The organism is Gracilimonas sp. B-17, from assembly GCF_056857935.1.
Window position 1 is genome coordinate 1 of the sequence record NZ_JBSXOA010000012.1, and the last position, 115,343, is coordinate 115,343.

The window sequence follows — 115,343 nt, forward strand, 5'->3', positions numbered from 1 at the left end:
GGGTCCATATACTGATTTTATTGAAGGTGACTCTAGCGCAGGGGTCCCACCCGTTCCCATCCCGAACACGGCCGTTAAGCCCTGCAGCGCCGATGGTACTGCCACAAGCGGTAGAGTAGGTCGTCGCCTTCTTCCTTTTTAAAAGCCTCTTTATTTTATATGAAGAGGCTTTTTTATTTTTATACCACTCGATGTTTTACTTTTTGTTATGTTCACAACAAACAAGTTCATCATATAAGCTTATCTAAATCTCTTGGTAAAGCATCTTTTTTGTTTAACTATAGCATATTTGACTTCAATAGGTCTGATATATGCTCAAAATTCCGATGATTGGAGTCTTTATTCATCCTTCTCATCTATAAATTCCCTGTTACCCACTGAGGATGGATTTATAGCATCAACCGGTGGCGGAATTATCCAATCCAATGAAAGTCAGGTAAATACATTAAATATCACGGATGGATTGTATGGCAATGATGTTATTTCCGTTTATTATGATAATGAAAGAGCTCTGACTTTTTTAGGCTATTCAGATGGTACCATTGATGTCATAAATGATCAACGGGATACAATCAAAAGACTTGATGATATAAGACGAGTTGAACGATTTGAGTCCAAAGAAATCAATGCCTTCAGGGTCTTGGATAATAGTTTATTTGTAGCTACCGGTTTTGGTATCGTACAATATGACCTTGGCAGTTATTTAGTGAAGAATAGCTATTTCAGGTTTGGCAATTTTGATCCCGGTATTAGTGTTACAGATCTCATCGTAACACAAGATTCATTATATATTTCAACAACTCAAGGAGTTGCGATTGCAGCCTTAAATAATGAATTGAGTAACTATAGTGTGTGGAAAACTTATAACGTAAATAATGGCCTCATTTCTACCATTATTGACAAGATCTTTACATTTACTGATTCAACTTATGTATTGAATGGTCAGGAAATTAGTGTGTTACGAAATGGAAATTGGTCAGAAACGTTTACTGAAATTAGCGAACCAATCACTGATATAAGTACTTCATTTAACCGGGATTACTTAGCCATTCTAACAGATGATAATGTCTATGTATATGGCCAGGATTTTCTATCTGATATTATTAATGTAAGTGATATAGAAGGAAAGAACTTAGTTGGCATTTCTAAAGAAAAACTTACGATAGGTACAGGGTATACTGGAGTTTATTTAATAGACCGGGTAAATAATGAACGAAACAAGATTCTTCCGCAGGGACCTCAGTTTAATTATTTAAACAAATTATTAATAGATAATGGTGTGTTGGTTGGTACCTCAAGTAACGAATTTCCAGGTTCTGATCCTTTAAATCCATTTCGGGGTTATTCAATATATGATGGTAATAATTGGGATAACTATAACAGGTTATACAGTCAAGAATTAGCTTTTGTTGAAACAGTTTACTCAGTAAGCCAGACAACTAACTCATATTATTTGGGAAGTTGGGGGGATGGTGTTATCAAACATGCAAAATCAGATAATAGTATTGAAGTTTATAATTCTGCAAATTCAAGTTTATCGGGTATATTTTCCGATAATAGTTTTGTAGTTATATCAGGTCTAAGCAAAGATAGCGAGGATAATTTATGGGCAGTTAGTTATCTATCTGAATATCCTCTTAATTTGCTGAAAGATGGTAGCAATGAGTGGGAAAATTTCAAAAATGTGACGGGTACGGATAATTATTATGACTTATATATTGATTCAAATGATCAAAAATGGATCTCGTTGATCACAAATACGAATTCAGGACTGGGTTTGCTGGTTATTGATACAAACTCACCTGAAACTGAAAATGATGATGAATACATAAAACTAACAGAAAATCCTGACAGAGGAAATTTACCTCATCCAAAAGTCAATGCAATAATTGAAGACAGGAACGGTGAAATTTGGATCGGAACAGACAGAGGTCTGGCTCGATTTATTTTTCCGGAGTTTATTATCAGTGGATCCGCTAATGAAAGGCAAGCTCAGTGGTTGATCAATGAGGATACGACAGCTGCGTCAAGATTCCTTTTAAGAGATCTGAATGTTTCCTCCTTAGCAGTAAACCCTGCAAACCAAAAATGGGTAGGGAGTCAGGGTCAAGGAGTATGGCTGTTAAATAATGAAGGTAGTCGAATTCTAAAAAGATTTACAGCTGAAAATAGTAATTTGATCTCTAATAACATTAACGATATAAAAGTTAACGAAATTAACGGAGAGGTTTTCATATCAACGGATGTTGGCTTAGTGAGTTACCAAGATGTATCGAAAGTAGCAGAAAATAAAATGAACACACTTAAAGTTTTTCCAAATCCTTTCCGTTATAAAGATCATGACCAAATTCTAATTGAAGGGCTGACAGAGGAAACAAATGTCAAGATCTTAGGCATAGACGGGTTTGTAGTGAATACGCTGGAAACCAGGGGTGGAACGGTGAGTTGGAACGGACGTGATTTTAATGGAAAGAAATTAGGTACCGGGGTGTACTATGTAATTGCAAATTCAGCAGGTGGTGGCGAAAAAGGAATCGGAAAAGTCGTAATTGTGAATTGATGCCAGAAAAGACGCACCCTGATATTTCAATCATCATTGTAAATTATAAGGTGAAAGAATATGTAAAAGGGCTTCTGAAATCGATCGAAAAGGCAAAACATAGTTTCGATCTTGAAATATTTGTGATCGATAACGATTCAGGGGATGGTTCGAATAACTATCTAAGGAAGTATTTTCCAAATGTTAAGTATATAGATAATGAGACAAATATTGGATTTGGCAGAGCAAATAATCAGGCCATCAGGGAAGCAAGTGGAAAGTATACTTTCATAATTAACCCTGACACTGTGATCAGTGAAGACTTGTTTTCCACACTAACAGATCACTTAGAAAATAATCCAAAGTGTGGTGCTGCAGGAGCTAAAATTCTAAATCCTGATGGTTCATACGCACCTGAATCAAAACGGTCTGTACCAACGATCTGGTCATCATTTTGTAAGATGTTCTCTCTGCATGAATTCTTTCCTGACAAAAAGTTTTTCAATCAATATTATTTGAACTGGTTAGATGATGATGAAATTAATAGAGTTCCTGTTTTATCAGGTTCCTGTATGTTCTGGAGAACGGATCTGCTAAAGGAGTTGGGCGGGTTTGATGAACGTTTCTTTATGTACGGTGAAGATATAGACCTTTGTTATAGGGTTCAGAATACAGATTTTTATATCGATTATGTTCCTGAAACAAGCATTATTCATTATAAGGGGGAAAGCACCAAAAAAGGTGACCTGCGTTATAACTGGATATTCAATAAGGCTCTATATCAGTTTTATGATAAGCATTACAGTACCAAATACAGTTTGTTTTTTAAAGGGTTCATATATCTTGCGATCTGGGTTAAGACTATTTCTTCAGAATTATCGGGGGTTTTTAAGAGCGAAAAAAATTCAACTAATCCCCCCTAATACTTTAGATCTTACGCTCCAATTCTTCCACCATTCCGGGATACCAATCACCAAATGTATCGTCCGTTATTCGTTGTCTTACCTTTTCCATAAGCCATAAATAAAAGGTTAGGTTATGAATGGATGCGAGTACAAGTCCAAAGATTTCGTTGTTTCGAATCAGATGATGGATATATGCCATGGTATATTTACTACAGAGATCTGAAGGAAATTCAGGATCCAGAAATTCATGATGATCCTTCCATTGCGCATTCCTTATGTTAACTCTTCCGTGTCGGGTAAAAATTGTGCCATTTCTGGCATTTCTTGTTGGCATTACGCAGTCAAACATATCTACACCACGGGCTACACCTTCCAGTAAGTTAGCAGGAGTTCCAACTCCCATTAGGTATCTGGCTTTATCCTGGGGCAGGTAATCGGTATTCAGGTCAGTAAATTCATACATAAGGTCGATAGGTTCACCGACACTTAAACCCCCAATGGCAATGCCTTCGAAATCCTGATCTACCATAAATTTTGAAGATTCGATCCTCAGGTCTTTATAGGTCCCACCCTGTACAATGCCAAATTGAGCTTGCTTATGACCATACAACGGTTCTGTTTCTAGAAATGCTTTCCGACCTCTTTTTGCCCATCTATGAGTAAGTTCCATGGAATTTTTTGCATAATCATATGAGCTTGGATACGGTGGGCATTCATCCAGTAACATCATTATGTCGGAACCAAGTATACGCTGAATATCTACGACGTTTTCGGGAGTAAATGAATGGGAGGAGCCATCGATGTGACTTTGAAAATGAGCTCCTTCTTCATCCAGATCCCGAATATCAGATAAGGAAAAGATCTGATAGCCACCGGAATCTGTTAAGATAGGTTTATCCCATTTCATGAATTTATGTAGGCCGCCGGCTTTTTTAATAATTTCACAACCGGGGCGTAAATAAAGGTGGTATGTATTTCCAAGTATGATCTGAGCTTTCACTTCATCAATCAAAGTTTGTTGGGAAACACCTTTTACTGTGCCAAGTGTACCCACAGGCATAAATATGGGGGTTTCTATAATGCCATGATCTGTTTTAAGTTCACCTAATCGTGCTTTTGTGGTAGTTGTCGTTTTCTTGAGTGTATACAAACTAATGCGAATTGAGTTTAATGAAGTTATGCAGCCTATTTAAAATTCCGTATTTTGATTTTTTTAAATCCTGAGGCTAAAGAAATTGATGCTAAAGTTAAGAAGATATCGGGAAGTTATTTTTACAGGTTTACTCGATTTTATGGTCGTTTCGGCAGGATGGTTAATTTATCATTCCTACACAGAAGTTATTTGGGAGTACAGGCTTTTCAATATTGAACCGGAAATTTTATCTAACGGGCTAGTATATAGTGTCTTTTGGATTGCCTTATTTGTGGTTACCGGTGTTTATAAAAAACTATACTTGGTCTCAAGGCTCGATGAGTTTTTGCGAATAGCTAAAGCCAGTTTCATTGGGGTCTTGATCCTTTTCTTTGTTTCAGGTAATGATCAGCAAAACACCTGGGAAGTACAGAGACAGGCAGTCTTTTTATATGGTTTTACGGTTTTTGTTCTAATGGCTTCCAACCGGTTTATTATTAGAAGTGTTCAAAAATATTTTGCTCAACGGGGTAAAGGTCTGCACCGAGCCATAATTGTTGGAGCCGGAAGGTCGGCAAAAATTGCTTACGAAGATCTAAACAGAAATAAAATCTTAGGAATGGAAGTTTTGGGTTTTGTGAGTATCAACGGGTACGATCCGGATCCGTCATTGGGTATTGCAAAGAATAAAATTCTTGGAAGTATTGATGAGATCGAGCAGATCATAAATGACTGGCAGGTACAGGATGTTATGGTTGCCCTGGATCCCGAACATAGGGAGAAACTTGTAAATATTATTGCAAAAACTGATTCGCCTGAAATATCACTTAAGCTCTTACCCGATTTCCATCAGATTGTAAGTGGTTTGAGTAAGACAAATCAGATCTTTGGTATGCCACTGATCGAAGTTTCTCCTGAACCTATGCAACTTTGGGAACAAATTACAAAAAGGCTTATAGACATCGTGATTTCGATCACTGTTTTGACTTTGACATTGCCTGTATTATTGGTCATTGCAATATTTATTCGGTTTACATCGGATGGCCCGGTAATCTATAAACAGATCAGAGTTGGCAGGAATGAAAAGCCGTTTACCATGTATAAATTCAGGACCATGCAAAATGATGCTGAAATTAACTCAGGGCCGCAGTGGGCCTCTAAGAATGATCCGCGTGTAACACCAATTGGCAGATGGTTGAGAAAACTCCGAATTGATGAAATACCGCAATTAGTTAATGTTTTGAAAGGAGATATGAGCCTGGTAGGGCCAAGACCCGAAAGGCCTCACTTTGTGGAGAAATTTTCTGCTGATGTTCCCTTATATTCACGCCGTCATCGAGTTCGACCCGGTATCACTGGTTGGGCTCAGGTAAAATGGAAATATGATGCAAGTATGGAAGATGTTCGCGAAAAAACAAAATATGACCTTTTTTACATTGAAAATGCATCCTTGAATATGGATGCAAAGATCTTGATCAATACAGTAATGACAGTTATTAAAGGTAGGGGGCAGTAAGTAATGCAAAACGATTCACTGATCATTATCCCTACCTATAATGAATCCCATAATATTGAACGGTTGATCGATCGATTGATGGAATTGGAAACAAAGGTTGATATTCTCGTCATTGATGATGGGTCACCGGATGGAACCGCAGACCATGTTCGTAAGGCAATAACAAAGTATCCTGATAGAGTGCAATTGATCGAGAGGGAAGGAAAACTGGGTTTGGGAACCGCTTATGTGCGAGGATTCAAGTATGCAATCAAAGAAGGATACACGTATATCTGTGAGATGGATGCTGATTTTTCGCATGATCCTGATGACGTAGATAAGCTCATATCTGAGGTGCGAACAGGAAATGCAGATGTGGCAGTAGGATCAAGATATGCGAATGGTATAAGTATCATTAATTGGCCACTCAGCAGGTTGATACTTTCATATGGAGCGAATATTTATGCACGGACCATAACCGGGCTTCCTATCTTTGATACAACGGCCGGATTTAAGTGTATACACCGGAAAGTTCTGGAAGAAATATCCATCGATCGTATAAAATCAAATGGATATGCATTTCAGATAGAACTCCATTTCAGAGCCTGGAAAGCCGGTTTTAAATTGAAAGAGGTTTCGATCGTATTCAGAGAGCGCGAGGAAGGAGTTTCAAAAATGTCAAAAGCTATCGTCAGAGAAGCTATATGGAGAGTTTGGTCCTTGAAATTCCGTAGTATTTTCGGAACACTTTGATCAATTCTGAATTCTCACCTCTATAGAAGATTGCGTATATTAACAGAGATTAAACCTAAAAAGCAGTTATGCAATATTTAGATTTTGAACAACCCATTGCTGAACTTGAAAACAAAATTGAGGAGTTGAAAAAGCTCTCAAATGTGAGTGATGGTGTACTTGATAAAGAAATTGAAAGTCTCAATAAGAGGGTTGATAAACTTCGATCGTCCATCTTTGAGAACCTTACACGATGGCAGCGTGTACAACTTGCACGTCACCCTGACCGCCCATATACATTGGATTATATAGACAAGATAACTGAGAATTTTGTCGAAATACATGGTGATCGATATCATGCGGATGATAAGGCAATAGTTGGAGGATTTGCTACAATAGATGGCCAGTCTGTTATGATCCTGGGGCACCAAAAAGGACGGGATACCCAACAACGTCAGTACCGAAGATTCGGAATGGCAAATCCTGAAGGATATCGCAAAGCATATCGATTGATGCAGCTTGCTGAAAAATTTGATATCCCTATCATAACGTTACTAGACACTCCGGGAGCATATCCGGGATTGGAAGCTGAGGAAAGGGGGCAAGCTGAAGCAATTGCAAAGAACCTGAAGATGATGGCAATGCTAAAAGTGCCTTTCATTACTGTCGTAATTGGTGAGGGTGCCAGTGGTGGTGCTATTGGAATTGGAATGGGCAATGAAGTTTATATGATGGAGAATACCTGGTATTCTGTTATTTCCCCTGAATCTTGTTCTTCCATACTTTGGAAAACATGGGACTATAAGGAGCAAGCTGCTGCAGTACTCAAGTTAACAGCTCCTGACCTGAAAGAACTCAAGGTCATCGATGGGGTCATTCCTGAACCACTTGGCGGGGCTCACCGAGATCATGAAACTGCTGCTGAGGAAGTTAAGAAACAGATCTTAAAGAGTCTCAAACATTTGAAAAAGCTGAAGCCGGAAAAACTCATCGAACAGCGTATTGAGAAATATGCAAGTATGGGTGAGTGGAAAACGGTTAAGTGATCGCGTGAAGTACCCGGATAAACGCCCGTTGATCGAATATTCACATGAGCTTAGAAGCCGTTATGGTGAAACCGATCGTATGGGTTATGTATACTATGGCAGGTATTTGGAGTATTTCGAAGTTGCCCGTACTGAAATGATCCGCTCCTATGGGTTATCGTATCGGGAAATGGAAGAATCGGGGGTAATGCTACCCGTTATTCACTCTGAGATAGAGTATAAGATCCCGGTTCTTTACGATGAAAAAATGCAGATCAAAGTCATGGTGTTTGATGTGCCGGCAGTACGCCTTCAAACATTTTATGAGGTAACAACACCAGGATCGGATGATATCCATGTTTTCGGGGAAGTATCCCTTTGCTTTATGGATGCACAGACCCGACGCCCATGCAGAGCACCTGAGTCTTTCGTTAATAGTATTATCACACCATAATTGTAAGTGATTTTGAATGATGTACTGCCCCATAACAGAACTCTTTATTTAGCTATAGCAGGAGCATCAGTATCGTTGTTTGTATTAGCTTTGGGGCCGGGTCTTTATAGTAGTTCAAATGCACAAGTTTTCAGTTGGCAGTATGAAGGTTTTGATCTTCTATGTCATCAAATCACGGATCGTTCTTTTCATTTGTCAGGCATTCCAATGGCAGTTTGCAGTCGCTGTATTGGTATTTATGGGGCATTTGTGGTGGGGTGGCTGGCTTTGCCAGTTCTGTCAAAATTGAAAATTTCCCATAGAAGTAAAATTGGGTGGTTAATTGGACTGATTATTTTAAATTTAGCCGATGTCTTCGGTAACTTTTTTGATATTTGGTCGAATACATTGATAATCAGGTTGGTTCTAGGAATTATGCTTGGATTATCAGTTGTATTTTTATTTAACAATGAATTTTTCTCATTAAAAAATCACATAGATCATGGAAAATGAACAGGTAGTGCCCACATATTGGAACTCGGTATTAATTGGTGCCCTAGCAGTGGCTTTGATAACTGGAGGACTTGGAATTCTGTTGATGTATTACGTTGCCGGTGCAGAACCTTCAATGACAGTAATGGTTATCTCAGGATTAACCCTGCCACTAACATGTCTATTTGGTTTGGTGGGTGGAATAATATCAACAAGACATTATGCAAAAACCTATGATATAACCTTCACAATTGGGCAGGGTGCATTGATCGGATTACTTACCGGTGCAATTGCTGCAATATTTGCAACAGTGATAAGTCAGCTCTGGATGATGATCGATCCCGCATTGATGGAGAATTTTTATGATAATATGATTTACTCAATGGAACAGATCGGTATGCCACAGGCGCAACTGAATGAAACCATTGATAATATGCAACAAACCAGAGAGCAACAGCAATCATTTGGTGGAATCGCCTTAGGCTTGTTGATTAATGCTGTGGTACTTGGAATAGTTAACGCAATCACTGGAATGATCGGGGCAAAAATATTTGCCTCTGAGGAATAAAAAAAATTGATGGAACAAATCGTTAGTTCGAACACTGATTCTCAGAAACCTTCAACATATCAAGAAAATAATATACCATGGGTGGAGCGTAATGGATTTGCTCATTGGGCCGTTGCTTTTGGATGGGTTCTCATAGCCCTGATCGCTTTTAATGTTGTAGGAGCGGTTGTTGGTGTAGTTGGTATATTACTTACATCCGATAACCTGGATCCTGAGGCTATGATGCAGGATCTATCATCGAACTTTGATATTCTATTTTTAGCCAACTCTTCCGGTCAGATCCTGATCATGGCGCTGGCTACAATATTACTGGTTAGATTACATGCAGTAAAAGGAGAGCGAAAGGAATTTCTGAGACTTAAATTGTCATCAAACGTATGGCATGTCACTATTGTGGGAGCGGTATTATTTATTGTAGCACAACCTACCATTCTATTCCTGGGATGGTTGAATTCGTTTATACCTGTTCCGGATGTAATGGCAGAAATGCAGGAAACCATGGCAGAAATGATCACCACCTTTCTGAAATCAGATAATGCACTTTTGCTGGGGGTTTTACATATAGGTATTGTTCCAGCAATTTGTGAGGAGATCATGTACCGAGGTTATGTACAGCGTGCATTGGAAAAAAGCTGGGGAATAATGGCAGCAATTCTGATATCAGGTGCTTTATTTGGAGCTTATCACTTACAGATCTCTAACTTTATTCCACTCGCAACATTGGGTGTCTTTTTAGCCTACCTGACCTATATTTCTGACAGTTTGGTCCCTGCGATGGTAGCCCACTTTGTAAACAACGGGGGGCAAGTGATAGCAAGTAGTTTCTATCCTGAAATGCTGGACCAGCAGATCTCACCTGAAATGGATATCCCGATTCTATTGGTTATACTTAGTGTGGTAGGTACAACATCTTTATTGTATTACTTATATCAGATAAAATTTAAAGGAACTCAATAATGGGCTTTTTTTCCGAATCACCAAAGCCGAATGATATAGATAACTGGGTGTGTGTTATGGAAGCAAGCACTGACCTGGAAGTTGAAATGGCAAAAAACTATCTCTCAAACCTGAAGATCCCATCCAATATATTGTCAAAAAGAGATTCGGCTTATAGTCTGACAGTAGGTGAGATGGCTATGGTGTATTTATATGTTCCGGTGGAGTATAAAGAAAAAGCCATGAATGCTTTGAATGAGCTCGAAGAGGAGAATCCAGATTTCAATCTTGAAAATGACTCAGAGGAATAAGGTTTGAGTGAACTCACTAAGCGAATATTGTTTGCAGTTCCGGCTGCCATCTTATTCATATACCTTACCTGGATAGGAGGTTGGTACTTTAAAACCTTCATTATTTTGATCGGTTATTTTATTCAACAGGAAGTCATGCGACTGATGGATGGAGCGGGTCTTCCAACCGATCAATATTTCCCTTACACGATCGGCCTTTGGGTGATGTTATATCCGGTTTTGCCATATGTTTTTGAATTAGGATTGGGCATCTTTTTGATTTTTATAGCGGTTCAGACATTTAGAGATAGTGAAGATAGTATCAGTCAGTTAAGTACTTCGTTTTTTGCAGGATTATATGCTCCCATAGGGATGTTAAGTTTGATGCTTATACGTGATACAGGAACTAATGAGACCGGTTTTGTACTTACGATCGCCACCATGTTAATGATATGGGGTGGAGATGTGTTCGCGTATTTTGGAGGTAAGAATTTTGGGAAAAATAAATTAGCTCCGGCAATTAGTCCCAATAAGACCTGGGAAGGTTTCTTTTCCGGATATTTGGGATGCTTTTTGGGTTTATTGATCGCATTGAAAGCCATACCGGTCGAAACCACACTTACCCTTACTTTGGCACTTCCATTAGTGCTGTTGGTTGGTACATTCGGGCCTTTTGGAGATCTAATTGAAAGTAAGATCAAAAGAAAAGCCGGAGTAAAGGATTCTTCTAATCTTCTGCCGGGGCATGGTGGTTTCTTTGATCGTTTTGATGCCGTTATTCTTTCTGCTCCTGCTGTTTATATTTATATAAAGCTCATTCAGGATTTTGATTATGTCTCATTTTGATATTTCGTGGCAGGTAATACCCCTTAAACTGAGAGAGGTATTTACCATTGCACGAGGTTCAAAATCAGAAGTTCGTAACGTATTTCTTAAGATCAAAAAGGATGGCATAACGGGTTTTGGTGAGGCAGGCCCCAACACCCGTTACGAAGAAACATCCGAAAAAGTAGTTGAGTTTTTTAGCTCCCTACCTCAAGATTTCTTTGATGCATTGACTGATATTTCTGATATCCCAAAAAAGCTGGAAGAGTTAAACTTACCTCCTGTATATTCAGCATATGCGGCTGTCGAAATGGCGTGGGTTGATTGGTGGGCAAAATCCAAGTGTCAGCCATTATGGAAGTTATGGGGGTATGATTCTCCCATAGGACCCGTGACCTCTTATACCATCGGTATTGATACTCTCGATAGGATGCAGCAAAAAGTGAAAGCGGCAGACCAGTATCCAGTATATAAAGTTAAATTAGGTACTGATAAAGATCGTGAAATTATTCAGGCGATCCGTGAGGTAACAGATAAACCCCTTCGCGTGGATGCAAATGAAGGCTGGATGTCATTGGATCAGGCTAAACGTGAAATTCAGTTTCTTGAATCCCAAAATGTGGAACTGATCGAGCAGCCTATGCCTGCTTCAGAGTTTGAGCTGATGAGAGAGTTAAATCAATGGTCGCCATTGCCACTAGCTGCCGATGAAAGTTTTACAGGTACTGAAAGCCTGGAAGAGATCGCAAATGCTTTTGATATTATAAATATCAAACTGATGAAGATCGGAAGTTTGTATAAGGTAAGGCAGACCATAAGGCATGCAAAAAAGTTAGGATTAGATATCATGATCGGATGCATGATAGAAAGTTCGCTTGCCAATGCTGCCGGAGCATTGTTGAGCCTTGAAGCTAAATATGCAGACCTGGATGGTCATTTACTGATATCAAATGATATTTGTGAAGGATTGGCAATTGATAAATATGCAAGGACCATCTTATCTGATAAACCCGGATTTGGAGTAGATTGTGAATGCTAAGGGGTAGAGAATTGGTTATAGAAATACTCAAACAGATAATTAATACGTAATGAATATACTTATCACCGGTGGTACTGGATTTATTGGCGATGAATTAAGAACTATGCTTCTTAAGGAAGGGCATAACCTTGTTATTGTGACCAGAAGTCCCAAGAAATACGAAGATGAAAATGCACAAAACCAGCGATTCATTTCATGGGAAGAGGATCTTGTGTCAGAAATGGAAGAGATGGATGCAGTGATCAACCTCGCTGGGGAAAGTATATTTGGTCAGCGCTGGACGGATGAAGTTAAAAAGCGGATCATGGATAGTCGGGTAAAAACAACTGAACGATTAGTTGATGCCATGGAAAAAGCACAGAATAGACCTGAATTGCTTGTTTCTGCCTCAGCTTCCGGATATTATGGAAACAGAGGGAATGATATTTTAACGGAAGATGAATCGGCTTCCGATGACTTTTTGGCTCAGGTATGTGTTGAATGGGAAAAAGCTTCACATAAAGCTGAAGATTTTGGGGTGAGAGTGGTGAATCCCCGAATTGGAATTGTACTGGAAAAAGGAGGTGGGGCCCTTGAGAAAATGGTTCCGGCATTTCAGTTCTTTGTGGGAGGTCCCATAGGTGATGGAGAGCAGTACATGAGTTGGGTTCACCGCACGGACCTCTGTAATGCCATCATATTTCCTCTTAAAAATGCAGAGTTAAATGGGGCTTACAATGTTGGCGCTCCCAACCCGGTTACTATGAATGAATTTTCTGAGATATTAGGAGAGGTTATGAGAAGGCCTTCTTTATTTAGGGTACCAAAATTTGCCTTGGATATAATTTTGGGAGAAGCGGCTAAACCTGTAACGGACAGTATCAGAATGCAACCCAAAAAATTACAGGTCAATGGTTTCGAATTTAGATTTGAAGAACTCGAAGAAGCTTTGGCTGATATCCTGTAACCGGTGAATTAATGTGCCTGTCCAAAATCTCAGAAATACAATGAATTTATTCTTGTGATTCCTGTTTATTGATGGTCCAACAGCGTAACCCTTCCCTTGTTTGTGCAATAAGCTCTTTGAGTCCATCTCCGTTAATATCCGTGATCAAAACGTGTTTCATTCCGGAGGTCGGAAGATTAAAAAGTCGATTATCGGTCAGAATTTCCCAGGCAAATAATCTGCCAAATTCAGCCAATGCCAATACCTCTCTATTCAAGTCAGCATTGATATCAGTAATAATGGGAGAGAATGTTGATGATGCTGGTTGTCCAAGACTTTTTGTGTATCTGAGTTTACCCGCTTCGTTATACAAGAAAATAGATCCACTGGTACTTTGGGTAATTATCAGATCTTCATTGAAAAACCCGGTTGAGTCTTTCAGCAGTACATTTGGTTGTACTTTCAGAGATGAAATTTCATTATTGGATACATAAAGTGAACGAACACCCACAGAATCTTCTGATATAACAGTGGCTATTGAATCTGCAAAAACGGGATCAGTTCCGATCGAGTAAATATAACCATCGGAAGCTCCTGCCAATATTTGATCTTTATAGTGCAGGGGTGAGCCTGTAAATGGTGCATTAATAAACTGTGGATATCCAGGACGGGTATTGCCACTTCGTAACCAACTATGCAGTGTGTTCTCAGAAAAGGCCCATAACGACCATGTGTCGTTAACCAAACTAAATGCAGGTCTGGTATTGACCACGGTATTTGTGTTTTGAGGCCAACCTCTGACATTGTCACCTCTACCATCAAGTACATGAACTTTGCGGTCTTGTGTAGCCACTACGATCTCAGGTACTCCGTTTCTGAGAATATCCTGCACCAGGATCGGGGCTGATATCTGTTCTCCCATTTCAATTGGGAAACGAGGCAAGAGGTCTCCGTTTTCGTTCCAGGCAAAGATCTTGGTCTCGGCCGCCTGTAAAACGATCTGTTGGTTATTGCCATACCAATCGTATAGTACGGGGCTGTCAACAGGCTCCAATCCTCCCGTTGAAGTTTCCATAGCTATGGTCCCATCCATAGCCAGGGCCACCACGCGACCGTTCTGGGTGGATATGACGATCTCATTTGCCGAACTTCCCACGAGATCACCCAAAACCGGGGTTCCGCTAAGGTCATAATTTGAAAGAGGAACAACCCATAATTCTTCGTAAGGAACACTGGCACCTTCCTTGGAAAAGGTATTTACCTTGATGTCAACGGTATTAGTGCTCGCTGTGAAAGTAATGGATGTGAGGTCAAAACGACTAAGTATACCGCCGGCTGTGGTTTCAGCTTTCAGATAGGGCGTAATAAATTTCAGAAATTCGTTGGAATCGGTCCAAACAAAACCACTGACGGCTTCCGGTAGGCTTTCTCTAAATGAGGAATAGGTGTCTTCATAATAAATAACGCGACGCCGGATACGGTCAGAGTTTACACTTTCAGCTAGTCCCTTTCTTTTAGCGATCACAACAACATCGTTGGAAAATGCCAGATAAAAATCGCGAAGGTTGCTAAGTTCTGAACCGATCAATTCACCCAATACCCTACTGCTGATCTGATAGGTATTATCCTGGCGCTCAATAAAGCCTTCACTATTTAGTTCGAACATTTCCTGACGGAAATCACTCAAATCACTGACTTTTCTCATAAAAAGGAATTCCCCTTCTTCCAAAAGACCGGATTCCGGAAATGATTCAAAAGCGAATTCTGGCGACAAGGTATTGGCGATATCCTGATAACGTTCTATGTCATTCAGCAACAAGGAGTCGAGGGAGGTCATGAAAGAGTCTTCAGGTTCTGCCGGTACCGTGGTAACAGGAAGGCGCATGATCGCAAAACTGGCCACGTTACTTGCAATGTGCCTGTCGAGTGTAATAGGTTTGTTCTCAAATGAAAAGGCATCAACTAAAATAGAGCGATTATCCTGCAGTGGAATAGTGCCGGTTAATTCTACATTGGCAGTTGTGTCATCAATAAACTGGGTGTTGATGATAGCCGGAGAGGTTCCGGTGAATGAATTCATAAGGCCTGGACGACTGCTTACCTGAGCATATTGTTCTATCCATTTATCAAGTTTGGGCGTATTTAATACCAATGAGTTCTTAGGGGGCTCACTTTCCAGTTCTATTGATGGTGTTTTACCAACATAACTGCGTATGGCGTTTTCGACCAACAGGCTTGATTTTGAAAGAATAAGATGATCCCGAACCTGTGCTGCATATAATTCATCCCGGTTGTAGAACAGGCGATGAATGACCATTTCACTGAAATTGTAATTATTTTGAGTGAATGGCTGATAAAAATTTGAAGCCCAATCCGCAATGTTCTGATCACTGAAATCAATGATGTAAAGCAATTCAGATTCTGTTGAGGTCACCGGATTCAGGACCAATGCTTTTATCTTTAACTGTGTATTAAGGTTCTCGCCAAGTCCTGCAACTTGTTGAATTCCTGAAGGCGTCATATCATCCAGATATGACGCATATTCTTTGGCAATAATATCCTGTACATTTACATTCTCATCCGGCACAACCACAAAGGTGGAATTCTCGGGTATCAGTTTATACCAATCATTATTTGGTATGGCAGAACAGGCGGAAACAAAACTTAAAATGAAAAAAGTAATTAAGATGTTTATAAAGCGTTGCATCAATAAGAAATAATAAGCTGTTTTGGATATTATGTAATCGCTAATTGCAGTAAGCATAAAAAGTTCCTGTCAGAAAAATAAAGGTAACATTTTTTGAGCGCTAAATGAGTTTTCTAAATCCATTTTTTTTATTGGCGTTAATAGCCGTGGGGCTACCTCTGGTTATTCACCTTCTGAATTTAAGAAAGCCACAGAAAGTATCATTTTCTGCGCTTTCTTTCTTCCGTGAGTTAAAGAACACTACGATCAAAAAGATCCGTATCAAACGCTATCTGTTATTATTTTTGAGATTACTAGCAATAGCTTGTTTTGCCTTCGTGTTGGCTCGTCCGTTTCTTCCTCCCGGATATACTTCGGGAAGTGCTGTTCAAACCCCTGCTCTTAACGGTATTCTGATCGATAATAGTATCAGTATGTCCAGAATCGGAAAGCAGGGGCCGCTTTTTGAATATGCAAAGGAGATAGTTGGTTCCATTCAAAGATCAGCACGGGAAAAAGATCGTTTTATAGTGCAGTTTACAAATGGTGGTGAGACAGCCGGTAATATTCTCAGCAGTACAAATGTGGATCGGTTACTTACGGACCGTAAGATTTCTGAGTCCGGTAATTTTATTCAGTCTCGCCTCCGGATGCTTATTGAAGCACTTGAGAATGCTCCATATCAAAATAAAAATCTGTTCTTGATCACAGATAACCAACGATCACAAATTGAGCCTTTGCAAGAACTTGAATTGAAGGACGTGACCGTAACAGTGATCGATGTTGGGGATGTCGAGGTTCAAAATACCTATGTTAATAAGGTTTACAGTTCCACAAGTATGATGGGAGCCGGAATTCCTTTCAATATTGAGGTTGAACTGGCAAATGAAGGGCAAGTTAGTGCCATCAATCAGTTTGTTTCGATGGAATTTGAAGGGGAAAATGTTGGTCAGTTTTCAGTTTCACTCGAACCGGGTGAAAGTAAGATCTATACATTTGAAGTGACTCCTTCTAAAACAGGATCAACGAACGGAAGGATTTTTGTTGAAGGAGATGAATTTCAGGCTGACAATAACTATTACTTTACCCTGCAGGTACCTGAACAAAGAAATGTGTTGTTGATTCGAAATTCAGATCTCAGAAATAACCAGATATCATATACCACAACAATGCTGCAGGCAGCTGGTGAGAATGATGCTCAACTCAGTTTTAAAAAAATTGAGCCGGATCTATTTGAGAAAGAAGATCTTTCAAATTATGATGCGCTGATACTGGATGGTCTGAATAATATACCGGAATATAGTTTTGAACTGATGGAAAGTTTCGTTCAAAATGGAGGTGGGCTTATTTTCTTCCCCTCTGAAAATGGGAGTATGGTAAACTATAACTCATTTTTGGAGGTATTTAATGCCGGCCGGTTTACCGGTGTAATTGGGGATTATGCATCCTTCCGATCAGTTGGAGAAGCGAATGAACTTCTTCAGGAACATCCGGTGTTTGAGTCATTATTTGAAGAGGATGAAAGCGAAGAGTTAAGGATCAATAATCCCTCAATCTTCTATTATTTCAAATTCTCCGGCTCAGATACGGGCGTTCATTTTGACATCTTTGCTTTAAACAATGGTGACCCGCTAATACATGAGAAACGCTTCGGTGAAGGAGCCGTAATAATCGCATCCATCGGGAATGACCCAGGTTGGTCGAATTTCCCTGTTCAGCCCGTTTATGCTCCATTTTACTATAGGTTGCTACTGTATGCTGCATCTTCTGAACAGGGCGGGTTTGCGGAACATACACTTGGTCAACCGTTCAGCTGGGTTGGAAATATAAATGCTGATGAAGCCGTTGTTGAAACAGGTTCGGATCAGATCAGGCCTTCTGTAGATATAGTTTCATCGGGGGTCAGGTTGCGGTACCCTGCAGAGGAATGGGTTCCGGGATGGATCCAAATTAATGACGGATCAAATGAGATCTCCATTTCAGTGAACTCGGATAGGTCAGAAAGTATTTTTAACATCTTTGATGAGAATGACCTGGAAAATCTGACCGAGGGAGCCGACATTCTTTGGGTTGAGGCCGGTGATGTGGAAGAGAATGAGCTTCAGGAACGGATCACCTCAACCGGGTTTGGCCGGGAGATCTGGAGCTGGTTCATGATCGCAGGTTTATTTTTGTTAGTCATGGAATCTGTTGTTTCAAGATGGTATAAAGCTGAATCATTATCTTAAAAAAGATGGAATTTGAAGAAGTACTGAACATATTTTTCAGAGGAGTGATCCTGTTCTTTACAGTAGCTTCGACCTTAATGGCGGGCTATTCACTTCAGAATAAATTCAGATTGAGAAAAGTACGTCTGAGCTGGAGATCCGGGAAATTGAATGGATATCCACTTTTTGCGACGGTATTTCTAGTTCTTATTCTGTCATTGGTGTCAATAATATTGGTAAATGGTTATTCAACGAGGTATGGCATCCTATTTGCATATATATGGATCGGATGTATGTGGTTCATATCAAGCTATTTGGCTTCGAAGTATTACATAACAGACTATGGTATTGTTAAAAACATAAATGATCCTTCTCAAACCATACCCTGGTTCCAGATACTGGACTATGTGGAACTTGATGGAAAGAAAGGGGTGGAATATTTGTTCAGTTATTCAGAAATGAATAAAAGTTTAAGTGAAGGTTATCAGCAACTAAAGCTGTTTGTGCCTTACAAAGAGCACGAAGCAGTCAAAAAAATTGTATCTTTAAAGTTGGAAAATAAGATAGAAGGATATTCCATTCCGGATATTGACCTCAAGAGAATTCAGGAAGATTAATTAGGTATCACATTTGTTAGACGACGTAAAAAATTCAGACATAGAACGAGAACGAGTTGCACTAGTAGGCCTTTATGGGCCGGAGACCACCAGGTTTCAGGCTGAGGAATATTTAGATGAGCTTGAGCTACTCGCTGATACGGCAGGTGGCATTACTATAGAAAAGATCCTGCAAAACAAGACTCATCCGGATCCGTCTACATATATTGGTAAAGGGAAGCTAACAGAGCTAAAGCGGATCATGGGTGAAAAGAATATTGATACCGTCATCTTTGATGATGACCTGTCACCCACCCAGCTTAGAAACATTGAACATGGAACAGATTCCAAGGTTTTAGATAGAAGTTCATTGATTCTGGATATCTTTGCATCCAGAGCAAAGACAGCTGCCGCCAAGACACAGGTAGAGCTGGCTCAGTTGCAGTATTTACTACCCCGACTAACAAGATACTGGACTCACTTATCTCGACAAAAAGGGGGGATCGGAACCAAGGGGCCGGGTGAAACCCAGATCGAAACCGATAGACGCCTTATTGGTCGACGTATATCTGTGCTCAAGGACAAATTGGATAAATTGAGTAAACAACGTACCACACAGCGGAAAGGCCGGGAAGGTATGAACAGAATATCACTTGTGGGATATACCAATGCCGGTAAATCGACATTGATGAATGCACTCACTGAGACCGGTGTATTTGCTGAAGACCGTTTATTCGCTACCTTGGATTCAACGGTAAGGCGTCACGAACTTGAAAACCATTCTGTGTTGTTATCCGATACCGTCGGGTTCATTCGAAAATTGCCACATAATCTGGTAGAAAGTTTTAAATCCACACTTGATGAAGTTCGTGAAGCTGACATTTTGCTACATGTCGTAGATGCATCCTCTAAAATGGCAGAAGAATACATTGAGGTGGTTGAGGAAACATTGGAGGAAATTGAAGCTACAAACAAGCGAACCATTCTGGTATTTAACAAAGTTGATAAAATGGATGCGCAACAGGTAGCAGATATGAAGCAGAGATATCCTAATGCAATATTCGTATCAGCGGAACAGAGAATTGGACTGAAGGAGTTGGAAAGAAGCATTGAAGATATGATAGAACTTGAGTATGACAGACATACACTTCAGATTCCGGTTTCAAAATACAAGGCAGTTGCTTTTATTCATGAGAACGCGACTGTTGAGGATGAGTCATACGATGGGACAGATGTAGAAATGACATTCAGCATGTCTGAAAAAGATTTTAAGCAATTATCACATTTGTTGGATACTATTGGGACTAATGGCGAAGTTGTATAAAAATGCTAGTTAAAGAGATCTTAAATACTGACATATCCCCACTGAAGCTCACGGATACCGTGGCAACAGCTCTTTTGAAGATCGATCTGTTGCACACGAACAAGTTCTGTGTAGTTGATGAAGAAGGAAAAGTGGTTGGTATGGCCTCACTTGAAAAATTAATTGAGGTTGTAGATGAGAAATCTCCTCTCAAAGATGTGGAATTGGACGAGCCTTTAACAGTTCCAAAAGATCAGCATTTATTTGAAGCATCAAGGGTCATGCTGGCGAAAGAGTTATTTTTGATTCCCGTTGTGGATAAGGAAATGTACTTTCAGGGCATGATCAAGAAAAGGGATCTGCTAACAGCTCTTGGAGATGCTTTTAATCTATCCAGTTTCGGATCTGTTATTGCTGTTGAAATGGAACAGGCTGATTTTACATTGGCTGATCTCGTCAGGATCATTGAGATGGAAGGAGCTAAGATCCTGGGTGTTGCGGTTCAGCAACCCAGAGCTGAAAACCCATCCTACAGAGTCTCGTTTAAATTGAATTTAGAGGATTCCTCTGCTATAAGCTCCAGTTTACGTCGTTTTGGCTATACTATAATATCCGAAGCTAATAGTGAGGCACTTGAAAATAATCTTTCTGACCGGGCGGATGAACTTATTCGCTATCTTGACATATAAGAAGTAACCATTAACCCAACTTAGTTAAACGAGTTTCATGCTCTCCGTTCCAAAAAGCAGTTCCCTAATATCATTATGTATTTTATTAATGACGTCCGGTTTAAACGCCCAGGATATTCAAAGTCCTTCAACCGATTTGTATCAGGAAGGGGTTGACCTGTATGAAAAAGGTTTTTTTGAAGAAGCTACTTCAATACTCGAACAGTTCAGTCGGAATTACCCCGGGCACGAATTGTCAATATCTGCTGATTATTTTCTAACAAGAGCTAAAACGGGAACCGACTCTTCAAACATTGAAACCTATTACAAGGAATTTGTGATAGAGCATACCGGACACGAATTGTCTGAAAGATTATTGAGAGACCTTGGCCATCGCTTTGTCAAAAACGGGGAATATGAGACAGCTATAAGCTACTATCAGAATGCTGTGGATTCCTGGATGGGGGATAAGGACGGGGCTGAAACCATGTATTGGATAGCAGAAGCAGCCGCTGAAAATGGGGATTATGAGGACTCCAGGGGATATTTTATGGAGCTTGCAGAAAACTACCCAAGATCTGAGTGGGCACCCAAAGCATTATATGCTCGCGGGAGATTATTTCTAAGTCAGGAACAGTACACGGCAGCCTCTGAGGCGTTTGAAGTTCTAAAGGAACGATATCCCAACAGTGAGATCACCAGGCGGGTAGGTACTGCTTTGGGAGAATCTTATTATCAACAGGGAAGATACGAGGATGCGATCGAGGCTTTACAATCTGCTTTGCCATACCTGGAGGATGAATCTTTAAGAAAAGCTGTTTTTCTGATCGGAGAAAGTCAGAATTACCTGGGAATGTATGATGAAGCCTCAAAGACATATCTCAGATATATAAACCTCACCAAAGGAACTCCTGAAGAACGAATTGCTCATTACGGTTTAGGATGGGTGTATCATAAACAGGAAATCTATCATTGGGCGGCTGAGTCTTTTGGACGTGCTTCAATTGGTGAGGATGAATTAGCCAGAAAGGCTCAATACTATAAGGCGGTCAATGAAAAGCTGGGTGGTCAATATGGGAAGTCGATCAATTCCTTCAGGGATTTTGGTGATCGGTTCAAAACCGGACTTTGGGTTGAACGGGCGTATTATGAATGGTCGATCTCTGCTTTTGAAGCTTCTCGCTATGGAGAGTCCATAGAGGTATTACTGGAATTGGTGAGAAGTGATGTGGAACTTGAAGATCCGGGTAAGATCTATACAATGCTGGGGCAAGCATTTTTTGCGAATGCTGAATACACCAGGGCTATTCAAGCTTTTGAGGAAGCAGAAAATGTTGCAAATATTGATCCGGCATTAAAGCGGCAGGCAACATTTCAAAAAGCATGGATCTTATACAGAAACCAGGCTTACGAACAGGCACAACCTCTGTTTGAAATGGTTTATACAGGTTCGCCGAATTCGGAAACCGGTCGGGAAGCTTTATTCTGGAGTGCAGATAGTTACTATAAAATGAATCAGTTTAATAATGCGGCTCAACGCTTCAGGATCTACACTCAAAATTATTCGGATTCCGATATGATGGGAGCGGCTTTATATTCTTTGGGATGGAGTCACTTTCAGATGGGACAATATGAGCAGGCGGTTCAACCCCTGAGAGATTTTCTTGAAAATTATGAAGCTCCTGAAACGGCTTTATTCCCCTACGATACGGATGTTCAGTTAAGAATTGGTGATGCTTACTATGCACTGGGGCGGTACCGTGATGCCATTGAAAGTTATAATCGGGCTATTGGTGCTGAACCGGGTGGTGATTATGCGATGTTTCAGGTTGCCAACAGCTATTATCGTGCAGGAAGAACTTTTGAAGCAGTGTCAAACTTCAGAAAAACATTGCGCATTTATCCTTTTAGCAGGCTGCGTGAACAGGCTCAGTATAACATCGCCTATATCTATTTAAACACGAATAATTATTCTCAGGCAATTGAAGAATTTCAGACCGTGATCAACAAGTACCCCGGAACGGAATGGGCAGCACGATCACAATATAACATTGGCGATGCTTATTACAATGCGGGTGAGTATGAACAGGCGATCGCTGCCTATCAGAAAGTATTGGATGATTATCCCAGAAGTAACTATATCATTGAAGCGATCGATGGTATTCAGTTTGCCCAATTATCGGCCGGAAGAACAGACAGCAGTTCTGCCATTCTTGAAGATTTCCTGAGTGATAATCCTGCAAGCCAAACGGCAGATCAACTTCGCTATCGACAGGCATTGAATGTCTTTCAGCGTGGGGATTATGAAAATGCTATCGGTGAATTCCGTCAATATTTAAGAGTGACCAACTCTGAAGATCTTATGCCCGAAGCCTATTCTAATCTGGCTGAATCCTACCGGCAAACTGCCCAGATAGATCAGGCCATAGAGACGTATCGAACCATAGTGAATGAATTTCCGGACGATGAAATGGCTTCGTCAGCACTTACCTCACTGGGCACGTTGAATTATGAAAAAGGAGCTTATGCTGAGTCGCATGCAAACTATGCAGAATTATTTGAGAGTTCTCCACGGTTCAGACAGGAAGCTTTGGTTGGTATGGGTAGGGCAAGTCTGGCCCGTGATCAGGTTGCCAAGGCCAAGGAAGAATTTGAATCGGCATTGGAAATAAATCCAAACAGCGAATCGGCTAAAGTCGGGTTAGGTAAAGTGGCTATTCAGCAAAGTTATTTCGAAACAGCAACATCTTATCTTGAACCCATAGCTGAGCAAAGTACGACTGAAGTGGGAGCCGAAGCACAATTTTACTTAGGTGAGATCTTGCAGAAACAGGAACAATATAATGCAGCTATTGAAGAGTACGGGAAAGTAAAAGTACTTTTTGAAGCTTTTGACACCTGGGTATCCCGTTCCATGTACAACAGTGCTGAGTGTCATCTTAGAATGGGTAACAGAGGAGAGGCCATGACCATCCTTAATTCCCTTATTGATACCTATCCCGGAACTGAAGCTGAACAAAGAGCACGGGCATTACTAGATCAAGCTGACCTATGATCAAAACTGTTAGCGGTGTCGGTTCATTAAAAGGAACTCTGCAACTTCCTCCCGATAAGTCAATTTCTCAAAGAGCAGCTATCTTTTCATTGCTCTATGATGGCAAATCAAGGATCAGAAATTTTTCTCAAGCCGAGGATCCGCAAAGCACCCTTCGTTGCGTACAGCAGTTGGGTGCCATTGTAAAAGAGGATTCGGGAGACCTCATCATCGAGGGAAAAGGGAGGAATGGCCTTTTGGAGCCAAAACAGGATCTGGATTGTGGGAATTCAGGTACGGCAATGCGGTTACTTTCAGGGGTTTTGGTAGGAGCAGGAGTCTCTGCCAAATTAATTGGAGATTCTTCATTATGTGGCAGAACCATGACACGTATTATTGAGCCGCTTGAAGATATGGGGGCACATATCCTGGCCCGTAACTCGGCTTATGCACCACTGTTCATCAATAGGGTTGAACCGTTGAGGCCGATAGATTTTGAACTGCCGGTTCCAAGTGCCCAGCTCAAATCCTGTATCTTACTGGCTGGGTTGTTTGGAGAGAAAGTAACCCGGGTAATTGAAACACTGCCAAGTCGCGACCACACAGAGCGGCTCCTGAATCTGGATCAACAGCGAGAAAATGGAAAAAAGATCATTTCTGCCAGTCTTGCTGATGAGGTTCCGGAACAAAGTTATACTGTTCCCGGAGACTTTTCCGCGGCTGCATTTTGGCTGGTGGCCGGTGCCATTCAAAACGATGCTGAGATCAAGATTCAAAATGTCGGATTGAATCCTACACGAAATGCCCTACTTGATATTTTGGGCGATATGGGAGCTGACCTTATCATTGAGAATGAACACATGGAAGGGGCTGAACCGGTGGGTGATGTAATTGTAAAAGGTTCTGATCTTAAAGCCATTCAGATAGCCCCTGAGATCATCCCTAACTGTATTGATGAATTACCTATCCTCTCGGTTGCGATGTTATGTGCTGAGGGGACTTCTGTGATAACCGGTGCGGGAGAACTCCGACACAAAGAAACCGATCGCATCATGGCCATGTCCAAAATGCTGAATGCCGTGGGTGCCAATTTTGAAGAGCAAGAAGACGGGCTCATCATTCATGGTGATCCTGAATTCACTTTTCAATCTGCTAAATTCGAATCCTTCCACGATCACCGCATAGCCATGGCTGCTGCGGTTTTATCCCTGAAAGGTACGGGTGAAAGCAAGATCAATGACGCAGAATGTGCCGCAGTTTCCTATCCTACCTTTTGGGAAGATCTTAAGAAAGTGAGAATATGATAAAGTGACGAGTAATTATGTGAATTGAGTGTAATTTTAAGTCTCTTCATTTACTAATCGCTATTTCATCCATTACTTCTGACAATACGTCGGTCATTACGTCAGTTTTGATACGCCCTTCTAAAGTTGGCATTGGTATTGCTTATCTACTAGTGAATTTGAATAAACCATTACGCACATGGGAGATTTTACAGAATTTGGTATCGAAATTGAGCGGCACTTGTCCAAGCTGGGGAAGGACATTCAGCAGTTTGTGGAGAAAGTGGTGCCACTGGCCAATGATGAAAAAGATTTTGCTCCCGATTGCGATATCCTGGAAAGTGAGGACGAGTATAAGATCATGCTGGATCTGCCGGGGCTATCAAAAAAAGAAATAGGGATCTCTCTGAAGAACAATGTGCTGACGGTTAAAGGTGAACGTGAGATCACAGCCGGAGACGGTGAAGAATTTAAAAGACAGGAACGACGACGCGGTGCATTTGCCCGTGCGTTTGCCGTTCCACAGAATGTGAATGCGGCAGAAGTTTCTGCCAGTTTCAGAAATGGTGTATTGACGATCGCCATGCCCAAATCGGAGGCGTTGAAGGACTCACAGTCCATTCCGGTAAAATAACATATTGACTAATGATATTCGCTACGACGCAGAGCGATCGTAGCGAGGATGGTGTAATAAAATAATAATTAAGACTCGTGCCTGACGCTCTGCGTCGGCACGGAAAGAAAAGACAAGAATATTTATAACAGCAAAAAGTAAAACAGAACAGACCAATGGGAAAAATCATAGGAATTGACTTAGGAACAACCAACTCATGCGTGGCCGTAATGGAAGGCGGTGAGCCGGTGGTTATTCAGAACAGTGAGGGTGGAAGAACGACTCCTTCTGTTGTAGCATTCTCCAAAGATGGAGAAAGACTGGTAGGTGCTCCAGCAAAACGACAGGCGATCACCAACCCGGATAAGACGGTAGCCTCCGTGAAGCGATTCATGGGACGCATGTTCAATGAGGTTAAAGATGAGACCAAGCAGGTTTCGTATAAAGTAGTGAAAGGCGATGACGGTACTGCTCGTGTTGAGATCGAAGACCGAAAATATGCGCCTCAGGAAATTTCAGCAATGGTGCTACAGAAGATGAAGCAAACAGCTGAAGAATATTTAGGCGAGAAAGTAACGGAAGCTGTTATTACGGTTCCTGCTTACTTTAATGATGCCCAGCGTAAAGCTACTCAGGAAGCCGGTAAAATTGCCGGACTGGAAGTGAAGCGTATCATCAATGAGCCAACCGCTGCCTCATTGGCTTACGGATTGGACAAAAAAGATGATGACCAGACCATTGCAGTATATGACCTCGGTGGCGGTACATTTGACGTTTCTATCCTGGAGCTTGGTGATGGTGTATTTGAAGTGAAGTCAACCCATGGTGATACTCACCTTGGTGGTGACGACTTTGACCAGCGCATCATTGATTTCCTTGCAGATGAATTTAAGAAGGATGAAGGTATTGACCTTCGTAAGGATCCAATGGCTATGCAGCGACTGAAAGATGCTGCTGAAAAAGCCAAGATCGAGCTTTCAAGCTCACAGAAAACCAACATCAACCTGCCATTTGTAACGGCTACCGATTCAGGGCCAAAACACCTGAACATTGACTTGAGCCGTGCCAAATTTGAGCAATTGGTTGATGATCTGGTAAAACGATCTATCGATCCTTGCAAGAAAGCTCTTGATGATGCCGGATTGAGTAAATCTGACATTGATCAGGTAATCCTTGTAGGTGGATCAACCCGAATTCCAAAAATTCAGGAAGAAGTAAAAGCTTTCTTTGGCAAAGACCCAAGCAAAGGAGTGAATCCTGATGAGGTAGTTGCTGTAGGAGCGGCTATTCAAGGTGGAGTGATGTCTGGAGATGTTGAAGATGTTGTTCTTCTGGACGTGACCCCGCTTACTCTTGGTATTGAGACTATGGGTGGCGTTATGACTCCATTGATCGAGTCAAACAGCACGATCCCAACCAGCAAGTCACAGGTATTTTCTACCGCAGCTGATAATCAGTCAAGCGTAGAGATCCATGTATTGCAGGGTGAGCGTGCCAAAGCCCAGGATAACAGAACGCTTGGACGTTTCCACCTGGATGGGATTCCTCCGGCTCCACGCGGTGTGCCTCAGATCGAAGTCACATTCGATATTGATGCAAACGGTGTGTTGAACATTACCGCGAAAGACAAAGGAACCGGAAAAGAGCAAAGTATTCGTATCGAATCTTCTTCAGGACTTTCCGAAGAGGAGATCGAAAAAATGAAGAAAGCTGCCGAAGAGCATGCAGAAGAAGACAAGCAGATCAAAGAGCGTGTTGAGAAATTAAATCAGGCAGACAGTCTGGTTTTCTCAACCAAGAAGCAACTTGACGAATACGGTGATAAGATCTCTGATGACAACAAGAAAGCTATTGAAGAGGCCGTCGAAAACCTCGAAAAAGCTCATAAAGAAGAAAACATGGACGAGATCGATGCAGCTATTGAAGCTGTAAATAAAGCTTGGTCCGGTGCTTCTGAAGAGATCTATAAAGCTACTCAGGAAGAAGCTGCTACCGGCGGAGCTGCAGGTGCTGAAGGTGCCGGCGCTCAGGGGCAACCCACTTCCGATGATGCAGAAGGCGGTGATGATGCCGTTGATGCCGACTATGAAGTAGTTGATGACGAAGACGACAAGAAGTAAGCTGAGTTTTCTCACTTACTCTCGATAAATTTGAAATCCCGTTCCGGCTATCCGGGGCGGGATTTTTTTGTTTTAGGCTAATGTGATTTAAGGAATAGAACACGGATAACTCAGATGATGCGGATAATCACGGAAAGGAAAGAAATAATTGCAAACCTGCGAAAATCCGCTCGATCCGTGTCATCCGTGTTCCATTTCACATGTCATTCAAACCCAATATTCGTATCTTTAAAGTATGAACATTTTAGCTATTGAATCATCTTGTGACGACACATCTGCGGCAATTTTAACTGATCAGGGTATCCAATCCAATATCATTGCCTCACAGTCTATACATCTTCAGTTTGGTGGTGTAGTACCGGAATTAGCTTCTCGGGCTCATCAAAAGACCATTACACAAACTGTACAACAGGCATTGCAGGAAGGTGATACATCCATTGACGAGATCGAAGTTGTTGCCGTAACCCAGGGACCGGGCTTGCTCGGGTCACTGTTGGTGGGAATTTGTTTTGCCAAGGGACTGGCACTTTCGAGAAATATTCCCCTGATCGGTGTGAATCATATGGATGCACATATTTATGCGAATTTTATAGATCATCAGCCGGAGTTTCCGCTGATCGCCCTCACTGTATCCGGGGGGCACACGCAATTAGTTCATGTAAGATCTCCATTTGATCATGAGATCATCGGTGAAACCCGGGACGATGCTGCAGGGGAGGCTTTTGATAAGATCGGTAAGTTGTTGGGCCTTCCCTATCCTGCCGGACCTCATATGGATAAGTTAGCCAGGAAAGGAGATCCGAAATTCCATAAATTTCCGCAAGCGTTACTCCATGAAGGACTTGATTTCAGTTTTTCAGGATTAAAAACCAGTGTGCTGTATTATTTAAAGGATAAGGAAGAAGGCTGGATCAAAGATCATCTAAATGATATTTGTGCCAGTGTTTCTTTTGCTATTGCGGAAGTTTTGGTGAAAAAACTGAAAAGAGCGATCGAGCTAACCGGGGTAGAAACTGTGTTGCTTGCAGGGGGGGTTTCAGCGAATTCCATGCTTCGGGAAAAATCCCAAAATATGGCAAATGACATAGGTATACAGTTATATTCACCAAAAATCAGCTATTGCACTGATAATGCTGCCATGATCGCAATAACCGGAAAAATGAAGGCTGATTTAGGCCAATTTGATGATATTGATCTGGTACCTTTTTCTTCACTTTCGTGAATTAAAGATTCAAAATGAAAAATTTAAAATTGGCGGATCTCTGAGACCATTTGTAATCTTTAATTTTGAATTCGCTGCGAAGCAGCTACCGCCAGCTGGTCTGCGCGTTCGTTCAATTCGATACCCGAGTGTCCTTTGACCTTTATCCAAACAACTTCATGCGGTTGCATGGCTTTAAGCATTTCCTGCCATAGCTCTTTATTTTCAACCGGTTTCTTATTGGACTTTCTCCAGCCTCGTTTCTGCCAGTTTTTGATCCAGCCCTGTTCAAAGGCATTGATGATCAAAGCACTATCGCTATGGATCTTGACAAGGCAGGGTTTCTTGAGTGCCTTAAGCGCTTCGATCACAGCCTGCATTTCCATTCGGTTATTAGTGGTTTGGGGGTGTCCACCTGAAAGTTCTTTCTGTGTTCCATTCCACCTGAGAATGGCTCCCCATCCACCGGGGCCCGGGTTGCCACTGCATGCGCCATCTGTATAAACTATTACTTCAGGTATATTAGACATATTGAGATGTTATCTGACTTAAATTCTGTTTCATTTCTTTGGCTGCATTTGCAACGTGCTCAGGCCAATTACTTTCATCCTTTCCGGCATAGATGATGCCACGGCTGGAGTTAATGAGCGGTATTCCATCGTGGTCTTTAAGTGTATGGGCCAGTTCAGTTATTGAACCTCCCTGAGCTCCAACTCCTGGAATCAATAATGCCCCCTGCTGGTGGTAACGTATCACAGATTCTGCTTCACTTGCCTGTGTAGCTCCAATGACCATGCCAAGATGAGAACCGGAAAAATCGGACCTTTTATTCAATTCATCGGCTATATACTGACTCATCATATCAAATCCTGAAAATGGTTTTTTAAAAAAATCATCTGCTCCGGGATTGGAAGTCAGTGTCAATACATAAATACCTCTTTGATCATCTTTTGAAAAAGCATTTAGTGTTTCAAAGCCCATGAGTGGATTCAATGTGATGGCATCCACTTCAAAAGCGTCCCAGAATGCAATTTTGTAATGTTCAGCTGTGGAGCTGATATCACCGCGTTTGGCATCGGCTATGATGATCTTGTCATCCGGAATATGGGAAATGACCTCTTTAAAAACCGAAAGTCCGCTGGAACCTAAAGCCTCAAAAAAACCAAGGTTTGGTTTGAAGGCTGCACAATATTCTGATGTATAATCAATGACGAGTTTACAGAAGTAGGCTACCTGCTCTTCAGGGGTATCAAATTGTTCCTTTACAGGCTTAGGGAGTAGGTTCAAATTAGGATCTAAACCCACACAGAGAGTCGAACCTGTTTTTGATATAGATTTCTGAAGTTTTTTTATAAATGTCATAGATGAGAATTTTTGAGGAAGATAACATTTCTGAAAGCCAATGGAAGGCTTCAATTTGTGGTTAATTGTGGCATTCTTACTTGTTTATAATTGTAAAAGCATTGGGTGGATGGTTCAATTTTTTTAGCTTGTCCTGATTCCCATTACTAACCACGAATAATGCCTTATGAAATTGTTTGATACCATCTCTTTTGTCACCAAGCTAATATTTATCAGTCTATTTGTTGTGTTCACAACTGGTCCTGTTTTTGCACAGAATGATGATTCAGGTGCTGATACTACAGAAACAGAAAAATTAAATGAACTTCCCCTGGAGCCCGGTCGTGAGTTTTCCTTTGATCTGACCGAAGGTTCGTGGATCTCATTGGATGTAAGTCCCGATGGCGAAACTATTGTTTTTGATTTTTTGGGGGATCTTTACACGCTTCCCATATCAGGAGGGGACGCAATTCAGATAACAAAAGGAATGCAGTTTGATAGTCAGCCTCGCTACAGTCCTGATGGCAGCAAGATCGCTTTTATATCTGATGCTTCAGGTGGAGAAGGAGTTTGGATCTACGATGTTGAAACTGAGGAAAGTGAGCAACTAACTAAAGGCAAAGATAATGAGTATCAATCACCGGAATGGACTCCTGATGGTAAGTATGTAATAGCCTCCAAAGATGATCCAGGCAACCATAAGATATGGTTATATCACGTAGAAGGAGGGTCCGGAACACCATTGGTGGATGACCCCGGTAATCTTCGAATGACCGAAGGAGCTTTTGGGGCAGATGATCGTTATGTATGGTTTTCAAGACGTTCTGGAACGTGGAATTACAATGCTTCTCTTCCTCAGTATCAAATTGCTACCTATGACAGAGAAACAGGAGAAATTACAACTCAGAGTAATCGATACGGCTCTTCATTTCGGCCCACACTCTCAAACGATGGGAAATGGTTGGTATATGGAACCCGCCATGATGAACATACCGGACTGGTAAAACGTGAACTTGCTACCGGTGATGAAAGCTGGCTGGCCTATCCTGTTCAGCATGACGATCAGGAATCAAGAGCCTCAAGAGATGTATTGCCCGGAATGTCATTCACTCCCGATAATAAGCATGTTGTAACCTCCTATGGTGGCAAGATCTGGAAACTTCCAATTAATGGAGGCGATGCCGTAGAGATCCCATTCAGAGTAAAAGGGTCCATAGAACTTGGTCCTGAGTTGGATTTTGACTATCCGATCGAGGATACCCCTCAGTTTGAGGTCACTCAGATAAGAGATGCAGTTCCTTCACCTGATGGTAATAAAATTGCATTTACGGCCTTGAACGAGATCTATACCATGGAATTACCGGATGGTGAACCACGTAAACTGGTTGATCTGGATGAAACACAAGCTCAGCCGGTTTGGTCGCCCGATGGTGAATGGATCGCTTTTGTTACCTGGACACCGGAAACAGGAAAACTCTATAAAGTGCGTCCTAATGGCAGAAGTCTTCAGCAATTAAATGAAGAAGAAGGCGTATTTCAGGAGCCGGTCTGGAATAATGCCGGAGACCGAATCGTGGTGATCAAAGGTCAACCACAGGATTTTCGGAATGCAACACAAAGGTCGGCTTTTCAGGGAACAAGTGATCTTGTCTGGATCGATGCGGATGGCAGTGAGAATAATTTTATAGCCTACACCAACGGCCGGTCTAATCCTCATTTTGTAAAAGGATCTGACCGGATCTATCTGTCAAGCTGGGGTGGATTGACGTCCATCAGATGGGATGGAACAGATGAGAAAGAACATCTGGAAGTGAGCCGAAGCGGTGGTGGAAATGCATCCTGGATACGAATGGCCCCTGAGGGAGATAAGGCACTGGCACAGATCGGAACAGATCTTTTTGTAGTGACTGTTCCACAGGTGGGGGGCGAGGCGCCTAACATCAGTGTAGGAGGATCTTCAAGTGCATTCCCAAGCAATAAATTAACGGATATTGGCGGACAATTTCCTGCTTGGGCCTGGGACGCAGCTAAGATCCACTGGTCGATCGGTAATGCTCATGTGATCTATGATCTTGAAGCAGAAGAAGTTTATAATGACAGCCTGAAAGCGGCCAAAGAACTTGAAAAGAAAAACGAAGATACGGATCCGGATTCCAAAGATGAGGGAATTGAAGAGGACGATCAGAATAATGACGATGAAGAATCCAAAGATGAAGGATATAAACCTTTGGAACTCCGTATAAGTGTAATGGCTGACCGTGATATACCAAAAGGTGTTCTGGTACTCCGTGGTGCAAGGGTCATAACTATGAATGGAGATGAGATCGTAGAAAATGCTGATCTGGTGGTCAAGGATAACCGTATTGTTGGTCTAGGGGAAAAAGGCGAGGTTGAAATTCCATCCGGGGCTGAGGTGAAGGATGTGTCCGGTAAAACGATCATTCCCGGATTTGTAGATACTCATGCTCACTTCCGTCACCCTGTAAATTTACACAGAGGTGAATTCTGGAGTTATTTGACAAATTTAGCTTATGGGGTAATAACCACACGAGACCCCCAAACGGCAACGACAGATGTATTGACTTATCAGGACCTGGTTCATGCCGGGAAATTAATGGGACCCAGAGTGTATTCAACGGGACCCGGAGTGTTTAGCAGTGAGAATATTAAAGACCTGGATCATGCTCGTGAGGTAATGAAGCGTTACAGTGATTATTACGATACGAAAACCATAAAGATGTACGGAGCCGGTAACCGTGAGCAGCGTCAGTGGATCATTCAGGCTTCAAAAGAAGAAGAATTAATGCCTACTACTGAAGGTTCTCTGGATTTTAAGGAAAACCTGACGCAGGTGATCGATGGTTATCCGGGCCATGAGCACTCATTCCCCGTTTTCCCATTGTATAAAGATGTGATAGACTTAGTGGCATTTTCAAGAACAGTATATACGCCAACCCTTTTGGTTGCCTATGGAGGTCCATGGGCTGAAAATTACTACTATGCCACAGAGCGCCCTCATGATGAATCTAAGCTTCAGCGGTTCATGCCTCATCATAACCTTGATGACAGAACCCGACGCCGTAATGCAGGATGGTTTATGGAAGAAGAGCATGTATTCGAAGAACTGGCCATATTTGTGAATGACCTGGTTGAAGCCGGAGGAAGGGCCGGAGTTGGCAGCCACGGTCAGTTACAGGGATTGGGTTATCACTGGGAACTTTGGGCGATGCAGGCCGGCGGAATCTCAGAACATGATATCCTAAAAGTGGCGACCATCCACGGAGCAGAAGCCATTGGACTTGATACTGATCTGGGCACCATCGAAGAAGGAAAATTGGCTGATCTGTTGATCCTCAACAGTGACCCATTGGAAAACATCCGCAATTCGAAAGATATTGAGTTTATTCTTAAGAACGGATATATGTATGAGGCTGAGACGCTTAATGAGGTGTTTCCCCGCCAAAGAGAATTACCAACGTTCTGGTGGCAGAATACAGAGCCTATGGGAGTTCCCGGAGTAGAAAAGTAGTGTTAAGGTGCGATGGTGTTACAGTGTTAACGTGTTACTGTTTGATTTCTCGGTAACACGTTAACACCTAAACACTGTAACACTGTAACACTGTAACACTATAACACAGACTCAGGGTGGACTTCCTCAAAACCATGAGGAGGACGGTTCAGTGTCCAGGTTTCGAAATAGAAATGGCGTTCGGTATTAAATTTTTTGCCATTGATGCTGAAAAACCGGAAATGGTCGGGAACCAGTTTTTGAAGTGGGTAGAACAGGTCACGATACACATTCTTTCTTGAGAACATCTGAAGGTCAAAACCATCTTTGGCCTGTACTTTATATATAATGATATGTCCGGCGTCCACAGCTTTTTTTAGTGGATCTTTTCGGTAACCACTCTCATCATTCACTTTGATCTCAAGGTCTGCTATATCGATATTATTGAGGTCTTTATCTTTACTAAGGATAATAGTTTCACCTGTGTTCAAAGATCCTATGGCTTCATTTAAAGTGGAAAAACAAGCTTCCCTGGTTATTAAATTGAAGCCCTGAAAAGCCGTTTCGATAGCATCGATCAACTTTTCATAGGAGGAAAGAACATTCAACCCAAAACGTTCGTTTTGCAGGTCAGTGCCCGAAAAATAAAACCGTGAGTAAGTAGGGTCCGGTTTCATGAAATCCTGTAGCGATGATTCCATTTGTTTGGGATTATCGGGAGAAACCGGCGAACTCAGATCTTCAAGTCGCTGATCATGATGGAAGATTAGCTTGAATATATCAGTGGTCATAAAATAAGTTGTTAAAAACTCTTTTCAATTCTATTGAATAACGTATCAGCAAAGTTTTCATGCTCCGGTTTCATGAAAACACTTCTTAGGATGACAACCTCTTCAGAGTCAACCTCGTATTCGGGATGGTGCTTTACGAATGTCTTTACCGGAATTTTATACAGGGAAAGGTAAAATGAACGGTCCTTCATGCCTTTTTCAAAGATCTTTTTTGAAAGTGATGAGATCCCTGAAGTAGAATTACAGGTTTTAGGAAAATACCCCAGTATATCGAGTTCCGGTTTTTTATATGGTTTTAGTTTAGAGCTGGATCTTGTTGAATCATACATTTTTAATGCAGCTAATCTGCACTTGGAAAGAATGGGGCCAAATCCTTCCTTCTCTTTTAATGGAAATAATTGCAGGGTAGTCCAAAAAGCGACGGCAGCTGCTCCGGCGCGGGAGCACTCAAGGCTGATCTCACCCAAGTGGAGGTCGTCTGAAGTAAAGTAGGTATAAGGGGAATCATGTTTATAATAGGTGCCGACACCGGGATCCTTGAATAAAACACAACCACATCCGTAAGGCTGAAGCCCATGCTTGTGGGGGTCAACTACAATGCTGTCTGCTTCTTGCATCAGCTGCCATGACATGCTATTGATCAGTTCAGAATCTTTTAATGTCCTGAAAAAACCACCATAGGCTGCATCCACATGAATTCTGATACCATGTTCCCTGGCCCATGGAAGTACCTGATCCAATGGCTCCACATCACCTAAACCCGTTGTACCCAGGGTAACTACAATGGTTCCTATATCCTTTGGATCTACAGCTTTCAGGTTAAAAGAACCATCATCTAAAATTGGGATCTTTATATTCCCAACCCCGAGAACGGAACACATCCGTTCGTGAGTATAGTGGGCTTGATCAGAAAAAGCGATCTTTTTCTCAGGGTGAGACTCGCGCGCTATCCAAAGAGCCTCGAGGTTCGCTATAGTTCCACTGGCAGTCAGGTGTCCTAGAAAGATATCTCCATACCCAAAAAAACGAGCTAATTCTGACACTGCTTCTTTTTCCATCTCAGATGAGGGCGGGCCACCGTCAAGGGCATGGTTATTGGGATTAATGGACATAGCCATGGCGTATGCTGCCCATGCCAATGGGTGGGGAGGTTTAAGCATCTGTCCAGCATAGGATGGATGTTCAAATGGAAAATTACATTCTAATCGTTCGGCCAAACGATTGAAAACCTCACCTGTTTTTTCTTCCGAAACTCTCAGTGAGCTATCCTGTTCCCAATCACCAAATGAATCGACCCATTTATGAAGTTGTTGCAGGCCTTTTTGAAGTGTTTTTTCGGACAGCGAATCCATTAGTATAGGTTGACAGAGATTCCTGCAGACAAAACCTGTTTCATCTGAATTTCACTTGAAAAGTCATTATCGTATCTTAATTCAAACTGAAAAGACGCGCTTATTATACTGTTGATCTTACCAACCAATTCATTGCCCCAGATAACATCTGTTTCATCGACAGGGATCAAAAAGTTAGTGAATGTCTCTAAACCACTGGTATATAAAATATTCTCAAAAACTTCTTTTTCATAAAAGATGCCAGCTGTCAAACCGCCTTCACCACGTATATTCTTATCCTGGCTTACACCATATAAGGATTTAAGGCTATCCTTAGTAACAATGGTTTGTTTTAAACCCAAACCAGCTTCAAAAGTGAAGGCGTTTTCAGGTTTGTAGGCAATACCAATTCCCTGTGTGAGATAGGCTGGGGCTAAAAAGTTAGAAATGATTTCATCGGGTACGCCAACTTCTGTGCTATATTCGAATCCTCTGTCGAACTGAGTTCTAAAGTTAATGTTGCCGTAACCTGACCAATGACTGTTTTCCGCAAATTTATAATTGAAGCGGTTTCTGAGTTCAATAAGGTCATCCGTTTTTCGAACGCCCTCGTCCTTAACTTTAGATTGACCGTATTTCAGATTCGTACGAAAGCCATAACTGAATAAGTCTTTTCTATATAAAAGAGTAAAAACAGATGAGGCTGTCCCGCTTAGTGTGCTAACACCACCTTGTGACCAATTGTTATAGGCAGCTTGAGATCCATTCAGGTTTGCCACCCATGTTTGGGTCCAACCTACAAGCGTATCAGGTACTGAGATATTCTGCGCCTTAGCAGTAGTATTTAATACTAAGAATAATAAAAGTGGGATAATGCATTTGGTAATTTTTTTCATGATTTGTAGGAGTTAGTTTTTGAAAAGAACAGCTTCTTTTAGTTTAGAGTCTTTAAGCATGACTTCAATATGTTCGCCTTGTTTGGTTGGTACCGTCATTCCGGTCAATTCTGCAGATAAAGGATATTTTCTGTGACCACGATCAATTAAAACGGCGATACTTATAGACTTGGGGTCATAAATTGAAGCTACAGCAGATAAAGCCTCAAACATGGTTTTTCCCGAAAATATCACATCATCTACCAGGATCACCTGCTTATCATTGCAATCCGGCAAAGAAGAACCCGGGTTATTATCTGCAATATTATAGTTGTTAACTTTCACATCCTCACCAATGATCTCTGAGATATCTGCTGCGATCTCATTAGCTGTTGCCAGCCCCCGTTCATTCAAACCAATGATCACTAATTTTTCATTAATGGAAGATTTTTCCAGAATTTGAATTGCCAAACGTTTTAGCGTTCGTTCAATTCTTGCCCGATCCATCAAGGTATATTGCTTGCTCATAATCTGTTTTTAAATTTGAACTAAGGTAATGTTTTCTACACTTAGTGTTAAAATCATTACCAAAAAATTGGCGAAAAATTATTACCTTAACAGTGTTAATCGCAACCTAATTGAGGGAGAGATATGAAAAGAGGAATTGGAACATTATTGGTTGGAGCCACCGCTTTTGCAGGCGGTATACTGGCCGGATTGATATTATCACCAAAAAGCGGCCGTGAAAATATGAAATGGGTGAAAGATCAGGGTGAAGAAACCAAGCAATGGCTTGAAACCACCGGTCGTAAACTCAGGGAAGATGGTGAAAAAAGGATCGACCGTTTTTCAGAAGGGATAAAAAAATCCATGAAAGATTCCCTGCCAGATCTATACGAAGCAACAGAGGATCTTGACTTTACAGAAGATGAGGAGATAGAAGAGATCACCAAGAATGGGTGATAGGGGGTTCCAATATTCTGAAGCTTTTCTTCAGTGGATTTGGCAAAACGGGCTCTTTGATCACAACGGGTTACAAACCGAGTGCGGGCACCCGATTCAAATCATGGAATTGGGTGAACTCAATAATACGGATGGCCCTGATTTTAAGTCATCCCGGGTGGCAATAGGTGAAATGATCTGGCATGGAAATGTTGAGTTGCACCTAAAGAGTAGAGATTGGTATACACATGGCCATCATCAGGATGAAAACTACAACACGGTTATTTTACATGTTGTAGTTAAGGGAGAAGTTGATCAGGTAATCACCCAAAACGGCAGTAAGCCTTTTACACTAAATTTAGCTCCATACCTTTCAAAGAACTTAAAGGTCTTTTTGAAAAGTTTCGAAAATGAAGAGGGTTTGCCATGTTCAGGCAATCTGAATTTTATATCAGAGAAAGTCTTTTACAAGCAAATTGAAAAGGCCCATTCAGAATACCTGGAAAAGAAAACAGATGATTTCCTTTCATTCTATGATCCGGAAGTCTTGCCTTCTGAAGCCTGGAAAAAGGCCTTGATCCTTTCTCTTTGGGATGGTTTGGGAATTACCCACAACCGGAAGGCAATGAGGCTTACAGGAGAAAGACTGCTTAACAATTGGGATGGCATCAGTGCCAGTGAAGGAGTGATGCTGGCTTTAAAATTTGCCGGGATTTCTGGAAATTCTGATATCACCTGGAACCTGAAAGCGGTCAGGCCAGAGAATCACCCTAAAAAAAGAATTAAGGAAGCCGTTCATTTAACTTTCGGAATTCTGAACACTCCGTTTGATAAGTTTCTCAAAAAAGATAGCATTGGTCTTTGGAAACCGTTGTGTGAATACACTGAGGTTAAAAGGTCATCCAGATTTAAAATATTATTTGGTACAGTATTTCTTCCTGCGCTCTACACAGTGGGCATGTTATTCTCTCATGAGGAACTGAAAGAACAGGTTCGCACAACATGGAGTGATCTGCAATCACCAATTCCCCGATCGTTACTAAAAAAATTCAAAGCCCTCCACCTTGATAAGAATGATTATCGCAGTAAATTAGGTTCTATCCATCAATTGAAATCATATTGCAAGCCAAGGAAGTGTTCAGAATGTTTTGTTTTAAAAAATGCGATTCAGTCTTGATTGCTTTTAAAGTGATTTCTATCTTTGGAGTCTGTCAATGACATGAAATGCCCGGTCGTCTAATGGCAGGACAGCTGGTTTTGGTCCAGTCAGTGGGGGTTCGAATCCTCCCCGGGCAACAACATTTATGAAAGGATGACTGTAAAGCCATCCTTTTTGTTTATTGATCAATAAATGGAAGATCAGATCTTCCTAAATAACCTGAACTGAAAGCCTGCATAGTGGACACTCCTCTGGCGATATTTTCCGGCACAAGTAACCCGGCTTTAGCGAGAGCAATTGCTGAAGAGTATGGAACATCATTAGGTGATGTCACCATTAAGAAATTTTCTGACGGGGAGCAATATGTTAAGTATGAGCAGAGTATCAGGGGGGAAGATATTTTTGTAATACAGTCTACCCCGCCTCCCGGAGATAATATCATAGAGTTACTGTTGCTGCTAGATGCTGCAAAGCGTGCCTCTGTGAAACGGGTAACAGCTGTGATCCCTTATTTCGGATATGCCCGGCAAGATCGTAAAGATCAGCCCAGGGTTTCGATTGGTTCGAAGCTGATGGCAAACTTGCTGGTACAGGCCGGAGCAGACCGAATACTGACGATGGATCTGCATGCGGCTCAGATACAAGGATTTTTTGATATACCGCTGGATCATTTATATGCCAGCAGGGCTTTTATTGATCACTTTACCTCAAATCCGATAAATAACCTGGTGGTTGTTGCACCGGATGTTGGCAGTCTTAAAATGGCAAGGGCTTATTCCAAGAAACTGGATGCAACCCTGGCATTTATTGATAAAAGGCGACCAAAGGCCAATGAATCGGAGATCATGAATTTGATCGGTGAGGTAAAAGGAAAGAATGTGTTAATAGTCGATGATCTGATCGACACTGCCGGAACACTTACAAATGCTGCAGCAGCTCTTAAGGAAAGAGGAGCTCTGAGTATTAAAGCTATTTGTACACATCCGATCTTATCGGGGCCGGCATTTCAGCGAATTGAAGATTCGCCAATTGATGAGTTGTTAGTAACTGATACCGTTCAGCTTCGTCAGCCTTCAGATAAAATAAAAGTGCTGAGTGTTGCGAACATTTTTGCTGAGGCTATACAACGTATTCACACTAACGATACTATCAGTGCACTGTTTGATAATTAATGATTAAGGTAAACGCATTATGGCATACCCAGAATTAGTAAAACTTGAAGGAACAATCAGAGAGACCAGTAAGCAAGCCAATAAAGCGCTTCGCGAAGAACTTCGTGTTCCTGCTGTACTCTATGGACCAGACGTTGAAGAGAATATTCATTTTTCAGTAGATGAATTGGAACTGGAAAAAATTCTCAGAAAACCACAGACCAAACTTCAAGAACTCACCGTAAATGGTAAAACGTTTAAAACTCTACTGAAGAGAACAGAGTTTGACCCTGTAACAGACCGCGTTGTTCATGCAGATTTCTATGTGCTTTCTGACAAGCATAAGGTAACACTACGCGTCCCGATCAAGATAACCGGTAACGCCAAAGGTGTTGTTGAGAATGGTGGTCGTGTGTTCAAACCAATGAACTTTGTGAGAATACGAGTACTGCCAGAAGCAATTCCTGCAGAATTTGAATTGGATATCACACCGCTTCAGATCGGTCAGTCACTTCATATTTCAGATCTGGATCTTGAAGGTATCATCCCATTGGATGACATGAGTCGTACGATTGTGACCATTCGTCCTCCAAAAGGAGCCGATTTCCTCGAGAACCTTGTATCCGGAGTTACGGATGAAGCGGCTGAGGAAGAAGTAGCCGAAGGTGAAGCTGTAGCTGAAGGCGAAGAAGTTGCTGAAGGTGAAGCCGTTGAAGGCGAAGAAGGTGATGAAGAAGAATCTACTGAGGAATAAATCCTAAGTTAGTCACTAACATAAACGTGTTCCGAAACCATGTCCATTATTGTAGGATTAGGAAATGTTGGACAAGAATATGATGGAACACGCCACAATATAGGTTTTGAAGTTGTTGATGCAATTGCTGAGACACTTTCTATTACATTTGGCCCGGGTGACGGGCCTTTTGTGGTTGCAGAGGGCAGGCACAGAGGCAGAAATGTCATACTGATCAAGCCAACCACTTATATGAACAGAAGTGGTTTGGCTGTCAGGAAGGCCCTTTCAGTATATAAGACTGACATGGACCATTGCCTGATCGTTTATGATGATCTAAATCTTGATGTAGGGGATGTCAGACTGAGATCCACGGGCAGTGCCGGTGGTCATAATGGAATACAAAACATCATTGATCTGCTGGGTAGCCGAGATTTCCCCCGCTTACGTTTTGGAATCGGAAATGATTTTCCAAGAGGTAAACAAGTAGATTTTGTATTATCACCATTTAAAAAAACGGATCAGAAGTATTTAGAAGAAGGCTTGCAAAAAGCCCATGATGCCTCACTTTATTTTGTGCGTGAAGGCATTCAGAAAACAATGAATCAATTTAATTAACCATAGGTCTCTTAACCGACTTATTGAACTTAAACTACGTAACGGGAAACAATGGATAACATAATCTATTTTATACCGGTGGCCGGAGTGATCGCACTTCTGTACACCATCTTTAAAACATCCTGGGTATCAAAACAGGAAATCGGAACAGAACGCATGGAACGTATCAGCAAGAGTATTGCCAGCGGTGCTATGGCATTCCTGAAAGCTGAATACCGGGTACTTTCAGTATTTGTGCTGGTGGTAGCTGTGATACTTGCTTTCAGTGCTGATCCCACAACATCCAGCTGGATGGTTGCCATTTCTTTTGTTGTTGGTGCCATTTGTTCAGGGCTTGCCGGTTTTATCGGGATGAAAGTTGCCACTAAAGCAAATGTTAGAACTACACACGCAGCACGAACAAGCCTTGGTAAAGGCCTGGAAGTTGCGTTTGCCGGTGGATCCGTAATGGGTCTTGGCGTAGTTGGGCTGGGTGTACTTGGACTGAGTTTATTGTTCATCATATTTGGTATGCACTTTGGCCTTGAAGGTGCCGGTGCCGTTAACAAAGTATTGGCTGTTGTAACCGGATTTTCATTTGGAGCTTCCTCAATAGCGCTTTTTGCACGTGTGGGCGGTGGTATTTATACCAAAGCCGCTGACGTGGGTGCTGACCTTGTAGGTAAAGTTGAAGCCGGTATTCCTGAAGATCACCCATTAAATCCTGCTACTATTGCAGATAATGTTGGTGATAACGTTGGTGATGTAGCCGGTATGGGTGCTGACCTTTTTGAATCTTATGTAGGTTCTATTATTGGTACTATGGTTTTGGGTGCAGCATTTATTGCTGGTGCTACCGTTGACGGAGCAGTATGGTCGGATGCATTTAATGGACTTTCTGCCGTGATGCTTCCGCTTGTTCTTGCCGGAGTTGGAATCTTGACTTCTATTCTAGGTACATTCTTTGTACGTGTTAAAGAAGGTGGTGACCCTCAAAAAGCACTGAACCTTGGTGAATTTTTATCAGCCGCCGTTATGTTGGTAGCTTCATTCTTTATTATCACCTGGATGCTTCCTGAAACATGGACCTTTAATGGTGAAACTTATAGCAGTATGGGAGTCTTTTGGGCTACTATCTTTGGGTTGGCTGCCGGACTTGGTATTGGATTGATAACTGAGCACTATACCGGAACCGGAACCAAACCGGTGTGGTCAATTGTAAAGCAATCTGTAACCGGATCTGCTACTAACATCATTGCCGGTCTAGGAGTAGGCATGATCTCAACAGCCATTCCGATCATTATAATTGCTATAGCTATTATTGGTGCATATGAATTTGCCGGACTTTATGGAATTGCTATTGCCGCTGTGGGAATGCTTTCTAACACCGGAATTCAACTAGCTGTTGATGCATACGGCCCTATATCAGATAATGCCGGTGGAATTGCCGAGATGGCTGAACTTCCCGGTGAAGTACGTGAGCGTACAGATAAGCTTGATGCTGTGGGTAACACAACCGCTGCTATCGGTAAAGGTTTTGCGATCGGGTCTGCAGCATTGACTGCACTTGCATTGTTCGCAGCTTTCATTACCGCTTTTGAGGCTGTAAACCCGGGAGTAGAAGTACTGATAAGTGTAACTAATCCTTCTGTAATGGCCTCTCTGTTTGTGGGAGCTATGTTGCCTTTCCTTTTCTCTGCTTTATCAATGAATGCAGTAGGTCGTGCGGCAATGAGTATGATCGAGGAAGTTCGCCGTCAGTTCCGTGATATTCCTGAATTGACCAAAGCGCTTGCTGCCATGAACAGAAATGAAGGCAAGAAATTAGCTGATTGGTCTGAAGAGGACCGCAATACCTTTGAAGCTGCCGACGGTAAAGCTGAATATGAGAAATGCGTAGAGATCTCAACACAAGCTTCTATTCGTGAGATGGTAGTTCCCGGACTTTTAGCCGTAATTGTTCCCGTTCTTTTCGGCTTTGTTCCAGGATTTATTAGCGACAGTCCAACGCTTGGAGCTGAAATGCTGGGGGGACTTCTTGCAGGTGTTACGTCTGCAGGTGTTCTTATGGCTCTGTTCCAGTCTAATGCCGGTGGTGCTTGGGATAACGCCAAGAAGATGATCGAGGAAGGCGTGACCATCGACGGTGTTGAGTATGGCAAAGGGTCTGAACCGCATAAAGCAGGTGTTGTTGGTGATACTGTTGGGGATCCTTTTAAGGATACCTCAGGTCCTTCACTGAACATCCTATTGAAGCTTATGTCTGTAGTAGCTCTTGTAATTGCTACCATGATCTAAAGCTTATCAGCTAAAAAATTGAAAGCCCCACACATTGTATTATATGTGTGGGGCTTTTTTATTATAACGACTATATGGTTCCCGGAATCTCTATCTCTGATCCATAACCAATACCGTTCTGAATCGTGCTTCATTCTTGATCATTCTGTCATAGGCTTCTGCGGCTTTCTCAAGTGGATAGGTCTCGATCATGGGAGTTGAATCTGAGAGGGCACTGAAATTAAGTGTGTCTTCAGAGTCCATGGCTGTTCCACTGGCATGTCCTGTCAGTGTTTTCTTTCCGCTGATGAGCTGCATAGTACCGATCTCAACCGGTTGTATATCGGCGCCTACAGCAACAACGCTTCCATTAGGTCCTAAGCCATCAAATATTTCAGAAACGGCTTTACTGCTGGGAGCTGTTGCTAAGATCACTTTGGCTCCTCCCATTTTCTGCAATTCTTCTACCACGTTATCATCAGAAGCGGATAAGAAAAGGTCGGCCCCTAATTCTTTTGCCAGCTTCTCTTTATTTTTTGTTCCAGAGATAGCTACCGTTTTGAACCCCATTTTCTTGGCATATTGTATGCCCAGGTGGCCAAGTCCTCCTATGCCCTGAATAGCGACAACATCACCTGCCTTGGCTTCGGTGTTGCGAAGAGCATTAAATACGGTTACACCGGCACAAAGAAGAGGAGCAGCATCAGCTGACTTCAATTCTTCAGGTACAAGGGCGAGTGCTTCTTTTGGAGCTGCCATGTATTCCTGATACCCTCCATCAAAAGAGATACCTGTGATCTCGGCATTTTGACAATTTATGAAATCACCCCTTCTGCATGGCTCACATTCAAAGCAGTGCCCTCCATGCCAGCCAACCCCGACTCTTTGTCCTTTTGTCCATGAGGTGACATTCTTTCCGGCTTTTTCAATAGTTCCGACAACCTCATGTCCCGGAACTCTTGGGTACTCAATACCCGGAAACATTCCTTCTTTTACAAATTGATCACTGTGACACACGCCACAGGCTTCAACTTTGATCAATACCTGATCATCATTGATGGATGGGATATCTCGTTCCACAACCTCAAAGTTTCCACCTTTTTCAGATACTTGTACTGCTTTCATATGTAATTGACTTAGTTTGGATTCAATTACACAACAGGAAAGCAGAAAGTATTCGTTTCAGGGTTTGCGAGCAATGGTGAGTTAGAAAAAACGGTTAAACATCAAAGTCTATACCCTGCGCCAGTGGTAGGGAATCACCCCAGTTCATGGTGTTGGTTTGTCGGCGCATATAAGCTTTCCAGGCATCAGAACCGGATTCACGACCGCCACCTGTTTCTTTCTCACCGCCAAAAGCACCACCTATTTCAGCACCACTGGTACCAATATTGATATTCGCGATACCACAATCGGAACCTCGTGCACTTAGGAATGTTTCAGCCTCACGCATATTCAGGGTAAACATGGCTGAACTCAGGCCTTGTTTAACGCCATTATGCATGGCTATGGCTTCATCCATGTTCTTGTACTTCATCAGATAGAGAATTGGAGCAAAGGTTTCTTCCTGAACGATCTCATAGTGGTTTTTAACCTCAGCCAGTGCCGGGCGCACATAATGTCCATCTTCTTCCAGAACTTCACCACCATAGATCACTTTACCACCTTCTTTCTCAATTTCCTTAAGGGCATTTTGCATGTTATTAATAGCATCCTGATCGATCATTGGTCCCACCAAAGTGGTTTCCTCGAGAGGATCACCGATCGTGATGTTGTCATAAATATTCATCAAGCGCTCTTTAACCTGATCATATACTGATTCATGGATGATCAGGCGACGAGTGGAAGTACAACGTTGACCGCATGTTCCCACGGCTCCGAACACGGTTGCACGGATCGCCATTTCAATATCTGCATTTTCAGAGATGATGATGGCGTTGTTTCCACCGAGTTCAAGGATCGTTTTACCTAATCGGGATGCTACCGTTTTACCCACTTCTTTACCCATTCGGATAGAACCGGTAGCTGATATAAGAGGAACTCTGGTATCTTCTGTCATCCATTCACCCACTTGACGGTCGCCGGTTACCAGATTGAAGATTCCTTCCGGAAGGTCATTTTCTTTCAATACTTTAGCGACGATCTTTTGAACCGCTACACCACAAAGAGGGGTTTTTTCTGATCCTTTCCATATCATCACATTTCCGCAAACCGCTGCGATCATGGCATTCCAGCTCCAGACAGCAACCGGAAAATTAAAGGCTGAAATAATGCCCACAATACCCAAAGGATGCCATTGTTCATACATTCTGTGTTGAGGACGCTCACTGTGCATGGTCTTACCATAAAGCATGCGTGATTGTCCTACAGCAAAATCACATATGTCGATCATTTCCTGAACTTCACCCAAACCTTCCTGATAGATCTTACCCATCTCGTAGGTAACTAATTTACCAAGTGGTTCCTTGTACTCACGTAACTTTTGTCCGATCTGCCGCACGATCTCTCCGCGCTGTGGGGCAGGCATATTACTCCAAATCTGGAAAGCCTTTTGAGCTTCTTCAACAACATGGTTGTACTGCTCTCTTGAAGTAACCCCGACAGTAGCGATCTTATCCCCATTGGTAGGGGTAAAGCTGCTGATGGTTTCCTTGCTTTCTATATGTTTTCGTCCGGTACTTGTGCCCGGATTAATGCCTTCAATGCCAAGTGTTTTCAGAAACTCCATAGTGGTAAATTTTTAGCTGAATTTTTTAATAAGATAGGGAAGTATGGAGACAGAAAACAGAAGTCAGAAATCAGTTTAAAGACTGTATTCTGAATTCTGAGTTCTGTATTCTTGGATTATGAGAAAAGCATCGAATAATGAGATCAAATTATTAAGGAAGCTGAACCGTAAAAAGTACCGTGAAAAGGAAAAGCGGTTTATTGTGGAAGGAGAACGCGCCGTTGAGCAGGTAATTGAGCACGGCCTGATTGAGACGGAGACGGTTTTTGTAGGGGAAAGATTCAAGGTTCAAGAGGTAAGGTTCAAGGGCCTGGAAGTCTGTATTTTAGAAGATGAAGTTTTTGCTGAAGTGGCGGATACGGAGAATCCGCAGGGGATATTGGCAGTTTGTAAGATGCCTGAAGAAATTCAGCCTGAAAAATTAGCGGGAGAAACCGGCATAATTGTAGCGACGGATGCCATACAAGATCCCGGAAATATGGGGACTATTCTAAGAACCGCAGCCTGGTTTGGGGCAAAGGCTTTGGTAGCCGGAAAAGGCAGCGTGGATGTCTATCATCCCAAGGTAGTGAGAAGTACGGCGGGGGCTACGGGAAGTATCCCCGTTTTAACGGGTGATCTTGAAGATATTTTTAATGAACTTGAAAACTCAGGTTGGCAAGTGATGTTATTGGATGGGGGAGACTTGGCTGAGCCTTTAAGATCTATTCAACCTGCAGATAAAACAATATTGGTTGTGGGCAATGAAGGGAATGGCATTAACAAAAATTTGTTGAATTCAGGAAGAAAAAAAGTAAAGATCGAATCCGCCCCCGGACAGGACAAAGTAGAAAGCCTTAATGCTGCTGTAGCGGTAAGCATCTCGTTATTTCAGTTATCAGTAAACAGTGATCAGTAAACAGTGTGTTTTTTAATTTGATTGTTGAATCCAGTTCGGCCAGCTTTTGCTAACTGCTAACTGCTAACTGCTAACTGCTAACTGCTAACTGCTAACTGCTAACTGCTAACTGCTAACTGCTAACTGCTAACTGCTAACTGCTAACGATAATAATTCTCTGTTAAATCGGGTTTGGTCGTTGCAAATGATTCAGTCATTAGCTTTATTTCAACAGCCACTCATTATTCATCTACATACAATGGCTGATACATTCCTTCTTACAACTAAACACTCCCCTCTATGTCAAAGAAGAAAGAGAAGAAGATCTTCGTCCTCGATACCTCTGTACTGCTTTATGATTATGAAGCCGTACGAAACTTTGAAAAGAACGATGTAGCCATTCCCATCACTGTTCTGGAAGAGTTGGATACCTTTAAGAAGGGTAATAATGTGATCAATTTACATGCAAGGGAATTTATTCGCTACCTGGATGGGATATCCGATACCAACATGCTCCAAAATTGGATCCCACTGAACGGTAGGTCTCATGGTAAGCTGCGGGTGATCACCAATCAGCAGAGTTCACTGGATGCAACGAAGGTGTACGGTTCCGATAAAAATGATCACCGCATCATCAATGCTGCTTTGCATCTTAAGGAAGAAAATCCTGACCAACGTGTCATCCTTGTTTCAAAAGATATTAACCTAAGGCTTAAGGCCCGGGCCCTTAACCTGGAAGCGGAAGATTATGAGACTATTCGTATCAAGGATATTGAACACCTTTACAGGGGGAAGACTGAAATTGAAGTCGAAAACCCTGCTACCATTGCAAAGTTCTATGAAGAAGGTGAGATAGATCCGAAGGATCTGGGTCAGAAAGACCCTTCCTGTAACCATTACTACATCATGAAAGCGCACGGAGCCTCAGCTCTGGGCTGGTACAATCCGGGATCCAAAAAGATAGAAGTAGTTGATAAAGTTCAGGCGTATGGTATTCACCCAAAGAATGCCGAACAGACCTTTGCGCTCCATGCTCTACAGAACAAGAAAGTACTGTGTACCACGGTAACGGGCGCAGCAGGTACCGGAAAGACCTTACTGGCACTGGCGGCTGCGTTGGAGCAGCGAAGTGATTTTAAGCAAGTATATATGGCCCGGCCGATCGTGCCGCTCAGTAATAAAGACCTGGGTTACCTGCCCGGTGATGCCAATCAGAAGATCGACCCTTACATGCAGCCACTTTGGGATAATCTCAGCTTCATCAAGAATCAGTACAAAGAAAGCAGTAAGCAATTCAAGAAAATTGATGAAATGCTGCAAACTGACAAGCTAAGAATAGTCCCCTTGGCTTATATTCGTGGACGAAGTTTATCCAATGTGATCTTCATCATTGATGAGGCTCAGAATTTGACTCCCCACGAGGTCAAAACTATCATCACGCGCGCGGGGCAGAACACCAAGATCATCTTTACTGGAGATATTTTTCAGATCGATACACCATACCTTGATGCTCAAAGTAATGGGTTAAGCTATCTGGTGGATAGAATGCATGATCACGACCTCTATGCACACATAAATCTGGAGAAAGGTGAAAGATCGGACCTCGCCAATTTAGCTTCGAAACTTTTATAGGGTAATAGGTGCAATCATTAAGGTTCAAGGAACAAGTAGAGTCTTATTCCTTGTGCCTAAGATCAATGTTCTTTGGAGGGGCTTAGGAAGTCAACCTGAAATCTGAAGTGGTCTGTTTCCAGAGCCATGATATCATAGAGGTCCTGAATAACCCGAAATACGACTTTAGGCGCTCCAATGATGGTGGTGGACAGATAACCAACTTCAATATCAACATCGTATTGGGCGAGGTGCTCCAGCAAGTCTTGTACTTTTTCGATCGGGTCTTCTTCAGATAAAGGGATGTAAGTTAGCTGGGCAATTGTTCTCATAGGAAAAATAGGGTGATTTTGGTGCTTGTTTTCGTTGCAAAGATAAGACAGAAGACGTAAAGAGGCTAAAAAAACCTTTATTGCTTGATGAATGCTTATTTGACATATTTGCTAAAGTTTAAAACTTAATCACAGGAAATTTATGAAAGGACTATTTAAGGAATTTAAGGAGTTTGTGTCTCGCGGTAACGTGATTGAATTAGCCGTTGGTTTGATCATGGCTACCTACTTTGGGGCTATTACGAAATCATTTGTGAATGATATCATCATGCCACCGATCGGATATATGATAGCCGGGGTCGACTTTGCCGAGCTCAAATGGCAGATAGCTGAGAAAGTTTTGCAGGATGGAACCATGGAAGCAATTACGATAAATTATGGGGCTTTTATCAACACGATCATCACCTTTATTATAGTTTCTGCGGCTATCTTTTTTGTTGTGAAGAGCTATAATAGGTTCATGAAAAAAGAAGAAGCAAAACCTGAACCGGCTCCTGCGAAACCTTCAAAGGAAGAAGAATTGCTGACCGAGATCAGAGACCTTTTGAAAAAGTCTTAGTAGCAATCAAAAATCATAATCTGTATATCATAAACAGAAAACCCACCAATGAGTAAGAAAAAACCGTTCACCCCGTTTGTATCTGCTGATGATGACCTCCCACAAATTACCGTAAAAGCTGTGATCCTCGGATTTTTGCTTTCCGCTATTCTTGCCGGAGCCAATGCCTATTTGGGTTTAAAGGTTGGGATGACGGTTTCCGCATCCATACCTGCTGCGGTGATCTCCATGGCGGTCTTAAGGTTGTTCAAGGAATCCAACATCCTGGAAAATAATATCGTGCAAACAGCAGCCTCTGCCGGAGAATCACTGGCTGCGGGTGTGATCTTTACACTTCCGGCCCTGATATTGCTTAAGTATTGGCTCGATTTTCCATTTATGGAAACAGCAGCAATTGCCATGTTTGGTGGAATTCTGGGAGTATTATTCACAATTCCTCTGAGGCGTGCCCTGATCATAGAAAGTGAGCTGCAGTTTCCGGAAGGAGTTGCGACCGGTGAGGTGCTGAAAGCAGGCACCGAGGGAGGAAAGGGGATAAGAACAATTATTCAGGCAGGGATTGCTGCAGCATTATTTAAACTGAGTCAGACCGGCTTGAAGATATTTGCAGGCTCGGTCGGCGGTTCGGTTAAGGCCGGTAAGTCAATTTTCGGCATTGGGGCTGATCTTTCGGTTGCCCTGTTGGCGGTTGGGTATATTGTCGGACTTAATATCGCGGTGTTGATATTTGCGGGTGGGTTGATATCCTGGCTGTTCGGTATTCCGATCTATATGGCTGTAACAAGTCCGGATGAGATAGCGGCTATTGTAGGAGCTGCAGAAGGATATGATGCCGCACTTGCGATCTGGAGCCAAAAGATACGATACATGGGTGTTGGAGCAATGGTGGTTGGGGGCGTTTGGGCACTTATATCTTTAGCTAAACCACTAGTGGATGGAATCAGATCATCCATGGCTGCTGTAAAAAAACTCAAAGCGGGTGATGGTAGCAGTGTGCCTAGAACTGAACAGGATACACCGATCAATATTGTGATCTGGGGCGTAATTGGTTTGGCGATACCGATCTTTATCGTGTTCATGTATGTGATCGATATCGAGCACTTGTCGGTGAGCTCGGGAGCATACTGGACAGCAATTACATTTGGTGTGGTATTTTCTTTGTTTGCCGGATTTCTCTTTTCATCTGTGGCAGGTTATATGGCCGGTTTGGTTGGCTCATCCAATAATCCCATTTCAGGGGTGACCATTGCAACGGTTCTCGCTACTTCATTATGTTTACTCGCTATTTTAGGCGGTGAGGTAGATTTTGCTGCTGATCTTGAAAAAGCCAAAAGTGCGGCTGCCGCTGCTATCATAGTGGGAGCAATGATAGCCTGTGCGGCAGCTCTTGCCGGTGATAATTTACAGGATCTCAAAGCCGGACAGATCGTAGGAGCAACTCCCTATAAACAACAGATCATGCAGATTGTGGGTGTTGTGGCGGCCGCGATTGTGATCGCGCCAATTTTAAGCCTTCTGTTCAATGCCTATGGTTTGGGGGGTGTTTTCCCAAGAGAGGGAATGAATCCTCAGGAAATGCTGACGGCCCCACAGGCTACACTGATGCAGGCAGTGGCAGAAGGAGTTTTCGCCCGAAATCTGGAGTGGCCTATGATCATAATAGGAGGTATGATCGCTGTGGCTATCATAATTTTGGATCAGGTTCTCAAAAGTAAAGGTTCTGAGTTCAGAACGCCTGTTTTGGCTGTGGCAGTTGGAATTTATTTACCGGTTGAGCTCTCAGTACCGATCTTTATAGGCGGTATGATTGCATGGAGTGCGGCTAAAGTGGTTATGAAGCGGGCGAGAGCTGAAGGCGAGGATATTGTGGAAGCAGAAAATCAGGCTGAACGAAAAGGACTGTTATTTTCATCGGGTTTGATAACAGGGGAAGCCTTGATCGGAATTATACTGGCTATTCCATTTGCCTTCTTTGAGAGTACGGATGCCCTGCGAATTATGCCCGAAGGAATGGAATGGCTGACAAGCTTATTGGGTATTGGTGCTGCGATCTTCTTTATGATCTGGCTCTATAAGGTAGCGATCAGAAAAGGTGACTAGGGCTCATTACCTAATTAGCGACATTTCGAGATAAAGATGATATATGGTAGGTTCAGTGTTTATTTAATGGCGGATACCTGAAATTCTACTGTCTGTTAGGAATTGAAAGATCAAATGATGACCACAATTAGGTTTCCGTCATCACGTAAATGACTGGAGACTTCCATTTTTATCCTCTTGACTTATTTCTTATCTCGACCTGTTTTTATTTATCAAGGCTGACTACTTCTACATTAGTTGTCAACTCTTTACCCAAAAATCGTTCAGCAAGTTCGTGAAAACGCTGTGGCCGGTCGCTTACGAAACACTGGAAGTTTCCACCTTCAGTGTTAAGAAGGTCCATTTCATTTAGCTTTTGTCTGGCTGATGCCGCAATGGATTCAGCTGAATCAATGATCTTGATCTTTTTGTTTTTCAGCACACGGGGAATGGTTTCCTTGAATAACGGATAGTGTGTGCAGCCAAGTATCAGGGTTTGTATACCTGAATCATCAAAATGATCTAGATAGTGGTGTAAGGTTTGGATAGCTACATCATTATCTATCCATCCTTCTTCGGCCAGTGGCACTAATAATGGGCAAGCTTGCTGATCCACTTTTATGGTAGTGTCAAAAGCATGAATGGATTCCACATAGGCTCTGGAATTAACGGTTCCAAGAGTACCGATCACTCCAATATTTTTATGATCCGGCATCCTGACGGCTGTTCTTGTACCTGCAGTGATCACATCCAATACCGGAACATCTCCAGCTGCCTGAATGATCTCTTCCTTTGCAGAGGCTGAAACTGTATTACATGCGATCAGGATCATTTTCACCCCTTTATTAAGTAAAAACTTAGTGATCTCTAAGGCATAAGCGCGAACAGTCTCCTCAGACTTAATACCATATGGAACACGAGCCGTATCCCCAAAATAGATGATATCTTCATGAGGTAATGCGTCGATAACGGCTTTAGCCACGGTAAGTCCTCCGATACCGGAGTCAAAAATGCCAATAGGAGCTTTCTTTAAATCTTGCAAAGTTTGAAATATCTGGAATTAATTATTGATGGAAGGTATTCATTTCTTAAATCTTAATTCAAGCATTTGTACTTTGTTCCTATGGACAAAATAATTACGCTTTTAATTTTCTTAATCTTTTTTCCAATTTTATTATTTGGTCAGGCTGATCCGGATACACTAAAGGGTGACCTTGGTGATATCGTCGTTGTTGGTTTTGAGGGAAACCGAAGTATTATGGAAACACCGGGAGCCATTTCAAATATCAGAGCTGCTCGCATATCTGGTTTTGATGAGAGTTCTATTGTGTATGGCTTAAATACCGTGCCGGGCGTCAGGATCGAGCAGCGGGCACCGGGTAGTTATCGTGTTGCTATCAGGGGAAGCTCACTTCGAGCTCCATTTGGTGTGCGGAACGTCAAGATCTATTGGAATGACATACCCTTTACTGAACCTTCAGGAAGCACCCCGCTTAATTTGTTGGATGTGATCAACATGCAGGATGCAGAGGTTATAAGAGGACCGGCAGGGAGTATCTATGGTGCCGGAAATGGCGGCGCCATATTATTTAACAGCAGACAAAGCAGCAGGAATGAGGTGGGTGTTGCGGCTATGATGGGATCATATGGTATGAATCGATATACAGCGTTTGCTGAGCAACAAACTGACAGATCTAACTTCAGGTTTAATTATTCGAATCAAAGTTCGGATGGTTACAGGGAACAATCCTTTTTGGAAAGACAGACCGCAGAGCTTTCCTCCCGTTTTCAACTGAATGATAAACAGATCATCAAAACCAGCTTCCTGTATTCTGATCTGTATTATGGGATACCGGGAGGTTTGACACTGCAACAATATCAACAGGACCCAAGCCAGGCCAGGCCTGGAAACCCATTTGTACTGGGAAGTGTTGAGGCTAATGCAAGTATCGACCAACAAGCTTTTCTGGCCGGGATCAGCCATGATGTGGAGGTCAATGAAAATTTATCAAATCTGACCACCCTTTACGGCACATTCAGTGCCTTTGAAAACCCATTCAATCTCGATTATAAAAAAGACAGTCGTAAATCAGGGGGAGGCCGGTCCCGTTTCTACCTGGATACGGAGATCGGAGATGTGCGAACCAGATTTACTTTTGGAGGGGAATTTCAGGCTGCAAATTATGCGGCTCGGAATTACGAAAATTCGGGTGGAACCACCGGTGCCTTGAATTTTGATGATGAGATCAAAATTCAGTCGTCCTTGCTGTTTTTGAATACGGAATTGGATCTGCCTGCTGGTTTTTATTTAACAGCAGGTTTGAGTTACAACAGGCTTAACTATAATCTGAATCGCTTGGTGACTAATCTGCAAGATGATGAACCCGGGGTGGCTGAAAAATCATTTGATCCTGAAGTGATCCCAAGAATTGGTTTGGTAAGGAAGTTCTCTCCGGCACTGTCTCTTCATGGTAGTATCAGTTATGGATTTTCTCCACCCACGATCGAAGAGTTCAGAACCAATGAAGGCAGTATAGCCTTGAACCTTGAGGCAGAACAGGGAACCAATTATGAAATGGGTTTAAGAGGTACATTAGCTAAGCTCCGTTTTAGTTATGATATAACAGGCTTTATATTTAAACTGAGTGAAACGATCGTTCAGCAACCCTCTGACAGGAACTCAACTGTGGTATTTGAAAATACCGGAGCGACCGATCAGTATGGAATAGAAGTAGCCACCGGCTGGCAGATCGTCCAAAATAACGGGCTATTTTTTGAAGGTTTGGCCTGGGATCTGTCATACAGTTATCATGATTTTAGCTTTGTGGACTACCAAAAGGAGGGGGAAGATTACTCGGGCAACGACCTGACCGGTGTTGCACCTCACAACCTGAATTCTAATTGGAAACTGAATACCTCTATCGGTTTTTATATGAATTTGAACTATAATTTTACTGATGAAATACCACTAAATGATGCCAATACGGTTTATTCAGAAGCGTATCACCTGCTGCAAAGTAAATTGGGTTACAGGATAGATCTTCTTGATAACCTGATCCTTGACGTCTTTTTTGGGGTAGATAACCTGTTGGATGAGAAGTACAGTCTTGGGAATGACCTGAATGCCTTTGGTGACCGGTTCTATCAACCGGCCGCACCAAGGAACTGGTTTGGCGGCCTGAAAGTGAATATGGAATTATAGACCGATCCTGTCAGAGACGAGGGTTGACTACGTTATTATAGATCGAACCAAATGAGATTGACAGCCCAAACCGTATCTCGTATGAGTATGAGGTAAACCGCTGACGAAGATTTAGCAGTTGTTCCGCATCAGTGATGTTCCCAGCCGGAACAGACAATTGGTTATGGATCCAGGCATATTCTCCGGATAAATAAATGGACAAACCTCTGTAGATTCTAAAATTAAGCTGAGTTTCTGTCACTAATCGATTTTTACTGAAGTCGCTTAAATAAGCTGAAGCATTCACTTCCGTTTCAAATTCTCCCCAGGGTTGTGTAAATCTGATATTGGTCCTGAATTGGTTTTCTAACAGAGACTCAGATAACTTTCCATAAATGGTTTGTTCATTGTAATCATTATACCCTCCGGTAAATCTATAGAGAAAGGTAATTTCACGCTCGTTGAACTCTTCGTAGGGAAAAACACTGTATTCCAAAGCCAGACTACCATCGACGGACAAGGCCAGATTATTTCGTGTTGACGAACGTACATTTGACGAGGCCCCAATGGACCAATGATCCGATAAACTTTTAACAACCAAAAGATCTGCTCCCCGGCTTTTGGTGATGAACGAACGAGTGGTATCATCATCCTCAAATTTCCGGCGTTCATAATACTGTTCGATTTCAAATTCCAGCTTCCATTCGGGAGTAATGCGCTCAGCGTTTGCATCTCCCCTAAGAGAGAATTCGTTTTCAGATTCTTCTCCCTCAAGATCTACATCCGTATTCAACTCGAAAACCCAATAATTCCAGTTATCTATCGGCTGGGTTTCTTCCTCAATTTCCTGAGTGATATAGTTAATGGTCAGGTTTTCCGAAACAGGCAGCTCAGAAAGGTAAACAAAGAGTCCTTTTTTGATCTGGTCATTTAGCTTAAGCCTCGTCTCATCATCCGTATTGGACTCAGCAGAAAAAAAGGACAAATTTCTACTCATTTCAGTGTATTTGCCATTTCCTATGAACTGCAGCGTAAATTCCTGTCCACCGCTTCCTGTTTGTTGGGTGGTTATTAACAGATGGATGTCAGCATCATCTTTATTTCTGACATAATTGATAAAGGGGATCTTCTCCCTGATATAAGATTCATCACAACGCCAGGTACGGCAATCTAAAAAAACATCTATTGTGTGTGGCAGAGGTTCCGGGTTGTCCTGCGCTGTTGCTGAGGTCGTGGGTAGGAACACAGCAACTAAAAAGATTAAAAGGGATACTTTTCCAAGAAGATCATAGCAGTTAAAAAAGCGAAAACATAATGTATTTTGTGTGTTTATTGTAAGTATCTGCATTATGGAGATGTCCCTGAGAACCAATGTGAATTACACTTGATGGGTAAAGTATGAATTCGATGTTTAATTCCATTAAAAACCATGTAAAATCAGGTTTATAGGGTATTTGGTGCTTGCCGGATAAATTAAACAACTATCGGTCAGTTAAATCTTCTTGCAAGGACCACGGTTTCCTTGAAGGTTCTTTTAGACCCTTTGGTACTATTGAAAGCCTCGAATAATACAATATAGATCCCAACCCTGTTCTTCTTTTGATCATCGGTAAGTCCATCCCAAATGAGTGATCCTTCATAACCCGCGGGCATTCCGTTTGCCAGATATCGGACCAGTCTTCCATAGCGGTCAAAGATCCGTATACGAAGCAGATAATCTGATTCATCAAGTTTATAGTTGATAAATAGATTGTCCTCGAATCCATCATCATCAGGTGAGAAAGGATTTGGTGAAAATGATAGCCCAGAATTAACAGGATCGCTTTCAGATAACTGGAATATTGAATTCTCTTCTGCGGGTGTTCCTCCATTTACCCTGGTGCTTGAACTCCAATTTGTATGATCGTTGCCGGGATTATTTGGATTGATCCGTTCAAGTGCTATCCCATCTGTGTCATAAAGGTTGGGATTATGCCAGCTTTCATCATAGAATACGGAATCAATCACGTTACCCGTACTGTCAGCCAGAAAAATTGCATCATTAGCTGATGCCAGGCTTAAGCCGGACCGGTCTACTCTGATCTTGAATGATTCTGAAGGCTCTGATAACTCAAAATATTTAGCAAGTCGGCTTTCCCTAAAGTTATCAGCCTCATCTTCTGCATAGATCAGAACATACCCTTTAGAAGGGATCCATTTGTATTGCGTGTTTACAGGATATATTAGTCGGGTACGGTTTGATTCATCAGGAGCATCGATTCCTTAATTAAATTTTATGGTATTGGTTTTGGGCTTTTAATATTATAAAACAGATTTAGCTTTTAGCTTTTATCAAACTTATATACTCTCTAACTGATAGTTTTCTTGCACTTGAATTTGCTCTTATATAATAATGACCCTCATTGTCAGTCCCATCCTTAAGGAATATTTCAGAATTAGATTTAGAAATATCAATTTTAAAAACTGTTTTATCTTCAATATCTACGAAATCGACTTTAAGAGATCCATGAATTTCATTCCCAATATAACTCTCTAAATAATTATCAAACTTATTTTTGTATTCATCTTTTTTATCATCTTTTTTGAGAGACTTAAAATCATTATTTAAACCAATAATATTTTTATTGTCATCTACGCCTATCAGTATTGTACCACCATCAGTATTTGCAAATGCGGCAATATTTTTCATGGTTGACAAAACAATATCAGATTGATTGTTTGGATTTTTAATTTGGTTGAGTTGGTTTTGTAACCCTTTCTTTTCTTTAGGTTTATCTGATTTTTTTAGTTTGTTTTCTAGTAATTCTATACGTTTTTTATCTTTTTCATCTAGAACATGAGTATACAGAGAGGACTTGAATTCAATATTTTTGCCTTCTCCTTCGTCAATTAAATCTACTGTTTCTTGAACGATGGGATCAACTACTGCTTTATCTACTACTTCTTCATCATCTATACTTCGTAATTCTACTACACCTGATATGAGGTATTTTAGAATATTCTTTTTGTAAAGTCTATTTACCGAATCATCAGGTGCTACACCTATTAAGTGATTATAGGATAAAAGTAATTTAGCAAGAGTTCTATTTACTTTGTTTAATCTATTTGAATAAATATGCTCAAAAAGTTGTTGAGTTGAATCTCTATCATCATTCGAATAATGTGTCAGTAAATTTAGAGTTGTTAGTACTTTATTTATTTCTGGAAACCTTTCTAGGGTCATTTCTTCAGATTCAATTTTTGCTATAGCTTCTTTTAATCCTTCTTTATCTAGATCATTGCCATCTGAATCTTTCAGTTCTTTAATTGCTTCGAAGTAAAAGATGTAAATTGAATTTAGATAACTAACACTTGAATTTTCTAAAGTGAACAAGAATCGAGATAGCTTCAAGAGCATTATTTTTAGCTCTAACTTTTTTTCGTAAGAAGCTAAGTCGTTTAATAAATAAGCTGTTTTAAAGCTATTGAATGATAAATTTACAGATGAATTTAATTCTACACGATCTAATGATCTATCTCTGTTGTCCATTTTAAATAAGTCATAGAACTCTTCAGAATTAGGTTCTAGTACTACTTCACTTAGAGATATTTTTTTCTGATTTATGTCATATCTATATACTTCTACAAAAATATCATCACCAATATCATGTGTTGATAAACTATATTCATATGGTACTAAACCTGTAACTCTAGGTGCTAAGTCAACGAATAAGCCATGTTCATTTATTTCAACAATCCTACCTTTATACTTTTTTGAGGCTATGATATTTTCATTATGATATTCCCATGGGTCTTCGATTAAATCTAAACGACTTAAATAAATTTTTCCCTTATCTATTTTATCAATAGTGGTCTTGATTAGCGTATTTTCCTTAAAATTCTCATAGTTTTTTTCTCTTTTATATGAAATATTTTGGTTGATTATTAGGCCATCTTTTAAGCCTAAATCGATAAAAATACCTATGTCAGGGTTTACATTTTTAATTGTACCTATGACTACCTTGCCAGTTGATATATTACTGCTCAATTGATTTTGAAATTCTGTGAATTTTTCCTTCAAAGATGGATCTGAAAAAATATTCCAAATTTCATTTTCATCCTCTGGTATTTTTTCAGATATGCCTTTATGATTAGTTGCAATAGCAAGATTCAAATCATCAAAAATGATTAATGGAATTAGGTCATGTTTCATTGACATATCTTCTTCAAAAATAAATGAACCATTAAAAACCCTTGGCACTATAAATGTATAGTAATCCCTTTTGTAAACAATGAATTGATTGAAGATCCCATGAATCTTGCAATTAGAAATAGCTTCCCGTTTTTCAGGCTTATTAATGGTCTTTCTAAATTTGTCTTTGAATAGTGAAATGAATTGATTTGAAAAATAATCTAGGTTTCTCTTAGAGTCTCTTAGACTTGGTGTTTCAAAAATATGTTCTCGCCTTTGATACATAAATGAAGCAAGAATTTTTAAATACTTGCTTTCGGTTGAATCTTCTTGTACAAGTGCTAAACCTCGAAGAAAATCACCGAGTGCATCAAAATAAGTTTCTTCACTACTAGTCTTATAACTTAGAATCCAGTAAACACCCAATAGTCTTACATTACTTAAATTATCTGAGTTATTAATTTCACTGTAACTTCTATTGGATAAATCTTTATTAAAAAGAGCTTTCTTTGCATCTTTTAGCCTGTTAAATAGGGAAGAGTAAATAGTAGATACATGCTTATTCTCTAATGATTTATGTTCGGAAAGTTTTTCAATAGCTTGAAAAATAAAATTGTTAGGTAATGTTTTACTTGAGGTCAATGAAAAGAGTAATTTCAACTCTATTGCATATTCAAAGTCTAAAACAAAATCTTTATTATTAATAATGTATGATGCTCTGTGAGCAGCTTTATTCGTAAGTATATTTATGATTACTTTTTTTCTTGTCTCTTGTTCAAGTAAGACAGACTTTGCAACAATGACGTTCTTTTCTCGATTCTCTTGATTAAACGTTTTTAAAAAGTTCGAATTTATGATCCATTTTTCTAATCTGATTATTTTTTCAATTAATTCTAAAGCTTTATTTAGATTACCTGAATTAAGAAGTTGATCAGTTATCTCGTTAAGACATTTTTCAAAGGAAAAAACCCAAATATTCTCTCTGTTCTTATAGTCTTTGACAAGCTTTTGTTTTTTTTCAGAGTTAGAATATTCATCAATTAAATTGAAGATACTTTCTTGGTCGCCGTCATCAAATATGTCTTTGTAAGTAACAAACCCATCATTTGTCTGTTTAACAATTGGCCATCCAGTTTCGCTTACTCCTAAAAATGTACATTTAATTAAATCACCGCTTTTTAGGGTGTCAATTTGTTTAAAGTGTCCCCTAACTATATAGTTATTACCATCAATTCCTTTTGTATTTATGGCAATTCTTTCATTGCCTTCATCAATATCTATTACTTCAAATGGATACTCGACGCCCTTATTAAAAAATGGATGACTGTCATCATTCCAATACTGATGAAGATGTAATGAAGTTGCCTCAATAGATGATATTATGGCCTCTATACGTTTTGGATAGGCAGGCTTTTTTTTGTTATTTATCTGCCAGTCATGAGCTAAAACAGTCTGCTTTTTACCAAAGTAATCTAAAGTATTTAGGATTATTTTTTCTTTATCACCTATTAATTTTATTTGGTAACCTGTTACTTCAAATTCAAATACCTCATTAAGTTCATAATATTCGCTGTAGGCAGGAGATAAATCCAAAAAGTAACTCTCTTTATTATGATTATTTCTTTTTCTCTCAATAATAAATGGTATGCTAGTTCCCTTTTTTAATATTGTTGGATAATAATGTTTGTGTGAATTTTCATCTTCTATAATTGAATAATTTTCATTTTTATGAACCTCAATAACTAGCCCCCGAAGCTTGGTTCCTTTTTTATATTCCATTATTAAGACGCTGATTTTTTAATTTAGAAATTCAAGGAAGAATAGTTTTAATATTGTAAGTTATCAAATACTAAAAGTTTAATTTAATATGATTGTTATACATATTAGCAAAGCGATCATATGCAATCTTGACCATAACATTTTGTACCCGAAATTTTTAAATAAACGATGTCAGGGCCTCGTTTTCAGCCCTATTTTATCAATTGACTGTAAATATCCCCCGGAACAATATTCAGGCGTTTATTCACCTTGTCTGCTGTAAGTTCCTTTAGTTTTTGAATCCCAAGTAATGTATTTATCTCATTCTGCTGTGCAAATGCAAAAGATATGATCTTTTCAAGGTAACTGAGGTAGAATGTTTTAAAGGTGATCTTACCCTCAGGTTTTAGGTCCGGTTCAATCGGATTAAGGCCCAGTTTATCAAATAACAACTGCAGGTTTTTCTTTTGTCCGGGCAGGGACTCAGGATCGGTAAATTCACATGAAAAGATGGTCCCGACATGATCAATAATGGCTTGTTTATGATCAGGAGATACTAATATGGATTTAGAATTCAGCAAAGCTTCAAGTATCACAACTTCTGCATATTTGATGACCAGCTCCATATGCAGGTCCTTGTTCCCATATTCAAAAGCTGCATGATAGGTTTCATCCACTATTTTTAAAACCTCTTCAGGTGGCTGTGAATCAGATCTTGGACGCCAGCCCCGGATCGTTACATCGATCAATTCCTTTATCTTTCGGATGCTGCCGGCACAGGCAAACTCTTTATCGCGGGGAGATATCAACACATGGTGTTTGTCTGCATATTCATAGAGGAAATCTGTATCAGCCGGTGTTGTGTCATCAAAAATATCTTCCCCTTTCTCTATCATTTTTCGACCCACCATAAAAACACCCGCCACTAATTTGGTCTGGGAAGTCAATTCAATGGGTACGTGGCCATTTTCAATATCATAATGCTGACTGCGTATCAGGTAAGCTGTGGTAGCTACCAGTAATTTAGAGAACACGAACAGGTCAACCGTTGTTAGTTTATCGTAATCGATATTGAATTCAAGTTTATAGTAATTCCTGAATCTGTCGATCAAACACATGACTTCCGGCCAAATTTTCATCATATCCTGAAGGGCAGTCATGTTGTATTGTTTACCGTCTCGCGAGTCCCCAAATTTACAGATATGATATTCAGTAGGTATGGGTTCACAATAAAAAGAAGGGGAAGCATTATCTTCACCCAAATAACGACCGTCACTTCCCTTCACAGTAGAGGTGCCTCTCCATGCTCCATACATGAATTCCATGTCATTTCGTAAGAAGGGAGGTGGAACTATCTTAGAGCCAATTTTTACAACGGCACCCGAAAGTAAAGGATTTGATGAAGCCTTTGTTAATACGTTGACTATGCTGTTTTTTAATGTATCCAATACACCCAAAAGTTTTTTCTAATCTATAAAAACGAGACGAGCTTTTCTCTATAGAATTAAAAAATATAATAGGGCAAAAGACTTTCAACCTTTTACCCCTGGAAGGACATTGAGGATACTCTAAAATCCTCGTGTAATGATTAGTTACCTCTCTTATCTAACCCGTAGAGTTAGAGCGATGAAATAGGAAGTCCTTACAAATTTTTTGTACTTTTTTCTGATCAAGATTATTTGACCTAAATGAATAAAAATCAGGTGACAATATGAGGGCACTTCCCTTCACCATCGAAAATCTTAACGGTGGATTTATGAAATTGGAAGGAATTCTGAGAGTGAATGAAGATCACTTGATGTTTGAATTTCAAAAAAAGGATGCAGTACTCGAGGCTTACCAGTCGGAGTTGAAAACGGTAGAGATACCCCTGGCGGAGCTCGAGATGCTGGAATTTAAGAAGGGGTGGTTCAGTGCAAAACTGATTCTTCATGGCAAATCGGCCTCCAGCTTTAGGGATCTTCCCGGAAAGGATCTTATCGAAAGAGTGTTGAAAGTTAAAAGAAAGCATAGGGATGTAGCTGCCAGTATATCATCTAACCTAAATCTGAAATTATCAGAAAAGAAGCTTCAGGAACTGGATGGTGAGCAATGAGCATTCCCTATAGATATTCAATGTATGAATCTGATGACCTGAATATGAAGGTCAAGGAAGTGAAAGGGATCATCAGTTATTCTTCCGATGAGTTATTATTCGAGTATAAGGTTTATGATGCCATGGGCAATGGGATCAGCAACTTGTCTAAGTTTGCTATCCATATTGATAACATCAAAAAAGTGGAGTACAAAAAGGGGTTTCTTTTTAATGGTGGAAAATTAATTGTCGAAGCTGATAAATGGGCTTTTTTGGAACCGCTGCCCGGAAGTGAGCAGGGGCGGATCAAGCTGAAGATCAAGAGAAGGGATAAAAGTGAGGCTATACGTATGTCGACCAAGCTGAATCTGTACATGTCTCAGAAACGATTGGATGATATGGATGGGGAATAAAAATGTTTATCGATAATGTAGTGACGCTAGATCTTGCGTCACTACATTAAGGGAATTAATTATTCTATTTCAGGAATCCTTTTTTCACTAATAATTCTGCATTCAAGATCGCCCCGCCGGCCGCGCCTCGAATGGTATTATGTGCCATGGCCACAAAACTGACATCGAATACTTCGGCCTTTCTGAGGCGCCCTAAATGCAACTGCATTCCGTTTTCAGCATCGGCGTGTAAGCGTGGCTGTGGATATTTTTCTTCCTCATGCAACTTGTATAGCTCTTTTGGAGAGAAGGGCAGGTCAAGATCAGCGATCGGATTTCTCCAGCTTGTGTACGCTGCTTTCAGCTCTTCAAAGTTTGAAGGAGGGTTTTCCAACTTCACGGTTGCTGAGATCATATGGCCGTTGATAGTTGGCACCCTTGTTGCCGTAGCCTGAACCGGGAAATGTGGTTTTGCTAAGGTAGAGCCTTCCAGGGTACTTAGAAGTTTTCGGGTTTCAGGGCCAACTTTAGGCTCTTCTCCTGAAATAAAGGGAATAACATTACCTAAGATGTCAAGGCTGGCGACCCCGGGATAACCCGCTCCGGAAATGGCCTGCATGGTGGTGAGTATAAGCGCTTCGATCCCAAAGGCATCATACAAGGGTTTAAGTGAAATGGCGAGGGGGACAGCCACACAGTTTGGGTTTGTCACGATCCATCCATTTCCATTTTTGGTGAAAGTCTGCTTTTTGATGAGTTCAGTATGATCCGGATTGATCTCAGGAATAAGCAGCGGAACCGTAGGATCCTGCCGGTAATTTTTAGCATTGGAAATGACCGGAATTCCGGAAGAGGCAAACGCTTTCTCAATTTCTCCGGCAACAGATGAATCCAATCCCGAAAAGACAAAATCCACATGACTGAATTCAGAAGGCTCACAATTCTTTACCGTCATCCCTTTGATGTGTTCTGGTAATTCAACGTCTTCGATCCAGTTGGCTGCATCTTTATACTTCTTACCGGCTGAGCGTTCGGAAGCCCCAAGAGCTTCAATTATAAACCATGGATGTCCCTGAAGTAAACGAATAAATTTCTGTCCTACAGCACCGGTGGCACCTAAAATTCCAACTTTCATGATGAATGAGTGGTCTAATATTTGTCAAAATTTTGTGAGCACTGAAAATAACCATTTAATACGCTTAATGTGAGAATTTTAGGTGAAGAATATTCACTTTTTTTAATGAGTGGGATAGACACTCTTTTGAGCAGCACTTAATTGTTCTGCCACGAACACTCTAAAACACTAAATGGAGGAGGTTGGAAGGATAGTCAGTAAGGGCGTATCGCATACACTCGGGTTTATATCCGGCAATCGTTTGATTCAAGTCATATTTGTTTTCATTATCTCAATATTTCCTAACACACCGTAGGGGCAATTCATGAATTGCCCCTACGGTGTGAAATTTCTCCTCATTCACAAACTCCCGGTTGGGAATGCTTGCCAGGACCTCCGGTTCGAATCATTTAATTTAACTTGGTTGCCCGTATCGGGAACCCTTCTTTTTTTCTCCCCTAAACTTAGGGGAGAAGACTCTTTGGTTAGTTTATCATGTGATCAAGGTTACTTACCCAAATCAGGCTTCCATCCAATAGTTTAGTACTCTATCTTTGTCCCATGAAATTTATCTACGACAAGCTTGAAGCCCGGAATCCCCAAATTTATGCCTGGCTGGTGCTGGGACTCCTTTTTCTGATCTACATCTCCAGTTTCGTAGACCGGCAGATCGTGGCCGTGCTGGGGACTGCCATTCGGGATGACCTCGGTTTCACTAATACACAGATCGGTGTACTCTACGGTCCTGCTTTCTCCTTGATCTATGCTATATGCGGCATTTTTATGGGGTGGTTTGCAGATCAGTTTTCCCGAAAACGGATCATTCTCATTGGATTGGTGATCTGGAGCCTGATGACCGTTGCCAGTGGCTTTGCCAGTTCATTCGTGTTTCTTATAACAGCAAGGTTTTTCGTTGGGGTAAGCCAGTCGGCACTAAGTCCCGCCGTTTATTCATTGCTCGCTGATTATTTTCCTCCCGAAAAAAGAGCCCGTGTATTCTCTGTATACGCCTCCGGGATCTTTGTTGGGGTAGGGCTTTCATTTTTGATCGGCGGCTCGGTAGCTGAAGCCTACGATTGGCGGGAAGCTATGAAGATCGTGGGCTGGCCCGGACTGGTGATCGCCACCATTGGATTTTTGTTGATCCGTGAACCGGGCAGGTCCTCTAAAACCAGTGATCGTTCGGCATCAGATTTCTTTGAAGTTTTGAGATACATCCTCAAGAAGAGAAGTGTGCGTTATTATCTTGCCGGATTTTCACTGCTTTCCCTTAGTGGTTATACCATTTTGGCTTTTGTTGGAACCGTTTTGAACGACACCTTTCAGGCACCATCCATGATCTCCCAATATGGGTGGTTCATGTTTTTGGCAGGCGTTGGGGTGAATATTTCAGGCTGGCTGGCTGATAAGCTGGCGGTCAGATACGGCCCTGAAAAGCGATTTGTGATGGGCATTGTAGCTGCCCTGGGCGGACTTCCATTCTATTATTTTGGGTTGATGGCCGAATCGGTGATGATGGCTTTTATACTGATCGGGATCGGAAATGTGATCGCCTCATCCTATAACGGTGTGGCTGCGGCCCTCATACAGTATTTTGTAAGATCGGATATGCGGGGCATGGCCGGCGCGGTGTACTTATTCGTGATCAGCATTGTGGGGTTTGGGATCGGACCGCCCGTAACCGGTTGGCTGATCGATCATGTTTTTACGGATCTGTACGGCCCATCGAAAGCATTGCTCCTTGTATTTACGATATGTGGAGTCTTGGCTACAGTCTGCTTTTTGAAGGCGATGCAGCATTATCACGAAGATGCCGTAGATTAGCTTCATCTACTTTTGGCTTGACCCAAAAGTAGCAAAAGGTCAAGGCGGGCGAAAAAAGAGTTAAAGCTGACTGCATTTCGCTAAAAGAAATCAATGCTCCTTCACCGGGCTTGCACTCAAGTTAAGTCCCGTGCGGTATGATTTCTTTCTTAACGCTACATTCCGGCATCTTTTTAAGGCTCTTTTTTCTAAGGCCAAGTGTAGGTATTATAAAGATTCATATACAAATAACCAGATTAACTTTTGCTACCGTAAGGGCGAATCGCATTCGCCCTTTTAGGGACATTATCTCATTTCCAACAGGGATGTAAGGAACAAGGGTTAACTTTCTTTTGATCCCCAGGAACTGATTAATACTGCCCACCCATAAGCTACTAATTACATAGCATTTGTAGTATCAATGAGATACATTAGGCCTGTCAGGGTATTCAGTTTCATCCAAAATCATTTAAACATGTTCATTCAAAACAAGCAAAGACATTCTCTGTTAGTGATCATTTTTTCATTTGTTGTTATTACTGCATGCAGCTCGGAAAAGCAACAAAAAGAAGTATTGGATTATGACACTATCCCCATGATAGAATTGGTAAAAGAGTTTAGTATTACAGAATCGGAGGATTACATTCCTGCTTGGGTAACAAGGATGTTTCTTACGGAGAATGGAGATATCCTGGTATCCGAGCGCATGGAAAAATCGATCCATCAATTCGATAGCTTGGGGAACTATGTAGCACAGGTAGCGAGGGAGGGAAGAGGACCCGGAGAATTGACCCAGAATGCTAACGCGCATTTTAATGGCAAGCTATTGGTAATGAGTAACAACAATGGCATGTTGACGGAATATCACCCTAATGATGAAGGTATCTACGAATATTATACAGATCATACGTTTCGGCTTCCCGGGGTATTACGTGGTATTCACTCCACTGATGATTTCAGTGCTTTTTACGTAAGTGTAGATTCGGTTCGAATACCTTTTGGTACAGTTCCACCTGAATTTACTACCGATTTTATACACCTTGTCCGGGTTGAAGGAGATAGCCTAAGAGTCGAAGAGAAAGTTTTATCTATAGAAACTCACTCTTCTTATGTTCAAATTTCAGACGACGGAAATACGATGAATTATAGTTCTTTGCCCTATCGTTACTCAGAATATATGATCCCTCTTCCCGGTAAACGAATCATGGTTCAAAGACCTTCAAGCTCATCTATCGAAATTTATGATGAAAATTTTGATTTAGAGCACCAACTAAATTTGAACGTGAAAGACCGATTAGTCACAGATGCTGATATGGAATATTATTTTCCTGAAATCAGTAGCACAGAACGAAGAGATCGCCGGGAACTGATAAGGGATGTAAAACCACCTTTTACCCGGGTTTTATTAGATGATAACAATAGGTTTTGGCTGCAAATTGATGAAACTGAAGTTGGGATAGAATATGTGGTGTTGAATTATGAAGGAGATCCGCTTGGCCGTGTAATGCTGCCCTCCGAAAGTCAACTTCATGCTGTCCGGAATAATAAATTATATCTGGTAGATCGTGATCCTGAGACCAGGATCGATGTATATAGTGTAGAGCTTTAGATCTTACACTCGTCCCCAACCCGGAGGGAGTATGTACTACCGTAAGGGCGAATCGCATTCGCCCTGGTAGGTACATGAAAATATGAAGCAAAAGGCAGTAGGGCCTAATTCAACTCTTGATTCTATTCGCCCGAAACATGCCATCAGCTGCCTGAAGGATCTTCATACGAAGTTGTTTGTTGTAATTGGGACGTTCAGCTAAGAACGTACGCACGGTTTCCACTGCTGAATCTGAAGAATAGTTGCCAAGTGTCACATCCAGCCAGCGCTTTGGGAAAAAGATATCGCCGGTGACCTGAATTTCCTGAAGCAATTCCAGGCTAGGCAAGATGTACTTCTCAGAATCCTCAACCCGCAGTGGGTGGTGCAGGTAGCCTAAAGCACCAAGCACCCAGGATTCGACCTGTCGGTTTTCTTCATCCTTTAGAGACTCAAAGAATTCATCCCGAACTGTTTGATCATTAGATAGTGCAGGGCGCATGAATTCAAACCGGCGCTTGCGGTCCTCATTTTCGATCTGTTCTGACTGAACGGATACGATCTCCGATGCCTGATCAGGAAGTTTTAGGGCTAAATTACCGGCTATCGATATAAAGTCAGACTCTGATAGGTTTAGCCCATCTATTTCAAGATCACCACTCCAGATATCATAGACCTTTTGGATCTCGCTTGCTGACATGGCAATATCCCTGAAAGCATTGAAGAAGAGTTTCTTTTTGGAGCTTTCTGACTGTTCGATCATTTGCTCCCAAATAATACTTTCAGTTTCAGTTGTGAGATCGTTTCTTTGCTCTTCTGTTAAAAATCTCCAGTAGATGGTTTCGATATAACCCAGGATCTGATCTTGAAGAAGTTGGTTTTCCTCAACCTGAATGAGGTTTAATAGTTTGTAGTATAGACCGATCGGTTCTACATCATTTTGCTCCAGCATATTCTCATACAGATTGATGAGATGGGATCCTTTGCGGACATTGCGCATGTTTTCCCAATATTGAAGGGTTTCAAGGTCCGCAGGAAATAAACCGTAAGCACGTCCATTGGCATTAAAGACCTTGGTTTCAGCCTGTAGTTCATTCAATGTGGCAAAGGTGGTCGGTTCATCACTTAGAATATCAAAAAACTTGAACGAACTGTCTCTTGGACTAACGGTCCAGATACCCACCTGTTGAGGCCAAATTCTTTCTAAACCTTCAGGGTCAGTCTGAACCAGAATATCATAACGCAGAGGCTCACGACCGGGTAATTCATCTTCTTTGAATTCCACAGAAAAATGAGGCCTGCCTGGCGTACTAACCCAAACTTCACTCCATGCAATCAGGTCCTGTTCCGTCTTTTGATCCAGAATATTGATGAGGTCAGGCCAGGTGGCATTATCAAAAGAATAGGTGCTGAGATATTCACGCATACCTTCTCTGAAAAGATCCTCACCGACCAAAAGCTCAAGCTGTCGCATCATAATGGGAGCTTTGTTGTAGATGATGGCTCCGTACATTTGTCCTGCTTCATTCAGGTTATCAAGGTTCTGGCGTATAGGGTTCGCACCTTCGGTTCGGTCAACTGAGTATGCACTAGGGTGATGGCGAAGGAGGAAATTCAGGTCATGATCGATCTCAGGGAATCCTGGATTGACGATCTTTGCGGCCATGAAATTTGCGAAAACCTCTTTAGTCCACACGTCATTGAACCATTCCATAGTGACGAGGTCCCCAAACCACATGTGGGCCGTTTCGTGTGCGATCAGGCTGGCTCGACTCAGTAGCCTGGAATCTGATGGGTCTTCATCCAAAAACAATGATGAGGCACGGTATTGAATAGCCCCTACATGTTCCATTCCGCCATATTGGAAAGAGGGAATGAGGGCAAAATCAAACTTCTGAAAGGGATATTTAATTCCGGTATAATCTTCCAGCCAATCAAGAGAGGCTTTGTGAAGGCGGAAGATGTCATCCAGGTTTCTCTCCACTTTTTCCTGATCCGACTCCCTGTGAAGCATCGTCATTTCAACACCGTCCACCGAGCGGGTGACTTTCTCGAAGTCACCGGCAACAAAAGAAAACAGGTAAGAACTGATCAGCTCAGTAGGTGCAAAATTCAGTGTTCTTGAAGAATCTGACGCGTGCTCATAATTGATCGGTGCATTGGAAATAGCTTCCCAACTTTTTGGGATCTCAAGGGTGAGGTCATAAACGGCTTTCAGGTCGGGTTGATCAAAAAGAGGGAAAGCCGTGCGGGCGCGGTCGGGAACAAACAGGGTGTACAAATAATCCGGATTACGGTTCAATGAAGACTCACCTGCGATGAAATCAATATCAACCACATTGGTTCCCGAAACCAGGGATTCGGAAGGCAGGATGATATGTTCATACTCGTATGAGATCTCCGTTTGCTCACCATTAACGGAAAGTGATTTTAGGTGATCTTTAGATCCACGAAAATCGAGCTGAATATCATGTCCTTTCTCTTTCAGGTTAAATGAGATCGATGCCTGAGCCTGAATGGCATCAGTTTGTTCAGCCGGAATATTGAAATAAAGTTCATAGGTTACATCTGAGATATTGGCTTTACGAAACTGAGCCAGTTCAAGGGAAACACCGGGTTCAATTCCGGGAGAATTTGAACATCCCTGTAAAAATAAGATCAAAGTGAGGGCAAGTATAGAATTGTATATAAATGAGTTGTTCATAGACCTGATTTTTGTTTTTTGACCGCATGCAAAACTACCAACATTAAAGGAGATTTCAAGCGTTAAAATTGTTAATAATCGTGAGAGAAAAGAGGTGTAGAAATAATCTGATAGGATCCTAAGGTGGTATTTTTGTCATGCTTTAAGTGAAGCCGTTGTGCTCGTTGTAAAACTCCGGCTTCCGGTGCCTTGGAAGGACTAATTTCTCGTGTTTAACTTCTTTGTTCATTTTGGCTTGACCCAAAACGAACCAAAAGGTCAAGGCTAAGAAAAAAGAGCTAAATCTGTCGTCATTCCGCTAAAAGAAATCAATGCTCCTTCAATGGGCTTGCATGAAAGCCAACTTCCATGCGCCCCGAATTCTCGGGGTTTCTTAACGCTCCATTCCGTCATCTTCTTAACGCTCTTTTTTCTAAGGCCGTTTTTGTGCGAATTGATCGGTCCGGTTATTCGTGGAATGTGAAATAAGGTGTAATTGTGTCTTAAATACCTTATTGTTAATATTAATTTTAAAGATATAAATGGGGTAATTACATGACTTTTAAACTAATCAATGTGTCAACATTCATTCTGATGATCTTGCTGTTTAGTGCTTGCAAGAATGAGGCTGATCTGGATACCAAATCTCATGTATCAGCAGATAGCTTACAGATAGAGGACCTAAGTGTTGTTATTTCCTCTGATTCAGAAATGCTGGGAGAGCCCAGGGAAATCGTGAATATGGATGAGGATCACTTTGCAGTGTATGATCACGCCTACAAAAAGATCATGGTCTTTGATAAAACCGGTGAGAAAAAATATGAGTTTGGTAATACAGGAGAGGGACCGGGAGAGTGGGATCCAATGGGCGGAGCAAGAGACCTGAGTTATCATAATGGGACATTCTTTTCAAATAATGGCAGTCGGTATTTATTTGACTTGTACAACAAAGATGGGAGTCATATAAAGTCAATATCCTATGAACCGTACTTGGATTATGCTCATAAATTATTAATAGACAAAAATAGGTTGCTTACAACAACTAATGGCGGTGAGAACTCTTTGGCAGTTGTATTAGATCTGGAAAATGAGTTAGCTGTAATAGATAGTCTAGGTGAACCTGCGGCAGGATTCAGACAGCGACCAAATTTTGAGGAACAAAGAACAACTTATGCCAATGGCGAACTTCCTGAAGGGGCTCTGAATGAAGCTCTTGTTACAAAAATTGATAATGACCATATAATATTTATGAATACACTGGGAGAGATGCGCAGGTATTCTCAGGATGGTGAAATATTATTTGAAGTGGAATTACCGAGTGACGTTAAAGAAACCATATTCAATTATATAGTTGATGTAAATAAAAATGAGTCACCACCACATAGTGTCAGACCATTGGAATATGCAAAAGACATTCAGTATAAAAATGGTTTGATCTATCTTTTCATGCCTATTAAACATCCTGACAGGGAGGGCCTAGAAGCAAGATTTCTCATTTATAATAAGAACGGTTCATTGATATCCCATTATGTATTTAAACCTGATGAGAAAGAAACAATTTTATATGATTTTTCGGTAGATGAGGAAAATGTTGTCTATTTCGTTGATGTCATGAATGCAAGAGTCCTGAGTTTTGACCCTGAGATCGAAACATAAACAGGATCAAAAAAAAAGCAGCCTGATCGATCAGACTGCTTTTTTAAAGTGAGATTCTCGATATGAAATAAATCTGTCAGAGTCAGATCAAATCTGATCTGAATTTTGATCAGGCAGATGCCTTTACGTCAAATTTCTCTTCGATCAATTTGATGAACTGAGCTTTTGGAAGAGCACCGGCGGCCATTTGTGGCTGTCCGTCAACCGGAATAAATAAAATGGATGGAATACTTCGGATCCCGAAGACGGCAGCCAATTCCTGTTCAGCTTCTGTATCAATTTTATAGATATCCACTAAACCTTCGAATTCTTCAGATAACTCTTCAATGATGGGGGCTACCATCTTACACGGCCCACACCAATCGGCATAAAAATCAATGATCGCGGGCTTATCCCCTTTATAGTTCCATTCCTGATTATTTTCGTAATCAAATATCTTTTTCAGGAAACTCTCTTTTGTTAAATGTTCGGCAGACATGTTTTTTCTCTTTTGTTAATGTATGGCAGCTGACTATTTATTCAGTCAAGCTGGTACAATTTGTTGTATTAATTTATAGTAAGGTACGAATATTGATCGAGAATTAGGGAAAGTGGGCAATAGATACTGATTATAAATGGCATAGTTTAGAAAGCGGCCCTCCATTAGGTTCTGAGCCAAAAAGCAAACCGTAGGGGCAATTCATGAATTGCCCCTACGGTTTGCTCTATTAGGAATGTGAAAATCAGGAAGCAATAAAAAAGGCAGCCTGAAGATCAGGCTACCTTTTGAAAGGTCACTTATTAAAATATTAAGTGTTACTTCAGATCGAAACGATCCAGGTTCATCACCTTGGTCCATGCATTCACGAAGTCGCTAAGGAATTTCTCCTCACCGTCTACAGCTCCGTACACTTCTGCAAGGGCACGCAGCTCTGAATTAGAACCACAGATCAAGTCAACACGAGATCCGCTCCACTTTATGTCACCGGTCTTTCGATCACTTCCCGCAAATACATTTTGATCTTTTGTAGTTGCCTGCCAGGTCGTATTCAGATCCAGCAGATTCTTGAAATAATCGTTGGTGAGCGTTCCGGGCTTGTCAGTAAATACGCCTTTTTTGGAACCGTCATAATTGGTATCCAGTACGCGCATTCCTCCAAGCAGAACCGTCATTTCAGGGGGAGTCAGCGTCATAAGCTGAGCCTTATCCACCAGCATCTCCTCCTGAGAGGTGTGATGCTTAGGATTGTAGTAATTTCTGAAACCATCTGCCGGTGGTTCTAACCAGGCAAATGACTCAACGTCTGTTTGCTCTTGTGTGGCATCGGTTCTTCCCGGAGTAAATGGTACTTCTACATCATGTCCGGCATCTTTAGCCGCTTTTTCAATGGCTGCAACTCCTCCCAGTACGATCAGGTCGGCGATGGATACTTTCTTATCACCTGACTGAGCGTCGTTAAATTCAGACTGAATGCCTTCAAGCGCTTCAATAACTTTGGATAACTGCTTTGGATTGTTCACTTCCCAATCCTTTTGAGGAGCTAAACGAACACGGGCACCATTGGCACCGCCACGCTTATCAGAACCACGGTAGGTGGAAGCAGAAGCCCATGCAGTTGATACAAGTTCAGAGACTGTGAGTCCCGAACCCAGGATCTTACCTTTGAGGTCTTCAACATCGTTGTTATCGATCAACTCATGATCTACATCAGGGATCGGGTCCTGCCATAATAATTCTTCTTCAGGCACTTCCGGACCAAGAAGCAACGATTTAGGTCCCATATCACGGTGAGTCAGCTTGTACCATGCGCGGGCAAAAGCATCTGCAAATTCATCAGGATTCTCCAGAAAGCGTCGTGAGATCTTTTCATAAGCCGGATCTTCTCTCAGTGATAGGTCAGTTGTGAGCATGAACGGGGCATGCTTTTTCTCAGGATCATGAGCATCCGGAACGGTTCCTTCACCCGCACCATCCTTAGGTCTCCATTGCCAGGCGCCTGCAGGACTTTTGTGCACTTCCCACTCAAAATTAAATAAATTCTCGAGGTAGAGCATTGACCATTCAGTTGGCTTTTGTGTCCATGTTCCTTCCAGTCCACTGGTAATGGTATCGGCCCCTTTTCCGGTTCCGTAGGTATTCTTCCAGCCCATTCCCATTTGTTCAATTGGAGATGCTTCCGGTTCAGCCTCAAGATGTGATTCAGGTGCGGCACCGTGAACTTTACCAAAGGTATGTCCACCTGCGATAAGAGCAACCGTTTCCTCATCATTCATTGCCATACGTGCAAAGGTCTGTCGAATGTATTGAGCTGCTTTTTTAGGATCCGGTTCACCATTTGGTCCCTCAGGGTTTACATAAATAAGCCCCATGTGGTCGGCACCAAGTGGTTCTTCAAGATTTCCTTCATTGTCATGGCGCTGATCGGCAAGCCATTCACCTTCAGAACCCCAATAAATGTCTTCTTCAGGTTCCCAGACGTCTTTACGTCCACCACCAAATCCAAAGGTCTCAAAGCCCATGGATTCAAGTGCAACGTTTCCGGCCAGGATCATCAGGTCGGCCCATGAGATCTTTTTACCATACTTCTGCTTTATGGGCCAAAGCAGTAAACGGGCTTTGTCAAGATTTACATTATCAGGCCAGCTATTCAGAGGGGCAAACCGTTGATTTCCTGTGGCTCCACCACCTCGGCCGTCAACTACCCGGTATGTTCCCGCACTGTGCCAGGCCATTCGGATCATAAGTGGGCCATAGTGGCCAAAGTCGGCCGGCCACCAATCCTGCGAATCGGTCATCAATTCTTCCAGATCCTTCTTGACGGCATCCAGATCCAGTTTTTTAAATTCTTCAGCATAGTTAAAGTCATCACCCATAGGGTCAGACTTGTCTGAATGCTGTCTTAAAATGTTCAGGTTCAATTTGTTTGGCCACCATTCACGGATCTTTGCACCATCATTTGCAGAGTGCTCCAGAGATCCATTATGAAACGGACAGCCACTTTCTTGATTCACTTTATATGTCGAAGCTTTGTTTTCAGAACTTCCTTTGTTATCAGCCATAGTTTCTCCTTTAATTTCTTTCTTTAATAGGTTAGAAAGAAAGCGATTCCAAGGTCCTGAACCAAATCAATAAACGTTTAAAGCGTGATAGGTTTTCTTTATGAAGGAATTGTGAAGGCGTCCTGAAACGATTCACTTTGTGTTAATAAGCTCGACATCGAAGATCAGGTTGGCATTTGGTGGGATGCTTTCACCTGAACCGCGAGATCCATATGCGTAAACCGATGGAATATAAAGGGTGATAGAGCCACCGGATTTCAGGATGGGGATACCGATCTGCCAGCCATAGATCAGATTTCTAAGTGGGAAGGTGACGGGATTTTGGGATTGATCAAATACCGTACCGTCGTTCATAAGTTGACCCTGATAATTAACCGTAACCTGACCGCATAGATCGGGGAAATTCCCGGATCCCTGTTCATTGATTACATACCTAAGACCGGATGAATGTATCTGTACGTTTTCGATATTGTTTTCGGAGATATAGGTATCGATGGCGGCAATGTCTTCTTCAAGCTGAGCGGAATCTACCCCTGCCAGGTTCAATTCGTAGTTACACTCGTCTGTGTTGCTGAAACAACCGCTTGAAAAGACAATGATAGTAAGAAATAGTGCCGCCAGTACTGCTTTGAAATAAAGACGCATTTTATGCTAATAAGAAATGTAGATGATCTGTTTTTTTAAGACATCAAAGATACTACAGAACACTATACATTTGCACACTTATTTACACATCATTCAGGGCTTCGTTGAGAGCTTGTAAGCTCTTCTTGGCGTCTCCGAAAAACATCTGATTTTTTTCATCATAGAATAACGGATTGTCTATACCTGCATAACCGGGGCTAAGACTTCGTTTGAATACCACGGTACGCTTTGCCTCATCCACATTGAGAATTGGCATGCCGTAGATCGGGCTACCGGGTTCTGTCTTGGCAACCGGATTCACCACATCGTTGGCTCCAATGATCAGGACCACATCCGTTGTCTTGAATTCAGGGTTGATCTGATCCATGTCAAGTAATTGGTCGTAGGGTACATCCGCCTCAGCAAGTAATACATTCATATGTCCGGGCATACGTCCTGCTACAGGATGGATGCCGTATTTGACCTGAACGCCTCGCTCTTCAAGCTTCATGGCCACTTCCTTGAGTACGTGTTGTGCCTGAGCAACGGCAAGGCCATAACCGGGAGCGATCACCACTTTAGAAGCATAAGCAACCTGAATGGCGAGATCTTCAGCCGAAGTTTCACGAACTGTTTTATCTCCATCTTCACCGCCTCCTGATCCGCCGGAATCTCCGCCAAAGGCACCAAAGATCACATTGGCCAGCGAGCGGTTCATTGCTTTACACATAATTTGTGTAAGAATGAGTCCGGCGGCCCCTACAAGTGCACCGGCAATGATCAATAGGTTATTGCCGATCACAAAACCGGCCATCGAAGCAGCAAGTCCCGAGTAAGAGTTGAGTAGTGAAATGACTACCGGCATATCAGCTCCGCCAATTGGGATAACCGAAGTGATACCGATCAACAGAGATAACCCCAGGATGACCCAAAAAATAGTTTGGTTGGTTGGGTCGAAGGTGAAAAAGCCGATCAGAACCAATACGGCGATCATAGAACCGATGTTGATAATATTCAATCCCGGGAAGGTGATGGCATTTCCGGAAATAAAACCCTTGAGTTTACCGAAGGCAATGAAACTACCGGTAAAGGTAAGTGAACCAATGAAGATACCTAACCCGGTGGTTACCAGACTATCAGGTGTCATTGTGGTCGGGTCGACCAATCGGGAAAATTCACCCCAGGCAACGAGTGCAGAGGCACCGCCGCCAAATCCATTGAATACGGCAACCAGTTCCGGCATGGCGGTCATAGCCACTTTTTTGGCCAGTACGGCACCGATCAAACCACCTATCAGAATACCGGCTATGATCCATTCGAACGAGATGATCTGTTGGTCAAAGAGTGTGACCACAATACCAATAAACATCCCGAGGGCAGCTAACTGATTTCCTTTTCTAGCTGTTGCAGGTGAATTCAATAATTTCAGGCCACGAATAAAGAAAAAGGTCGCGATCAGGTAAATGATCTGAATGGTGTCAGGTAAATAGGGTAGGAACGCCTCGGGTATAAACTGACTCATTTCTCATCTCCTTTTTTCTTGAACATTTCCAGCATGCGGTCGGTAACCATAAAACCACCAACCACGTTAATGGTGGCAAATATGATGGCTACAAATCCAATGATCTGACTGATCTGGGAATCAATTCCCGAATGGCCGGCAACGATCAGTGCCCCAACAATGGTGATACCCGATATGGCATTGGCACCACTCATGAGTGGTGTATGTAAGGTCGGCGGGACTTTTGAAATCAGCTCAAAGCCAATAAAACAGGCCAGAACAAAGATAAATAAGGAGAATATTAAGGCAGACATGGTGGTTGAATATTGAATATTGAACAAGGAACATTGAATTCAGAAGTACTCAATAAAAGTTGTTCAATAGTTCGGTTATATGATTCAATTCAAATTTTTTAATAACAAACACTTCGATTTTCATTATTGAATACCTACCTGCCGGCAAGGCAGGTTCAAGATTCGTTACTCTTTAAGCATTGGGCTGATGATCTCGCCCTGGTGTGTGATGGTGGTTTTTAGTAATATTTCGTCTTCAAAGTTAAAATTCGGTTTGCCGTCTTCGATAAGCAGATCCAAAAGGGCATACATATTTTTGGAATAGAGCTTACTTGCGTGTAATGACAACTGACTTGGGAGATTGTTTGGTCCAACTATATTGACCCCATACTTCTCGATGGTCTTGCCATGCTCTGTTAATTCACAATTACCACCGTTTTCTGATGCAATGTCAACGATCACAGAACCGGGCATCATGTCTTTCACCATGGACTCGGTGATCAAAACAGGCGCCGGCCTGCCTGGTATGAGTGCTGTAGTTACAATGATGTCAGATTTTTTGGCATGCTCATGTATGACCTGCCGTTGCAGATCTTGTTTGGATTCATCCAACTCTTTAGCATAACCGCCTTCAGTTTGAGTTTCTTCATCACCAAGCTGCACTTCCACGAATTTAGCTCCCAGGCTTTCAACTTGTTCTTTTACTTCAGGACGGATATCGAATGCTTCAACAACTGAACCGAGTCTTTTTAAGGTGGCTATGGCCTGAAGTCCGGCTACCCCGGCGCCAAGCACCAAAGATTTTGCAGGAGGGATGGTGCCTGCTGCTGTCATCATCATCGGCAGGTATTTATCCAGTTCATTGGCAGCAATAAGCGCGGCTTTATATCCGGCGATAGAGCTCATGGAGGAGAGGGCATCCATATTCTGGGCACGTGATATTCGCGGAACGGCATCCATGCCCAACGCTGAAATACCTAATTCTTTTAGCAGTTCGACCAATTCAGGGTGTTGAAGTGCCCAAAGAAAACAGACCAATACCGCATCTTTCTTTAATTTCTTTAGTTCCTCATCAGAGGGGGTTTGTATAGTAAGCAGTATATCTGAATCTGATAGGATCTTGTTTCGCCCCTCAGCTATGACAGCCCCGATTTCTTTGTATTGTTGATCCGGGAAGTTAGAAGCAACGCCTGCATTCGATTCAACCCAAACTTCCAATCCCTTTTTGATAAGCTGTTCAGAAACTTCAGGGGTCAAAGCAACCCTGCGCTCGAAGTCTGCTGTTTCTTTTAAAACACCTACGATCACTGTATTTCCTCCTATTTACTTAACAGCAGTTAACTTAGTGAAATGAATCTAAATCGCAAACATATTTGAGACTGCATTTTTCGGGATTTTGTGGGTTGAAAAATACACGCCCCTCCCAGCAAGAAACAGGCAAGCTGTTCTTGCTGTCCCTCCCGGAGGGACACAGGGTTGGCCTGATTTAATTGTATACACGTACTCAAATACTTGAAAGGAACAAGATTCTATCTCTCTTTGGAGAGAGACGGATTTAGCTTTGCTATAATCCAGAGAGAGGAGCGGTTTTTATGAGTTCAATTGTTCTTAGAAAAATGAAGAATCAATGAACTCGAAATAAGCAAAGTCTATGATTCAGATAGGATAATTTGAGAGGCTATTTTGCTTATTAAACCTTATAATTAAAGCTGAATCAATAAAGGAAATTATTATGGAAGATATTGCAGGTAAAACATTCAAAGTAGTAATTGTTGGTAGCGGACCAGCCGGATTGACGGCAGCCCTTTATGCGGCAAGAGCTGATCTGAGTCCAATTGTATTTGAAGGTCCTGAACCGGGTGGTCAGCTAATGACAACCACTGATGTAGAAAATTTTCCGGGATACCCTGAAGGGGTGATGGGACCGCAAATGATGCAGGATATGAGAGAACAAGCTACTCGTTTTGGTGCGGATTGCCGTTACGGAATGGTGACGAACATCGATTTCAGCCAAAAACCCTATATCCTCACCATAGATGATAATGTGGAGATCTTTGCTCATGCTGTGATCGCTTCGACCGGAGCATCGGCGAAATGGCTGCATTTGCCAAGCGAGCAAAAACTTCGGGGTAAAGGTGTTTCTGCTTGTGCAACCTGCGATGGCGCATTCTTCCGAGATCAGCATGTTCTTGTGATCGGTGGTGGTGATACCGCCATGGAAGAAGCCACGTTCCTGACCAAATTTGCCAGCAAGGTTACTGTAGTACACCGCCGTGATGAATTACGTGCCTCCAAAGCCATGCAGCAGCGCGCCTTCAATAATGACAAAATTGAATTTATGTGGGACAGTGAGCTGGTTGAAGTCCTGGGTGACAATGTTGTGGAAGGGGCCAAAGTCAAAAACCGAAATACAGATGAGGTTACCACATTGGATGATGTAACCGGTGTATTTGTAGCTATCGGCCACAAACCAAATACCGATCTCTTCAAAGGGGTGGTTGAGATGGATGATGTGGGATACATTCAAACCAAAGGACAGTCCACCGAAACCGATCAGCCGGGATTGTTTGCCTGCGGTGATGCCATGGATGCTGTATACCGACAGGCTGTGACGGCAGCGGGAACCGGTTGCAAGGCCGCTCTGGACGCTGAGCGCTACCTCGGAGAGCTGGAAAGCAGAGAAGCTATCGCCGAGTCCCATTGGAAATAAGTTATTTGAAGATTGAGAGATTAAGTATTGGTTTACTTAATCTCTCAATAACTTAATTTCCAAACTACTTTTCTTTTTTCCCTACTGTTTTTTCGTCTTTCTCTTCTTCTTTTGTATCAGTCTTTGTTTTGGAGTTTGACTTTTCCTTCGTTTCAGTCTCTGAGCTTTCCTCATCTTCATCCTGAATGTCAATAAACTCAGCATCCACAGAATATTCGTCTTCGTCGGTCACTTCCCGCTCCACGATGATCTGATAATCGTTGATGAACATGGCAAACATACCGATCGCTGATATAACCGGAGCCATAGCTGCTGCCAGGGTAACACCGCCCACTCCCATTGTCAGGTTGGTCTGGAACTTGATCTCCCCTTCCTTGTTCTTGATGATAAGCTTTCGGGCACTTCCTTCCTTGATCATTTTTCTGATCTGACTGATCACTTCATTAACACCGCCCTGTATCTCCTGATAGATCGTTTTTGCCTTCGTTTTAGCTTCTTCTTTTTTCATGATATGTATGATTTATGAAAATTTTTTGTAAGGATTTGCTTTCCCACAGCTCTAACTACGTAAAGAGAATAAAAAAGATTCAGGTACAAAACATGTTATCAAGAGTTTATTGTGCATCTACTGTCGGGGTAGATGCAAAGATCATTGACGTAGAAACTCATCACACAAACGGTATGATCGCCTTCTTTCTGGTTGGGCTTCCTGACCGGGCGGTCAAGGAATCGCGCGACCGTGTTGAGGCTGCTATACGAAACACAGGATCCTACTATCCTTTGGGGCGGATCACGGTGAATCTAGCCCCGGCCGATCTTCCAAAGGAAGGTAACGGATTCGATCTGCCGATCGCTGTAGGAATTCTAAATATGTCAGGGCAGCTGCATACCAATAAATTGGATGATACGGTTATGCTGGGTGAGCTGGCACTTGATGGGAAGATCCGTCCGGTGAAGGGTGTATTGCCGGTTGCTGTTGAAGCCGCAAAAAAAGGGTTCAAATATTTGGTAGTGCCAAAAGAAAATGGGGGAGAAGCTGCAGTGGTTGAGGGGATCGAGGTGTTTCCGTTTGAACATTTAAATCAGGTAAAGGACTGGCTTGAAAACAGGGGGAGTATGGACCCGCTCAGAAGTAATGTTCAGGAGTATTTTCATCAGAACGGAAAACATAATCCGCTCGATTTCAGTGATGCACGTGGACAGGAAAATGTAAAACGGGCATTGGAGATCGCTGCGGCAGGCTCACATAATGTGGTAACGTTAAAGCGATAATTAAACCCGGATTTGTATTATATAATAACTAAGATTAATTAATGGAGAAAAAATGACTACAAAGAAATGCTATTCGTACTTAAGATTCTCGAATCCTAAACAGAAAGAAGGTGATTCTGCACGAAGACAAATTGAAGCAGCTGAACAGTATGCTAAAAAAAATAACTTGGAATTAGATACTTCACTTGACATGAAAGATGAGGGTTTGTCTGGTTATACAGGTAAACACATTAAAGAAGGAAACCTTGGTAAATTCTTAATACTTGTTGAAGCAGGAAAAATACCTTCAGGGTCTCGTTTGATAGTTGAAAGCATTGATAGGTTAGGAAGGCAAGAACCTTTAACTGCAACCGATGTAATCAAGTTGATACTAAGAGCTGGTATTATGTTAGTGGTACTGGATTGGTACCGTGTCCGTGAATTTACAGATGAGAGTATACAAAATAATCCAGGTGAGTATAGCGGACTCGTTGCAGAGATTGAACGAGCCTATTTTGAAAGTAAAAAGAAATCAGAACGTCTTTCTGAAGCTTGGAAAGAAAAGCGAATGAAAGCAAAAAACGGAGAGAAGAAACTAACTGGAATGTGTCCTTTATGGTTGGAATTATCAAAGGATAAAACGAGGTTCATCAAAAAATCAGAGGTAATAGAATCAGTTATTCAGATATTCAAACTAAAAGCCGACGGATACGGAAATAATAGGATTCAAAGGACCTTAAATAACGATCCTAATTTTTGGCAACCACCAAAATCCAATCGCAACAAAACAGGTGGATGGCCTGAGTCCACTATTCAACGAATAGTTCATGACCGCAGAGTTTTAGGAGAGTACCAACCGTGTACTAAAGTAGATGGTAAGCGTGAACCTGTAGGAGAACCTATCAAGGATTATTATCCAACAGTAGTTGACGAAGAACTGTTTTATGCTGTTCAACGGAGAATGAAACGTTGGAGGGAAAAACATGGTCATCATGGAGGAAGGGCAGACAAGGCTCATAATCTTTTCACAGGAATTGCTAAATGTGGAAAATGTGGCAGTCCATTACATCATATTCGCAAGGGGAAAAAGTCTAAGAAAGGCGGATATCTTTATTGCGCTTTATCCCGAGAACCAAGTAGAGCAAAAAAAGGAGAAAAGTGTGATGCCCGACCAATTCATTACACTCATTTTATGGAAACCTTTTTTAATAAAACCTTTGAGCTGAAAGCCTCTGATATTCTACCGTCTCCTGACAAGCATATTGAACAGGTGGAACAACTTACTCAGACCATTGATGCCAACGGGGAACGAATTGATGAGTTGGCACGAAAGGAAGATAACCTGCTGGACAGTATAGCCGATGAAGATTCCTCAGTGATTCGTCAAAAACTAAAACTACGATTGGAGAAAATAGGTAATGAACGAAAAGAGCTTGCCCAGTTGAACGAAAAGTTAACTAGAAACCGTATTGACCTTGAAAGACAAGCAAAGGCAATTCAGGGAAATTTAAATACGCTTTCCGAAGTACAAAAATTGGAATCTTCTGCTAAGTCTGAAAAAGAAGCGCAAGAAATCAGGTTAAAGATTCGAGCAACCATAAGAAAATTGGTTGATGAGATTCAGGTTTTCTCATCCTCTAAAACTACAGGTAAGTACGATATGGTAATTGTTACTTTTAATGGCAGTCAACCGTTTGCACGGTTACTGAAGTTTGATGGTAACGGATGTACACAACTAACAAGGATGAACGCTCCGAGGAAGTCAGCTTAAATAGATACCCCATAATTATAAAGCCCAGTCTGTTTTTTACGGATTGGGCTTTTTCATTTCGTCCGTATCATTGGAAGCTTTTTATTATTAAAGAACCACTTTTCAGCTAACTCAAACGCTCCTTGAATGGTCCTATTCTTATCTATGACCTTGATATGTTTGTGAATGTCTGGTGTATCTAACTGCGGGTACTGGCCAGATAAATCCTTCCTAAGTTCTTCCCCATCTTTGAAGACTGTTTTCTCAGAATTAAATGAGCAATTTTCTAAACGGGCGATTTTATATTCAATTTTTATCTTACCAGCTTTTTTTGTCTCGTAGGGCTCGGAATAAACTACATAAACATTTCCATCTGCTCTACCATAGTACCGTACAGGTTGGTTAGTTGGGAGGTTAGTTTTTTCAGCTTCATAGAGCTTGACTGGTTGTTGCTTCATGTTTAACAGGCTGTGGTTTGTAATTGCTGCAACCTAATCAACCCCAACTACATAGTAAAGGGGTACTTAATAATCGCGCATCCTGCTCCGGCGATTATCCTGTTTTTGTTCCATCCAGTTTGTAAGTGGAAGGTAAACTTTCCACCAAAGGGCGAGTATCAAAATACCACCGTATAGAATGCCAAAGGCAGTAAATACTATGTTGGTGATTAATTCATTCATTGGCTTTGTTTAGTAAGAGCAGTTTTAGAGCAATTCTTTACAAAAATGAACCCTCAGACATCAAATATTTTATCTATCTCAGTTTGTATTTGTGATGCTTTTATCGGAATACTTTGTACAATTTGATCTCTTCTTTCCTTTACGAGGTTCCCACCATGACCAACTAAGGCATCAAAGGCATCGTCTTCAAAACTTTTTAAAAGTTTACTTAGATCTTTATAGTGAATCCATCTTTTGCTAATACCTATTACCTCAACAAGGTCCTCGATATATGTTTCTGGAACATCCTCTTTGTCAATATGTTTTGGTATTACGAAGGCTGCTTTACTTACATTTTCACTTAATTCAAATAATTTTTCTGAATATCTATCCCATTTAAGTTTCTTTATCTCGAGCTTAATCATGTAGTCTATTTGGTATTTAGCAACTAAAAATGAAGTTAGTGCTGTTATACCACTACCAATAAGCAGACTCAATAAATCAATATTCATTTATTTCTCTTTATCAATTGCACAACCACCTACTGAAACTACAATACTAGAAGTCAGATACATTTTTCTGTTCGTTTATCTTATCTTCTAAAGCTCCTAATTCTACTGATTTGTATTGAAGATTATGCTCAATTTCAAAATTATTACCCGATAGTATATGCATTATTTCAGTGTCTTCAGTTTCCCAATCAGTTTGTAACCCATAGTGTCCCATACTGATTGCGAATCCGTAATTACTGGGGTCATCTCTGTATAAATCATTAGACCATATCTTATCTTCAGAGTCCGGTTGACCATATTTTTGTTCTAGAATTTCATTGATATCATAGTAATCATCCATATAGTTATTGTCATTAGAATGTGATTCGCGAAAGATATAATTGATTCGTATCAACTGGTCATCACCAAAAACGTATCCAATTACCGCATCTTTAGAACCTACAGTTGTTGATGTAAGCAAAATGTATTTCCTTCCATTTTCTTGTTCTTGGACAATTTCTTCAGTAATAGTTTTTTTTACTGTTTCGACGTCATCACCCCATGTCGTGTTTCTTACTTGACCATATACAGATGAAGAAATTAGAAGTACTCCGATTAATATTGTTACTCTGTATTTCATATCCCGTTGTATTTATTATTCGTTTACTGAAAACAAATACTTTCAACCAAATAATGCAAAAAATCAGTTTACTTTATTTTAGTGTGAAGTTCAGATTGGCTGACAATGATTATTAACGTATTTCAAAAGTAAAGTCAGGTAAAAAAATTAAGAGTGATGAAGGATGTTATTAATATTTGCTTTAACTGAGCACCAAAACTATTATATAGGCGATAATAAAGGGGAACTTAAATTAAGAAATTATGGAAAAGCATTTAAAAGAAAGAAATGATTTAATTAACAAATTCTTCATATACAAAGAGAAAGACTACTCAAGAAAGGGACTTTCATTTGAATTAGTCAATATTGATAAAAAGTTAAAAGAAATTGCCGAAATAATATCGATGCTAGTTGATTATGTGCCTGAAGAACAAATTGGGAGGCACCTGTTCGATTCAAAACTTAGGGAAGCAATAAATGAATATATCAGTGTTTGTAATTCAATATTAGATTTTGATCCTGAAAATAATTCTGCAAGTCACTTAATTAATAAGATAAGAGGCAATGCAAATAAACTTTTTAATGATTTCTTTAGCGCAGAAAATGGGAGATTCTCGAATTTTCCTCCAATGGCGTATGCATATTCAGCGTATAATTCCATTGATAGTGAAATATTTCAAAAAACAGATGAAATTAAAATCCAACATAAAAGGGCAAAAAAGTTAGTTGAAAATATTGAAGATTTAACCAGCGAAAAATTTGCACATAACTACTCTCAAATTTTCCACAAAGAAGCTAAAAAACACTCCAATCCCTGTAGGGATTTACGAGAATGGGGTAGTTCAGAGTGGTTTTTAATTCTGAGTGGGTTGGCTCTTTTGGTAATTGCATTACTAATATTTCGACAAGATTTAATAATACCTACAGGGAAGGAATTAGAAACGATATTGGATAACATAAAAGATTTAGGAATTTCCGAAATAACATACACTCAATTACTACTACCATATTACATTGGAAAAATTTTAGTAATTACGCTCTTATTGTTCATTCTGAAATTTTCTGTAAAACAATTTAATATTCACAGAAATATATATTCACAAAATGTGCAGAGAGCAAACTCCCTAGATTCATTTCAGTTCTTTTATGATCAATTGGGTGAGCAAGACAACAACTCAAAACAGCAGTATTTGCTTGAGGTAGCAAAATCTGTATTTGCTGTTAAGGATGCCGGGTACATTAAGAGTGAAGGTGAAATTAAGTCATTAGTTGAAAATATTAAATTAGGTGGCTCTTGATTAGTTCGATTAAAAAGCACTGGATAACCATAACCATCGTTATGGTAATTTTAATAGTTGGCATACCATACTTAATAAGTTTCAAAGATACAGTTTGGACAAGCAATATAAGTTTGTGGGGAAGTTTTGGAGATTATATTGGAGGTACTCTTGGTGTATCACTAGCCCTTTTGTCTGTGGTATTAATTTACATGACCTATAAAGATCAAAAAGAACATATAAATAAGATTGAAAAATCACTTCAAGATCAGGCTAACAGATCAGAGTTTGTAAGTCTAAATTATTCCCTTTTCAGCTTATTAGAGAGAAAAGATAAACTCCTTGAAAAAGTTAAGTATGTAAGATTGAAAAATCGTCATGGTTACAATAAACCATATAACGGTGATGTTTTATATAACGGCGATAATGCTTTAAATGAAATGATCCAAGAATTAAGACGTGAAATCATCAAACTTGGTGAGGAACCTAAATTAGAAGAGATTATCGAATGTAGACTTGACACGATTGAGTTTAGTATGGGGTATCTAATACCATTTGTCAACTGTATCTATAACTGTATTGACATTATTGACACATCAGGTCTAAACAAAATGCAAAAAAAGCATTTCTACAAGATTATTAAAAACACACTCACCTTAAATGAAACTTTGGCTTGTTTGTTAATATTAAATTCATCAGACGATAATTCAGATTATAATCCCCCAAAAAAACCAGAAATTTATGACATTATGGTGGAGAATAATTTCTTGAACAACATTGATAGTAAAGCAAGATCTACTCTATTCATTGAATGGGAAGAAGAACCAGAGGAGAATTAACCCCTCTGGCTTATGGATTATAGTAGGTAAAGAACCAATGTAATAAGAGAAATGATGTTTAGATCACAATGAAATAAAACACCTCTTTCTTTACTTTTCAGCTCTGAACTATTATGTTGAATTAACGATAAGTAAAACTTCATTGACCTTTTATTTATTCGTTATCGAAGAAGCCTGGCTCTGATCAGCCGGGCTTTTTCTATTTCTGTTCACCACAGATTAAGAGTTAGCCTGCCGAAAAAAAAGTAACATTCGGGCCAGTTTTCCACATTATAGGGTACTTATCCACATCAATATTTTGTTGTTATTAAATGGTTTACATATAAGCCTAATAAATACCTTGTTCTATATTTATGAATTGGACTGAAAAAGTTGTTCTTAAATTTATCTGCTAATTCATGATATGAACGGTATTTAGGTGCTCACCTCTCTATACCTAATTTAGTAATCCTGACTTTTGATGAAAATCCTTGTTTCTCACGTCTGCTGGCAGGTTGGAAAAATATCACTTTACATAATGTTAGTTATCACGCCTTTTCAGGGGAATGACATTCAGGGGATAAAATAGAGTAATCTCACGGTTTTTTAACGGACGATAAGGTGTAAGGCAGGGTAAGGTATAGGCAATGGGGATAGCGTTAGTCTATAAACCGTGTACTAATGAATATGGGTAGTTGATGGGGAATGTACTACCGTTTCGCTATACACCTTACAAGCCGAGGTCGCGTTTATGCTTCTTTTGGCGTTCTTTCTCTATCCATTCGGGCTCATCCAGTGATATGTCATCTAAGTCGTCAAATTCTAAATCAAAGTCATCATCTGTGCCGGTGGTTGCAGGTGTCTTTTGATTATCTTTGTCTTGGGAAGGGCGGGTGCGTGGGGATTCGGGATCTCTATCAACCTCCTGATAACTGGTACCAGCCTTAACCGTGTTCATGGAATCTACTATATACCGACTTGAAGGTGACAGGTGGTAGTCGGGGTCAGCGGAAACAATCTTACCTTGTAACTGGATGAAGGTTTTTAGTTCGGCAGTCGTCAATACCTCTAAACCTCTTTGTACATATTCTTCTGCTACATCTTCTTTTTCTTCTCTATTCTGTCTACGGTACTCCTCTAACTTAACCGCAATCTTGGATAACAATTCATAGGTACCACGTGCTTCTTTGATGGCATCAAGTGCTAACCTGTTATGACCGTTTTCTTCGGCAGTATCAAGAATGTCTTTGGTACGGTCTAACAAGTCTTTTATTCCGTCAAGAATATTCTCAGCGTGATTGGCTTTTTTGTTCTCAACTGCCTGTACCAGTTTCTCTGGGAGGTGGTTTTCCGCATGGTACCTAACAGACTGGAAATGAATGTCATACTTCCTACCTATAGCCGCATGGGCGACACCTTGGACTATATCGTTTTCAATGTCTTTCGTGTTCGCATGGGAACAAACTCGGCATACTTGTGGCATCTGGTACCTCCTTGTTATGGGTTAAATTTACGCTAAACTTTTAATTCTAAACTTTTGCTAAACTTTTTGTTTTCATTGGGTAGTGTAACCTATTGTTATTCGTTTGGATAGATACCTGTTTTAATGCTAAACTTTTTCTTAAGAAGATGTTTAGTTTAGCCCCTATATATATAGGGCTAAACATTAAACTTTTGATAATTACTGTTTCTTTACTAATCATCTTCCTCCATCTGTTTCATAAAATCAAATCCTTCCATAGTCGGGTTACCACCTTCCATCAGTCCTTCTTCCTCTGCCTCACTTTTAATCTGTGATATACGACTTGGACTAAGTCCATATCTACTGGCAATATCTTTTTGTTTATCTCCTCGGATAATATCTGAGATAATTCTATTTACCTGTTCGGAACGGTCTTCCATCTGTCCACCTGTTACCTCCCATTCGGTGTCTCCATCAGTTTCCCAAAATCGCAGGTAGAATGGCTCAAATGCTCCCTCTGGATACCTTGCATAATCTGGGCAAACTTTAAACCATGCCTGACCTCCGTTCTTTGTTTTCTTATCTGCGTGGTCTTTCAGGTGTATTGCATAACTGGCACGGGTTATCTTTGCATGTGTACCCATTGCCCCACGGCTGGCATCTTTCCCAGTATGATCAAGTAACAGACATGCAACTCCTGCATCTTCAAGGTCTTGAAGCAGTGGATTTATCTTATTGCTCCATTCACTTTCCCTGTTGCTATCCTCTAGGTCAAATAATGTCTGCACATTATCCAGTACCACCAGTTTAACATCAGGGTTCTTTTTTAGATGCTGTATAACTGCTTGCTGATTTGATCGGGTACTAAGTGAAAAAGGTTGGTTGGTTTGGGCTTGCTGTTCGCCTCTGTCAATGATGCGGGGTTTGTACTGCTTAATGTAATCTCCCATCCACCTAAACCCTGCAAACCTGTCCATGATACCCTGCGCCATTTCCCCTGCCACATACAGAGTTTTTGCAGGACGCTTGACTTGCCATACCATATTATCATCTGCCCTTATTTCGCACACTGGCTCCTTATACTTTTCGCATGACAGTAAGTACGATATCAGGACAGCAAACATCGTCTTTCCTACTCCCTTGTCCGCATACACCAAAGAATATTCACCTTCCCGTAGCCACGGGCTCATTATCATCTTTGGGCGTTCTAGGTTAGCATAATCATCAATATCTCGTACAATTAAGTTTTGTCTACCACTCAATGAAGTGGGCGGGTTTTTCGCTAAGAATTCCGCCTGTTCAATATCACCAATGTTAATTGCCTCCCTGATACGCTCGGAATGATGCTGAAGTCTGCGTTCCTCAAAATATTGTCCAGCCTGTTGAATAAGAAACTTGGTATCAATGCTTCCTTTTTCTGCCTCCTCGGAGAGTTCAGGCAACAGGTCTTCTTCCAATTCCTCAGCTTCTTCTTTTGTGAGCTTACCGTTCTTGAGCCAATCAAAATAAAGTCCTTCCATTTCCATTTTCGGTGCCTTCCCGAATTCATCATAATATTGAAGAACCAGTTTAACGATCTTTCGTGCTGTGACAGATTGAATCCAATCATATCTAATGTTTTTATCTACCCACCCAATTACTTCATCATTGACAATTATTCCGGTGAGTAATTTTCGTTCAAGGAAAGCATCCTGTCGGGGAAGTTCCCGATCACCTTTATCATAGAGCTTTATATCGTGCGGAGTTTTTACCGCTTTAAGAGTCGTCCGTTTCATTATTTCGTCCGTTTTGTTCGTCCGTGATAAAATTAAAGCAAGGGGCATCGCTGACGGACGAGACAGCGCAAAAGGGAAATCCTTCGCCCCTTGCTGATTTACTATTATAGAGCTGTGCAATTAAATTCTACTTTCTTTGTATATCTACCATTTAAATTCACTGTCTTACAGTTTTCTAAGACACGTTCAACCACTGCTTAGTGTCTTAGTATACCTTTATTATTGGGGCAGTCTTATCAGTTAAAAAAGTACCGAGCGACAGAAGGAGCAAAACCAAAAGTCGCTCGGTTTCATCGGGAGGACGCAAGCATCCTTTCGGGCGATGAATTTAATGCACCCGACACCTTTCAAAATGTCGGGGCTTGAAGTTTAATACACCAAACCTGAACTGGGCACTACACCAACTCAATTTCGTTGATTTGTTTTGCCTCAGGTGGCCAGTCTGGGAAATCTTTTTCTGTTATTTTTGCCAGCTTTTCTTTTTTAAACTGACGGAATGGTTTTGATTTTGTCGGAGGCGTTAATCCTTTCCGCATTGCTTCTGCTCGTTCCTGCTCAAATAGGTTATTTCGTTCATCAAGTAAAAGAGCATCAGTCAAGCCGTGTTCTTCCTTCCAGTCTTTTGCCATTTTTTGATACCAGTATAACGGCATCCCGTGGTATGGAGAATGGGGCTCGTCAATGTATGGGCGGTCATTTGAATAACTAATTCGCTGACCATCAATTGAGTTGTCTTTCATATTCTCAAGCGGTCCGTGTGGGAGAATATTGGCTACCCGTTCCGCTACCTTTTTTGCCTTTGCTTCGGCTTGCTGTTTTTTAATATGAAGTACTTCTTTTAGTCGGGCATCAAGTAAGGCTTCTTTTTTCAAGCGAAGTTCCTGAAATGGCTGAGGCCAATCGGTCGGTTTATTGAGACACTTACCAGTTCGTAACTGTTCTTTCGCCCAATTCTCAAACCGCTCATGAACGTCTTTCAATTCGGCTTTCGCTTTTAATACCAGTGAAGGTTTCCAGTCTTCATCTCCGAGTTTATAAAAGTGATCTCGTGAGGCATCACCTTGTAAGATGTACAATGCAGTCTCTGGATTTTCCCAGTGGCTATTTCCAATATGTCGTGCACTGGGATTGAGAATAGGACTGTTTTTGATTGCCTGATTATAGGCGTGGTCGTAGATGGGGTATTCCCCCTTTGGATATCTTCGATCCCCTTTCTTGTGCTTCACCTTTTTCTTTGTCTTAGTACGTTGCATATCATTCCTCCAGTTCTACGCCAAGAGGTAAAAGCATATCACTATCATCATTTATCTGTTTAGGTTTTTGCTTTTTCAGAAGATTGTTTTGCCGTTCAAATGGGGTTTCAATTCTTCCATTCTCCTGTAAAGTGAATCCCATAGGAAGTAACATTTCTTCTCTTGTTGAGGTGGATTGCTGGGACAGGTTGTTTATTTGGAAGCGGGTCATTCCTACTTCCTTAGGATTGGTGGAGTTGATGATAACTCCGTGTTCGTCGTAATGTCTGCTCGTTTGATTTGTTGGTTTCATCTTAAACCTATTTTGTTATGAGTTTGCCGTTATTACGAATAATTGCCTCGGTCTTTGTGCCCTGCCAATCAATAGGTGTTCCAAGAGCAATCTCAATACGTTTTCTTGTAATTTTTTGAGGGGAAGTTTTACCAGTTTCTAAATGACTGATAGTAGTCTGTGTTACATCGCAGACTTCTGATAACATTTTTTGTGTCCAACCAGCTTTGATGCGTGCTATAAGCAGTGTTTTGGGGTGTTCCATAATTGCTTATTTAATTATTGGTGTGTGTCTTTTGTGAAATTTAATAAGCAATGTACTGGGACTTAAAAAAGCAGATAAAAGAGTTGTAGTAATCAATATAATGTTGTGATGGTGGGACCTCCCGGCTCAGGAAAAACGATGATGGCTCGGCGCATCCCAACTATTTTACCGCCACTTACATTGGATGAAGCCCTTGAAACAACTAAGATCCATTCCGTTTCAGGTATACTGGAATCCGGAAAGGCACTGATCACTGACCGGCAGTTTCGATCGCCACACCACACGGTGTCAGATGTGGCTTTGGTCGGGGGAGGCAGCATCCCGATGCCGGGTGAGATCTCAATGGCCCACAACGGTGTGTTGTTTCTGGATGAACTGCCTGAGTTCAAACGAAGTGCCCTGGAAGTGATGCGGCAGCCGCTGGAAGATGGCTTTGTCTCTATTTCGAGGGCACGGATGAGCGTGACCTACCCAAGTCGGGTTATGCTGGTAGCTTCCATGAACCCATCTCCTTCAGGTGATTGGTATGACCCCAATGATATGGGTGGCACCACCTCTCAACAAATGCAGCGGTATCTGAGTAAGATAAGTGGTCCGCTGCTGGATCGGATCGACCTGCATATTGAAGTTCACAAAGTGAGTTATGAGGAGTTGTCAGGTAAAGCCAAAGGTGAATCTTCCGGTGATATCAGGGAGCGGGTGATAAAGGCCCGGGATATTCAGTCAAAGCGCTTTATGGGGGTGAAAGGTGTTTACAGTAATGCCCAGATGAGCACGCGTATGGTTCGTAAAATGTGCAAACTGGATGATGCCGGTTCACAGATCCTCAAAAAAGCCATCACCACGCTCGGTCTATCCGCTCGTGCCTATGATCGCATACTCAAAGTGTCAAGAACCATTGCAGACCTGGATCACTCTGAAAACATTAAATCCAATCATGTAGCCGAAGCCATACAGTATCGCAGCCTGGACCGCGAAGGCTGGCTGGGGTGAGGAAAAATGAATATCGAATATCGAACAAGGAATAATGAATTATGAAGGAGAATCATGAAAGAAAGGAAGTTTGATCTGGAAGAAAGACTGATAGAGTTTGCATTGTTGATCCTGGAGATAGTTGAAAAGCTGCCAAATACTTATGGTGGTAATTATTTTGGGAACCAGTTAGTGAGAAGTGGAACCTCACCGGCCTTTCACTATTCAGAAGCTCAAGGTGCTGAATCTCGAAGAGATTTCGTTCATAAATTAAAAGTTGCTTTAAAAGAGCTCAGGGAGACATCAACAAACATGAAAATAATAAAGTTGAAACCACTTTTAGAGTATGAAAGGTTAGACGATGCAATTATAGAATGCAACGAGCTTATATCGATATTTGTAAAGAGTATACAAACTACAAAACGTAATATGAGGACTAACTAAGATTTCGACATTCGATATTCCTTGTTCGATATTCGATATTCAAATAGCTTGTTGATTCAGGGTGGAAAATTGGATAAGCTTTCGTTTCATATAATAATCCCAAAATAGATTCGGCGTTTTGTCCACCTTTGTTGATGTCGCTCTTCCAGCGGCTGTTCGCAGGCAGTTTACATATCATGTTCCCAATGATCTAGAACCCAAAGTTCAGGAAGGTCAGCGTGTGTGGATCCCTTTTCGGAATTATTATGCGATCGGGGTAATAGTACGGGTACACGAAAAAGTCCCATCTTTTAAGACCAAACCCGTTCGAAAGATCCTGGATGAAGATCCACTGCTTTCAAATGAGTTATTAGAATTGACCGGATGGATCTCAAAATTTTACTATGCCAGCTGGGGTGAAACCATTCAGGCTGCTCTTCCGGCAGGACTCAACTTTGTGTCGAGAAAATACCTGAATGTGTCAGACAAGAAGGATCGAGAAAACCTGACAGAAGAAGAGCGGGAGATCATAACTGAACTCAGTAATAATAAGACAACCCTGGATGAAGCTAAAAAGCGCTGGAAGGGAACGGGATTGAATAAGGTGTTCAATAAATTGCTAAAAGGTAAAAAAATTGAGATCTGGGAAGAGCCGGACCTGAAAGTAACGGTTACCACGGAAAGGGAATGGGTTTGGGCGGAAGAAAGATCATTAAAGAATGCCAGGGATTTTTTGGAAAGTGAAGAAGTAAATGAAACCCTGAAGTGGACCAAAGCGCTTTCTGAGATCTCATCATTGATCCCTGTTCGTCAGTCTGATCTGTCGGATGTTCCCCTGTTCAATTCATATAGCATGAGAAAATTGCAGGATGAGGGATGGATCACTTTCCGGGAAGTGGATAAAAGATCCGATATCCAAGATCTTGACTTTGATCCCGGATCTATCAAAACGTTGAATGAAGATCAACAGCTGGCCTTTAAGAAAATTGGTGAGTCTATACAGAAGAGTGAATTTGCCAATTATCTTTTGTTTGGTATAACCGGGAGTGGGAAGACGGAGGTATATATTCATGCCCTGAAACAGGTGATCGAGGCCGGAAAAGGGGGCATCGTGCTGGTTCCTGAGATCGCGTTAACGCCACAGACCGTATCCAGGTTTTATAGAATATTTGGAGATGAGATCGCATTACTTCACAGCCGAATGTCGGCTGCAGAGCGGCTGCAGGCCTGGAAGGATCTAAACTCAGGCAAGAAAAAGATCGCGATCGGCCCCCGTTCCGCTGTTTTTGCCCCGGTACAGGATCTGGGTATAATTATTCTGGATGAAGAACATGACAGCTCATACAAGCAAATGGATCCGGCGCCCAGGTACCATGCCAGGGAAACCGCCATTGTTCGGGCACAGAAGAATGATGCCGTGGTGATCATGGGCTCGGCTACACCCAGCATGCAGGCACTGAATATGGCTGCTAAAGGCAAATGTGTGATGCTGGAATTAAAGAACCGGCATGCCGATGCCGTATTGCCTGAGGTTGAGATCGTTGACCTGAAGCAGTATAAAGGCAAAGCCATGAAAGGGGAGTTCTCAGCTTCACTTTTCATTGCAATGGAGGAGGCTTTGAAACAAAAGGAGCAGATCATTCTGCTTTATAATCGGCGTGGATATGCCAGTTATCTTCAATGTGAGGATTGTGGGCACATTCCCGAAAGCCCTGAGAGCTCGGTCAGCCTGACCTTTCACAAGCGAAAAAATCTGCTTATGGATCACTATACCGGCTATGCGAGACGGAAGGATACACAATGCGAAAGCTGCGGTTCGTCAAAGCTTAAAGTTCAGGGATCGGGAACACAAAATGTAGAGGAGCAGCTTGAAACCTTGTTTCCTGAAGCCAATATCATTCGCTTTGATCGGGATTCTACATCCAGAAAAGGGGCTCATGAACGCATTCTTAAAGAATTTGGGGATGGAAAAGCAGATATTCTGATCGGGACTCAATTAGTAGCAAAGGGACTTGATTTTCCGAATGTGACGGTGGTTGGAGTTGTAAATGCAGACACAGAGCTTGCATTTCCCTCATTTCAGGCAACCGAACGGATGTACCAGCTTTTGAGTCAGGTGTCAGGCCGGTCAGGTCGGGGAGACAAACCGGGTACAGTATACTTACAAACCCGGCAACCTGATAATCCTGCTCTGATCTATGCCAAAAAACATGACCATCGGGGGTTTGCGCGACAGGAGATGGAATTCAGAAAGCCTCTATACTATCCTCCATATTCCAGACTGATCAAATTTGAGCTAAAATCTGCCAATGAACAAAAAGTAAATATGGCAGCACATACACTTAAAAGGGCTGCCGAACAAGTGGTGCCAGATTTACCGGTATTGGGACCTTCACCCGCAGCTATTCCATGGCTTAACCGAAAATACGTTTGGGAGGTTACATTGAAGATTGATATTGAAAAAGGTGGGACCTATATCGAAATGCTACTGGATAAGGTATTAGATATATATGAAAGGGCTTCAAAGGGAAAATGGTCATCAGTCAGGGTAAATGTGAATGTAGATGCGATCCAATAAATTGCAGAACTGAGAATCTATGAATATGTTAGAGTCGCGGTTTTAATACAGCCGCTAAAAAATTTGCAAATACCCCGGCAAAGTTGGTATTTAAGGGGTAGTTCTACACCACTCAAATTTATCAGGATATGGGAGAAGAGCGCGTAAAGCTTGCAGATAGTAACGAACAGGTCCAAACCTTTATGAAGCATGTGCTTCGGGATCTGCGTGCACTGCAGAAAATGCTTGATGAAGACTGGTTCGAGACTGATACCCTTAGGATCGGAGCAGAACAGGAGTTATGCATGGTTGATCCGCACGGAAAAGTTTTTCCCAGATCACTGGACGTTTTGGATGCATTGGGAGAGGGTAATTACACCACAGAATTTGCCCTGTTCAATTTGGAGATCAATATGGATCCCCTGGAGTTTAGTGGTGATTGTTTATCCCAAATGGAAAACAATCTGCACAAAGAGGTTGAACATGTTCGAGAAACGGTTCGGGGTTTGGGGGGAGATATTTTACTGACTGGGATCCTGCCAACAATTCGAAAAATGGATGTGGATATTGAAAACCTGACACCCCTGCAGCGCTATGAAGCCCTTTGTGAGGCTATTAATAAATTAAGAGGTAAGGAATTTGAACTTCGTATTCAGGGAATGGACGAACTCCTGATGAAATTTGATTCTCCGTTACTTGAGGCGTGTAATACCGGTTTTCAGGTACATTTGCAGGTAAAGCCCTCAGAGTTTGTGAATCGGTACAATATCGCACAGGCAGTTACGGCTCCGGTTCTAGCAGCAGCAGTCAATTCCCCGATCTTGTTCGGGAAACGACTATGGGCAGAAACAAGGGTAGCTTTATTTCATCAGTCTATTGATACAAGACAAGTTGGGGAGCATCTAAGGGATTCAAGTCCCAGGGTAACCTTTGGAAATCAGTGGCTTGAAAACAGTATTCTTGATATCTATAAAGAAGATATTTCGCGATATAGGGTAATGCTGAGTGCTCAGGTTGAAGAAGAGGTAGAGAAGCTGATGGAAGAGGGGAAGGTTCCTCAGTTGATGGCTCTCAACGTTCATAATTCGTCAGTGTATAGATGGAACCGTCCCTGTTATGGGGTTGGAAACGGAAAACCTCATCTTCGGATCGAAAACAGAGTATTGCCTTCAGGCCCGACCGTAGTAGATGAGGTTGCAAATGCGGCATTCTGGCTAGGACTTCTGAACGGTTTTGAAGATGAGTATCCTGATATCACTCAGGAAATGGATTTTGATAATGCCCGTATGAACTTCTTTGCTGCATCTAAAATGGGCCTGGATACCAAATTCATTTGGACAAAAGACCGCAAGATAACTGCCGTTGATCTGATCAAAGAGGAATTGTTACCCATTGCACGAAATGGCCTTGAAAAAGCCAATATCGAAACCTCTGATATTGACACCTATCTTAGTATTATCGAAGACCGGGCTGATGCAGCTCAAACCGGATCATATTGGATGGTGAAATCGTACGGAAATTTGATAAAGGAGGGGAATAAGGAGCAGGCCCTGTCTGCCATTACAAACGCTATGATCAAGAATCAAAATAAAGGAGAACCGGTTCACAAGTGGGGGCTTGCCCGCGTTGAAGATCTGGAACACTGGAAACCCTCTAAATTGATGGTCGAGGAATTCATGACCACCGATCTTTTTACCGTTCGGAAGGATGACATTCTTGAGTTTGTGGCGAATTTGTTGGATTGGCGCAAGATCCGTTACTTGCCTGTTGAGGACGATCAGAAACACTTGATCGGATTGATCACCATGCGTCAGTTACTCCGGGTTTATTCAAAAACTGAGGAAAAAACGAATGATACCGGTGCGAAAACAGTGTCGGATGTGATGATACAGAACCCGATCACCATTCATCCGGAAGCTTCAATCATGGAAGCAATGGCCATTATGAAAGATCAGCAGATAGGGTGCCTTCCGGTTGTTAAGAATAGCAGATTGGTCGGGATCATTACAGAGGGAAATTTTATGAATATTACGATCCGGTTATTGAAAACTTTGGAAAATAAAAAAGATTAAACGCATTGCAGGAAGAGAATACTTTAGTAAAGAATGAAGATGAAGCATTTGATATGGAACAAGTTGACCGGATCATATGGAGCCACACAAAAGATTCCGGTCCGGTTGTTGTAATTTTTTCAGGTATTCACGGTAATGAACTGGCCGGTTTGCATGCCTCAAGGCGATTAGCAGAGACACTTTCAAAAGACACAGGTCGGTTAAAGGGGTCAGTGTATATGGTGAGTGGGAATCTGAAAGCCATAAGGCAAGGTGTAAGATATTTAGATCGAGACCTGAACAGGATCTGGGGAGATTTTTCAAAAGAAGATCGTTCAACTGATTTAGCACAAAGTTCAGAATGGAAAGAAGCCAATGAATTGGTTGGTGTGTTGGATGAGATCGCAAATGAGCACGAATATGTAACAAAGGATCTTTCCTTTATAGATCTCCACACTACTTCTGCAAAAAGCTGCGCTTTTATCCTATTCAATGATACATTGCAAAACAGGGACAGAGCAGCAGATTTTCCGGTGCCACAGATATTGGGAATTGAAGAGACCATACATGGCACCCTGATGAGTTATATCAATGACCTCGGGTTCCCTGCAATTGGTTTTGAGGCGGGAAAGCATGAGGATGAGAGGTCTATTGACCGTACTGAAGCCTTTTTGTGGCTGTATTTGCATCATGCAGGCATTCTGCCCCTTAAAGCAAGAGATTTACACCATCATGAAAGTGTGATCAATGGTGAAAATGATCTTGGAGATGAATATTACGAGATCACCTATCATCATTATGTTGAGGACGCCGCCAAGTTTAAGATGAAGGATGGATACTATAATTTTGATACGGTGAGAAAGGGAGATCTATTGGCGTTTTATGATGATGAGCCGGTATATGCACCAAAAAATGGGCTGATATTTATGCCTCTGTATCAGGCAAAGGGAAGCGATGGCTTCTTTATACTCAAAGGCCGGTCTGCTTTCTGGCTCAAATTGTCGGCGGCCGTTAGAGATTCTTTTATCAATAACTATCTTCACTTGCTTCCCGGGGTTGCTAAAATGGAGGCACAGCAGTTTGCATATCGGGTCAACCTTAGAGTTGCCAGATTATTTGTTAAGGAACTGTTTCACCTGATGGGATATCGGGTTATCAAACAAGACACTAAAACTCTCATCTGCTATAAACGATGATCAGGAATTCTATCTGCAGCTCAGCCTGATTAAAATCTAAAATATTTTTGTCGGGTGGCTTACACTTTGTGTATGTTTATAGACTGATTTTAGTGATAAAACCTTATAACAATTTTTGATACTTCATAATGAAGAATGACTATGAATTTATTGATGGAACCCGGTTATCATCCGTCATTGAGGCATTGATATTTGCCAGCGATGAACCCATTTCCGGGTCCAAGATCCGTGAGATCATTGTTGAGAATGAAGAACAGATCGAGATCACCGAAGAAACCGTTTCTGATTTTGTAGATAAGTTGAACGAACGATATGATGAAAATGGTCTGAGTTTTAGAATTCAACTTATTGGTGGTGGATATACCTTTGTTACCGAACCAAAGTATCACTACTGGCTCAGTATCTTTCAACATGAGAATGCCTACCGTAAATTATCGCAATCAGCGATAGAATCTCTTGCTATAGTGGCGTACCGTCAACCTATCACCAAACCTGAGGTGGACCAGATCAGGGGCGTTGATTCCGGTTACATTCTGAGGCAGCTTATGGAAAAAGCCCTGATCGAGGTATCCGGAAGGGCAGACAGTCCGGGTAAACCTCTGCTTTATCGAACTACCAAGCACTTTCTGAGACATTTTGGGATCAACTCGGTGGATGAACTGCCAAAACCACGGGAGATCGACGAGATACTGAGGGATGATGACATGGCCGAACACCGTCAGCTCCTGATGGAAAGGCAGCTTATGATCGATGAAATGGATGAGGAAGACTCAGATCCATTGGAAGATATTGTTGAAGAAATGATCGAGGAGAAACAAGAAGAGGATGTTTCGGTTCAACAAGAAGGAAATAATGATGAGGCGGGTGAAGCCGAAGAACAAGAAAATGAAGAAGAAGTTAATAAGAATAAAGACAGTGAAGCCAACGAGGAAGAATGAGTAAAGGCGGTAAGAAAAAATACAGGAACAAAGCAGATAACAAGAAAGCACAAACGGTTGATCAGAATTATTCACAGGATGAAAAGATCCGTCTGAATAAATTCATTGCCCACGCCGGTTTTTGTTCAAGACGAGAAGCGGATGAGTACATTTCAGCCGGTAAGGTAATGATCAATGGTCAGGTAACCACGGAACTTGGTACAAAAGTGCGCCGAAAGGACTCCGTGGTGGTCGACGGACAGAATTTAAGCCTGGAACCTTTTGTGTACCTTTTGTTGCATAAATCGAAGGATGTGATCACTACCACGGATGACGAAAAAGACCGGACCACCGTGATGGATCAGATAGAGGATGCCACAGGCTATCGTGTGTATCCGGTTGGCAGGTTGGATAGAAATACAACAGGATTACTTATCCTGACCAATGACGGAGATCTGGCTCACCGGTTGATGCACCCTAGTTACAGCGTACGCAAGACTTATCAGATCACTACCGACAAACCATTAACAGAGGCTCAACTTGAAGCCTATCTGAATGGGGTTGAATTAGAGGATGGAGTAGCCAAAGGTTACAACATCACTCAATTCATGGACGACCCAAATACTTTCGAAATGTCTGTTTTTGAGGGGAGGAATCGTTTGATACGAAGAATGGTAGAGTTCCACGGAACCGTTGTTACAAAGCTGAAACGGATAGAATATGCCGGTCTGACCCTTAAAGATGTGCCAATGGGGCGATGGAGGTTTTTACGACAAAATGAAATTAATAACCTCAGAAAATTGGTTAAACTGGACACTCTCGACTTTAATAGGAATAAATAAATTCAATATTTATGGAAGTTAGCAGTATTTCGATCTCATCCGGTCAGGTTCCTTCAACAGAGGGTTTACCCATCAGATATGACCTCTATTCACCGATCTCAAGAAACGGATTAAGCTTTCCTGTCATCATTTTTTTACATGGCTTTAAGGGGTTCAAAGACTGGGGGCCCTTTCCCGATGTATGTGAAGAACTGGCCCGTGCCGGTTTTGGTGTAGTGGCCATGAATTTTTCCCTGAATGGGATCGGTGACAATAAAATGGAGTTTACTGAGATGGAACTCTTTGAAAGAGAAACTTTCTCTCAGGATCTAGATGATATAGGATCAGTGATCGAAGCGCTACAAAAGGGAGAAATTTCAGACAATCACTCCAATTTGAATACTGACACGATCGGTTTGCTTGGGCATTCTCGGGGTGGGCACACAGCTATTGCTGCTGCCGTAGAATATGATCCCATTCAATGTTTGGTTACATGGTCGGCACCGTCCGATTACCGTGAGCGATGGACAGATCAGATGAAAAAAGACTGGGAAGATCAGGGGTATACTGAGATCGAAAACAGCCGAACCGGGCAAAAAATGAAGGTTGGTAAGGTCGTATATGACGATTCTGTTAATAATGCCGAACGGGTTATTGCAATGGAGCGTGTAAAAGAGCTCCGGATCCCGACTCTATTTATTCATGGACGTGATGATGAATCGGTTCCTTATACTGAATCAGAACAATTGCATATTGCATGTGAGGCCAGGGATAAGGAATTGAGGTTGGTTTCCAATGGCACTCATACTTATGGTGCTTCACATCCTTTTGAGGGTGATGATTTCCCCAAGCCTTTTGCTGAAGTGCTGGAATGGACGGAGGGATGGTTCGTGGAATATTTGAAATAACGGTTTATTCAATATCATTTTTTGAAAAGGCTGATCATTCGATCGGCCTTTTATGTTTGTAAAATACTCTTAAAGAAGCGCTTACACTCATTTGCCTTTGTTTTTGAGTTTCATTTAGTAAAAAATTAGAGTATTGTAGAGGGTACTTAGATTAACCCAAACAAATCAATAGTTATGATGAAAAAGCTACTACAACTTAGCAGTTGCTTTATGCTACTGCTATTTGTTTCAGTTGGAACGCTACAGGCACAAACAGTATCCGGTGTTGTAGTTTCTGCTGAAGACAATGAACCGTTACCAAGTATTACCGTTTTGGTAAAAGGGACCAATAAAGGTACCGCCACAAACTTAGACGGTGAATACGAACTGGAATTGACAAGCGACGAATTTGAAAACGGTACACTTGTATTTTCAGGTGTGGGTTTTGTCCGACAGGAAGTCGCTGTAAATGGTCGCCGAACCATCGATATAGAACTTGCAACAGATACTCAGCTTTTGGATGAAGTAGTTGTTGTTGGTTTTGGGTCCATTGTTCGGGAAGATATGACCGGTAACATTGCCAGCGTTGACAGTGAAGAACTCGCTGCTGTTCCTGTTAACAGTTTTGAATCTGCACTTCAGGGAAAGACCTCAGGTGTATTTATTCAAAAGAGTAATGGTAAACTGGGACAAGGGATCAACATCCGTGTTCGTGGTACCTCATCTATATCTGCAAGCAGTCAGCCACTTTATGTGATCGATGGTATACCTGTGATCTCTGAAAGTCAATCTCAAACAGCTGACACAAATCCTCTTGCTGACCTTAACATTGATGATATTGAATCTGTTGATATCCTTAAGGATGCTTCAGCAGCGGCTATTTATGGTTCACGTGGAGCCAATGGTGTGATACTTATCACAACTAAATCTGGTCAGGCCGGTGATACCAGAATAAACGTCTCTTACGAAAGAGGCTATAGTACAGAAACCAACAGGAAAGAATTTCTGAATTCTGATCAGTATATAGAATTATTTACTGAAGCAGCTGAGCGTTCACCATTTGGAGACCTTTCAGGTGCTTACCTCGAAAACAACTGGTTCGATTACTTCGCTCAGGGCACAGACTGGGAAAATCGTCAGATCGATACAAATTGGCAGGACGAAGCATTTCAGGATGCCAGCAATACTGAGCTTAACCTTTCAGTAAGTGGTGGTACTGAAAAGACCCGTTTTTATGTATCCGGTGGGTTTAGTGACCAAATCGGTATCATTCGAGGGAATGAATTCAACCGTATGAATGCGAGATTGAATCTTGATCATACTGCTTCTGACAAGTTTGAAGTAGGAATGAACCTGGGTATTTCCAGAACTGAAAATATCCGTGTATCAAATGATAATGCCTTCTCAACTCCTTTACAGGCAATTGCACAACCTCCATTATCTCCTGTATATACCCCACAGTTCGAAAGTGGAAATTTGGTTGGTTTTAGTGATGTGCCAAATGAGAATACCTTGTATTACAATTTCCTGAGACATGTTCAGGGTGTTGATAACAATCAAACGGTATTCAGAAACATTGGTAATCTGTATGCCAATTATGAGATAGCAAGTAATCTGGAGTTCAGAAGTGAGGCCGGACTGGATCTTCTCTTTCAGAATGAAGATTATTTTGCAGACAGTAATACCAACGTAGGTGAGAATACTAGCGGTTATGGTGATTCACGCTGGGTGAACCTGGTTAATTATACTTTGAATAATTACCTCACCTGGAATCAGCAGTTTAACGACAATCACCAGTTGACCACGGTAGCCGGTGTGACTTTTGAAAGCTCAGATCGGTATCAAACTTTTGTTTCAGGTACAAACTTTCCAACGGATAGTTTTAGAAAGTTAGCCAGTGCTGCTGAAATTACAGGTGGAAATACCACTGAAACAGTATATAAGTACCTATCTTATTTTGCTCGTGCGAATTATAAATTCAGTGATAGATACCTTTTATCAGGTAGTGCACGTATAGATGGATCATCCCGATTCGGTGAGAATTCACGATATGGTTTCTTCCCTGCTGTTTCGGCCGGTTGGATCATGTCTGAAGAAGATTTCCTCAGCGATGTTGAAGCACTTAGCTTCCTGAAACTAAGAGGTAGTTATGGTCTTACAGGTAACTCTAACGTGGGTAACTTCCCATCGCGTGGACTTTATGGCGGAACAGGATATGCCGGCAGTTCCGGACTTGTGCCATCACAAACTCCTAACCCGGACCTGAAGTGGGAACGTACTGCACAGTATAACATTGGTCTTGATTTTGCCCTTTTCAATGACAGAATCGGTGGTGAGATCGATTATTATGTCAAGAAAACAGATGACCTATTGCTGAATGTGAACGTGCCAGCAACTACCGGTTATACCTCTCAGCTGAGAAATGTCGGTGAGCTTGAAAACAAAGGGTTTGAGTTTGTGCTTAACACCCAAAACACGGTAGGTGTCTTCAGGTGGAGTTCCAGCTTTAACATTGCTTTCAATGAAAACGAGGTAACCAATCTCGGTGGACAGGTAATTGAGGGCGGATTCCTGAACCGTGCTATTGAGGGTGAAGCGATAGCTGTTATGTTCGGAAAAGAATATGCCGGCGTTGATCCAGATAACGGAGATGCACTTTATTATTTGCATAGTGAAGACGGCAAGGATTACAGTGCAGGTACCACAAACGATTACTCAGCAGCAAATGATGTCGTGATCGGTAATCCAAATCCTGATTTTGTAGGTGGATTTACAAACAACTTCAACTACAGAAATTTTGATCTGGGTGTGTTACTGCAGTTCGTTTATGGAAATGACATCTATAACGGAGGTGGACGTTATCAGTCAGCCAATGGTGATTTCTTTGATAATCAAACTATAGACCAACTTAACCGCTGGCAAAACCCAGGGGATATCACAGATGTGCCCGAAGCCCGATTATTTGGATCTAACGGTAGTAACCCTTCTTCCAGGTATATATCAGATGGTTCCTATTTAAGACTTAAATCTGTGACGTTGGGATATACTCTGCCTCAAGATCTGCTATCCAGACTTCAGTTAAGAGATGTTCGCATTTACATGACGGGATTGAACCTTCTAACCTTTACCGATTATGAAGGCTGGGATCCTGAGGTTAATACTGACCTTTATGATCTGTCTAATAACCTTAACATTGGTAATGACTTCTATTCTGCACCGCAGGCCAGAACCATTTCCTTTGGTATAAATATTGGATTTTAAAACAGGTTAATACAGACAATTTTTTTAAAAAAACTTTATAAGATTATGAAAAAACTAAAACTAATTGCAGGAACACTTTTTTTAAGTGCCTTTCTGTTTACAGCGTGTGACGGGTTGCTGGATACGACTCCAAGGCAGTCCATTGATGCTAATGAAGCACTTACAAACGCAGAAAATGTGAAATCTGTGTTGATCGGTGCTTATGACGCAATTGGAGGCGGTGACCTGTACGGTGGCTGGGCCCTAATGATGCCGGACTTTCTGGCAGCCGATGATGAGTTCGATTTTTCAGGTACCTTTTTTGGTCCCAGACAGATAAGACTCAAAGAGCAGCAATATGATAACGCCAATGCTACAGGAACCTGGATCGATGCCTATGATGCCATTAATATTGCAAACAGTGCATTGGATGGTCTGGACCTTCTTGAGGGTTCGGAAAGGGATCGTGTAGAAGGTGAAGCTAAATTCATACGAGGGATGATCTATTTTGATCTGGTTCGTTTGTACGCCGACCCCTATGTATCAGGTGCTACTAACAGTCAGGCCGGAGTACCCTTGGTATTAACCCCAACCACTTCAATTGACGAGTCGAGTAATGTTGCCCGTGCTTCAGTCGAAGAGGTGTATACCCAGGTGTTAAATGACCTCAATGATGCCAAGAGCCTGTTACCGGATGTGAATCCAATTCGTTCGTATTATGCGAACTCCATGGTGGCAAGTGCCGTACTTTCCCGTGTGTACCTTCAAATGGAAGATTACGACAATGCCAGAATTGAAGCCGATCGGGTGATCTCATCAGGTAACTATTCACTGACAGATACCTATGCAGATGCATTTAACAATGTTGAGAATTCCACTGAGGATATCTTCTCAATGCAGGTAAGTGCACAAGACGGTTCCAATAGTTTGTTCACATTCTACAGTGCTGATAGTCGTGGAGATGTTGACGTTAATCAGGCTCACGTGGATGAGTATGAAGCCGGTGATGATAGATTAAATCTTTTCTATAATGATCCCAGCGATGGAGTCTTGCGTTCAGGTAAGTGGAATAATGGAGTCGATGGAAATGTTCAGCAGATCAGATTGGCAGAAATGTACCTGACTCGTGCTGAGGCTAATTTCCGTGAGGGAGTCCCTTATGTTGGTGCAGATCCGATCGATGATCTAAATGAGGTGAGAGACCGCGTCAATTTGCCTACTTACACCTTACCAACAGAATTTGATCTGAATGATATTCTGTTGGAACGTAAGTTAGAACTAATGTTTGAAGGTCAATTACTTCATGATATCAAACGGACACAAGGTACCGTTGGTACAAGAAGTTATGATGATCCTAAGTTAGTGCTTCCGATACCACGTCGTGAGATCGACTCTAACCCAAATCTATGTCAGAATGCAAGTTATACAGGTCCTACCTGCTAATTTGTTAGCATAGAAACTAAATTTGAAAAGCACCGGTTAGCCGGTGCTTTTTTTATGTCTTTAAATAAATTCAGATCTATGAAGTATATCTATCTACCGGTAATTTTATTTGCGATTATAATATCAGGTTGTGAAACGAGTCAACCAAACCCAGAAAAAGGAGCTTTGATGATCATAGGTGGAGGGAGCCGCCCGGATGTGATCATTGAGCGAATTTTGGATGAATCAGACCTGAGTGATCCTGAAGCTTTTGGTCTTGTATTGACCATGTCAGGTTTTGACCCGGATACATCAGGCTATTATGGTGAAAAACCCTTCAGGGATAATGGATTCGAAAGCATGTATTCTATTGATCTTGGAAGAAAAGATAGTGTGACTGCCGGGGCCCTTGACTCTGTTCGAAACGCCTCTTTCATGTACATTACCGGAGGGGTTCAAAGTAGGTTCATGGAACAGATCCAGAACTACCCTGAGATCGGAGAAGCTATATTTGCAGCGTATGAAAATGGGGCGGTCATTTCCGGTTCAAGTGCCGGAGCAGCCATTATGAGTCGTGTCATGATCACCGGAGATCAGGCTAAACACCCTGAATACACGTCAACCTTCTACCATCTTGAAAAGGATAATTTGGTCACTAATGATGGCCTGGGGCTTGTAAAAAATATCATTGTGGATCAGCACTTTGTGAAACGAGCCCGTAATAATCGCCTGATCACGGCCGTGATGGAGTATCCAGACCATAAGGGAGTGGGAATTGATGAATCAACTGCTATATTAGTAAGAGGAAATATCGCTGAAGTTGTGGGTTTGTCCCAGGTTCTGGTTTACAGAAATACCGGGGAGGTATCAGTAAATGAAACCGGACTACTAAAAGGTGAAGGTTTGCTACTCGATATTTATACTCAGGGTGATACTTTTACTATCTATTAAGTAAATATCAGTAAAGTCTTAAAGTTCAATGAAACTTTTTACAAGGTAATTTCGATTAAGGACTTGATTTGATGTTCAACTAACCACACCTTCATACAATAATTAACCATTAAGAACTAACCTAAGATTTATGAACTATAGAAGAATAAACGGTACAATGCTTACTGTTCTATTTCTAAGTCTTACTTTCGTATTTGCGGGATGTAAGACGGCAGAGAATGCAGCACAAGCAAATAAACCGTCCAGCACTAACGGTGCCCGGGGTGGCGCTGGCGGTGACGACGAAATGAAGAAATTCAGTGATGTTATTACTGATGAAGCTGAAACTGACGAAGGGCTGTTCAATGTCCATAAAGTTGGTGAAAAGTATTATTATGAAATTCCTGATGAGCATTTAGAAAAAGAGATGCTTCTTGTAACCCGTGTGGCTAAAACAGCTGACAATATTGGTTACGGAGGGGAAAAGCTGAATACCCAGGTGGTGCGTTGGCAAAAGAAAGATGACAAGATCTTGCTTCGACATGTCTCGTACGAAAATGTCGCATCTGAAGAAGAGCCTATCTTTGAAGCTGTAAAAAATTCAAACTTCGAGCCGATCATTTCTTCTTTTGATATTGAAGCTCTGAATGAAGATTCAACCGGTTCTGTGGTTGAAATTACAAGTTTATTTACCTCTGATATTCCTTCTTTAGGCCTGCAAAGCAGTCGTAGAAGAGCTTATCAGGTTCGGCGATTGGATGGCAGCAGAACATTTATTGAGCATATCAACAGTTATCCGGAGAATGTTGAGGCGCGAAACGTACTCACCTATGATGCGGGAGAACCCCCATCAAATTCCTCGACCGGTACCATTTCCATGGAAGTAAATCACAGTATGATCTTACTACCGGCCGAGCAAATGAGACCACGAAGTTATGACCAGAGAGTTGGTTTTTTCAGTGTCCAGAAAACGCAGTATACGGATGATGCTCAAAAAGCAAAGGCTATCCGACACATAACAAGATGGAAGCTGGTCCCTAAAGATAAAGAGGCCTATACCGCATGGTTGAATGGTGAAAGTGATGAATTGGTGGAACCGGAAAATCCGATCATCTATTATGTTGATCCAGCTACTCCTGAAAAATGGAGAAAATACCTGTTACAGGGTGTAGATGACTGGCAGGTTGCTTTTGAAGCCGCTGGTTTCAAAAATGCGATAATGGGTAAATTACCTCCAACACCGGAAGAAGATCCTGAATTCAGTCCGGAAGATGTACGTTATTCTGTGATCCGTTATTTCGCATCACCTGTTCAGAATGCTTACGGACCTCACGTTCATGATCCAAGAAGCGGACAAATTCTGGAAAGTGATATTGGATGGTATCATAACGTAATGAACCTGCTTAGAAATTGGTTCTTCATTCAGACTGCTGCCGCAAATCCTGATGCACGTGGTGTTGAATTTGATGATGAGATCATGGGAGAACTGATCCGATTTGTGTCTGCTCATGAGGTAGGTCATACACTTGGCTTCCCACATAACTGGGGTTCAAGTTACGCTTACACTGTAGATCAACTCAGAGATCCTGAATTTACATCAAATAACGGAACGGCTCCATCCATCATGGATTACGCTCGTTTCAACTACGTAGCGCAGCCCGGAGATGGAGTGACAAACTTCTACCCTGCGGTAGGTCCTTATGATAAATGGAATGCTAAATGGGGTTATACCTGGTTCCCGGAAGACTGGAGTGATGAAAGAATTGAGGAAACCCTCAATGAATGGGTGGTTGAAAGAGCTGATGATCCGATTTACTTCTATGGTGCTCAAACCGGTGCCAAGATCGATCCTAGATCACAAAACGAAGATCTGACCAATAATGCAATGGAAGCCGGCGAACTCGGTCTCGCCAACCTTCAGGTTATCACCGATAATCTTATTGATTGGACAGAGCGTGAAGGTGAGAATTACGAGGAGCTTGAAGAGTTATACATGAATATCATAGGTCAGTGGAACCGTTACATGGGTCATGTACTGAGCAATGTAGGTGGTATCTATGAGAACCATAAAACCTATGAACAGGAAGGTGTTGTATACGAAGCGGTACCAGAAGCCACACAGCGGGAAGCTATGGCATTTTTGCAGCAGCATGCATTCAGCTCGCCAACATGGGCTTTCAACAAAGAGATCCTTGATCGTGTGAATCAGGCTACCGCCATCGAGAGCTTCAGAGGAGCTCAAGCGGGAGTTCTTAGTAATCTGGTAAATGGCAGACGTATCGCAAGACTCATTGAGTTCGAAAGACGTTCTGACGAGGATACTTACACCGCATACGAAATGATGGATGATGTTCGCAATGGCATCTTCAGCGAAGTGCGTGCAGGTGAAAACATAGACGTACATCGTCGTGCACTTCAGCGTGCTTATGTGGAAGAAATGGAAGATCTGATGACAGAAGAACTGCAGGGCGGCTGGTGGGCCGGTAACTCAGTCAACGTCAGCCAGTCTGATATCCGAGCAAATGTCAGAAATCAGCTAAATATTCTAAATAGAGATATCAATAATGCTATAAGAGCCGGAGGATTAGATCGTCCGACTCGTACACATCTTGAGGATGTACAAGCACGAATCCAGGATATTCTGGATGGTGATAACTAGGAATTCCTTCTAGTTAATTGATTCTACTTAAGCCTCTCACATTTATATATGTGAGAGGCTTTTTTATTAATTAGATAGGACAAATATTTTAACAACCTCCAAATTGTTTTAAGTGTCTGAGTTGTTTATAGTTCGCTCATAAAACCGAAACCAAATAATCGTTATGAAGAATCGAATCGTTAATATTCTCTCTGTTATCGGAATGTTGTTTTTATTGGTATTCCCGGTACAAACATTGTTGGCTCAGGATCTGAATATGGATCTCCTAAAGGGTATTGAGCCAAGAAATGTCGGGCCTGCAGGTATGAGTGGCCGGATCACGGCCATTGATGTGGTACAATCAGATAATAATATTATCTATGTGGGAGCGGCCTCGGGCGGTGTCTGGAAATCCGAAAATGCCGGGGTTACCTGGGAACCGATCTTTGAAGATCAAGGTCCTATGGCTATTGGCGCCCTGGATATCTACCAGAAAAACCCAAGCATCATTTGGATGGGAACCGGAGAAGGAAATCCAAGAAACAGCCAAAGCAGTGGTGCAGGTATTTATAGAAGTATTGATGCCGGTAAATCCTGGGAATTTATAGGACTTGAAGAGACCAGAAATATTCACAGAGTACTTATTCACCCGGAGGATCCTAACACGGTGTATGTGGGAGCTCAGGGTTCTGCCTGGGGTGACAGTGAGGATCGTGGGGTTTATAAAACAACGGATGGTGGAAAGACCTGGGAGAAGATCCTTTACGTGAATGATCGCACGGGTGTTGGTGAGATGGTAATGGATCCTGATAATCCAAACAAGTTATTGGTGAATATGTGGGAATTTCGCCGTTGGCCCTGGTTCTTTAAATCCGGAGGAGAAGGATCAGGTTTATACATGACCGTAAATGGCGGAGAGAACTGGAAGGAACTTGGCCCGGAAGATGGCTTGCCGGAAGGAGAATTAGGTCGTATGGGACTGGCATTTGCACCGAGTGATACAGATATGGTATATGCCCTCATTGAGTCTAAGGAGAACGCCATTTACAGAAGTGAGGACGGTGGGTATACCTGGAACCTAAGGGAAAAAGTTAAGAATGACGGTGAGATCGGAAACCGTCCATTCTACTATGCTGAGATCTATGTAGATCCACAAAATGAAAACCGAATTTATAGTTTATACAGTTACCTGTCTATCAGTGAGGATGGAGGGAGATCATTTGAAAGCATGTATCCATACTACAACTGGGTGCATCCCGATCACCATGCCTTCTGGATCAATCCTGAAAATCCCAAACATATGATCGATGGGAATGATGGTGGATTGAATATAACCTACGATCGCGGCGAAACCTGGCGATTTGTTGATAACATTCCAGTTGGGCAATTCTATCATGTAAATGTAGATATGGATTATCCCTACAATATTTACGGTGGAATGCAGGATAACGGTACATGGCAGGGGCCGGCTTATGTATGGAGATCCGGAGATATTCGAAACTCTTATTGGGAAGAACTCTTTTTTGGGGATGGATTTGATGTAGCGATCGATCGAAGTTCCGGTCGTTATGTATATGCGATGTCGCAGCAGGGAAATGTAGGTCGCGTAGATACCGAGACAGGGAGTAGTCGGTTTGTTAAACCACATCATCCGGAAGGAGAAGAGCTTCGCTTTAATTGGAACTCAGCCATAAACATAGATTTTTTTGATGAAAAGACGATCTACTTTGGAAGTCAGTATGTACACAGAAGTAAAGACCGTGGAGAAACCTGGGAAATTATATCTCCGGATCTTACGACCAATGATACTACCAAGCAAAATCAACATCTAAGTGGTGGATTAACGCTAGATGCTACCGGGGCTGAAAACTACACAACTATAACAGTCATTGAGCCAAGTCCACTTGAGAACGAGGTTATCTGGGTGGGAACTGATGATGGCAATATTCAGATCACAAGGGATGATGGACAAAGCTGGGTAAATTTAAGAGGAAACCTTAAAGGTGTACCCGAAGGTAGCTGGGTGTCTCAGATCAAAGCATCTGATCATAATGAAGGTGAAGCATTTGTTGTGATCAACGATTATCGAAGAGATAACTGGACTCCCTATCTGATGCATACCACGAACTATGGCAGAAACTGGAGAAATATTGCAAGTGAGGATCAGGTAGATGGTTATGCGTTGTCTTTTGTTCAGGATCCCTTGGAGCCAAACCTGATGTTCCTGGGTACTGAATTTGGGTTATACGTTTCGGTAAATGGAGCTGAAAATTGGACCAGATGGGGGAATAATTACCCTACCGTTTCCACCTATGATATGATCATTCACCCAAGAGAACACGATCTGGTGATAGGGACCTTTGGCCGGTCGTTCTGGGTGTTCGATGATATTCGCCCACTGAGGGAATTAGCAGCAAATGGAACAGACGAACTCGAAAAACCGATCAAAGCCTTTTCATCTCCTGATGCCTACCTTGCAGAATGGAGACAGGCACGTGGTGTTCGATTTGCAGCAGATGCTATGTTTGCCGGAGATAACCGGCCATCTGGAGCTCTTTTGAGTTATTCCGTAAATAAAGATGTAATAGAATCGGGATCAGATGAAGAAGAATTGAAAGTAAAGATCGAGATCTATGATGCTTCAGGCAATAAGATCAGAACACTGGAAAGAACGCCGGAGCACAATGGTCTTAATCGTACAACCTGGGGATTGGATCATTCCGGAGTTGAGCGGCCGAGCAAAACACTGCGTAAAACGGATGGCAATGAACCCGGAGGTCGTGACGTACTGCCCGGTACATATAAAGTAAAATTTACAGCTGGTGATTATTCTGATTCAACCACGGTTACGGTAAATACAGATCCGCGTTTAGATATGCCCGTCTCAGCTTTAAGAAGAACGGCTGAATTTGAAAAACAAGTGGCATCACTGACTGCATATCTCGCTGAGGCGGTACAAAAAATCGCTGAGGCCAATGAGATCGTAAAAGTAAATAAAGACCTTGCTGCTGCTGATGAACGTTCTGAAGATGAGCTGGAGAGCTTTAAAGAGGCTCAGGACAAAATTCAGAAAAAAATTGATGGTTTATTTGAAATGGTATTTGGGGAAGAATCCGATAAGCAAGGCATCGTCCGGAACCCTGATCCAACCGTTCTGACACATCTATACGCAATAAATCGTTATCTGGGAAGTGATTATGATGGACCTGGCGCCAGAGAGCGAAATCTGCTTCAGCAGGCAGAAGAAGCCGTAAATGAAGCTGTTTCCGCAATCAATGATTTTGTAACCCAGGACTGGCCTGATTATCAGAGAGCCGTTGAAAATTCGGAACTCAGCCCGTTCAGGAAGATCGAACCTGTTACAAAAGACTAACTAAATTCGCAGGTAAAATAACTTGCAGCCTGTATTTCGATCCCGAAATACAGGTTGTTTTGTTTATATATGATTATAAATTTAGGGTATCACATTAAGTAACCATACCTATGGAAGGATTGATCGAATTTTTTGAAAACGTACCCACTACCTTCAGAGCCGGAATTCTTGTTGGAGGAATTTTCCTGTTTTGGGTCATAGAGGGAGTATTCCCCTTATTTGAGTTTGGATATAAAAAAGTCAGGCATGCAGCCCTTAATTTGATCCTCAATGCATTTTTTGTAGTCATTGGGTTAGGATTTGCCGGCATGTTGGTGTGGTCTTCTGAATATGTAACTGCAAACGAGTTCGGGGTTTTGCAATGGATAGAAATGCCGGTCTGGGCGCAAGCCGTGGTTGGAGTGATGCTCCTTGATTTCTTTGGGGCATATCTGATACACTGGATCGAGCACAAAGTAAGATTTATGTGGAAGTTTCATTTGGTTCATCACAGTGATACGACCGTAGATGTTACCACCGGGTTGCGACATCATCCGGGTGAGGCAGTTTTTAGAATGGTATTTACAATAATTGGTGTGATAATGGTCGGTGCACCGATCTGGATCATATTCCTGTATCAGAGCATTTCTGCATTATTCGCACATCTCACGCATGCAAACATCAATATGCCTAAAAAGATCGACCGGGTCATTGCATGGGTGTTCATAACACCGCTGATGCATAAGGTTCATCATCATTACACTCAGCCGTTAACCGATACCAATTATGGCAATATCTTTGCGATCTGGGACAGAATGTTCGGTACATTTGCTGAAGTGAACGACATCAGGGAGCTGAAGTATGGGATCGATACTCATATGGATCCAAAAGAAAATGAGGATCTAGGCAATCTTTTGAAGATACCGTTTCAGGCTTACCGGCCACCAACGGGGGCAAAATTCGGAGAAGACTCAAAAATTGAGATCAAAAAAAGAAACTAATCTAACAGACCGCTTCAGTTAGATCCATTCTTCTTACCGGGAAAAATAAAACTGATCGATATTGCAACGATCACCACAACAAAGGTACCTACCGGGTTTAACCACAGAAACTCAATAGCTTTATTGTAACCTTCAGGCATTAAGCTCCAGGGAAGAATGAAGGCATACTCACCGGCTGCGGCATTGTAGAACAGGCGATCGAAAAGGAACACCGAAAACATGCCTGAGATCAAGCCTATCAAAGCGCCTGTGCCGGTCGCTCTTTTGACCCAAAGCAAGAGAATGAAAACGCCTAATATGGATCCGTAAAAGTAGCTGCCGATCTGATTGACCAATTCAATGATAGAGCGTGTTTCTCCCATCAGTAGGGCAGATACTGTAGCAAGTGCTCCCCAAAAGAACGTGACTCCACGGGATGACTTCACATAATGGGCTTCCGTATGCAGGTCTCCCTTTAATCGCTGATACCAATCTACAATGGAAACAGTGGTCAAAGCATTGAGCTCACTGTCTATGGAAC

The 115,343-nt window shown here is 41.6% G+C and carries 92 protein-coding genes, 1 tRNA gene, 1 rRNA gene and 1 pseudogene (1 of these 95 running past the window's edge); 60 read left to right on the forward strand and 35 right to left on the reverse strand.

What is annotated here, in order from left to right; genetic code table 11:
• Window positions 1-22: 22 nt before the first annotated feature.
• From rrf to AC13FX_RS08630, 3 genes are all read left to right on the forward strand, one after another.
• A 5S ribosomal RNA gene (gene rrf, locus AC13FX_RS08620) occupies window positions 23-132 on the forward strand.
• Between the two features lie 121 nt (window positions 133-253).
• On the forward strand, window positions 254-2,560 hold the full coding sequence (gene porZ, locus AC13FX_RS08625) for a type IX secretion system anionic LPS delivery protein PorZ (protein WP_482880162.1): 2,307 nt from the start codon (window positions 254-256) through the stop codon (window positions 2,558-2,560).
• Window positions 2,560-3,462, forward strand: a complete 903-nt coding sequence (locus AC13FX_RS08630; RefSeq protein ID WP_482880163.1) for a glycosyltransferase family 2 protein — start codon at window positions 2,560-2,562, stop codon at window positions 3,460-3,462. Before porZ ends, AC13FX_RS08630 begins: the two co-directional genes overlap by 1 nt.
• A gap of 4 nt (window positions 3,463-3,466) precedes the next feature.
• Here the strand turns inward: AC13FX_RS08630 and tgt are convergent, their stop codons facing one another.
• Window positions 3,467-4,594: a tRNA guanosine(34) transglycosylase Tgt gene (tgt, locus tag AC13FX_RS08635; protein WP_482880164.1), complete on the reverse strand. Its 1,128-nt coding sequence runs from the start codon at window positions 4,592-4,594 to the stop codon at window positions 3,467-3,469.
• A gap of 88 nt (window positions 4,595-4,682) precedes the next feature.
• On the opposite strand from tgt, the gene AC13FX_RS08640 reads away from it, so the two are divergent.
• The 11 genes from AC13FX_RS08640 to AC13FX_RS08690 all read left to right on the forward strand — a co-directional run bounded on the left by AC13FX_RS08640 (window position 4,683) and on the right by AC13FX_RS08690 (window position 13,357).
• Window positions 4,683-6,092 (forward strand): sugar transferase, encoded by a 1,410-nt coding sequence (locus AC13FX_RS08640; protein ID WP_482880165.1) that lies wholly within the window; start codon window positions 4,683-4,685, stop codon window positions 6,090-6,092.
• A 3-nt stretch (window positions 6,093-6,095) separates the two neighbouring features.
• On the forward strand, window positions 6,096-6,824 hold the full coding sequence (locus AC13FX_RS08645; RefSeq protein ID WP_482880166.1) for a polyprenol monophosphomannose synthase: 729 nt from the start codon (window positions 6,096-6,098) through the stop codon (window positions 6,822-6,824).
• 68 nt (window positions 6,825-6,892) lie between these two features.
• Window positions 6,893-7,849 carry an acetyl-CoA carboxylase carboxyltransferase subunit alpha gene (locus AC13FX_RS08650; RefSeq protein WP_482880167.1) on the forward strand — a complete coding sequence of 319 codons (957 nt, stop codon included), beginning with the start codon at window positions 6,893-6,895 and terminating at the stop codon, window positions 7,847-7,849.
• Window positions 7,815-8,282 (forward strand): acyl-CoA thioesterase, encoded by a 468-nt coding sequence (locus AC13FX_RS08655; protein WP_482880168.1) that lies wholly within the window; start codon window positions 7,815-7,817, stop codon window positions 8,280-8,282. The genes AC13FX_RS08650 and AC13FX_RS08655 overlap by 35 nt, the downstream gene beginning before the upstream one ends.
• A gap of 12 nt (window positions 8,283-8,294) precedes the next feature.
• On the forward strand, window positions 8,295-8,774 hold the full coding sequence (locus tag AC13FX_RS08660) for a DUF2085 domain-containing protein (protein ID WP_482880169.1): 480 nt from the start codon (window positions 8,295-8,297) through the stop codon (window positions 8,772-8,774).
• The gene (locus tag AC13FX_RS08665) at window positions 8,764-9,321 is read left to right on the forward strand and encodes a DUF4199 domain-containing protein (RefSeq protein ID WP_482880170.1); all 558 of its coding nucleotides are present in this window, start codon (window positions 8,764-8,766) and stop codon (window positions 9,319-9,321) included. The genes AC13FX_RS08660 and AC13FX_RS08665 overlap by 11 nt, the downstream gene beginning before the upstream one ends.
• A 9-nt stretch (window positions 9,322-9,330) precedes the next feature.
• Complete coding sequence (locus tag AC13FX_RS08670) at window positions 9,331-10,278, forward strand: CPBP family intramembrane glutamic endopeptidase (protein ID WP_482880171.1); 948 nt, start codon at window positions 9,331-9,333, stop codon at window positions 10,276-10,278.
• A gap of 56 nt (window positions 10,279-10,334) precedes the next feature.
• On the forward strand, window positions 10,335-10,568 hold the full coding sequence (locus AC13FX_RS08675) for a hypothetical protein (protein ID WP_482880172.1): 234 nt from the start codon (window positions 10,335-10,337) through the stop codon (window positions 10,566-10,568).
• 3 nt (window positions 10,569-10,571) lie between these two features.
• Complete coding sequence (locus tag AC13FX_RS08680) at window positions 10,572-11,393, forward strand: phosphatidate cytidylyltransferase (RefSeq protein WP_482880173.1); 822 nt, start codon at window positions 10,572-10,574, stop codon at window positions 11,391-11,393.
• Window positions 11,380-12,411 carry a dipeptide epimerase gene (locus AC13FX_RS08685; RefSeq protein WP_482880174.1) on the forward strand — a complete coding sequence of 344 codons (1,032 nt, stop codon included), beginning with the start codon at window positions 11,380-11,382 and terminating at the stop codon, window positions 12,409-12,411. The genes AC13FX_RS08680 and AC13FX_RS08685 overlap by 14 nt, the downstream gene beginning before the upstream one ends.
• A 49-nt stretch (window positions 12,412-12,460) precedes the next feature.
• Window positions 12,461-13,357, forward strand: a complete 897-nt coding sequence (locus AC13FX_RS08690; RefSeq protein ID WP_482880175.1) for a TIGR01777 family oxidoreductase — start codon at window positions 12,461-12,463, stop codon at window positions 13,355-13,357.
• A gap of 46 nt (window positions 13,358-13,403) precedes the next feature.
• Here AC13FX_RS08690 and AC13FX_RS08695 read toward each other — a convergent pair whose 3' ends face one another.
• The gene (locus tag AC13FX_RS08695) at window positions 13,404-16,100 is read right to left on the reverse strand and encodes a hypothetical protein (RefSeq protein ID WP_482880176.1); all 2,697 of its coding nucleotides are present in this window, start codon (window positions 16,098-16,100) and stop codon (window positions 13,404-13,406) included.
• A gap of 47 nt (window positions 16,101-16,147) precedes the next feature.
• On the opposite strand from AC13FX_RS08695, the gene AC13FX_RS08700 reads away from it, so the two are divergent.
• The 9 genes from AC13FX_RS08700 to tsaD all read left to right on the forward strand — a co-directional run bounded on the left by AC13FX_RS08700 (window position 16,148) and on the right by tsaD (window position 29,068).
• Window positions 16,148-18,250 carry a BatA domain-containing protein gene (locus AC13FX_RS08700; RefSeq protein WP_482880177.1) on the forward strand — a complete coding sequence of 701 codons (2,103 nt, stop codon included), beginning with the start codon at window positions 16,148-16,150 and terminating at the stop codon, window positions 18,248-18,250.
• A 5-nt stretch (window positions 18,251-18,255) separates the two neighbouring features.
• Window positions 18,256-18,846 carry a hypothetical protein gene (locus tag AC13FX_RS08705; RefSeq protein ID WP_482880178.1) on the forward strand — a complete coding sequence of 197 codons (591 nt, stop codon included), beginning with the start codon at window positions 18,256-18,258 and terminating at the stop codon, window positions 18,844-18,846.
• A gap of 13 nt (window positions 18,847-18,859) precedes the next feature.
• Window positions 18,860-20,149 carry a GTPase HflX gene (hflX, locus tag AC13FX_RS08710; RefSeq protein ID WP_482880179.1) on the forward strand — a complete coding sequence of 430 codons (1,290 nt, stop codon included), beginning with the start codon at window positions 18,860-18,862 and terminating at the stop codon, window positions 20,147-20,149.
• A 2-nt stretch (window positions 20,150-20,151) separates the two neighbouring features.
• Entirely contained in the window at window positions 20,152-20,817 is a 666-nt protein-coding gene (locus AC13FX_RS08715) for a CBS domain-containing protein (protein ID WP_482880180.1), read from the forward strand.
• 88 nt (window positions 20,818-20,905) lie between these two features.
• Entirely contained in the window at window positions 20,906-23,851 is a 2,946-nt protein-coding gene (locus tag AC13FX_RS08720; RefSeq protein ID WP_482880181.1) for a tetratricopeptide repeat protein, read from the forward strand.
• Complete coding sequence (gene aroA, locus AC13FX_RS08725; protein WP_482880182.1) at window positions 23,848-25,134, forward strand: 3-phosphoshikimate 1-carboxyvinyltransferase; 1,287 nt, start codon at window positions 23,848-23,850, stop codon at window positions 25,132-25,134. Before AC13FX_RS08720 ends, aroA begins: the two co-directional genes overlap by 4 nt.
• Before the next feature lie 178 nt (window positions 25,135-25,312).
• On the forward strand, window positions 25,313-25,747 hold the full coding sequence (locus tag AC13FX_RS08730; protein WP_482880183.1) for an Hsp20/alpha crystallin family protein: 435 nt from the start codon (window positions 25,313-25,315) through the stop codon (window positions 25,745-25,747).
• Window positions 25,748-25,902: 155 nt separating this feature from the next.
• A complete protein-coding gene (gene dnaK / locus AC13FX_RS08735; RefSeq protein WP_482880184.1) occupies window positions 25,903-27,846 on the forward strand; it encodes a molecular chaperone DnaK in 1,944 nt (647 codons plus the stop codon).
• Window positions 27,847-28,081: 235 nt separating this feature from the next.
• Window positions 28,082-29,068 (forward strand): tRNA (adenosine(37)-N6)-threonylcarbamoyltransferase complex transferase subunit TsaD, encoded by a 987-nt coding sequence (gene tsaD, locus AC13FX_RS08740; protein WP_482880185.1) that lies wholly within the window; start codon window positions 28,082-28,084, stop codon window positions 29,066-29,068.
• Window positions 29,069-29,127: 59 nt separating this feature from the next.
• Here tsaD and rnhA read toward each other — a convergent pair whose 3' ends face one another.
• Together rnhA and pyrF are read right to left on the reverse strand one after the other, a co-directional pair.
• Window positions 29,128-29,577, reverse strand: a complete 450-nt coding sequence (rnhA, locus tag AC13FX_RS08745) for a ribonuclease HI (RefSeq protein ID WP_482880186.1) — start codon at window positions 29,575-29,577, stop codon at window positions 29,128-29,130.
• Window positions 29,570-30,409 (reverse strand): orotidine-5'-phosphate decarboxylase, encoded by an 840-nt coding sequence (gene pyrF / locus AC13FX_RS08750; RefSeq protein WP_482880187.1) that lies wholly within the window; start codon window positions 30,407-30,409, stop codon window positions 29,570-29,572. Before pyrF ends, rnhA begins: the two co-directional genes overlap by 8 nt.
• A gap of 166 nt (window positions 30,410-30,575) precedes the next feature.
• Between pyrF and AC13FX_RS08755 the strand changes: the two genes are divergently transcribed.
• Window positions 30,576-33,917, forward strand: a complete 3,342-nt coding sequence (locus tag AC13FX_RS08755; RefSeq protein ID WP_482880188.1) for an amidohydrolase family protein — start codon at window positions 30,576-30,578, stop codon at window positions 33,915-33,917.
• A gap of 98 nt (window positions 33,918-34,015) precedes the next feature.
• On the opposite strand, the gene AC13FX_RS08760 is transcribed toward AC13FX_RS08755, so the two are convergent.
• Genes AC13FX_RS08760 through AC13FX_RS08775 form a run of 4 tightly spaced genes read right to left on the reverse strand, consistent with a single transcriptional unit; the run spans window position 34,016 to window position 37,421 of the window.
• Window positions 34,016-34,687, reverse strand: a complete 672-nt coding sequence (locus AC13FX_RS08760) for a hypothetical protein (protein ID WP_482880189.1) — start codon at window positions 34,685-34,687, stop codon at window positions 34,016-34,018.
• A gap of 11 nt (window positions 34,688-34,698) precedes the next feature.
• Window positions 34,699-36,039, reverse strand: a complete 1,341-nt coding sequence (locus tag AC13FX_RS08765; protein ID WP_482880190.1) for a pyridoxal phosphate-dependent decarboxylase family protein — start codon at window positions 36,037-36,039, stop codon at window positions 34,699-34,701.
• Window positions 36,039-36,914, reverse strand: a complete 876-nt coding sequence (locus AC13FX_RS08770; protein WP_482880191.1) for a DUF3078 domain-containing protein — start codon at window positions 36,912-36,914, stop codon at window positions 36,039-36,041. The genes AC13FX_RS08765 and AC13FX_RS08770 overlap by 1 nt, the downstream gene beginning before the upstream one ends.
• Window positions 36,915-36,926: 12 nt before the next feature.
• A complete protein-coding gene (locus tag AC13FX_RS08775; protein ID WP_482880192.1) occupies window positions 36,927-37,421 on the reverse strand; it encodes a phosphoribosyltransferase family protein in 495 nt (164 codons plus the stop codon).
• A gap of 123 nt (window positions 37,422-37,544) precedes the next feature.
• On the opposite strand from AC13FX_RS08775, the gene AC13FX_RS08780 reads away from it, so the two are divergent.
• The 7 genes from AC13FX_RS08780 (at window position 37,545) to AC13FX_RS08810 (ending at window position 43,773) form a co-directional block, all read left to right on the forward strand.
• Window positions 37,545-37,856 carry a YtxH domain-containing protein gene (locus AC13FX_RS08780; RefSeq protein ID WP_482880193.1) on the forward strand — a complete coding sequence of 104 codons (312 nt, stop codon included), beginning with the start codon at window positions 37,545-37,547 and terminating at the stop codon, window positions 37,854-37,856.
• Complete coding sequence (locus AC13FX_RS08785) at window positions 37,849-39,012, forward strand: DUF2851 family protein (protein ID WP_482880194.1); 1,164 nt, start codon at window positions 37,849-37,851, stop codon at window positions 39,010-39,012. Before AC13FX_RS08780 ends, AC13FX_RS08785 begins: the two co-directional genes overlap by 8 nt.
• Before the next feature lie 48 nt (window positions 39,013-39,060).
• Window positions 39,061-39,131 (forward strand) — tRNA-Gln (locus AC13FX_RS08790).
• 102 nt (window positions 39,132-39,233) lie between these two features.
• The gene (locus tag AC13FX_RS08795) at window positions 39,234-40,166 is read left to right on the forward strand and encodes a ribose-phosphate diphosphokinase (RefSeq protein WP_482880195.1); all 933 of its coding nucleotides are present in this window, start codon (window positions 39,234-39,236) and stop codon (window positions 40,164-40,166) included.
• Window positions 40,167-40,185: 19 nt separating this feature from the next.
• Window positions 40,186-40,899, forward strand: a complete 714-nt coding sequence (locus AC13FX_RS08800) for a 50S ribosomal protein L25 (protein WP_482880196.1) — start codon at window positions 40,186-40,188, stop codon at window positions 40,897-40,899.
• A gap of 39 nt (window positions 40,900-40,938) precedes the next feature.
• Window positions 40,939-41,496, forward strand: coding sequence for an aminoacyl-tRNA hydrolase (gene pth, locus AC13FX_RS08805; RefSeq protein ID WP_482880197.1), 558 nt, complete (start codon window positions 40,939-40,941; stop codon window positions 41,494-41,496).
• 51 nt (window positions 41,497-41,547) lie between these two features.
• The gene (locus AC13FX_RS08810; RefSeq protein WP_482880198.1) at window positions 41,548-43,773 is read left to right on the forward strand and encodes a sodium-translocating pyrophosphatase; all 2,226 of its coding nucleotides are present in this window, start codon (window positions 41,548-41,550) and stop codon (window positions 43,771-43,773) included.
• Window positions 43,774-43,863: 90 nt separating this feature from the next.
• On the opposite strand, the gene AC13FX_RS08815 is transcribed toward AC13FX_RS08810, so the two are convergent.
• Together AC13FX_RS08815 and amaB are read right to left on the reverse strand one after the other, a co-directional pair.
• A complete protein-coding gene (locus AC13FX_RS08815) occupies window positions 43,864-44,877 on the reverse strand; it encodes an alcohol dehydrogenase (protein WP_482880199.1) in 1,014 nt (337 codons plus the stop codon).
• 94 nt (window positions 44,878-44,971) lie between these two features.
• On the reverse strand, window positions 44,972-46,480 hold the full coding sequence (amaB, locus tag AC13FX_RS08820; protein WP_482880200.1) for an L-piperidine-6-carboxylate dehydrogenase: 1,509 nt from the start codon (window positions 46,478-46,480) through the stop codon (window positions 44,972-44,974).
• Window positions 46,481-46,598: 118 nt separating this feature from the next.
• Between amaB and AC13FX_RS08825 the strand changes: the two genes are divergently transcribed.
• A complete protein-coding gene (locus AC13FX_RS08825) occupies window positions 46,599-47,378 on the forward strand; it encodes a TrmH family RNA methyltransferase (protein ID WP_482880201.1) in 780 nt (259 codons plus the stop codon).
• Between the two features lie 279 nt (window positions 47,379-47,657).
• Entirely contained in the window at window positions 47,658-48,989 is a 1,332-nt protein-coding gene (locus AC13FX_RS08830) for a PhoH family protein (protein ID WP_482880202.1), read from the forward strand.
• 62 nt (window positions 48,990-49,051) lie between these two features.
• Here the strand turns inward: AC13FX_RS08830 and AC13FX_RS08835 are convergent, their stop codons facing one another.
• The gene (locus AC13FX_RS08835; RefSeq protein WP_482880203.1) at window positions 49,052-49,300 is read right to left on the reverse strand and encodes a YkoF family thiamine/hydroxymethylpyrimidine-binding protein; all 249 of its coding nucleotides are present in this window, start codon (window positions 49,298-49,300) and stop codon (window positions 49,052-49,054) included.
• A gap of 142 nt (window positions 49,301-49,442) precedes the next feature.
• Between AC13FX_RS08835 and mscL the strand changes: the two genes are divergently transcribed.
• Both mscL and AC13FX_RS08845 read left to right on the forward strand, forming a co-directional pair.
• Window positions 49,443-49,859, forward strand: a complete 417-nt coding sequence (gene mscL, locus AC13FX_RS08840) for a large-conductance mechanosensitive channel protein MscL (protein ID WP_482880204.1) — start codon at window positions 49,443-49,445, stop codon at window positions 49,857-49,859.
• Between the two features lie 48 nt (window positions 49,860-49,907).
• Window positions 49,908-51,959, forward strand: a complete 2,052-nt coding sequence (locus AC13FX_RS08845) for an OPT family oligopeptide transporter (RefSeq protein ID WP_482880205.1) — start codon at window positions 49,908-49,910, stop codon at window positions 51,957-51,959.
• 205 nt (window positions 51,960-52,164) lie between these two features.
• On the opposite strand, the gene murI is transcribed toward AC13FX_RS08845, so the two are convergent.
• Window positions 52,165-52,980, reverse strand: a complete 816-nt coding sequence (murI, locus tag AC13FX_RS08850) for a glutamate racemase (RefSeq protein WP_482880206.1) — start codon at window positions 52,978-52,980, stop codon at window positions 52,165-52,167.
• Between the two features lie 81 nt (window positions 52,981-53,061).
• Between murI and AC13FX_RS08855 the strand changes: the two genes are divergently transcribed.
• Window positions 53,062-55,140, forward strand: a complete 2,079-nt coding sequence (locus AC13FX_RS08855) for a TonB-dependent receptor family protein (protein WP_482880207.1) — start codon at window positions 53,062-53,064, stop codon at window positions 55,138-55,140.
• Between the two features lie 10 nt (window positions 55,141-55,150).
• On the opposite strand, the gene AC13FX_RS08860 is transcribed toward AC13FX_RS08855, so the two are convergent.
• From AC13FX_RS08860 to AC13FX_RS08875, 4 genes are all read right to left on the reverse strand, one after another.
• Window positions 55,151-56,365, reverse strand: a complete 1,215-nt coding sequence (locus AC13FX_RS08860; protein WP_482880208.1) for a hypothetical protein — start codon at window positions 56,363-56,365, stop codon at window positions 55,151-55,153.
• A gap of 242 nt (window positions 56,366-56,607) precedes the next feature.
• Window positions 56,608-57,126: a T9SS type B sorting domain-containing protein gene (locus AC13FX_RS08865; RefSeq protein WP_482880209.1), complete on the reverse strand. Its 519-nt coding sequence runs from the start codon at window positions 57,124-57,126 to the stop codon at window positions 56,608-56,610.
• Between the two features lie 307 nt (window positions 57,127-57,433).
• Window positions 57,434-61,069 (reverse strand): RNA-binding domain-containing protein, encoded by a 3,636-nt coding sequence (locus AC13FX_RS08870; RefSeq protein ID WP_482880210.1) that lies wholly within the window; start codon window positions 61,067-61,069, stop codon window positions 57,434-57,436.
• A 191-nt stretch (window positions 61,070-61,260) separates the two neighbouring features.
• Entirely contained in the window at window positions 61,261-62,373 is a 1,113-nt protein-coding gene (locus tag AC13FX_RS08875) for a hypothetical protein (RefSeq protein WP_482880211.1), read from the reverse strand.
• Between the two features lie 386 nt (window positions 62,374-62,759).
• Here AC13FX_RS08875 and AC13FX_RS08880 point away from each other — a divergent pair, with 386 nt between their 5' ends.
• Together AC13FX_RS08880 and AC13FX_RS08885 are read left to right on the forward strand one after the other, a co-directional pair.
• Window positions 62,760-63,143: a hypothetical protein gene (locus tag AC13FX_RS08880; protein WP_482880212.1), complete on the forward strand. Its 384-nt coding sequence runs from the start codon at window positions 62,760-62,762 to the stop codon at window positions 63,141-63,143.
• Window positions 63,140-63,535, forward strand: coding sequence for a hypothetical protein (locus AC13FX_RS08885; protein WP_482880213.1), 396 nt, complete (start codon window positions 63,140-63,142; stop codon window positions 63,533-63,535). Before AC13FX_RS08880 ends, AC13FX_RS08885 begins: the two co-directional genes overlap by 4 nt.
• Before the next feature lie 64 nt (window positions 63,536-63,599).
• Here the strand turns inward: AC13FX_RS08885 and asd are convergent, their stop codons facing one another.
• Complete coding sequence (gene asd, locus AC13FX_RS08890; RefSeq protein ID WP_482880214.1) at window positions 63,600-64,649, reverse strand: aspartate-semialdehyde dehydrogenase; 1,050 nt, start codon at window positions 64,647-64,649, stop codon at window positions 63,600-63,602.
• Between the two features lie 540 nt (window positions 64,650-65,189).
• On the opposite strand from asd, the gene AC13FX_RS08895 reads away from it, so the two are divergent.
• Window positions 65,190-66,452 carry a spinster family MFS transporter gene (locus AC13FX_RS08895; protein WP_482880215.1) on the forward strand — a complete coding sequence of 421 codons (1,263 nt, stop codon included), beginning with the start codon at window positions 65,190-65,192 and terminating at the stop codon, window positions 66,450-66,452.
• A gap of 454 nt (window positions 66,453-66,906) precedes the next feature.
• Window positions 66,907-68,040 carry a hypothetical protein gene (locus AC13FX_RS08900; protein ID WP_482880216.1) on the forward strand — a complete coding sequence of 378 codons (1,134 nt, stop codon included), beginning with the start codon at window positions 66,907-66,909 and terminating at the stop codon, window positions 68,038-68,040.
• Between the two features lie 109 nt (window positions 68,041-68,149).
• Here AC13FX_RS08900 and AC13FX_RS08905 read toward each other — a convergent pair whose 3' ends face one another.
• Window positions 68,150-70,723 carry a M1 family metallopeptidase gene (locus AC13FX_RS08905; protein WP_482880217.1) on the reverse strand — a complete coding sequence of 858 codons (2,574 nt, stop codon included), beginning with the start codon at window positions 70,721-70,723 and terminating at the stop codon, window positions 68,150-68,152.
• Between the two features lie 534 nt (window positions 70,724-71,257).
• Between AC13FX_RS08905 and AC13FX_RS08910 the strand changes: the two genes are divergently transcribed.
• Window positions 71,258-72,358: a 6-bladed beta-propeller gene (locus tag AC13FX_RS08910; RefSeq protein ID WP_482880218.1), complete on the forward strand. Its 1,101-nt coding sequence runs from the start codon at window positions 71,258-71,260 to the stop codon at window positions 72,356-72,358.
• A gap of 109 nt (window positions 72,359-72,467) precedes the next feature.
• Here the strand turns inward: AC13FX_RS08910 and trxA are convergent, their stop codons facing one another.
• The 6 genes from trxA to AC13FX_RS08940 all read right to left on the reverse strand — a co-directional run bounded on the left by trxA (window position 72,468) and on the right by AC13FX_RS08940 (window position 79,123).
• Window positions 72,468-72,836 carry a thioredoxin gene (gene trxA, locus AC13FX_RS08915; protein WP_482880219.1) on the reverse strand — a complete coding sequence of 123 codons (369 nt, stop codon included), beginning with the start codon at window positions 72,834-72,836 and terminating at the stop codon, window positions 72,468-72,470.
• A 317-nt stretch (window positions 72,837-73,153) separates the two neighbouring features.
• Entirely contained in the window at window positions 73,154-75,397 is a 2,244-nt protein-coding gene (gene katG, locus AC13FX_RS08920; protein ID WP_482880220.1) for a catalase/peroxidase HPI, read from the reverse strand.
• A 132-nt stretch (window positions 75,398-75,529) separates the two neighbouring features.
• Window positions 75,530-76,042, reverse strand: coding sequence for an FKBP-type peptidyl-prolyl cis-trans isomerase (locus AC13FX_RS08925; RefSeq protein ID WP_482880221.1), 513 nt, complete (start codon window positions 76,040-76,042; stop codon window positions 75,530-75,532).
• Between the two features lie 82 nt (window positions 76,043-76,124).
• Entirely contained in the window at window positions 76,125-77,543 is a 1,419-nt protein-coding gene (locus AC13FX_RS08930; protein WP_482880222.1) for an NAD(P)(+) transhydrogenase (Re/Si-specific) subunit beta, read from the reverse strand.
• Entirely contained in the window at window positions 77,540-77,836 is a 297-nt protein-coding gene (locus AC13FX_RS08935; protein WP_482880223.1) for an NAD(P) transhydrogenase subunit alpha part 2, read from the reverse strand. Before AC13FX_RS08935 ends, AC13FX_RS08930 begins: the two co-directional genes overlap by 4 nt.
• A 165-nt stretch (window positions 77,837-78,001) precedes the next feature.
• Window positions 78,002-79,123: a Re/Si-specific NAD(P)(+) transhydrogenase subunit alpha gene (locus AC13FX_RS08940; protein WP_482880224.1), complete on the reverse strand. Its 1,122-nt coding sequence runs from the start codon at window positions 79,121-79,123 to the stop codon at window positions 78,002-78,004.
• A 424-nt stretch (window positions 79,124-79,547) separates the two neighbouring features.
• On the opposite strand from AC13FX_RS08940, the gene trxB reads away from it, so the two are divergent.
• A complete protein-coding gene (trxB, locus tag AC13FX_RS08945) occupies window positions 79,548-80,525 on the forward strand; it encodes a thioredoxin-disulfide reductase (protein WP_482880225.1) in 978 nt (325 codons plus the stop codon).
• Between the two features lie 64 nt (window positions 80,526-80,589).
• On the opposite strand, the gene AC13FX_RS08950 is transcribed toward trxB, so the two are convergent.
• Window positions 80,590-81,033 carry a DUF4342 domain-containing protein gene (locus tag AC13FX_RS08950; RefSeq protein WP_482880226.1) on the reverse strand — a complete coding sequence of 148 codons (444 nt, stop codon included), beginning with the start codon at window positions 81,031-81,033 and terminating at the stop codon, window positions 80,590-80,592.
• A 92-nt stretch (window positions 81,034-81,125) separates the two neighbouring features.
• Between AC13FX_RS08950 and AC13FX_RS08955 the strand changes: the two genes are divergently transcribed.
• Complete coding sequence (locus AC13FX_RS08955) at window positions 81,126-81,797, forward strand: magnesium chelatase domain-containing protein (protein WP_482880227.1); 672 nt, start codon at window positions 81,126-81,128, stop codon at window positions 81,795-81,797.
• A gap of 52 nt (window positions 81,798-81,849) precedes the next feature.
• Window positions 81,850-83,547, forward strand: coding sequence for a recombinase family protein (locus AC13FX_RS08960; protein WP_482880228.1), 1,698 nt, complete (start codon window positions 81,850-81,852; stop codon window positions 83,545-83,547).
• A gap of 53 nt (window positions 83,548-83,600) precedes the next feature.
• Here the strand turns inward: AC13FX_RS08960 and AC13FX_RS08965 are convergent, their stop codons facing one another.
• The 4 genes from AC13FX_RS08965 to AC13FX_RS08980 form a co-directional block, all read right to left on the reverse strand.
• Complete coding sequence (locus AC13FX_RS08965; RefSeq protein WP_482880229.1) at window positions 83,601-83,984, reverse strand: hypothetical protein; 384 nt, start codon at window positions 83,982-83,984, stop codon at window positions 83,601-83,603.
• 66 nt (window positions 83,985-84,050) lie between these two features.
• Window positions 84,051-84,206 carry a hypothetical protein gene (locus AC13FX_RS08970; protein WP_482880230.1) on the reverse strand — a complete coding sequence of 52 codons (156 nt, stop codon included), beginning with the start codon at window positions 84,204-84,206 and terminating at the stop codon, window positions 84,051-84,053.
• A gap of 53 nt (window positions 84,207-84,259) precedes the next feature.
• Window positions 84,260-84,697, reverse strand: a complete 438-nt coding sequence (locus AC13FX_RS08975) for a hypothetical protein (protein WP_482880231.1) — start codon at window positions 84,695-84,697, stop codon at window positions 84,260-84,262.
• A gap of 46 nt (window positions 84,698-84,743) precedes the next feature.
• Window positions 84,744-85,316, reverse strand: coding sequence for a hypothetical protein (locus AC13FX_RS08980; RefSeq protein ID WP_482880232.1), 573 nt, complete (start codon window positions 85,314-85,316; stop codon window positions 84,744-84,746).
• Between the two features lie 242 nt (window positions 85,317-85,558).
• On the opposite strand from AC13FX_RS08980, the gene AC13FX_RS08985 reads away from it, so the two are divergent.
• A complete protein-coding gene (locus AC13FX_RS08985; RefSeq protein ID WP_482880233.1) occupies window positions 85,559-86,593 on the forward strand; it encodes a hypothetical protein in 1,035 nt (344 codons plus the stop codon).
• Window positions 86,594-86,634: 41 nt separating this feature from the next.
• Window positions 86,635-87,411: a hypothetical protein gene (locus AC13FX_RS08990; RefSeq protein ID WP_482880234.1), complete on the forward strand. Its 777-nt coding sequence runs from the start codon at window positions 86,635-86,637 to the stop codon at window positions 87,409-87,411.
• A 709-nt stretch (window positions 87,412-88,120) separates the two neighbouring features.
• Here the strand turns inward: AC13FX_RS08990 and AC13FX_RS08995 are convergent.
• The 5 genes from AC13FX_RS08995 to AC13FX_RS09015 all read right to left on the reverse strand — a co-directional run bounded on the left by AC13FX_RS08995 (window position 88,121) and on the right by AC13FX_RS09015 (window position 92,416).
• Window positions 88,121-88,873 carry a hypothetical protein gene (locus tag AC13FX_RS08995; RefSeq protein WP_482880235.1) on the reverse strand — a complete coding sequence of 251 codons (753 nt, stop codon included), beginning with the start codon at window positions 88,871-88,873 and terminating at the stop codon, window positions 88,121-88,123.
• Between the two features lie 212 nt (window positions 88,874-89,085).
• Window positions 89,086-90,627, reverse strand: a complete 1,542-nt coding sequence (locus tag AC13FX_RS09000) for an AAA family ATPase (protein WP_482880236.1) — start codon at window positions 90,625-90,627, stop codon at window positions 89,086-89,088.
• A 395-nt stretch (window positions 90,628-91,022) separates the two neighbouring features.
• Window positions 91,023-91,880, reverse strand: coding sequence for a hypothetical protein (locus tag AC13FX_RS09005; RefSeq protein WP_482880237.1), 858 nt, complete (start codon window positions 91,878-91,880; stop codon window positions 91,023-91,025).
• A gap of 1 nt (window position 91,881) precedes the next feature.
• Window positions 91,882-92,172: a hypothetical protein gene (locus AC13FX_RS09010; RefSeq protein WP_482880238.1), complete on the reverse strand. Its 291-nt coding sequence runs from the start codon at window positions 92,170-92,172 to the stop codon at window positions 91,882-91,884.
• A 7-nt stretch (window positions 92,173-92,179) separates the two neighbouring features.
• Window positions 92,180-92,416 (reverse strand): helix-turn-helix domain-containing protein, encoded by a 237-nt coding sequence (locus AC13FX_RS09015; protein ID WP_482880239.1) that lies wholly within the window; start codon window positions 92,414-92,416, stop codon window positions 92,180-92,182.
• Window positions 92,417-92,512: 96 nt separating this feature from the next.
• On the opposite strand from AC13FX_RS09015, the pseudogene AC13FX_RS09020 reads away from it, so the two are divergent.
• From AC13FX_RS09020 to AC13FX_RS09085, 14 genes and pseudogenes are all read left to right on the forward strand, one after another.
• Window positions 92,513-93,409 (forward strand): annotated as a pseudogene (locus AC13FX_RS09020) (YifB family Mg chelatase-like AAA ATPase); the annotation flags it as partial.
• 54 nt (window positions 93,410-93,463) lie between these two features.
• Window positions 93,464-93,832: a four helix bundle protein gene (locus tag AC13FX_RS09025; protein ID WP_482880240.1), complete on the forward strand. Its 369-nt coding sequence runs from the start codon at window positions 93,464-93,466 to the stop codon at window positions 93,830-93,832.
• Between the two features lie 118 nt (window positions 93,833-93,950).
• Entirely contained in the window at window positions 93,951-96,389 is a 2,439-nt protein-coding gene (gene priA, locus AC13FX_RS09030; protein ID WP_482880241.1) for a replication restart helicase PriA, read from the forward strand.
• Window positions 96,390-96,517: 128 nt separating this feature from the next.
• The gene (locus AC13FX_RS09035) at window positions 96,518-98,440 is read left to right on the forward strand and encodes a CBS domain-containing protein (RefSeq protein ID WP_482880242.1); all 1,923 of its coding nucleotides are present in this window, start codon (window positions 96,518-96,520) and stop codon (window positions 98,438-98,440) included.
• Window positions 98,441-98,445: 5 nt separating this feature from the next.
• A complete protein-coding gene (locus AC13FX_RS09040) occupies window positions 98,446-99,615 on the forward strand; it encodes a succinylglutamate desuccinylase/aspartoacylase family protein (RefSeq protein ID WP_482880243.1) in 1,170 nt (389 codons plus the stop codon).
• A gap of 128 nt (window positions 99,616-99,743) precedes the next feature.
• Entirely contained in the window at window positions 99,744-100,553 is an 810-nt protein-coding gene (scpB, locus tag AC13FX_RS09045) for an SMC-Scp complex subunit ScpB (RefSeq protein WP_482880244.1), read from the forward strand.
• Complete coding sequence (locus AC13FX_RS09050; RefSeq protein ID WP_482880245.1) at window positions 100,550-101,374, forward strand: pseudouridine synthase; 825 nt, start codon at window positions 100,550-100,552, stop codon at window positions 101,372-101,374. Before scpB ends, AC13FX_RS09050 begins: the two co-directional genes overlap by 4 nt.
• Window positions 101,375-101,385: 11 nt before the next feature.
• Entirely contained in the window at window positions 101,386-102,261 is an 876-nt protein-coding gene (locus tag AC13FX_RS09055; protein ID WP_482880246.1) for an alpha/beta hydrolase family protein, read from the forward strand.
• A gap of 174 nt (window positions 102,262-102,435) precedes the next feature.
• Window positions 102,436-105,501 carry a SusC/RagA family TonB-linked outer membrane protein gene (locus AC13FX_RS09060; protein WP_482880247.1) on the forward strand — a complete coding sequence of 1,022 codons (3,066 nt, stop codon included), beginning with the start codon at window positions 102,436-102,438 and terminating at the stop codon, window positions 105,499-105,501.
• Between the two features lie 45 nt (window positions 105,502-105,546).
• Entirely contained in the window at window positions 105,547-106,923 is a 1,377-nt protein-coding gene (locus AC13FX_RS09065) for a RagB/SusD family nutrient uptake outer membrane protein (RefSeq protein WP_482880248.1), read from the forward strand.
• Between the two features lie 78 nt (window positions 106,924-107,001).
• On the forward strand, window positions 107,002-107,853 hold the full coding sequence (locus AC13FX_RS09070; protein WP_482880249.1) for a cyanophycinase: 852 nt from the start codon (window positions 107,002-107,004) through the stop codon (window positions 107,851-107,853).
• 130 nt (window positions 107,854-107,983) lie between these two features.
• The gene (locus tag AC13FX_RS09075) at window positions 107,984-110,491 is read left to right on the forward strand and encodes a zinc-dependent metalloprotease (RefSeq protein WP_482880250.1); all 2,508 of its coding nucleotides are present in this window, start codon (window positions 107,984-107,986) and stop codon (window positions 110,489-110,491) included.
• Window positions 110,492-110,654: 163 nt separating this feature from the next.
• The gene (locus AC13FX_RS09080) at window positions 110,655-113,843 is read left to right on the forward strand and encodes a VPS10 domain-containing protein (RefSeq protein WP_482880251.1); all 3,189 of its coding nucleotides are present in this window, start codon (window positions 110,655-110,657) and stop codon (window positions 113,841-113,843) included.
• Window positions 113,844-113,953: 110 nt separating this feature from the next.
• Window positions 113,954-114,823 (forward strand): sterol desaturase family protein, encoded by an 870-nt coding sequence (locus tag AC13FX_RS09085; RefSeq protein ID WP_482880252.1) that lies wholly within the window; start codon window positions 113,954-113,956, stop codon window positions 114,821-114,823.
• Between the two features lie 14 nt (window positions 114,824-114,837).
• Here the strand turns inward: AC13FX_RS09085 and AC13FX_RS09090 are convergent, their stop codons facing one another.
• Window positions 114,838-115,343, reverse strand: partial view of a sodium:solute symporter family protein gene (locus tag AC13FX_RS09090; RefSeq protein WP_482880253.1) — the final stretch only. 1,237 nt of this gene lie beyond the right edge of the window; 506 of the gene's 1,743 nt are visible here — the last part of the coding sequence; its start codon lies beyond the right edge, outside the window — the gene reads right to left on this strand; its stop codon occupies window positions 114,838-114,840.

What these genes read in the sequence shown, in the direction of transcription:
- AC13FX_RS08785 (WP_482880194.1), top strand. Translation starts at nt 37,849, where the DNA reads ATGGGTGATAGGGGGTTCCAATATTCTGAAGCTTTTCTTCAGTGGATT.
- mscL (WP_482880204.1), top strand. Translation starts at nt 49,443, where the DNA reads ATGAAAGGACTATTTAAGGAATTTAAGGAGTTTGTGTCTCGCGGTAAC.
- AC13FX_RS08955 (WP_482880227.1), top strand. Translation starts at nt 81,126, where the DNA reads ATGTTATCAAGAGTTTATTGTGCATCTACTGTCGGGGTAGATGCAAAG.
- AC13FX_RS08875 (WP_482880211.1), bottom strand. Translation starts at nt 62,373, where the DNA reads ATGGAATTCATGTATGGAGCATGGAGAGGCACCTCTACTGTGAAGGGA.
- AC13FX_RS08975 (WP_482880231.1), bottom strand. Translation starts at nt 84,697, where the DNA reads ATGAATATTGATTTATTGAGTCTGCTTATTGGTAGTGGTATAACAGCA.
- AC13FX_RS08825 (WP_482880201.1), top strand. Translation starts at nt 46,599, where the DNA reads ATGAGAAAAGCATCGAATAATGAGATCAAATTATTAAGGAAGCTGAAC.
- AC13FX_RS08960 (WP_482880228.1), top strand. Translation starts at nt 81,850, where the DNA reads ATGACTACAAAGAAATGCTATTCGTACTTAAGATTCTCGAATCCTAAA.
- AC13FX_RS08810 (WP_482880198.1), top strand. Translation starts at nt 41,548, where the DNA reads ATGGATAACATAATCTATTTTATACCGGTGGCCGGAGTGATCGCACTT.
- AC13FX_RS08925 (WP_482880221.1), bottom strand. Translation starts at nt 76,042, where the DNA reads ATGCGTCTTTATTTCAAAGCAGTACTGGCGGCACTATTTCTTACTATC.
- AC13FX_RS08760 (WP_482880189.1), bottom strand. Translation starts at nt 34,687, where the DNA reads ATGACCACTGATATATTCAAGCTAATCTTCCATCATGATCAGCGACTT.
- trxA (WP_482880219.1), bottom strand. Translation starts at nt 72,836, where the DNA reads ATGTCTGCCGAACATTTAACAAAAGAGAGTTTCCTGAAAAAGATATTT.
- AC13FX_RS09000 (WP_482880236.1), bottom strand. Translation starts at nt 90,627, where the DNA reads ATGAAACGGACGACTCTTAAAGCGGTAAAAACTCCGCACGATATAAAG.
- AC13FX_RS08755 (WP_482880188.1), top strand. Translation starts at nt 30,576, where the DNA reads ATGAAATTGTTTGATACCATCTCTTTTGTCACCAAGCTAATATTTATC.
- AC13FX_RS08970 (WP_482880230.1), bottom strand. Translation starts at nt 84,206, where the DNA reads ATGAATGAATTAATCACCAACATAGTATTTACTGCCTTTGGCATTCTA.
- AC13FX_RS08665 (WP_482880170.1), top strand. Translation starts at nt 8,764, where the DNA reads ATGGAAAATGAACAGGTAGTGCCCACATATTGGAACTCGGTATTAATT.
- AC13FX_RS08835 (WP_482880203.1), bottom strand. Translation starts at nt 49,300, where the DNA reads ATGAGAACAATTGCCCAGCTAACTTACATCCCTTTATCTGAAGAAGAC.
- AC13FX_RS09075 (WP_482880250.1), top strand. Translation starts at nt 107,984, where the DNA reads ATGAACTATAGAAGAATAAACGGTACAATGCTTACTGTTCTATTTCTA.
- AC13FX_RS08995 (WP_482880235.1), bottom strand. Translation starts at nt 88,873, where the DNA reads ATGCCACAAGTATGCCGAGTTTGTTCCCATGCGAACACGAAAGACATT.
- trxB (WP_482880225.1), top strand. Translation starts at nt 79,548, where the DNA reads ATGGAAGATATTGCAGGTAAAACATTCAAAGTAGTAATTGTTGGTAGC.
- AC13FX_RS08895 (WP_482880215.1), top strand. Translation starts at nt 65,190, where the DNA reads ATGAAATTTATCTACGACAAGCTTGAAGCCCGGAATCCCCAAATTTAT.
- AC13FX_RS08985 (WP_482880233.1), top strand. Translation starts at nt 85,559, where the DNA reads ATGGAAAAGCATTTAAAAGAAAGAAATGATTTAATTAACAAATTCTTC.
- AC13FX_RS09005 (WP_482880237.1), bottom strand. Translation starts at nt 91,880, where the DNA reads ATGCAACGTACTAAGACAAAGAAAAAGGTGAAGCACAAGAAAGGGGAT.
- scpB (WP_482880244.1), top strand. Translation starts at nt 99,744, where the DNA reads ATGAAGAATGACTATGAATTTATTGATGGAACCCGGTTATCATCCGTC.
- AC13FX_RS08950 (WP_482880226.1), bottom strand. Translation starts at nt 81,033, where the DNA reads ATGAAAAAAGAAGAAGCTAAAACGAAGGCAAAAACGATCTATCAGGAG.
- AC13FX_RS08910 (WP_482880218.1), top strand. Translation starts at nt 71,258, where the DNA reads ATGACTTTTAAACTAATCAATGTGTCAACATTCATTCTGATGATCTTG.
- AC13FX_RS08640 (WP_482880165.1), top strand. Translation starts at nt 4,683, where the DNA reads ATGCTAAAGTTAAGAAGATATCGGGAAGTTATTTTTACAGGTTTACTC.
- dnaK (WP_482880184.1), top strand. Translation starts at nt 25,903, where the DNA reads ATGGGAAAAATCATAGGAATTGACTTAGGAACAACCAACTCATGCGTG.
- AC13FX_RS09015 (WP_482880239.1), bottom strand. Translation starts at nt 92,416, where the DNA reads ATGGAACACCCCAAAACACTGCTTATAGCACGCATCAAAGCTGGTTGG.
- AC13FX_RS08630 (WP_482880163.1), top strand. Translation starts at nt 2,560, where the DNA reads ATGCCAGAAAAGACGCACCCTGATATTTCAATCATCATTGTAAATTAT.
- pth (WP_482880197.1), top strand. Translation starts at nt 40,939, where the DNA reads ATGTCCATTATTGTAGGATTAGGAAATGTTGGACAAGAATATGATGGA.
- AC13FX_RS08700 (WP_482880177.1), top strand. Translation starts at nt 16,148, where the DNA reads ATGAGTTTTCTAAATCCATTTTTTTTATTGGCGTTAATAGCCGTGGGG.
- AC13FX_RS08900 (WP_482880216.1), top strand. Translation starts at nt 66,907, where the DNA reads ATGTTCATTCAAAACAAGCAAAGACATTCTCTGTTAGTGATCATTTTT.
- AC13FX_RS09055 (WP_482880246.1), top strand. Translation starts at nt 101,386, where the DNA reads ATGGAAGTTAGCAGTATTTCGATCTCATCCGGTCAGGTTCCTTCAACA.
- AC13FX_RS08905 (WP_482880217.1), bottom strand. Translation starts at nt 70,723, where the DNA reads ATGAACAACTCATTTATATACAATTCTATACTTGCCCTCACTTTGATC.
- AC13FX_RS08935 (WP_482880223.1), bottom strand. Translation starts at nt 77,836, where the DNA reads ATGTCTGCCTTAATATTCTCCTTATTTATCTTTGTTCTGGCCTGTTTT.
- AC13FX_RS08720 (WP_482880181.1), top strand. Translation starts at nt 20,906, where the DNA reads ATGACGTCCGGTTTAAACGCCCAGGATATTCAAAGTCCTTCAACCGAT.
- AC13FX_RS08855 (WP_482880207.1), top strand. Translation starts at nt 53,062, where the DNA reads ATGGACAAAATAATTACGCTTTTAATTTTCTTAATCTTTTTTCCAATT.
- AC13FX_RS08775 (WP_482880192.1), bottom strand. Translation starts at nt 37,421, where the DNA reads ATGAGCAAGCAATATACCTTGATGGATCGGGCAAGAATTGAACGAACG.
- rnhA (WP_482880186.1), bottom strand. Translation starts at nt 29,577, where the DNA reads ATGTCTAATATACCTGAAGTAATAGTTTATACAGATGGCGCATGCAGT.
- AC13FX_RS08980 (WP_482880232.1), bottom strand. Translation starts at nt 85,316, where the DNA reads ATGAAATACAGAGTAACAATATTAATCGGAGTACTTCTAATTTCTTCA.
- aroA (WP_482880182.1), top strand. Translation starts at nt 23,848, where the DNA reads ATGATCAAAACTGTTAGCGGTGTCGGTTCATTAAAAGGAACTCTGCAA.
- AC13FX_RS08690 (WP_482880175.1), top strand. Translation starts at nt 12,461, where the DNA reads ATGAATATACTTATCACCGGTGGTACTGGATTTATTGGCGATGAATTA.
- tsaD (WP_482880185.1), top strand. Translation starts at nt 28,082, where the DNA reads ATGAACATTTTAGCTATTGAATCATCTTGTGACGACACATCTGCGGCA.
- AC13FX_RS08765 (WP_482880190.1), bottom strand. Translation starts at nt 36,039, where the DNA reads ATGGATTCGCTGTCCGAAAAAACACTTCAAAAAGGCCTGCAACAACTT.
- AC13FX_RS08990 (WP_482880234.1), top strand. Translation starts at nt 86,635, where the DNA reads ATGGTAATTTTAATAGTTGGCATACCATACTTAATAAGTTTCAAAGAT.
- AC13FX_RS08730 (WP_482880183.1), top strand. Translation starts at nt 25,313, where the DNA reads ATGGGAGATTTTACAGAATTTGGTATCGAAATTGAGCGGCACTTGTCC.
- katG (WP_482880220.1), bottom strand. Translation starts at nt 75,397, where the DNA reads ATGGCTGATAACAAAGGAAGTTCTGAAAACAAAGCTTCGACATATAAA.
- AC13FX_RS09025 (WP_482880240.1), top strand. Translation starts at nt 93,464, where the DNA reads ATGAAAGAAAGGAAGTTTGATCTGGAAGAAAGACTGATAGAGTTTGCA.
- AC13FX_RS08880 (WP_482880212.1), top strand. Translation starts at nt 62,760, where the DNA reads ATGAGGGCACTTCCCTTCACCATCGAAAATCTTAACGGTGGATTTATG.
- AC13FX_RS09050 (WP_482880245.1), top strand. Translation starts at nt 100,550, where the DNA reads ATGAGTAAAGGCGGTAAGAAAAAATACAGGAACAAAGCAGATAACAAG.
- AC13FX_RS08705 (WP_482880178.1), top strand. Translation starts at nt 18,256, where the DNA reads ATGGAATTTGAAGAAGTACTGAACATATTTTTCAGAGGAGTGATCCTG.
- pyrF (WP_482880187.1), bottom strand. Translation starts at nt 30,409, where the DNA reads ATGACATTTATAAAAAAACTTCAGAAATCTATATCAAAAACAGGTTCG.
- AC13FX_RS08930 (WP_482880222.1), bottom strand. Translation starts at nt 77,543, where the DNA reads ATGAGTCAGTTTATACCCGAGGCGTTCCTACCCTATTTACCTGACACC.
- AC13FX_RS09070 (WP_482880249.1), top strand. Translation starts at nt 107,002, where the DNA reads ATGAAGTATATCTATCTACCGGTAATTTTATTTGCGATTATAATATCA.
- AC13FX_RS08715 (WP_482880180.1), top strand. Translation starts at nt 20,152, where the DNA reads ATGCTAGTTAAAGAGATCTTAAATACTGACATATCCCCACTGAAGCTC.
- AC13FX_RS08675 (WP_482880172.1), top strand. Translation starts at nt 10,335, where the DNA reads ATGGAAGCAAGCACTGACCTGGAAGTTGAAATGGCAAAAAACTATCTC.
- AC13FX_RS08815 (WP_482880199.1), bottom strand. Translation starts at nt 44,877, where the DNA reads ATGAAAGCAGTACAAGTATCTGAAAAAGGTGGAAACTTTGAGGTTGTG.
- asd (WP_482880214.1), bottom strand. Translation starts at nt 64,649, where the DNA reads ATGAAAGTTGGAATTTTAGGTGCCACCGGTGCTGTAGGACAGAAATTT.
- AC13FX_RS09085 (WP_482880252.1), top strand. Translation starts at nt 113,954, where the DNA reads ATGGAAGGATTGATCGAATTTTTTGAAAACGTACCCACTACCTTCAGA.
- AC13FX_RS08670 (WP_482880171.1), top strand. Translation starts at nt 9,331, where the DNA reads ATGGAACAAATCGTTAGTTCGAACACTGATTCTCAGAAACCTTCAACA.
- AC13FX_RS08645 (WP_482880166.1), top strand. Translation starts at nt 6,096, where the DNA reads ATGCAAAACGATTCACTGATCATTATCCCTACCTATAATGAATCCCAT.
- AC13FX_RS08655 (WP_482880168.1), top strand. Translation starts at nt 7,815, where the DNA reads ATGCAAGTATGGGTGAGTGGAAAACGGTTAAGTGATCGCGTGAAGTAC.
- AC13FX_RS09035 (WP_482880242.1), top strand. Translation starts at nt 96,518, where the DNA reads ATGGGAGAAGAGCGCGTAAAGCTTGCAGATAGTAACGAACAGGTCCAA.
- amaB (WP_482880200.1), bottom strand. Translation starts at nt 46,480, where the DNA reads ATGGAGTTTCTGAAAACACTTGGCATTGAAGGCATTAATCCGGGCACA.
- AC13FX_RS09010 (WP_482880238.1), bottom strand. Translation starts at nt 92,172, where the DNA reads ATGAAACCAACAAATCAAACGAGCAGACATTACGACGAACACGGAGTT.
- AC13FX_RS08685 (WP_482880174.1), top strand. Translation starts at nt 11,380, where the DNA reads ATGTCTCATTTTGATATTTCGTGGCAGGTAATACCCCTTAAACTGAGA.
- AC13FX_RS08770 (WP_482880191.1), bottom strand. Translation starts at nt 36,914, where the DNA reads ATGAAAAAAATTACCAAATGCATTATCCCACTTTTATTATTCTTAGTA.
- AC13FX_RS08800 (WP_482880196.1), top strand. Translation starts at nt 40,186, where the DNA reads ATGGCATACCCAGAATTAGTAAAACTTGAAGGAACAATCAGAGAGACC.
- AC13FX_RS09060 (WP_482880247.1), top strand. Translation starts at nt 102,436, where the DNA reads ATGATGAAAAAGCTACTACAACTTAGCAGTTGCTTTATGCTACTGCTA.
- AC13FX_RS09065 (WP_482880248.1), top strand. Translation starts at nt 105,547, where the DNA reads ATGAAAAAACTAAAACTAATTGCAGGAACACTTTTTTTAAGTGCCTTT.
- AC13FX_RS08780 (WP_482880193.1), top strand. Translation starts at nt 37,545, where the DNA reads ATGAAAAGAGGAATTGGAACATTATTGGTTGGAGCCACCGCTTTTGCA.
- AC13FX_RS08885 (WP_482880213.1), top strand. Translation starts at nt 63,140, where the DNA reads ATGAGCATTCCCTATAGATATTCAATGTATGAATCTGATGACCTGAAT.
- AC13FX_RS09080 (WP_482880251.1), top strand. Translation starts at nt 110,655, where the DNA reads ATGAAGAATCGAATCGTTAATATTCTCTCTGTTATCGGAATGTTGTTT.
- AC13FX_RS08650 (WP_482880167.1), top strand. Translation starts at nt 6,893, where the DNA reads ATGCAATATTTAGATTTTGAACAACCCATTGCTGAACTTGAAAACAAA.
- AC13FX_RS08965 (WP_482880229.1), bottom strand. Translation starts at nt 83,984, where the DNA reads ATGAAGCAACAACCAGTCAAGCTCTATGAAGCTGAAAAAACTAACCTC.
- AC13FX_RS08870 (WP_482880210.1), bottom strand. Translation starts at nt 61,069, where the DNA reads ATGGAATATAAAAAAGGAACCAAGCTTCGGGGGCTAGTTATTGAGGTT.
- AC13FX_RS08830 (WP_482880202.1), top strand. Translation starts at nt 47,658, where the DNA reads ATGTCAAAGAAGAAAGAGAAGAAGATCTTCGTCCTCGATACCTCTGTA.
- AC13FX_RS08845 (WP_482880205.1), top strand. Translation starts at nt 49,908, where the DNA reads ATGAGTAAGAAAAAACCGTTCACCCCGTTTGTATCTGCTGATGATGAC.
- AC13FX_RS08695 (WP_482880176.1), bottom strand. Translation starts at nt 16,100, where the DNA reads ATGCTTACTGCAATTAGCGATTACATAATATCCAAAACAGCTTATTAT.